Source organism: Phaeobacter sp. PT47_59, assembly GCF_028890025.1.
In the GTDB taxonomy this organism is placed as follows: Bacteria; Pseudomonadota; Alphaproteobacteria; order Rhodobacterales; family Rhodobacteraceae; genus Phycobacter.
Genome location: NZ_JARCJL010000003.1, coordinates 1 through 113,090, shown reverse-complemented (window position 1 = coordinate 113,090; position 113,090 = coordinate 1). Strand labels below are relative to the sequence as shown.

At 63.5% G+C, this 113,090-nt stretch carries 102 protein-coding genes (1 of these 102 running past the window's edge); 55 read left to right on the top strand and 47 right to left on the bottom strand.

The features are described 5' to 3' along the window. The 5 genes from thrC to PXK01_RS03790 all read left to right on the top strand — a co-directional run. On the top strand, window positions 1-941 hold the 3' portion of the coding sequence (gene thrC / locus PXK01_RS03810; RefSeq protein WP_274858927.1) for a threonine synthase. It extends 448 nt beyond the left edge of the window; 941 of the gene's 1,389 nt are visible here — the last part of the coding sequence; the start codon falls outside the window, past its left edge; its stop codon occupies window positions 939-941. Continuing rightward, complete coding sequence (locus PXK01_RS03805) at window positions 938-2,200, top strand: M16 family metallopeptidase (protein WP_274858926.1); 1,263 nt, start codon at window positions 938-940, stop codon at window positions 2,198-2,200. The genes thrC and PXK01_RS03805 overlap by 4 nt, the downstream gene beginning before the upstream one ends. A gap of 2 nt (window positions 2,201-2,202) precedes the next feature. Then, window positions 2,203-2,793: a GNAT family N-acetyltransferase gene (locus PXK01_RS03800; protein WP_274859054.1), complete on the top strand. Its 591-nt coding sequence runs from the start codon at window positions 2,203-2,205 to the stop codon at window positions 2,791-2,793. Between the two features lie 269 nt (window positions 2,794-3,062). After that, window positions 3,063-3,914: an MBL fold metallo-hydrolase gene (locus tag PXK01_RS03795; RefSeq protein WP_446728418.1), complete on the top strand. Its 852-nt coding sequence runs from the start codon at window positions 3,063-3,065 to the stop codon at window positions 3,912-3,914. A gap of 41 nt (window positions 3,915-3,955) precedes the next feature. Further along, a complete protein-coding gene (locus PXK01_RS03790) occupies window positions 3,956-5,383 on the top strand; it encodes an FAD-binding oxidoreductase (protein ID WP_274858925.1) in 1,428 nt (475 codons plus the stop codon). A gap of 104 nt (window positions 5,384-5,487) precedes the next feature. Here PXK01_RS03790 and PXK01_RS03785 read toward each other — a convergent pair whose 3' ends face one another. The 5 genes from PXK01_RS03785 to PXK01_RS03765 form a co-directional block, all read right to left on the bottom strand. After that, complete coding sequence (locus PXK01_RS03785; RefSeq protein WP_274848866.1) at window positions 5,488-6,714, bottom strand: MFS transporter; 1,227 nt, start codon at window positions 6,712-6,714, stop codon at window positions 5,488-5,490. 87 nt (window positions 6,715-6,801) lie between these two features. After that, the gene (locus tag PXK01_RS03780; protein ID WP_274858924.1) at window positions 6,802-7,281 is read right to left on the bottom strand and encodes a fasciclin domain-containing protein; all 480 of its coding nucleotides are present in this window, start codon (window positions 7,279-7,281) and stop codon (window positions 6,802-6,804) included. 211 nt (window positions 7,282-7,492) lie between these two features. Further along, window positions 7,493-8,032, bottom strand: a complete 540-nt coding sequence (locus PXK01_RS03775) for an adenine phosphoribosyltransferase (RefSeq protein WP_274848868.1) — start codon at window positions 8,030-8,032, stop codon at window positions 7,493-7,495. 122 nt (window positions 8,033-8,154) lie between these two features. Beyond that, entirely contained in the window at window positions 8,155-8,784 is a 630-nt protein-coding gene (locus tag PXK01_RS03770) for a LysE family translocator (protein ID WP_274858923.1), read from the bottom strand. A 39-nt stretch (window positions 8,785-8,823) separates the two neighbouring features. Beyond that, complete coding sequence (locus PXK01_RS03765) at window positions 8,824-9,690, bottom strand: S-methyl-5'-thioadenosine phosphorylase (protein WP_274859052.1); 867 nt, start codon at window positions 9,688-9,690, stop codon at window positions 8,824-8,826. A 293-nt stretch (window positions 9,691-9,983) separates the two neighbouring features. Here PXK01_RS03765 and PXK01_RS03760 point away from each other — a divergent pair, with 293 nt between their 5' ends. Next, window positions 9,984-11,627, top strand: coding sequence for a SulP family inorganic anion transporter (locus tag PXK01_RS03760; protein ID WP_274858922.1), 1,644 nt, complete (start codon window positions 9,984-9,986; stop codon window positions 11,625-11,627). Between the two features lie 280 nt (window positions 11,628-11,907). On the opposite strand, the gene PXK01_RS03755 is transcribed toward PXK01_RS03760, so the two are convergent. Further along, complete coding sequence (locus PXK01_RS03755) at window positions 11,908-12,549, bottom strand: CatB-related O-acetyltransferase (protein ID WP_274848871.1); 642 nt, start codon at window positions 12,547-12,549, stop codon at window positions 11,908-11,910. A gap of 12 nt (window positions 12,550-12,561) precedes the next feature. Next, complete coding sequence (locus PXK01_RS03750) at window positions 12,562-13,167, bottom strand: flavin reductase family protein (RefSeq protein ID WP_274848872.1); 606 nt, start codon at window positions 13,165-13,167, stop codon at window positions 12,562-12,564. Window positions 13,168-13,256: 89 nt separating this feature from the next. Between PXK01_RS03750 and PXK01_RS03745 the strand changes: the two genes are divergently transcribed. The 4 genes from PXK01_RS03745 to PXK01_RS03730 all read left to right on the top strand — a co-directional run bounded on the left by PXK01_RS03745 (window position 13,257) and on the right by PXK01_RS03730 (window position 15,528). After that, the gene (locus tag PXK01_RS03745) at window positions 13,257-13,754 is read left to right on the top strand and encodes a GNAT family N-acetyltransferase (RefSeq protein WP_274858921.1); all 498 of its coding nucleotides are present in this window, start codon (window positions 13,257-13,259) and stop codon (window positions 13,752-13,754) included. Window positions 13,755-13,816: 62 nt separating this feature from the next. Further along, window positions 13,817-14,323 (top strand): NUDIX hydrolase, encoded by a 507-nt coding sequence (locus tag PXK01_RS03740; RefSeq protein WP_274848874.1) that lies wholly within the window; start codon window positions 13,817-13,819, stop codon window positions 14,321-14,323. 50 nt (window positions 14,324-14,373) lie between these two features. Beyond that, complete coding sequence (locus PXK01_RS03735; RefSeq protein ID WP_274858920.1) at window positions 14,374-14,874, top strand: DUF1178 family protein; 501 nt, start codon at window positions 14,374-14,376, stop codon at window positions 14,872-14,874. A 12-nt stretch (window positions 14,875-14,886) separates the two neighbouring features. Beyond that, on the top strand, window positions 14,887-15,528 hold the full coding sequence (locus PXK01_RS03730; RefSeq protein WP_274848877.1) for an SDR family oxidoreductase: 642 nt from the start codon (window positions 14,887-14,889) through the stop codon (window positions 15,526-15,528). A gap of 114 nt (window positions 15,529-15,642) precedes the next feature. On the opposite strand, the gene PXK01_RS03725 is transcribed toward PXK01_RS03730, so the two are convergent. Continuing rightward, window positions 15,643-17,400: a trypsin-like peptidase domain-containing protein gene (locus PXK01_RS03725; protein ID WP_274858919.1), complete on the bottom strand. Its 1,758-nt coding sequence runs from the start codon at window positions 17,398-17,400 to the stop codon at window positions 15,643-15,645. A gap of 251 nt (window positions 17,401-17,651) precedes the next feature. On the opposite strand from PXK01_RS03725, the gene PXK01_RS03720 reads away from it, so the two are divergent. From PXK01_RS03720 to folP, 7 genes are all read left to right on the top strand, one after another. Beyond that, the gene (locus tag PXK01_RS03720) at window positions 17,652-18,611 is read left to right on the top strand and encodes a glycine--tRNA ligase subunit alpha (protein ID WP_274848879.1); all 960 of its coding nucleotides are present in this window, start codon (window positions 17,652-17,654) and stop codon (window positions 18,609-18,611) included. 14 nt (window positions 18,612-18,625) lie between these two features. Then, window positions 18,626-19,147, top strand: a complete 522-nt coding sequence (locus PXK01_RS03715; RefSeq protein ID WP_274858918.1) for a DUF6446 family protein — start codon at window positions 18,626-18,628, stop codon at window positions 19,145-19,147. A 100-nt stretch (window positions 19,148-19,247) separates the two neighbouring features. Further along, window positions 19,248-21,473, top strand: a complete 2,226-nt coding sequence (gene glyS / locus PXK01_RS03710) for a glycine--tRNA ligase subunit beta (protein ID WP_274858917.1) — start codon at window positions 19,248-19,250, stop codon at window positions 21,471-21,473. A 165-nt stretch (window positions 21,474-21,638) separates the two neighbouring features. Then, entirely contained in the window at window positions 21,639-24,203 is a 2,565-nt protein-coding gene (locus tag PXK01_RS03705; protein WP_274858915.1) for a putative PEP-binding protein, read from the top strand. Window positions 24,204-24,372: 169 nt separating this feature from the next. Next, window positions 24,373-25,020 carry a cell wall hydrolase gene (locus PXK01_RS03700; protein WP_274858913.1) on the top strand — a complete coding sequence of 216 codons (648 nt, stop codon included), beginning with the start codon at window positions 24,373-24,375 and terminating at the stop codon, window positions 25,018-25,020. Between the two features lie 138 nt (window positions 25,021-25,158). Further along, window positions 25,159-26,079 carry a dihydroneopterin aldolase gene (locus PXK01_RS03695; RefSeq protein ID WP_274848884.1) on the top strand — a complete coding sequence of 307 codons (921 nt, stop codon included), beginning with the start codon at window positions 25,159-25,161 and terminating at the stop codon, window positions 26,077-26,079. Beyond that, window positions 26,076-27,074 carry a dihydropteroate synthase gene (gene folP / locus PXK01_RS03690; protein ID WP_274858912.1) on the top strand — a complete coding sequence of 333 codons (999 nt, stop codon included), beginning with the start codon at window positions 26,076-26,078 and terminating at the stop codon, window positions 27,072-27,074. The genes PXK01_RS03695 and folP overlap by 4 nt, the downstream gene beginning before the upstream one ends. Here folP and PXK01_RS03685 read toward each other — a convergent pair. The 3 genes from PXK01_RS03685 to ilvC form a co-directional block, all read right to left on the bottom strand. Next, window positions 27,071-27,973 carry a DMT family transporter gene (locus PXK01_RS03685; protein ID WP_274848886.1) on the bottom strand — a complete coding sequence of 301 codons (903 nt, stop codon included), beginning with the start codon at window positions 27,971-27,973 and terminating at the stop codon, window positions 27,071-27,073. The two genes, folP and PXK01_RS03685, sit on opposite strands and share 4 nt — an antisense overlap. 87 nt (window positions 27,974-28,060) lie before the next feature. Then, window positions 28,061-28,972: a DMT family transporter gene (locus PXK01_RS03680; RefSeq protein WP_274858911.1), complete on the bottom strand. Its 912-nt coding sequence runs from the start codon at window positions 28,970-28,972 to the stop codon at window positions 28,061-28,063. A 99-nt stretch (window positions 28,973-29,071) separates the two neighbouring features. Beyond that, the gene (ilvC, locus tag PXK01_RS03675; protein WP_274848888.1) at window positions 29,072-30,094 is read right to left on the bottom strand and encodes a ketol-acid reductoisomerase; all 1,023 of its coding nucleotides are present in this window, start codon (window positions 30,092-30,094) and stop codon (window positions 29,072-29,074) included. 130 nt (window positions 30,095-30,224) lie between these two features. Between ilvC and PXK01_RS03670 the strand changes: the two genes are divergently transcribed. Both PXK01_RS03670 and PXK01_RS03665 read left to right on the top strand, forming a co-directional pair. Then, window positions 30,225-30,680, top strand: a complete 456-nt coding sequence (locus PXK01_RS03670) for an Lrp/AsnC family transcriptional regulator (RefSeq protein WP_274858910.1) — start codon at window positions 30,225-30,227, stop codon at window positions 30,678-30,680. Next, the gene (locus PXK01_RS03665) at window positions 30,677-31,138 is read left to right on the top strand and encodes an Lrp/AsnC family transcriptional regulator (RefSeq protein WP_274848890.1); all 462 of its coding nucleotides are present in this window, start codon (window positions 30,677-30,679) and stop codon (window positions 31,136-31,138) included. Before PXK01_RS03670 ends, PXK01_RS03665 begins: the two co-directional genes overlap by 4 nt. Window positions 31,139-31,148: 10 nt before the next feature. Here the strand turns inward: PXK01_RS03665 and PXK01_RS03660 are convergent, their stop codons facing one another. Next, window positions 31,149-32,258 (bottom strand): Hint domain-containing protein, encoded by a 1,110-nt coding sequence (locus PXK01_RS03660; protein WP_274858909.1) that lies wholly within the window; start codon window positions 32,256-32,258, stop codon window positions 31,149-31,151. Between the two features lie 315 nt (window positions 32,259-32,573). On the opposite strand from PXK01_RS03660, the gene PXK01_RS03655 reads away from it, so the two are divergent. Continuing rightward, the gene (locus PXK01_RS03655; RefSeq protein ID WP_274848892.1) at window positions 32,574-33,698 is read left to right on the top strand and encodes an aminotransferase class V-fold PLP-dependent enzyme; all 1,125 of its coding nucleotides are present in this window, start codon (window positions 32,574-32,576) and stop codon (window positions 33,696-33,698) included. Between the two features lie 28 nt (window positions 33,699-33,726). On the opposite strand, the gene PXK01_RS03650 is transcribed toward PXK01_RS03655, so the two are convergent. From PXK01_RS03650 to paaZ, 3 genes are all read right to left on the bottom strand, one after another. After that, window positions 33,727-34,689, bottom strand: coding sequence for an alpha/beta fold hydrolase (locus tag PXK01_RS03650; protein WP_274858908.1), 963 nt, complete (start codon window positions 34,687-34,689; stop codon window positions 33,727-33,729). Between the two features lie 40 nt (window positions 34,690-34,729). Further along, window positions 34,730-35,527 carry a PaaX family transcriptional regulator C-terminal domain-containing protein gene (locus PXK01_RS03645; RefSeq protein ID WP_274848894.1) on the bottom strand — a complete coding sequence of 266 codons (798 nt, stop codon included), beginning with the start codon at window positions 35,525-35,527 and terminating at the stop codon, window positions 34,730-34,732. 71 nt (window positions 35,528-35,598) lie between these two features. Continuing rightward, window positions 35,599-37,629, bottom strand: a complete 2,031-nt coding sequence (paaZ, locus tag PXK01_RS03640; protein WP_274848895.1) for a phenylacetic acid degradation bifunctional protein PaaZ — start codon at window positions 37,627-37,629, stop codon at window positions 35,599-35,601. Between the two features lie 189 nt (window positions 37,630-37,818). Between paaZ and paaG the strand changes: the two genes are divergently transcribed. Genes paaG through PXK01_RS03620 form a run of 4 tightly spaced genes read left to right on the top strand, consistent with a single transcriptional unit; the run spans window position 37,819 to window position 40,961 of the window. After that, the gene (gene paaG, locus PXK01_RS03635) at window positions 37,819-38,604 is read left to right on the top strand and encodes a 2-(1,2-epoxy-1,2-dihydrophenyl)acetyl-CoA isomerase PaaG (RefSeq protein WP_274848896.1); all 786 of its coding nucleotides are present in this window, start codon (window positions 37,819-37,821) and stop codon (window positions 38,602-38,604) included. 2 nt (window positions 38,605-38,606) lie between these two features. Then, on the top strand, window positions 38,607-39,032 hold the full coding sequence (gene paaI / locus PXK01_RS03630; protein ID WP_274848897.1) for a hydroxyphenylacetyl-CoA thioesterase PaaI: 426 nt from the start codon (window positions 38,607-38,609) through the stop codon (window positions 39,030-39,032). 14 nt (window positions 39,033-39,046) lie between these two features. Next, entirely contained in the window at window positions 39,047-40,357 is a 1,311-nt protein-coding gene (gene paaK, locus PXK01_RS03625; RefSeq protein ID WP_274848899.1) for a phenylacetate--CoA ligase PaaK, read from the top strand. Between the two features lie 7 nt (window positions 40,358-40,364). Beyond that, window positions 40,365-40,961, top strand: a complete 597-nt coding sequence (locus tag PXK01_RS03620) for a TetR/AcrR family transcriptional regulator (protein WP_274848900.1) — start codon at window positions 40,365-40,367, stop codon at window positions 40,959-40,961. A 170-nt stretch (window positions 40,962-41,131) separates the two neighbouring features. Here the strand turns inward: PXK01_RS03620 and PXK01_RS03615 are convergent, their stop codons facing one another. Beyond that, window positions 41,132-41,338, bottom strand: coding sequence for a cold-shock protein (locus tag PXK01_RS03615; RefSeq protein WP_274848901.1), 207 nt, complete (start codon window positions 41,336-41,338; stop codon window positions 41,132-41,134). Between the two features lie 55 nt (window positions 41,339-41,393). After that, window positions 41,394-42,422, bottom strand: a complete 1,029-nt coding sequence (gene trpS / locus PXK01_RS03610) for a tryptophan--tRNA ligase (protein ID WP_274848902.1) — start codon at window positions 42,420-42,422, stop codon at window positions 41,394-41,396. 133 nt (window positions 42,423-42,555) lie between these two features. Between trpS and PXK01_RS03605 the strand changes: the two genes are divergently transcribed. Next, on the top strand, window positions 42,556-43,242 hold the full coding sequence (locus tag PXK01_RS03605) for a rhomboid family intramembrane serine protease (protein WP_274858907.1): 687 nt from the start codon (window positions 42,556-42,558) through the stop codon (window positions 43,240-43,242). A gap of 92 nt (window positions 43,243-43,334) precedes the next feature. Here the strand turns inward: PXK01_RS03605 and murJ are convergent, their stop codons facing one another. The 3 genes from murJ to PXK01_RS03590 are packed head-to-tail and all read right to left on the bottom strand — an operon-like array spanning window position 43,335 to window position 48,848. Next, entirely contained in the window at window positions 43,335-44,891 is a 1,557-nt protein-coding gene (gene murJ, locus PXK01_RS03600; RefSeq protein ID WP_274858906.1) for a murein biosynthesis integral membrane protein MurJ, read from the bottom strand. After that, entirely contained in the window at window positions 44,888-47,716 is a 2,829-nt protein-coding gene (locus PXK01_RS03595) for a [protein-PII] uridylyltransferase (RefSeq protein WP_274858905.1), read from the bottom strand. Before PXK01_RS03595 ends, murJ begins: the two co-directional genes overlap by 4 nt. Beyond that, the gene (locus PXK01_RS03590) at window positions 47,676-48,848 is read right to left on the bottom strand and encodes a penicillin-binding protein activator (RefSeq protein WP_274848906.1); all 1,173 of its coding nucleotides are present in this window, start codon (window positions 48,846-48,848) and stop codon (window positions 47,676-47,678) included. The genes PXK01_RS03595 and PXK01_RS03590 overlap by 41 nt, the downstream gene beginning before the upstream one ends. 100 nt (window positions 48,849-48,948) lie before the next feature. Between PXK01_RS03590 and rsmI the strand changes: the two genes are divergently transcribed. The 3 genes from rsmI (at window position 48,949) to gshB (ending at window position 51,189) form a co-directional block, all read left to right on the top strand. Then, a complete protein-coding gene (rsmI, locus tag PXK01_RS03585) occupies window positions 48,949-49,809 on the top strand; it encodes a 16S rRNA (cytidine(1402)-2'-O)-methyltransferase (protein WP_274848907.1) in 861 nt (286 codons plus the stop codon). 4 nt (window positions 49,810-49,813) lie between these two features. Then, window positions 49,814-50,185 (top strand): YraN family protein, encoded by a 372-nt coding sequence (locus tag PXK01_RS03580; protein WP_274858904.1) that lies wholly within the window; start codon window positions 49,814-49,816, stop codon window positions 50,183-50,185. Window positions 50,186-50,256: 71 nt separating this feature from the next. Further along, a complete protein-coding gene (gshB, locus tag PXK01_RS03575; RefSeq protein WP_274858903.1) occupies window positions 50,257-51,189 on the top strand; it encodes a glutathione synthase in 933 nt (310 codons plus the stop codon). 37 nt (window positions 51,190-51,226) lie between these two features. Here the strand turns inward: gshB and PXK01_RS03570 are convergent, their stop codons facing one another. The 4 genes from PXK01_RS03570 to cobU all read right to left on the bottom strand — a co-directional run bounded on the left by PXK01_RS03570 (window position 51,227) and on the right by cobU (window position 54,688). Continuing rightward, window positions 51,227-52,729, bottom strand: a complete 1,503-nt coding sequence (locus tag PXK01_RS03570; protein WP_274858902.1) for a YifB family Mg chelatase-like AAA ATPase — start codon at window positions 52,727-52,729, stop codon at window positions 51,227-51,229. 120 nt (window positions 52,730-52,849) lie between these two features. After that, entirely contained in the window at window positions 52,850-53,533 is a 684-nt protein-coding gene (locus PXK01_RS03565; protein WP_274848911.1) for a glutathione S-transferase, read from the bottom strand. Window positions 53,534-53,591: 58 nt separating this feature from the next. After that, window positions 53,592-54,170 carry a histidine phosphatase family protein gene (locus tag PXK01_RS03560; RefSeq protein WP_274858900.1) on the bottom strand — a complete coding sequence of 193 codons (579 nt, stop codon included), beginning with the start codon at window positions 54,168-54,170 and terminating at the stop codon, window positions 53,592-53,594. After that, window positions 54,167-54,688, bottom strand: coding sequence for a bifunctional adenosylcobinamide kinase/adenosylcobinamide-phosphate guanylyltransferase (cobU, locus tag PXK01_RS03555; protein WP_274858899.1), 522 nt, complete (start codon window positions 54,686-54,688; stop codon window positions 54,167-54,169). The genes PXK01_RS03560 and cobU overlap by 4 nt, the downstream gene beginning before the upstream one ends. Window positions 54,689-54,929: 241 nt before the next feature. Between cobU and PXK01_RS03550 the strand changes: the two genes are divergently transcribed. From PXK01_RS03550 to PXK01_RS03525, 6 genes are all read left to right on the top strand, one after another. Further along, window positions 54,930-55,808: an RNA polymerase factor sigma-32 gene (locus PXK01_RS03550; protein WP_274858898.1), complete on the top strand. Its 879-nt coding sequence runs from the start codon at window positions 54,930-54,932 to the stop codon at window positions 55,806-55,808. Next, window positions 55,805-56,668 carry a ChaN family lipoprotein gene (locus tag PXK01_RS03545; RefSeq protein WP_274858897.1) on the top strand — a complete coding sequence of 288 codons (864 nt, stop codon included), beginning with the start codon at window positions 55,805-55,807 and terminating at the stop codon, window positions 56,666-56,668. Before PXK01_RS03550 ends, PXK01_RS03545 begins: the two co-directional genes overlap by 4 nt. 85 nt (window positions 56,669-56,753) lie before the next feature. Then, the gene (gene coaBC / locus PXK01_RS03540; protein WP_274858895.1) at window positions 56,754-57,950 is read left to right on the top strand and encodes a bifunctional phosphopantothenoylcysteine decarboxylase/phosphopantothenate--cysteine ligase CoaBC; all 1,197 of its coding nucleotides are present in this window, start codon (window positions 56,754-56,756) and stop codon (window positions 57,948-57,950) included. A gap of 45 nt (window positions 57,951-57,995) precedes the next feature. After that, window positions 57,996-58,451, top strand: coding sequence for a dUTP diphosphatase (dut, locus tag PXK01_RS03535; protein ID WP_274848917.1), 456 nt, complete (start codon window positions 57,996-57,998; stop codon window positions 58,449-58,451). After that, entirely contained in the window at window positions 58,451-59,512 is a 1,062-nt protein-coding gene (locus PXK01_RS03530; protein ID WP_274858894.1) for a HesA/MoeB/ThiF family protein, read from the top strand. Before dut ends, PXK01_RS03530 begins: the two co-directional genes overlap by 1 nt. Before the next feature lie 120 nt (window positions 59,513-59,632). Further along, window positions 59,633-61,648 carry a M3 family metallopeptidase gene (locus tag PXK01_RS03525; RefSeq protein ID WP_274858893.1) on the top strand — a complete coding sequence of 672 codons (2,016 nt, stop codon included), beginning with the start codon at window positions 59,633-59,635 and terminating at the stop codon, window positions 61,646-61,648. A gap of 37 nt (window positions 61,649-61,685) precedes the next feature. On the opposite strand, the gene PXK01_RS03520 is transcribed toward PXK01_RS03525, so the two are convergent. Genes PXK01_RS03520 through PXK01_RS03490 form a run of 7 tightly spaced genes read right to left on the bottom strand, consistent with a single transcriptional unit; the run spans window position 61,686 to window position 68,690 of the window. Further along, window positions 61,686-62,612 carry a 2-hydroxyacid dehydrogenase gene (locus PXK01_RS03520; protein WP_274858892.1) on the bottom strand — a complete coding sequence of 309 codons (927 nt, stop codon included), beginning with the start codon at window positions 62,610-62,612 and terminating at the stop codon, window positions 61,686-61,688. After that, the gene (locus PXK01_RS03515) at window positions 62,609-63,019 is read right to left on the bottom strand and encodes a VOC family protein (RefSeq protein ID WP_274858891.1); all 411 of its coding nucleotides are present in this window, start codon (window positions 63,017-63,019) and stop codon (window positions 62,609-62,611) included. The genes PXK01_RS03520 and PXK01_RS03515 overlap by 4 nt, the downstream gene beginning before the upstream one ends. Before the next feature lie 25 nt (window positions 63,020-63,044). Then, complete coding sequence (gene rodA / locus PXK01_RS03510) at window positions 63,045-64,184, bottom strand: rod shape-determining protein RodA (RefSeq protein ID WP_274858890.1); 1,140 nt, start codon at window positions 64,182-64,184, stop codon at window positions 63,045-63,047. Next, entirely contained in the window at window positions 64,181-66,127 is a 1,947-nt protein-coding gene (mrdA, locus tag PXK01_RS03505; protein ID WP_274848923.1) for a penicillin-binding protein 2, read from the bottom strand. Before mrdA ends, rodA begins: the two co-directional genes overlap by 4 nt. Further along, window positions 66,127-66,663: a rod shape-determining protein MreD gene (locus tag PXK01_RS03500; protein WP_274858889.1), complete on the bottom strand. Its 537-nt coding sequence runs from the start codon at window positions 66,661-66,663 to the stop codon at window positions 66,127-66,129. Before PXK01_RS03500 ends, mrdA begins: the two co-directional genes overlap by 1 nt. Beyond that, window positions 66,656-67,597: a rod shape-determining protein MreC gene (gene mreC, locus PXK01_RS03495; protein ID WP_274858888.1), complete on the bottom strand. Its 942-nt coding sequence runs from the start codon at window positions 67,595-67,597 to the stop codon at window positions 66,656-66,658. Before mreC ends, PXK01_RS03500 begins: the two co-directional genes overlap by 8 nt. Before the next feature lie 46 nt (window positions 67,598-67,643). Then, a complete protein-coding gene (locus PXK01_RS03490) occupies window positions 67,644-68,690 on the bottom strand; it encodes a rod shape-determining protein (protein ID WP_192965834.1) in 1,047 nt (348 codons plus the stop codon). 231 nt (window positions 68,691-68,921) lie between these two features. Between PXK01_RS03490 and PXK01_RS03485 the strand changes: the two genes are divergently transcribed. Next, window positions 68,922-69,716 (top strand): 23S rRNA (adenine(2030)-N(6))-methyltransferase RlmJ, encoded by a 795-nt coding sequence (locus PXK01_RS03485; RefSeq protein ID WP_274858887.1) that lies wholly within the window; start codon window positions 68,922-68,924, stop codon window positions 69,714-69,716. Window positions 69,717-69,831: 115 nt separating this feature from the next. Here the strand turns inward: PXK01_RS03485 and PXK01_RS03480 are convergent, their stop codons facing one another. Further along, complete coding sequence (locus PXK01_RS03480) at window positions 69,832-71,406, bottom strand: 2-isopropylmalate synthase (protein ID WP_274848927.1); 1,575 nt, start codon at window positions 71,404-71,406, stop codon at window positions 69,832-69,834. Between the two features lie 330 nt (window positions 71,407-71,736). Here PXK01_RS03480 and PXK01_RS03475 point away from each other — a divergent pair, with 330 nt between their 5' ends. Beyond that, on the top strand, window positions 71,737-73,263 hold the full coding sequence (locus PXK01_RS03475; RefSeq protein WP_274858886.1) for a cryptochrome/photolyase family protein: 1,527 nt from the start codon (window positions 71,737-71,739) through the stop codon (window positions 73,261-73,263). Window positions 73,264-73,308: 45 nt separating this feature from the next. Here PXK01_RS03475 and PXK01_RS03470 read toward each other — a convergent pair whose 3' ends face one another. Continuing rightward, on the bottom strand, window positions 73,309-74,751 hold the full coding sequence (locus PXK01_RS03470; protein WP_274858884.1) for an MORN repeat-containing protein: 1,443 nt from the start codon (window positions 74,749-74,751) through the stop codon (window positions 73,309-73,311). A gap of 211 nt (window positions 74,752-74,962) precedes the next feature. Between PXK01_RS03470 and PXK01_RS03465 the strand changes: the two genes are divergently transcribed. Together PXK01_RS03465 and PXK01_RS03460 are read left to right on the top strand one after the other, a co-directional pair. Beyond that, window positions 74,963-76,621: an NAD+ synthase gene (locus tag PXK01_RS03465; RefSeq protein ID WP_274858883.1), complete on the top strand. Its 1,659-nt coding sequence runs from the start codon at window positions 74,963-74,965 to the stop codon at window positions 76,619-76,621. A 100-nt stretch (window positions 76,622-76,721) separates the two neighbouring features. After that, entirely contained in the window at window positions 76,722-78,104 is a 1,383-nt protein-coding gene (locus PXK01_RS03460) for an NAD(P)/FAD-dependent oxidoreductase (RefSeq protein WP_274858881.1), read from the top strand. Here PXK01_RS03460 and PXK01_RS03455 read toward each other — a convergent pair. Further along, window positions 78,082-79,014, bottom strand: coding sequence for an MBL fold metallo-hydrolase (locus PXK01_RS03455; protein WP_274858880.1), 933 nt, complete (start codon window positions 79,012-79,014; stop codon window positions 78,082-78,084). The genes PXK01_RS03460 and PXK01_RS03455 overlap by 23 nt on opposite strands. Before the next feature lie 215 nt (window positions 79,015-79,229). On the opposite strand from PXK01_RS03455, the gene gltX reads away from it, so the two are divergent. The 4 genes from gltX to PXK01_RS03435 all read left to right on the top strand — a co-directional run bounded on the left by gltX (window position 79,230) and on the right by PXK01_RS03435 (window position 83,374). Then, the gene (gltX, locus tag PXK01_RS03450) at window positions 79,230-80,555 is read left to right on the top strand and encodes a glutamate--tRNA ligase (RefSeq protein WP_274848933.1); all 1,326 of its coding nucleotides are present in this window, start codon (window positions 79,230-79,232) and stop codon (window positions 80,553-80,555) included. Between the two features lie 138 nt (window positions 80,556-80,693). Beyond that, complete coding sequence (locus tag PXK01_RS03445) at window positions 80,694-81,491, top strand: UDP-2,3-diacylglucosamine diphosphatase (protein ID WP_274858879.1); 798 nt, start codon at window positions 80,694-80,696, stop codon at window positions 81,489-81,491. 13 nt (window positions 81,492-81,504) lie between these two features. Then, window positions 81,505-82,722 (top strand): DUF3419 family protein, encoded by a 1,218-nt coding sequence (locus tag PXK01_RS03440; RefSeq protein ID WP_274858878.1) that lies wholly within the window; start codon window positions 81,505-81,507, stop codon window positions 82,720-82,722. Window positions 82,723-82,726: 4 nt separating this feature from the next. After that, window positions 82,727-83,374 (top strand): class I SAM-dependent methyltransferase, encoded by a 648-nt coding sequence (locus PXK01_RS03435; RefSeq protein ID WP_274858877.1) that lies wholly within the window; start codon window positions 82,727-82,729, stop codon window positions 83,372-83,374. 7 nt (window positions 83,375-83,381) lie between these two features. Here PXK01_RS03435 and PXK01_RS03430 read toward each other — a convergent pair whose 3' ends face one another. Next, a complete protein-coding gene (locus PXK01_RS03430; RefSeq protein ID WP_274858876.1) occupies window positions 83,382-83,954 on the bottom strand; it encodes a gamma-glutamylcyclotransferase family protein in 573 nt (190 codons plus the stop codon). Window positions 83,955-84,050: 96 nt separating this feature from the next. On the opposite strand from PXK01_RS03430, the gene PXK01_RS03425 reads away from it, so the two are divergent. Next, entirely contained in the window at window positions 84,051-84,497 is a 447-nt protein-coding gene (locus tag PXK01_RS03425; protein WP_274848938.1) for an RrF2 family transcriptional regulator, read from the top strand. Between the two features lie 25 nt (window positions 84,498-84,522). Here the strand turns inward: PXK01_RS03425 and PXK01_RS03420 are convergent, their stop codons facing one another. Both PXK01_RS03420 and PXK01_RS03415 read right to left on the bottom strand, forming a co-directional pair. Then, window positions 84,523-87,051 carry an ABC transporter permease gene (locus PXK01_RS03420; protein WP_274858875.1) on the bottom strand — a complete coding sequence of 843 codons (2,529 nt, stop codon included), beginning with the start codon at window positions 87,049-87,051 and terminating at the stop codon, window positions 84,523-84,525. Then, complete coding sequence (locus PXK01_RS03415; protein ID WP_274848940.1) at window positions 87,048-87,755, bottom strand: ABC transporter ATP-binding protein; 708 nt, start codon at window positions 87,753-87,755, stop codon at window positions 87,048-87,050. The genes PXK01_RS03420 and PXK01_RS03415 overlap by 4 nt, the downstream gene beginning before the upstream one ends. A 50-nt stretch (window positions 87,756-87,805) precedes the next feature. On the opposite strand from PXK01_RS03415, the gene PXK01_RS03410 reads away from it, so the two are divergent. Beyond that, complete coding sequence (locus PXK01_RS03410; RefSeq protein ID WP_274848941.1) at window positions 87,806-88,462, top strand: arylesterase; 657 nt, start codon at window positions 87,806-87,808, stop codon at window positions 88,460-88,462. 104 nt (window positions 88,463-88,566) lie between these two features. On the opposite strand, the gene PXK01_RS03405 is transcribed toward PXK01_RS03410, so the two are convergent. Both PXK01_RS03405 and PXK01_RS03400 read right to left on the bottom strand, forming a co-directional pair. Next, complete coding sequence (locus PXK01_RS03405) at window positions 88,567-88,773, bottom strand: cold-shock protein (protein WP_065272777.1); 207 nt, start codon at window positions 88,771-88,773, stop codon at window positions 88,567-88,569. Between the two features lie 228 nt (window positions 88,774-89,001). Continuing rightward, a complete protein-coding gene (locus PXK01_RS03400) occupies window positions 89,002-89,553 on the bottom strand; it encodes a L,D-transpeptidase (RefSeq protein WP_274858874.1) in 552 nt (183 codons plus the stop codon). Between the two features lie 224 nt (window positions 89,554-89,777). On the opposite strand from PXK01_RS03400, the gene trxC reads away from it, so the two are divergent. Beyond that, window positions 89,778-90,209: a thioredoxin TrxC gene (gene trxC / locus PXK01_RS03395; protein ID WP_274848943.1), complete on the top strand. Its 432-nt coding sequence runs from the start codon at window positions 89,778-89,780 to the stop codon at window positions 90,207-90,209. A gap of 10 nt (window positions 90,210-90,219) precedes the next feature. Here the strand turns inward: trxC and PXK01_RS03390 are convergent, their stop codons facing one another. The 3 genes from PXK01_RS03390 to ettA form a co-directional block, all read right to left on the bottom strand. Continuing rightward, window positions 90,220-90,423 (bottom strand): hypothetical protein, encoded by a 204-nt coding sequence (locus PXK01_RS03390; protein WP_274858873.1) that lies wholly within the window; start codon window positions 90,421-90,423, stop codon window positions 90,220-90,222. Window positions 90,424-90,671: 248 nt separating this feature from the next. Next, window positions 90,672-91,577 (bottom strand): GIY-YIG nuclease family protein, encoded by a 906-nt coding sequence (locus tag PXK01_RS03385; protein WP_274858872.1) that lies wholly within the window; start codon window positions 91,575-91,577, stop codon window positions 90,672-90,674. A gap of 57 nt (window positions 91,578-91,634) precedes the next feature. Beyond that, on the bottom strand, window positions 91,635-93,290 hold the full coding sequence (ettA, locus tag PXK01_RS03380) for an energy-dependent translational throttle protein EttA (protein WP_274858871.1): 1,656 nt from the start codon (window positions 93,288-93,290) through the stop codon (window positions 91,635-91,637). A 234-nt stretch (window positions 93,291-93,524) separates the two neighbouring features. On the opposite strand from ettA, the gene PXK01_RS03375 reads away from it, so the two are divergent. After that, window positions 93,525-94,130 carry a nicotinate-nucleotide adenylyltransferase gene (locus tag PXK01_RS03375; protein ID WP_274849685.1) on the top strand — a complete coding sequence of 202 codons (606 nt, stop codon included), beginning with the start codon at window positions 93,525-93,527 and terminating at the stop codon, window positions 94,128-94,130. Here PXK01_RS03375 and PXK01_RS03370 read toward each other — a convergent pair. Beyond that, window positions 94,119-94,925: a DMT family transporter gene (locus PXK01_RS03370; RefSeq protein WP_274849686.1), complete on the bottom strand. Its 807-nt coding sequence runs from the start codon at window positions 94,923-94,925 to the stop codon at window positions 94,119-94,121. The two genes, PXK01_RS03375 and PXK01_RS03370, sit on opposite strands and share 12 nt — an antisense overlap. Window positions 94,926-95,040: 115 nt before the next feature. On the opposite strand from PXK01_RS03370, the gene dacB reads away from it, so the two are divergent. Continuing rightward, window positions 95,041-96,525, top strand: coding sequence for a D-alanyl-D-alanine carboxypeptidase/D-alanyl-D-alanine endopeptidase (gene dacB / locus PXK01_RS03365; protein ID WP_274858870.1), 1,485 nt, complete (start codon window positions 95,041-95,043; stop codon window positions 96,523-96,525). Between the two features lie 159 nt (window positions 96,526-96,684). On the opposite strand, the gene PXK01_RS03360 is transcribed toward dacB, so the two are convergent. Continuing rightward, complete coding sequence (locus PXK01_RS03360) at window positions 96,685-98,514, bottom strand: methyl-accepting chemotaxis protein (RefSeq protein WP_274858869.1); 1,830 nt, start codon at window positions 98,512-98,514, stop codon at window positions 96,685-96,687. Window positions 98,515-98,557: 43 nt separating this feature from the next. Continuing rightward, complete coding sequence (locus tag PXK01_RS03355) at window positions 98,558-99,127, bottom strand: hypothetical protein (protein WP_274849689.1); 570 nt, start codon at window positions 99,125-99,127, stop codon at window positions 98,558-98,560. Between the two features lie 487 nt (window positions 99,128-99,614). Between PXK01_RS03355 and PXK01_RS03350 the strand changes: the two genes are divergently transcribed. The 3 genes from PXK01_RS03350 to fdhF all read left to right on the top strand — a co-directional run bounded on the left by PXK01_RS03350 (window position 99,615) and on the right by fdhF (window position 105,063). Continuing rightward, window positions 99,615-100,502, top strand: coding sequence for a LysR family transcriptional regulator (locus PXK01_RS03350; protein ID WP_274849690.1), 888 nt, complete (start codon window positions 99,615-99,617; stop codon window positions 100,500-100,502). 94 nt (window positions 100,503-100,596) lie between these two features. Next, complete coding sequence (locus tag PXK01_RS03345) at window positions 100,597-102,285, top strand: NAD(P)H-dependent oxidoreductase subunit E (protein ID WP_274858868.1); 1,689 nt, start codon at window positions 100,597-100,599, stop codon at window positions 102,283-102,285. A 3-nt stretch (window positions 102,286-102,288) separates the two neighbouring features. Beyond that, window positions 102,289-105,063 carry a formate dehydrogenase subunit alpha gene (gene fdhF / locus PXK01_RS03340; RefSeq protein ID WP_274858867.1) on the top strand — a complete coding sequence of 925 codons (2,775 nt, stop codon included), beginning with the start codon at window positions 102,289-102,291 and terminating at the stop codon, window positions 105,061-105,063. Between the two features lie 130 nt (window positions 105,064-105,193). Here the strand turns inward: fdhF and PXK01_RS03335 are convergent, their stop codons facing one another. After that, window positions 105,194-105,475 carry a DUF1330 domain-containing protein gene (locus tag PXK01_RS03335; protein ID WP_274849693.1) on the bottom strand — a complete coding sequence of 94 codons (282 nt, stop codon included), beginning with the start codon at window positions 105,473-105,475 and terminating at the stop codon, window positions 105,194-105,196. Between the two features lie 97 nt (window positions 105,476-105,572). Between PXK01_RS03335 and PXK01_RS03330 the strand changes: the two genes are divergently transcribed. Then, window positions 105,573-106,451, top strand: a complete 879-nt coding sequence (locus PXK01_RS03330; RefSeq protein ID WP_274858866.1) for a LysR family transcriptional regulator — start codon at window positions 105,573-105,575, stop codon at window positions 106,449-106,451. A gap of 39 nt (window positions 106,452-106,490) precedes the next feature. Continuing rightward, a complete protein-coding gene (locus PXK01_RS03325; protein WP_274858865.1) occupies window positions 106,491-107,267 on the top strand; it encodes a cyclase family protein in 777 nt (258 codons plus the stop codon). A gap of 14 nt (window positions 107,268-107,281) precedes the next feature. Here the strand turns inward: PXK01_RS03325 and PXK01_RS03320 are convergent, their stop codons facing one another. Beyond that, entirely contained in the window at window positions 107,282-107,923 is a 642-nt protein-coding gene (locus PXK01_RS03320) for a TetR/AcrR family transcriptional regulator (RefSeq protein ID WP_342456173.1), read from the bottom strand. 112 nt (window positions 107,924-108,035) lie between these two features. Here PXK01_RS03320 and PXK01_RS03315 point away from each other — a divergent pair, with 112 nt between their 5' ends. The 3 genes from PXK01_RS03315 to PXK01_RS03305 all read left to right on the top strand — a co-directional run bounded on the left by PXK01_RS03315 (window position 108,036) and on the right by PXK01_RS03305 (window position 112,458). Then, complete coding sequence (locus PXK01_RS03315; protein WP_274858864.1) at window positions 108,036-109,598, top strand: trimethylamine methyltransferase family protein; 1,563 nt, start codon at window positions 108,036-108,038, stop codon at window positions 109,596-109,598. Window positions 109,599-109,685: 87 nt separating this feature from the next. Next, the gene (locus PXK01_RS03310; protein ID WP_274858863.1) at window positions 109,686-111,731 is read left to right on the top strand and encodes an NADH:flavin oxidoreductase; all 2,046 of its coding nucleotides are present in this window, start codon (window positions 109,686-109,688) and stop codon (window positions 111,729-111,731) included. Window position 111,732: 1 nt separating this feature from the next. Beyond that, a complete protein-coding gene (locus PXK01_RS03305) occupies window positions 111,733-112,458 on the top strand; it encodes an NAD(P)-binding domain-containing protein (RefSeq protein WP_274849699.1) in 726 nt (241 codons plus the stop codon). Window positions 112,459-113,090: the final 632 nt, after the last annotated feature.

Genomic DNA, 113,090 nt, shown 5'->3' with positions numbered 1-113,090 from the left:
AGGCCTTCCGGGGCCTGGATGCGGTCAATGTCTTTATCCTTTATCCCCATGGCCGTGTCAGCGAGGTGCAGCGCCGTCAGATGACCACCCCTGCGGACAGCAATGTGCATGCGCTGGCGGTGGAAGGTGACTTTGACGATTGCCAGGCGCGCGTGAAGGACATGTTCAACGATTTCGGCTTCCGCGACGGGGTGAAACTGGCCGGTGTGAATTCGATCAACTTTGCCCGCGTGCTGGCGCAGGTGGTCTATTACTTCTCCTCCGCCGTCAGCCTCGGCGCGCCGCATCGCAAGATCAGCTACACCGTGCCCACCGGCAACTTTGGCGACATCTTCGCGGGCTATATCGCCAAGCAGATGGGCCTGCCGATCGACCAGCTGGTGGTGGCCACCAACCAGAACGACATCCTGCATCGCTGCCTGTCCGGCGAAGGCTACTACAAGGGCGACACAATCCCCTCGATCAGCCCGTCGATGGACATTCAGGTCTCGTCGAACTTCGAGCGCGCCCTGTTCTATGCCTATGATCAGGATGGCGCAGCCGTGGGCCAGCTGATGGATGAGTTGAAAAACGGCGGCTTTGACGTCTCCCAGGGCGCGATGCAGGCGCTGCGGGAAACCTATGTGTCGGGCCGCGCCTCGGAAGAGGAAACCATGGCCACCATCAAATCCGAAGTCGCGGCCTCGGGCGAATTGCTCTGCCCCCATGGAGCCGTCGGCGTGAAGGTTGCAAACGAGCTGCGCGCCTCCGATATCCCCATGGTGACGCTGGCAACGGCACATCCGGCGAAATTCCCCGCCGCCGTGGAAGAGGCCAGCGGCATCCACCCGCCGCTGCCGCCCCGCATGGCGGATCTCTATGAGCGGGACGAACGCGTCACCCGCATCGACAACGATCTGGCCGCCCTTGAGGCGCATATCCGAAAGACCATCGCGCATTGACAGTTCAGCAGCACACACTTCCCAACGGCTTCCGCATCGTTTCGGAACATATGCCGGGGCTGGAATCCGCCTCTATCGGGATCTGGGTCACCGCCGGAGGCCGCAATGAGCGCCCCGAGCAGAACGGCATCGCCCATTTCCTGGAGCATATGGCCTTCAAGGGCACCGAGCGCCGCACGGCGCTGCAGATCGCCGAGGCGGTCGAGGATGTGGGCGGTTACATCAACGCCTACACCAGCCGCGAGGTCACGGCCTATTACGCCCGGGTGCTGAAGGACGATGTGCCGCTGGCGCTGGATGTGATCGGCGATATCCTCTTGAACCCCGTGTTCGACCCGCATGAGATCGAGGTGGAGCGCAGCGTGATCCTGCAGGAGATCGGTCAGGCGCTGGATACGCCCGACGATGTGATCTTTGACTGGCTGCAGGAGGAAAGCTACCGCGATCAGGCGCTGGGGCGCACGATCCTGGGCCCGGCGGAGCGTATCCGGGCCTTCTCGCGCGATGACCTGCAAAGTTTTGTGGGGCAGCACTATGGTCCCGGCCAGATGATCCTCTCTGCGGCTGGCGCCGTGGATCACGATGCCCTGGTCCGTCTGGCTGAGGCGCAGTTCGGCCATATGGTAGCCCGTCCGCTGCTGCAGCCGGATCTGGCGCGGTTCACAGGCGGTGAAGCGCGGCGCGACAAGGATCTTGAGCAGGCGCATTTCGCACTCGCCTTTGAGAGCCCCGGCTACAAGGATGACGAGATCTACACGGCGCAGATCTATGCCAGCGCCATGGGTGGTGGCATGTCCTCGCGCCTGTTTCAGGAGGTGCGCGAAAAACGCGGGCTGTGCTACACGATCTTTGCCCAGGCCGGCGCCTATGCGGATACCGGGTCCACGACGATCTATGCGGGCACCTCGGGCGACCAGCTGGGCGAGCTGGCGCATATCACCATTGACGAGATGAAGCGTGCCGCCGAGGACATGAGCGAGGCGGAAGTCGCCCGCGCCCGTGCGCAGATGAAGGCGGGCATGCTGATGGGGCTGGAAAGCCCCTCGAACCGGGCCGAGCGTCTGGCGCGGCTGGTACAGATCTGGGGCAAGGTGCCCTCCCTTGAAGATACCGTGGCCCGCATTGATGCGGTCACCGTTGCGGATGTCCGCCAGATGGCGGAACAGCTGGCCGTGCAGGCCCCTGCGGCGCTGGCGCTTTACGGGCCGGTCGCAGAGGCGCCGGGGCTGGGGGATCTGCAGGAGAGGCGTGCCGCCTGATGCTGCTGCTTTCCCGTCGCAAGGTCCGGCTCGAAACCGAACGGCTGACGCTGAGGCCGCCGGTGCATGGCGATTTCCAGACCTGGGCGGCGCTGCGCCTGCAGAGCAAGGATTACCTGACCCCCTGGGAACCGGTCTGGGCGCCGGATCATCTCAGTCGCAAGGCCTTCACCAACCGGGTCTATTGGGCGCAGCGGGCGGTGTCCTCCGGAACGGCGCTGCCGCTGTTTCTGATCCGTCGTGAGGATCAGGAATTGGTCGGGGCGATCACGCTGGACAATATCCGCCGCGGCCCGGCCCAGGCGGGGACGCTTGGCTACTGGACGGGGCAGTCCTTTGCGCGCCAGGGCTACATGGCAGAGGCGATCGGGGCCGTCGTGCATTATGCCTTTGGCAAGCTCGAACTCAGCCGGATCGAGGCCGCCTGCCTGCCGGAAAATGTCGCCTCGCGTGGGCTGCTGGAACGGTCCGGCTTCAAATACGAAGGCGTTGCGCAATCATACCTTCAGATCAACGGGCGCTGGCGGACGCATGTGCTCTATGCCAGCCTGCGCCATGATCGCCGTGGCAAGACCCAGGTCGGCCAGGCCTGACGGCAGCCTTATCTCGCTCCGCTGGCGTGGCGCTCCCGCCCCCGCAGGTGCCCCGGCTGCGCCGGAAACCCCTTGGCGGCCTTGGGCATGGCACCGTGCAGGGCACGGTGCAGCGCCGCGCAGATGCGCGGCGCCGGGCCCAACCGGGGAGAGGCATTCCATGAATGTCGCGACCTGGGCGGGAGGGTTTTGCCTCCTGTTCGGGATCTATTGCGCTGAATTTATGATAGACCGGCTGACAGAAGGGTTTCTTGCGCTACTGTTGTGTCATGCGCCGACTGTCTGTTCACCTCCTTGCGATGTCCTTTGCCCTGCTCTTTACGATGCCTGCGGCGTCTCAAGAGCATCGCGCCAGCCATTGCATCGCCCTGGCGGAGGCGGCGCCGGGCATCCGCTACCTCCACAAGGCCAGTTGGCGGGCGCCGGTGCCGGAGTATTCGGTGCGTATCCGATATCTCGCCCATGCCAGCTTCCTGATCCAGACCGAAGGCGGGTTGAGCGCGGTGACCGATTTCACCGGCTTCACCGGATCGGCCGATTTCATGCCCGATGTGGTCACCATGAACCATGCCCATGAAACCCATTGGACCGCCCATCCCGACCCCGCGATCCCGCATGTCCTGAAGGGCTGGGGAGAGTTCGGAGAGGGGATCGATCATCACCTCGACCTGGGCGAGATGCTGGTGCGCAACGTTCCGACGGATATCCGCTCCCCTTACAGTGACGGGGTAGAGGTGGCCGGGAACTCGATCTTCGTCTTTGAGGTCGCGGGCCTGTGCATCGGTCACCTTGGCCATCTGCACCACATGCCGACGCCCGAGCAATTCGCCGCGCTGGGACGTCTTGACGTGGTGATGGCGGCCGTGGATGGCGGCATGACCCTTGCACTGCCCGAAATGGTGGAGGTCCTGCTCCGCCTGCGATCCTCGGTCATCCTGCCGATGCATTGGTTCACCGACTTTTCGCTGGAGCGTTTCCTGATCCAGATCGGCAACCAGGCTGAGGGAGAGTTCGATGTGGTGCAGGAGGGCGCGGCGGATATCACGGTCTCGCTGCGCAGCCTGCCGGACCGCCCGACAATCCACGTGCTGCGCCCCGCTTACCTGCGCAAGGAGGAATAGCCCCTCTTGCCTTGGGCGCCGGGATTGGACATGCAGGAGGTATGACACTGAATGCCGCCACTCCCGACTTCGCCGCCCGTCTTGCAACCCTTGTGCCGGACGGCGTGCTGTGCGCGGCCGAGCCACGCTACCTGGAAGAGCCGCGCGGGCGGTATCAGGGGCAGGCCGGGGTGCTGGCATTGCCCCGTAATAGCGAAGAGGTCGCCGCCCTGATCCGCGCCGCCAACGCAGAACGGGTGCCCGTGGTGCCCTATGGCGGTGGCACGGGGCTGGTCGGGGGGCAGGTCATGGCCGAGGGCCCGGCGCCGCTACTCTTGTCGCTGGAAAAGATGACGGCGATCCGCGCGGTCTATCCGGAGGAAAACGTCCTGATCGCCGAGGCCGGTGCGATCCTGGCGGATGTCCAGGCGGCGGCGGCAGAGGCCGGGCGCCTGTTCCCGCTGTCGCTGGCGGCTGAAGGCTCGGCCCGGATCGGCGGCAACCTTGCGACCAATGCGGGCGGGGTCAATGTGCTGCGCTATGGCAATACCCGCGATCTGTGCCTTGGCCTTGAGGCGGTTCTTCCCAGTGGCGAGATCTGGCACGGGCTGTCCCGCCTGCGAAAAGACAATACCGGCTATGATCTGCGTAACCTGTTGATCGGCTCCGAAGGGACGCTGGGGGTGATCACCGCGGCCTCCCTGAAGCTGTCGCCAATCCCGGCCGGGCGTGGCACGGCACTCTTCGTGGTGCCGTCCCCGCATGCGGCGATCTCGCTATTGTCCCTGGCGCGTGATGCCGTGGGGGAAGGGATCAGCGCCTTTGAGCTGATGCATCGCCAGGGATTGGAGTTCCTGGCCGAGACCCTGCCACAGGTGCGCCAGCCCTTTGCAACAGCCCCTGAATGGTGCGTGCTGATCGAACTGGGCCTTGCGCGCGGGCTCGATTCCGAGGTGGCACTGGCCGACCTGTTCGAGGCGGCAGTGGAGGCGGACCTGGCCTTGGACGGGGTGATTGCCCAATCCGAGGGGCAGCGCGATGCGCTATGGGCGGTGCGCGAAATGATCCCCGAGGCGAACCGGCTGATCGGCGCGATCTCCAGCCATGATATCTCGGTGCCGATCTCGGCCATTCCAGATTTCATCCGGCGCGGCGGCGGGGCCATTGCGCAGCTGGGGGACGGGGACATGCGGATCAACTGCTTTGGGCATCTGGGCGATGGCAACCTGCATTACAATGTCTTCCCGGCGGCTGGAAAGGCGCGCAAGGATTATGAACCGCTGTACGACAAGGTGAAACGCACGGTGCATGATCTGGTGCATGACTTCGGGGGCTCGGTCAGTGCCGAGCATGGGATCGGCCGGTTGAAGGTCAGCGATCTGGAACGCTATGGCGATCCGGTGAAATTGGAAATGATGCGGACGATCAAACAGGCTTTGGACCCGCATGGGATCATGAACCCCGGTGCGGTGCTGCGGCAGGGGGGGTAGCGCTCCCGCGCCCGCGGGATCTGGCTGGGCCAGAACCCGGACGGCCTTGGGCCCGGCAGCGGGCGGTGCCCGCTGTGTGCGGGTTGCCATGGCGGTGCGAGGCGTCAGGCCGCGGTAGGTGTTGCGGAGGGTCGCTCTGTACGGCTGCGCATCAAAAGCCAACCGATGATCAGGATATTCAGCCCGTTCCAGGCGATACCGTTGACAAAGGCCATCTGGTAGCTGCCGGTGACGTCATAGATCCAGCCGGACATCCATCCCCCCAGCGCCATGCCGAGGATGGTCATCATCATCACGAAACCGACCCGGGCGCCTGCCTCTTTCGGGGGCATGTATTCCCGTACGATCAGGGCATAGCTGGGCACGATGCCGCCCTGGGCGAGCCCAAAAAGCGCGCTCACCAGGTAGAGCGGTACCATCCCGTCAAACGGTAGGTAGAAGAACAGGGCGATACATTGCAGCACCGATCCGATCAGCAGGATGGCAACGCCGCCCAGACGATCGGCCGCAAGCCCCGAGATGATCCGGCTGACCACGCCGCCCAGGAGCATCAGCGACAGCATTTCGGCCCCCACGGCCGGGCCATATCCCAGCCCCACGCAATAGGCGACAATATGCACCTGTGGCATCGACATCGCCACGCAGCAGCCGATCCCGGCAAGCCCCAGAAGCCATTGCAGGCTGCGCGCCGACAGGCCCGCGCTGCGCGCCTTGAGCGCCGAGGCCGCATCAGAGGCGGCATAGGCCTCTGCCGGGACCCGGCGCCGCAGCAGCAGCGCAAGCGGGATCACCACGGTAACGGTAATCGCAGCGAGGGCAAGATAGACCATGCGCCAGCCGCTGGTCTCCAGCAGGCCTGCCAGCAGCGTCGGCCAGAGCGCACCGGAGAGGTAATTGCCGCTGGCCACCAGCGCCACGGCAATGCCGCGCCGCCGCAGGAACCAGTGGGAGATATCAGCGATCAGCGGCCCAAAGCCGACGGCGGTTCCAAGACCCAGCAAAAGATGCGTCAGGGACAGGAGCGCCATGCTGGGCGCAAGGGTCGACAGCACATAGCCGGATGCCGTGGCGCAGACCGCTCCGATCAGGGAGAGGGTGATGCCAAAGCGATCCACCAGCCGTCCGATCGCCAGGTTGCCAAGGGCAAAGCCCACCATGGTCAGCGTGTAGGGCATCGAGGAGGCGGCGCGCCCGGCGCCAAATTCCGCCTCGACCGCGGGCATGATCACGATGATGGCCCACATGCCCACATTGGCCACGGTTGCAATGGCCAGGGTCACCAGCAGGCGAAGCCAGGAGTAGCGGCTGTCGAGGATATCGGAAGTTGTCATGTCGGCACGCTAGGGCGCGGGCCGAGAGCCTGCAATAGAATTCGCCGGCCCCTGTCTGGGGCAGGAGCCGACTAATCTGCGCGGGCGTTACTTGGGCAGGATCACCTTGTCGATCACATGGATCACGCCGTTGCCTGCTTCGATATCGGCGGTGACCACGCTGGCGTCATTGACCATCACGCCCTTGTCCAGGTCGATCATGATAGTGCCGCCCTGGACGGTGGCCGCGCTCATGTCATCGGAAAGGTCGGTGGACATCACCTTGCCCGGTACCACGTGGTAAGTGAGGATCGAGATCAGCTGGTCCTTGTTCTCGGGCTTCAGCAGCTCTTCGACGGTGCCTTCGGGCAGGGCGGCAAAGGCGGCATCGGTGGGGGCGAAGACGGTGAAGGGGCCCTCGCCCTTCAGGGTGTCAACCAGACCCGCGGCCTGAACCGCGGCAACCAGGGTGTTGAAATCGCCGGCGCCGACGGCTGTATCGACGATATCCTTGGCCTGACCGCCGGCAAATGCCGCCCCGGTCATGAACAGGGTTGCGGCGGCTGTCGTCATCATCTTGCGGAACATCTGGGTTTCCTCTCTGTTTCGATTGCAAGACGCCCGTCACAGGCATCACGGTCACTACGGCAAAGACGGAAACCCGGATGTGGCGAAATTCAGCCGCCGGGGCTTTGACAAAAAGGCCGCCGGAACTAAGCCCGGCGACCTTTTGATTTCCAGTAAAGTCAATGTGATCACTGCGTGAGGATCCTGTTATCGAGGCGGCTGATCCGCGGCGTCAGTCGCCCTCGAACTCGCAGAGCACATGGACATCCATACCCATGTCTTCGAGCTTCTTGCGCCCGCCCAGATCGGGCAGATCGACGACAAAACTGCAAGAGACGATTTCACCGCCCAGGCGCTCGATCAGCTTGATGCCGGCCCCTGCGGTGCCGCCGGTGGCCAGAAGATCATCGACCACCAGAACCTTTTCACCGGGCTGGATGGCATCGTCGTGGATCTCGACGATCGCCTCGCCGTATTCCAGCTGGTATTCCTCGCTGATGGTGGTGCCGGGCAGCTTGCCCTTCTTGCGGATCGGCACGAAACCGACGCTCAGCTGGTGTGCGATGGCGCCGCCCAGGATGAAGCCGCGCGCCTCCAGGCCGACCACCTTGTCGATCTGCTCGCCCGCATAGGGGTGCAGCATCTGGTCGATGGCCATGCGAAAGCCGCGCGGATCGGCAAAGAGCGTGGTCACATCGCGGAACATGATCCCCTCGTGCGGGAAATCGACGATGGTGCGGATGTAGTCCTTGACGGCGGTCTTCTTGGGCATGGATGGCTCCTGCTTGCGGGGACGGTTGGCGTTTGCTCATGGCGTTTGGATCGCAAAGGCGACCTGGGCCGCTCCGGGGTTTGGCCGAAGCGCGCCCTCCATGCAAGGGAAACCTTGGGAGATCAGACTGCCGGGCGCCGCAGCAGGGCGGTGAACAGCCCCATGCCAACCAGGGCCGCCCCGCCTGTACGGGTCAGCGCGCGGATCGCGGCAGGTTTCGCGATCCAGTCGCGCATGTGCCCGGCCAATAGCGCATAGGCCAGTGCGTTGAGCGCGGCCAGGGTCACGAAGGTGGCGATCAGGATCGAGAACTGCGGCAGGAGCGGTTCACTTGGGCGCATGAACTGCGGCACGAAGGCGATGAAGAAGGCGATGGACTTCGGGTTGAGCGCGGTCACCAGCGCCGCATGGCCAAAGACGCCGCGGGTTTCTCCGCTGGTGCTGTCCAGAACGGTGAGGCCACCGGTGGGGGCGCTGCGCCAGAGCTTTACCCCCATCCAGATCAGATAGGCGGCGCCCACCCATTTCAGCACCGAAAACAGCGTGGCCGAGGTCAGCACCAGCGCCCCAAGCCCCAGCAGCGAGGCGGTCATGGCGATGAAATCGCCAAGCGCGACGCCAAGTGCGGTCGCCACAGCCACCTGTCGGCCGCGGGAGAGCGCATAGCTCAGCACCAGAAGGATGGTGGGGCCGGGGATCAGCAGCAGCGCCACGGATGCGGCCACAAAGGCAAGCCAGAGGTTCAGATCCATCGTCGTCTCCTGTGTGGTTCGGGGGCCTTGACCTCAGGGTCAGGCGTTCAGAACGCGCCCGGCCACGGCGTCCAGCTTGGACAAGAGCGCCGGGTCGCGTTTTTCGGGGGCGGTCATGATGGCAAACTCCAACGCCCGGTCGCAGCCATGCGGGCAGGGCGCGCGCTCGGCGCCGAGGATGCCGGGCAGGCGGCGCACCAATTCGCGGCCATTGTTCGAATTGCCCTGAAGCGTCGCCAGAATCGCACTGATGTCCACCGCGCCGTGATCCGGGTGCCAGCTGTCATAGTCGGTGACCATGGCGATGGAGGCGTAACAGAGCTCCGCTTCACGGGCGAGCTTGGCCTCGGGCATGTTGGTCATGCCGATCACGTCGCAGCCCCAGCTTTCGCGGTACATCTTGCTTTCCGCGACGGAGGAAAACTGCGGTCCCTCCATGCACAGGTAGGTGCCGCCCCGGTGCACCTTGATGCCCGCATCGCGCGCGGCAGCCTCGGCGGCGTCGCTCAGGCGGTCACAGGTGGGGTGGGCGACGCTCACATGGGCGACGCAGCCGGTGCCGAAGAAGGATTTCTCGCGGGCAAAGGTGCGGTCGATGAACTGGTCCACGATGACGAAATCGCCTGGCGCCATCTCTTCGCGAAACGATCCGCAGGCAGAAACGGAAAACACATCCGTGACCCCAAGCCGTTTCAGCGCGTCGATATTGGCGCGGTAGGGCACTTCGGTCGGGGAATGCACGTGACCGCGCCCGTGGCGGGGCAGGAAAGCCATTGTTACGCCGTCCAGCGTACCTGTCAGGATCTGGTCCGAGGGGGCGCCCCAGGGCGTTTCCACATTGACCCATTCGGCCCCGTCAAGCCCGTCGATGTCATAGATGCCCGAGCCGCCGATCACGGCGATCATGGTCTGTTTCGAAGTCTCTGCGCTCACCTCTGGGTCTCCCGCTGGAATACTGACTGGAATATTGGCGTTGCCTTGTTGTGCCGCCGGGCCGATGCGTTGGCAAGAGGGGCATCCTGTTGACGCGGTCATTGCAGGCCGATGGTTTTCGCGGCGATGCCCCCATAGGCGATGGGCAAACTGCGGGCAGGGAAAAGGGCAACACGGCGGAGAAGGCCCGCAAACCTTGTGTCACGGGGCGATTTGGTCTAGGGGCGGGTCAGCACAGTGACCTCCTCCAATCACAGGTATTCTTGATGAAACGCGCCGCCATGGCCCTTTTGGCCAATCGTATCTCTCCGCCCAACCTTTCGATCATGCAGGACGAGGGCTGGTCCGTGGGCCGGGTGCGGACCGAGCTTCTATCGGGGCTGACCGTGGCGCTCGCCCTGGTGCCCGAGGCGGTGGCCTTTGCCTTTGTCGCGGGCGTGCACCCGCTGGTCGGCCTTTATGCGGCCTTCATGGTCGGTCTGATCACGGCGGTGATCGGCGGGCGGCCCGGCATGATCTCTGGCGCCACGGGGGCGCTGGCGGTGGTGATGGTGGCACTGGTGGCCGAGCATGGAGTCGAATACCTCTTTGCCACGGTAATCCTGATGGGGATCCTGCAGGTCATTGCCGGGGTGATGCATTGGGGCAAGTTCATCCGCCTGGTGCCGCATCCGGTGATGCTGGGTTTCGTGAACGGTCTGGCCATCGTGATCTTCCTGGCGCAGCTGACGCAGTTCAAGGTGCCGGGCACGGGTGGGGCCGAATGGCTGAGCGGCATGTCCCTGTACCTGATGCTGGGTCTTGTGGGGCTGACCATGCTGATCATCTGGGGCACGCCTAAGATCACCAGCGTCATCCCGGCGCCGCTGGCGGGGATCGGTATCGTGGCGATCCTGGTGATTGCACTGGGCCTTGATGTACCGCGCGTCGGCGACATGGCTTCGATCGAGGGCGGACTGCCGAGCTTCCACAACCCGTTCGGCACCGGCGAGGGGCTGTATGGCACCATGCTGGCGCCCTTCACCTTCGAGACCTTCCAGATCATCCTGCCCTATGCGGTGATCCTGGCCGCCATCGGGTTGATCGAAAGCCTGCTGACCTTGAACCTGGTGGGAGAGATCACCGGCAAGCGCGGCGGTGCCAGCCAGGAGTGTATCGCGCAAGGCACGTCCAATATCGTGACCGGATTTTTTGGGGGCATGGGCGGCTGCGCCATGATCGGCCAGTCGATGATCAACGTGAAATCGGGGGGCCGCACCCGCATCGCCGGGATCGCCGCGGCGCTGTTCCTGCTGCTGTTCATCGTCGTGGCCTCGCCGCTGATCGAACAGATCCCGCTGGCCGCCCTGGTGGGCGTGATGTTCATGGTGGTGATCGGCACCTTTGCCTGGAACAGCTTCAAGGTGATGACCAGGGTGCCGTTGACGGATGCCTTTGTCATCGTGCTGGTGACCGTTGTGACGGTGATGACCGACCTTGCCATTGCCGTGGTTGTGGGTGTGATCGTTTCGGCTCTGGCCTATGCCTGGAACAACGCCCGCCGCATCCATGCCCGAACCCGTGAGTCCCAAAGCGACAAGGGCGCCAAGGTCTATGAGATCGAGGGACCGCTGTTCTTTGGCTCCACCGACGGCTTCATCGAGCTGTTCGATGTGGCGGGCGACCCCGACCGCGTGATCGTCGATTTTGCCAACAGCCGCGTGGTGGACCAATCCGCTCTGCAGGCGATCGAGGCGCTGGCGGCCAAATATGAGGAGGCGGGCAAGACCATCGTGTTGCGTCACCTCAGCCGCGATTGTCACCAGCTTCTGTCCAAGGCGGGTCACCTGATGGTCGATAGTGATGATGACCCGGAATACGCATTGGCGGTGGATTATTCGGTCAAGACGGGGGTTTTGGGCGGGCACTGAGTGCAGCCATAGTTCTGTATCGGGGGCCTGTGGATGCGGATCCACAGGCCCTTTTGATTGGAAGATCATCTCGGGCTCACCAAAGCAGCAGCATCAGATCCCCCCTCGCGCTGCCCGTCTGGCACAAGGCCTGCCCGGCGTGACAAGCAAAATGGCCGTATCCACGCCCCCCCAAAAAAGGGGGGGCGCGGAGCCTCGGCAATTTGGCTTGCACTTGACCCGGCCTTGCGCCCTTGGGCCTGCGTCGAGGGTGGCTCCGAAGCAGCAGCTTGGGCGGGGCTTAGTCCGGGGCGAGGCTTTCGAGCATGTCGAGATCGCCAGAGGTCAGCGCAGGTTCGGCGCGCAGGATCAGGTCGACCGGCCAGTCCCACCATTTCAGCGCCAGCAGCCGCGCGATCTGGGGCTTGGAAAAGCGGAACCGTTCGGCGCGACCCGGATTGCCGGTGACGATGCCATAGGCGGGCACCGTGCCACGCACCACGGCGCCCGCGCCGATGATGGCGCCATCGCCGATGCGGGCACCAGGCAGGATCATTGCGCCATAGCCGATCCAGACATCGTTGCCGATCACCGTATCGCGGGTATCGGGCTGAAACCCGGCCATCTGATCAGGATCAAAGACCGGGAAGGGGTAGCAGGAGAGCCCCTCCTGCCCGTGATTGGCCGAAGAGGTGATGAAGCGTGCGCCATGGGCGATCTGGCAGAAGCGCCCGATCACCAGCCTCTCGCGCGCGCCGGGAAAGAGATAGGGCGCCAGATGCGCTGCCCAGTCCTGTGGTGGATCGAAATCCGAGGCATAGCTATAGGCGCCGACTTGAAAGTTCGGATGGTCCACCGCCTGTTTCAGCATCACGGTGCCCGCGTGGGGGCTGCCGTCGGGCAGGATGATCGGGTGGCGCAGGCCGGGATCGGGCAGGGGCATGGTCCAGTCGCCTCAATCGTCGGGGCGCGCCAGCGAGAAGACCTCTGTCACGCGGGAGTAATCGCGGTAGCCAAGGCGCGCGAGCGGCTCGAAGGTGGTGACATCGAACAGCCCGTCCTTCAGGCAATCGTCGCGCAGGTGCACGCCGGTCACCTCGCCAAAGGCGACGCGGTTGGAGACGCCGGGCAGGTCGACGATCTTGGTGAGCTTGCATTCCAGCGCCGCAGGGGCATCTGCAATCCGGGCGCAGTTGATGGTCTCGCATTCAACCGCTGTGAGGCCCGCATGAGCGAACTCATCCACCTCTTTGCCCAGGGTCTGCGAGCTGGCGTTCATCGCATCGCGCATGGCGTAGGCGACGATATTGACGCAGAAGACGCCGGTTTCCTCGATATTGGCCATGCTGTCCTTGGTGTTCGCCTGGTCGTCCTTGCTGCCTGTCGAGGCGAACATCACCTGGGGCGGTGTGTAGGCGACGCCGTTGAAGAAGGAATAGGGCGCCAGGTTGTTCACGCCGTCGCCCGAGCGGGACGAGATCCAGCCGATCGGGCGCGGGGTGATCACAGCGTTGAACGGGTTGTGGGGCAGGCCGTGGCCGTCTTCGGGGCGGTAGAACATGCGCATCTCCAAGTGTTTGCTCAATGCTTAGGCCCGTGTTAGGGCGATTTCCACCCCTCTTGGGACGATTTCGCGGAGGCGTGAGTGGCGTGATCGAATTGAAACCGGAGCAGCCCGACGACCGCTGGGAGGTCGAGGCCCTATACGATCTGTGCTTTGCGCCGGGGCGCGAGGCGCTGTCCTCCTATCGTTTGCGCGATGGGGTGGCGCCGGTTTCGGGATTGAGCCTGGTGGCGCGGGATGAGCAGGGCATCCTGGCCGGTGCGATCCGGTTCTGGCCGGTGCATGTCGGGGCGGCGGATGCGCTATTGCTGGGGCCGGTTGCGGTCCACCCCACGCATCAGGGCGAGGGGCTGGGGGGCTCGCTGATCCGCGACAGCCTGGCGCGGGCGGTTGAGAGCGGCTGGAAGCGGGTCATGCTGGTGGGCGATGCGCCCTATTACAGCCGGTTCGGGTTTGAAAAACTGGCAGGCGCCGTGATGCCGCCGCCGACCAACCCCGAACGGGTGCTGGGCCTGGCCCTGTCAGAAGGGGCCTGGGATGACATCCGTGGGGATGTGACCCGATGGCACCGCAATTGTGCGTGAATCTGCAAAGCCCGCTTCAATAGCGCCCCGGTTATCTGCTATCACAGGGTCAGGAAGGGGCGATGCCCCGCACATCAGGTGTTGACCCATTGAACCAATCGGCGCTCTCTGCTGTCTCAAAGACGCAGACGGATACCGCGACACAGGTCGCAGCCCTGTGTTTTCGCATCACCAGGACCGGAAAGCCGCGGATCCTGATGATCACTTCGCGTGGAACCGGGCGCTGGATCCTGCCCAAGGGCTGGCCCATCCCGGGACGCAGCCTGGCCCAATCCGCCGCGATCGAGGCCTGGGAAGAGGCGGGCGCGCGGGGCGTGCCGCTGGATCAGTGCCTGGGGGAATACGCCTATGAAAAGTGGCGGCGTGAATTGACACCTCTGCCCTGTGTGGTGCGTGTCTATCCGGTGCTGGTCACCGGGCTGCAGGACAATTTCCCGGAGCAGGCGGAACGGCAGCGGGCCTGGAAGTCCCCGCGCAAGGCCGCAGCGCTGGTGCAGGAAAAGGGATTGCAGGGGATTTTGGCCGGGTTCGATCCGCTGACACTTGGCTCGGATCTTTTCAACTCTTGAAGTTTGGGCACCGCAGTACCTATTGGGCAGGAGCAGCAACGGGATAACAGATGATACGTTACAGCCTGAAATGCGCCGAAGGCCACAGCTTTGACAGCTGGTTCCAGTCCGCCGCCGCCTATGACAAATTGGCCGTCGCCGGGCTGGTCTCCTGTGCGGTCTGTGGCTCGGAGAAGGTGGAAAAGGCCATCATGGCGCCGCGCGTGCGCCCCGGCCGCAAGGCGGTCTCCTCGGTCGGCGAGGCCGAGAGCCCTGATGCGGCGCAGCCCTCGAACAGCCACGAACCGGCGGCCCCGGCCCAGACGCAAGGCGCCCTGAGCGCGCCGGCCAGCGAAATGGAAAAGGCGATCCAGGAGCTGCGCAAGAAGGTCGAGGAGAACTCCGACTACGTGGGCAAGGATTTTGTATCGCAGGCACGGGCGATGCATCTGGGCGATGCCCCGGCCCGTGCGATCCATGGCGAGGCGCGCCCGGAAGAGGCCAAATCGCTGATTGAAGACGGGGTGCCGGTGCTGCCTTTGCCGTTCGGCCCCGCGCGAAAGACGAATTGAAGGGATCCATCCATGCATGCAGTTGTCACCGGGGCAAGCCGGGGTATCGGGCGGGAGTTGGTCACGCGGCTGACGCAAGCCGGGCATGAGGTCACCGGCACCTCCCGCGATCATTCCTCCGGCGTGCGGCTGGATGTCTGCGATCCCGGTCAGCAGGCGCGTTTTGCCGCGCAGCTTGGCGACAAGCCGATCGATCTTCTGGTCTGCAATGCCGGTGTCTACCTCGACAAGGGGATGGCCCTGGAGGAATACACCGCCGAGGTTTGGGCCAAGAGCCTGGCGGTCAATGTCACCGGCGTATTCCTGACGGTACAGGCGCTGTTGCCGAATCTGCGGCTGTCCAAGGTGCCGAAGATCGCGATCATCTCCTCGCAGATGGCGAGCCATGCCCGCGCCCCGGGGGGCAGCTATGCCTATCGCGCCTCCAAGGCGGCGGCGCTCAATATCGGGCGTAACCTGGCCAGTGACCTGCGGCCCGAGGGCATCGCGGTCGGGATCTACCACCCCGGCTGGGTGCGCACCGACATGGGCGGCAGCGAAGGCGAGATTTCGGTTGAGGAGTCCGTGACCGGCCTCCTGCATGAATTCGATGTGCTGGATATCGAAACCACCGGGTGTTTCCATACCTGGGATGGGCGTATCCACGCCTTCTGAGGCGCTTTTGTCTCAGACTGCCAAAGAACAAAGGCCGGAGCAGATCTGCTCCGGCCTTTCTTGATGGTCAGGGGGCATGCCTGAGGACGGCATGCAAAGGGAGGGCGGCGGCCCTCAGTCCCAGCAACTGACCAGGACGGTCATGCCGGTGGCATGGCGCACCAGGGCTTCGTTCGAGAGCGCGCTGCCATCCCCCGCCTGTTCGGAAGCCTTGACGCCTGCCGCGAGCAGGGCTTCGCGCAGGGTCGCGGCGGAGAGGCCAAAGCTGACGCCCTCGGGCAGGATGCGCCCCTGGATCTGATGCGGCAGCAACATGCCCAGTACCGCGCCAGAGGCATCCAGGACCGGCCCGCCGACATCGCCAGGCTGGGCGCTCAGATCCAGGCGGATGACGCCGCTGTCGCCATCCAGGCTCTTGAGGTCGGCCAGGGTGCCAAAGGTCAGGCTGGGGGCGCCCAGGACCCCTTCGTAGGAAAAGCCCGAAGCGGCGACGTCGGATTTCAGACGCGGGGATTGGGTGATGAAGCCGGCCACGGCGATGGGGGCCAGCTTGTCGACGGGCTCCAGGATCGCCAGGCCGGTTGCCGGGTCATTGACCGCAACCGTGGCCTGATACCCGTGATCGAGGGTGATCCGGCTGCAGCCCGCGACCACATCCGAGGTGGTCACGACGGCGCCGTTCTGCCCCACGAAGAAGCCCGAGCGCGACAGGCGCGGTTTGCGTACCTCGAGACCGGCCAGCAAATCCACGCTCTGTGCCAGATCGCTGCCCGCGGCATCGTCCAATACCCCGTCGATCCGGGTGAAACTGTCCTGCATCGCGGCCAGAACACGGGCGCGGCGGGCATCGTCCCCGGCGGGCCAGATCAGGGTAAAGCCCTTGATCTCGCCGTTTTTCAGGCTGGCTTCGGTATGGGAGACGATCCGGCCATTGCGTCCTTCGATGGTGAAACTGTCGCTGCCGCGTTCACGCGGGCCCTCCAGCGGGACGACTTCCAGCGTCTGCATGATGTCATAAAGGCCGAACAGGGTGTTCTTGTCGCCGCGCTGGCTGATCAAGAGCACGCGCACTCCAAGGTCGCCACTGCTGTCATATTGGGCAAAGGGCGATTCATAGCGGGCAAAGGCAACTTCGCCAGCGGGAATTTGCATGGTAATGCCCGCACCGGTATCCATGACCTCGGCCATGCCGACGGAAATCAGCGGCGCATTGTAATCGTCGAGCAGCAGCTTGCGCTGGGCGGTGGTCAGAACGCCGGTGGGCTCAAACCCCTTGTAGACCTGCCAGTCGGACATGGATTGGCGGGTGCCCCGGCCAAAGGAGCCATCGATGGCCGCGGTGTAGAAACCGGCGGCCTTGAGGGCGACTTGCAGCTCCATTTTCTCGTCGCGGGACAGGGCCTGTTCGCTGCGGCGCGCCTGTGCGGGCGTCTCATCCGGGAGGGTCACCTGCGGTTGCGGTGCGCTGACGGCGGGGTCTGCGGCCTGCGCCGTGACCGGGGCCACCGCCGTTGCCTGATCGCGCGCACCAACCGGGTAGAACTGGTTGCGCAGATTGGCCTGGAAGGCGATGAAACTGTCGCGCGGGATCTGTCTTTCGGTGCGGTAGACCTGCAGGACCCGTTCCGCATCGGCGCGCGAATAGGGGCCGAGCACGATACCGTACCATCCTGCGCCAAGGGTGAACCCGGCCACATCCGGCAGGCGGGCGGCATAGGACTGTGCTTCCTGTTGGGCCTCGGCAAGCGAGGGGCGCGCGGCGATCTGAATCCAGACGCTTTCCTGACCGGCCTGTTGCGCCTGCACCGGGGCAACCAGATAAAATGCAATTGTATTGAGCGCCAGCAGCAGGGCGGTGAGTATTCTTTTCATTGCAGGACCTCTATCCCGATGGGGTAAAATGTTGGAGCGCAGATAAACATTTTGCCGGGACAAATGAAACTCCCGGGAGGGGGGAATTCATCGCTTGATGCAGCAATCCATCACCTTTGATCCAATCCGAGGCACAAGGCCCGCCTGTGCCGGACATGCGGCACGACTAGCCGTTGACCATGGGCGGGGGCTTGCATAGGAAGAACACCGCATTTGCTGTCCTATCGAGATGTCCCAGAGAGGGATCTGACATGACCCAGACCACCAGCGGCGCTGCCGCCTCTTCCGCTCCTGCGGGCGCCCCGCGCTCTTTCCAGGAGATCATCCTGCGGCTTCAGGCCTATTGGGCATCCAAGGGCTGCGCCATCATGCAGCCCTATGACATGGAAGTGGGCGCGGGCACCTTTCACCCGGCCACGACCCTGCGCTCGCTGGGTTCGGCGCCCTGGGCCGCCGCCTATGTGCAGCCCTCGCGCCGCCCGACCGACGGGCGCTATGGTGAGAACCCGAACCGCTTGCAGCACTATTACCAGTATCAGGTGCTGATCAAACCGAGCCCGCCGAACCTGCAAGAGCTGTATCTTGGCAGCCTCGAAGCCATTGGCATCGACATGGAGCTGCACGACATCCGTTTCGTCGAGGACGACTGGGAAAGCCCGACCCTGGGTGCCTGGGGACTGGGCTGGGAGGTCTGGTGCGACGGTATGGAAGTCAGCCAGTTCACCTATTTCCAGCAGGTGGGCGGCCATGACTGCGCCCCGGTCTCCGGCGAGCTGACCTACGGGCTGGAACGTCTGGCGATGTATGTGCTGGGCATCGATCACGTGATGGACATGCCCTTCAACGATCCGGATGCGCCGATCCCGCTGACCTATGGCGATGTCTTCAAGCAGACCGAAGAGGAATACGCGCGCTGGAACTTCGATGTCGCCAACACCGAGGTGCTGCTGCGCCACTTTGAAGAGGCCGAACAGGAATGCACCCAGATCCTGTCGCAGGAGCATATCGATCCCAAGACTGGCAAGCGCATCATCATGGCGCACCCGGCCTATGACCAGTGCATCAAGGCCAGCCATATCTTCAACCTGCTGGATGCGCGCGGGGTGATTTCCGTCACCGAGCGTCAGGCCTATATCGGTCGTGTGCGGGCGCTGGCCAAGCAATGCGCCGACGCATTCGTGCAAACCGAAGCGGGCGGCCAGGCCGCCTGAGGGGGATAGATGCCATGCTGGGCAAGGTTCTTGCAATCATCCTGGGGATCTCGGCGCTGGTCGCCGGGGCCTCTATGTACTACCTGCAGGTCTATGGGTTCTACGAGGATGTGACGCTGCAGCCGGGGCGCGATGTGGTGCTGACACCGCTGGACGGCTCGGATCCGCGCCCGATCGCCTATGAGGGTTTTCAGGCGATCGATGCCGACAGCTCTCCGATCCGCTATAGGGCTTGTTTCACAACCCGTCTGACGCCGCAGGATCTGGCCCGGGAATACACCCTCTCCCAGCTGACCACGCCGCGCAATGCGCCGGGCTGGTTCGACTGTTTCGATGCCGCTGCCCTGGGCGCCGCCTTGCAGGATGGCTCGGCAACCGCCTTCCTTTCGGTCAAGAACATCTCTTACGGGGTGGACCGGATCGTGGCGATCACCGACCAGGGCCAGGGCTTTGCCTGGCACGAGCTGAACAATTGCGGCAAGCAGACCTATGATGGCAGCGCCATCGTCACCGAAGCCTGCCCCGAACGGGATTGATGAAAAACCTGTCAGCCCGCCACCCGTTACTGTACTGACCGACTGAAGACTGTCTTGCGCCCCCCCAACCACACTGCGCAACTACCCCAGAGGACCTGGAATGCCCGACCTGCTGATTGAACTGTTTTCCGAGGAAATCCCGGCCCGCATGCAGGCGCGTGCGGCGGAGGATCTGAAAAAGCGGATGACCGACGGTCTGGTCGAGGCCGGTCTCACCTATGCGGCGGCCCATGCCCTGTCGACACCGCGCCGCCTGACCCTGGCGCTGGAGGGCCTGCTGGCCGAAAGCCCCACCATCCGGGAAGAGCGCAAAGGCCCCAAGGTCGGCGCGCCGGACAAGGCGGTCGAGGGCTTCCTGCGCGGTGCCGGGATTTCCCGCGATCAGCTGGAAGAGCGCGACACGCCCAAGGGCGCCGTCTACTTTGCCATGATCGAAAAGCCGGGCCGCCCGGCGGCGGAGATCATCGCCGAGGTTCTGGAAACAACGATCCGCAATTTCCCCTGGCCGAAATCCATGCGCTGGGGGGTTGGATCCCTGCGCTGGGTGCGTCCCTTGCAATCGATCCTCTGCATCCTGTCGGATGAAGCGGGCGCCGAAGTCGTGCCCTTTGAAATCGATGGCCTGACGGCAGGCGACACCACGCAAGGCCATCGCTTCATGGCGCCGGGTGCCTTTGTGGTCAGCTCATTCGAGGATTACAGTGTCAAGCTGAAGCGTGCCCATGTGATCCTGGATCCGGCGGAACGCGCCGATGCGATCTGGCATGACGCCACCAACCAGGCCTTTGCCGCAGGGCTTGAAGTGGTCGAGGACAAGGGCCTTCTGGCCGAGGTCGCGGGCCTCGTGGAATGGCCGGTGGTGCTGATGGGCAAGATCGATGACGATTTCCTCGGCCTGCCGCCCGAGGTGCTGCAGACCTCGATGAAGGAGCATCAGAAGTTCTTCTCGGTGCGCAATCCCAAGACGGGCCGGATCGAAGGCTTCATCACCGTTGCCAACCGCGAGACCGCCGATCACGGCGCCACCATTCTGGCGGGCAACCAGAAGGTGCTGTCGGCGCGTCTGGCCGATGCGAAGTTCTTCTGGGAGAACGACCTGCGCATCGCCAAGGCGGGCATGAGCAGCTGGACCGAGGCGCTGGCGAATGTGACCTTCCACAACAAGCTGGGCACCCAGGCCGAGCGGATCGAACGTATCGCCGCGCTGGCGCGCGAGCTGGCGCCGGTGATGGGCGCCGATGCGGATCTGGCCGAGCAGGCCGCGCGTGTGGCCAAGGCGGATCTCTCGTCCGAAATGGTCTATGAGTTCCCCGAGCTGCAGGGCCTGATGGGCCGCTACTACGCCGAGGCAGCTGGCTTGCCGCAGGACGTTGCGAACGCCTGCCAGCAGCATTACTCGCCGCTCGGGCCCTCGGATGATGTGCCGACCGAGGCGCTTTCGGTCGTGGTCGCCCTGGCCGACAAGCTGGACACGCTGACCGGCTTCTGGGCCATCGACGAAAAACCGACCGGCTCGAAGGATCCCTTTGCCCTGCGCCGTGCCGCGCTGGGGGTGATCCGTCTGGTGTTGGAAAACGATATCCGCACGCCCTTGGATCAGCATATCGATGCGCATCTGCTGCGGCACGAGCTGGCGCAGAACGGTGATGATGCGGTGTCGGCAGGGCTGATGAAGGACATGATCGAGGAGATTGCCGACCACGGTGTCTTTGGCTCGGCCGTGCGTACGGTTCTGGATGCCTTCGATGGGGATCTGCCCAAGCATATGGAAGAGCTGAAGGAGAGCCTGCCGGATGTGTCGCGCGATCTCCTGGGCTTCTTCCATGACCGCCTGAAGGTCTTCCTGCGCGATCAGGGCATCCGTCACGATGTGATCGACGCCTGTATCGCCATGGCGGGTAATGACGATCTGACCCTGCTGGTCAAACGCGCCCGCGCGCTGGAGGCCTTCCTAACGACCGAAGACGGGGAAAACCTGCTGCAGGGCTTCAAGCGCGCCAACAACATCCTGTCCCAGGCCGAGGAAAAGGACGGGGTGGAGTATTCCTTTGGGGCCGACAAGAAATTCGCCGAGGACGAGAGCGAAAACGCGCTGTTCGATGCGCTGGAGCTGGGCGAGGGGGCGATCTCCTCGGCCATCAAGGCCGAGGATTTCGCGGCCGCCATGGGCGGCATGGCCGCGCTGCGGCAGCCGATCGACGCCTTCTTCGAGGCGGTGCAGGTCAACTCCGACAACGATATCGTGCGTCGCAACCGGCTGAACCTGCTGGGCCAGATTCGCAAGGTCTGCGGCCAGGTGGCGGATCTAACCCGGCTGGAGGGCTGAGCCCGGCGCATCGCGCCAAGGCAGTAAGTTGAAACGCCGCGTCCCGAGCGCGGCGTTTTTTCTTGGAATGACGGCGCGCCGCCGCTTCCCCCTTGCAGGAGCGCCAAGGGGGCTTATGCTGCAGGGCGCGGCAGGTGCCGCAGTGCAGAAAGTTCAGGATAGACCATGCCCGATGCGCCCCTGGCCACGCTGATCACCCCGGTAGCTCCGATTGCAACCTCCAGTCATGGCGGGCGGGCCAAGTGCCTGCAGCGGCTGGTGCGGCTGGATCTGCCGGTACCGCGCACGGTCGCGCTCTCCTTTGATGCGGTGCATGAAATCGCCAGTGGCGACATGCCGGACATCGACAAGATCCTGGCGAGTTTTCCCGCCGATGCGCTGCTCTGCGTGCGCCCCTCCTCCGAGGATCCCGATTGGGGCGGTCCCGGTGCGATCCTCAATATCGGCATGAACGAGGCGCGCTGCAAGGAACTCTGCGCGCGCCTCGGCGAGGAGGCGGCCGCGGGTCTGTACCTGCGCTTCGTGCAATCCTACGCCGTGCATGTGGCGCGGCTTGACCCGGATGCCTTTGACGATGTGGAGGATGGCGGCCCCGACGCCCTGCGCGAAACGCTGCAGGCCTATGAGGCGGAAACCGACGAACCTTTTCCGCAGGATCCGGCCGAGCAACTGGCCGCGGTGCTGCGCTCCATGGCACGCGCCTGGGAGGGGACCTCGGCGCGGCTGTTGCGACAGGCCAAGGGAGCCCCGGCCGATGCGGGGCTTGGCCTAGTGGTACAGGAGATGATCCCAGGCCTGGGACAGGGCGAATGCGGATCCGGCGTTTTGCAACTGGTGGAGCCAAAGACCGGCAAGCCGCAGTTGACCGGGCGCTACCTGAGCCAGTCTCAGGGGCGCGAGGCGCTGGGCGATGGCGCCGGGGCCTTGTTCCTGGAAAAGGACGCGCGCGGTCCCTCGCTGGAGGAACTGGCGCCGACGGCCTTTGCGGAGCTCAAAACCCATGCCCAGCTGATGCGGCGGCGCCTGCGCGAAGAGATGCAGGTGGAATTCGTGATCCAGGACGATACCGTTCATATTCTGGATGGGGTGCGGGTGGCGCGCTCGGCCCAGGCGGCGGTGCGCATTGCCGTGGCCCTGGCGCAGGATGGGATCATCCCTGCGCATGAGGCGGTGATGCGGGTCGATGCCCATGCCATGAACGAGCTGCTGCACAGGCAGGTGGCCCCGGACGCAAAGCGTGACGTGATCGGTTCGGGGATCGCCGCCAGCCCTGGTGCGGCCACTGGCGCCCTGGTCTTTACCGCCGCCGAGGCCCAGGCCAGCGCGGCGCGGGGCGAGCCCTGCATCCTGGTGCGGCGCGAAACCTCTCCGGAGGATGTGCGCGGCATGCATGCGGCGGTTGGCGTTCTGACCGAACGGGGCGGCATGACCAGCCATGCGGCGGTGATCGGACGCGGGCTGGGCGTGCCCTGTATCGTCGGTGCCTCGAACATGAAATTCCCTCCGAAAATCAAGAAACTGATTGCCCAGGACGGTCGGGTCTTCTCGGCGGGCGATCTGGTGACCATCGATGGCAGCAGCGGCCAGGTTCTGGCCGGAGAGCCGGAAATGCTGGAGGCGGCACAGGACGATGCCTTCCAGACCCTGTTGACCTGGGCGGACGAGGCGCGGGACATGGGCATTCGCGCCAATGCGGACACACCTGCCGACGCCCAGACCGCCCGCAATTTCAAGGCCGAGGGCATCGGGCTGTGCCGCACCGAGCACATGTTCTTCGATCCGGGCCGCCTGACCATGATGCGCGAGATGATCTTCGCCGAAACCTCGGCCGGGCGCGCGGCGGTTCTGGCGCGGCTCTTGCCGATGCAGCGCAAGGATTTCCGGGAGTTGTTCCGCATCATGGAGGGGCTGCCGGTCTGTATCCGCCTGTTTGATCCGCCCTTGCATGAATTCCTTCCCACCACGACCTCGGGTCAGCGTGAACTCTCCGAGGCGCTGGGTATTCCGGTCAGCGATGTCACCCGGCGGGTCGAGGAGATGGAAGAATACAACCCCATGCTGGGCCTGCGCGGCGTGCGGCTGGGGGTGACCGTGCCGGAAATCTACGATATGCAGGCCCGCGCCATCTTCGAGGCCACGCTGGAAGCCTCGAAGGAGGGCGCGCCGGTGGTGCCCGAGATCATGATCCCGCTGGTTTCGGCCAAGCGCGAGGTCGAGCTGGTCAAGGCGCGCATAGATGCGGTGGCCTCGGCGGTCAGCGCCGAGCGTGGGCAAAGGTTCGATTACCGTCTTGGTGTCATGGTCGAAACGCCGCGCGCCGCCCTCAGGGCCGAAGAGATTGCACCGCACACGGCCTTCCTCAGCTTCGGGACCAACGACCTCACCCAGATGACCTACGGTCTGTCGCGTGACGATGCCGGGCGGTTCATGTCCAACTACGTGCAGCAGGGGGTCTTTCCCGAGGATCCATTCCATGTGCTGGACGTGGATGGCGTGGGAGAGCTCCTGAAACTGGGGGTGCAAAGGGGGCGAGCTGGGCGGGCCGATATCACGCTTTCGATCTGCGGCGAACATGGTGGCAACCCCGAATCGATTGCCTTTTGCCGGGAGGCGGGCTTTGACTACGTGTCCTGTTCGCCGTTCCGGGTTCCGGTCGTGCGCCTGGCCGCAGCTCAGCTGGCGATTGGTGAAAAGATCGGAAAAGCCGCTCCAACCTACGCAAAAATTTAACGAATTCCTCGTTTATCGACGCCCAAGAGGCGACACCTCTAGGCCGGTTGCCGCCGTAGGGGCTGGACCAATCTTCCGTATAGGTGGACGATAGGCTCAGTATCCGTTAAGTGCTGCGACCGCGCATTCTGGGGAGGCCGCGCGCAAGCTGACAAACGAGGATCTGTAGATGAAACTCCTGACGCTGGCTGCCACTCTGGCTGCCCTGACGGTCACAACACCCGTCGCCCAGGCCGAGACCGGGCTGAATTCCCTGTTCAAACGCGAGCAATCCGCCCTGAATACCGTTCCCGAACGCCGGTTGAGCGGCTTGTTCGGCTTCAAACGCAGACAGTCCGACGCATCGGCGAAAGACGTTAAGTTCACCCGCGACTGGCTGGATGCCCAGCCCAAGGCAAAGGGCGGTGAGCAATTCGCCTGCCTGGCCGAGGCGCTCTACTTCGAAGCGCGTGGCGAGACCGTCAAGGGGCAGTTCGCCGTGGCCGAAGTGATCCGCAACCGGGTCAATGCGGGCCAGTTTCCCGGCAGCTACTGCGGGGTGATCAACCAGGGCACCGGGCGCCGCTACCAGTGCCAGTTCACCTATACCTGCGATGGTCATGAAGAAGTCATCCACGAGAAACGCGCCTATGAGCGGGTCGCCAAGGTGGCGCGCCTGGTGCTGGACGGGGTGGATACCGGCCTGACCGAGGGGGCGACCTATTATCACACCACCGCTGTGCGCCCGCGCTGGAGCAGCCACTTTACCAAGACCGCGCGGATCGGGGTGCATCTGTTCTACCGCGACGACCGCTATCGCACCGCGTCGAACGATTAACCGCATCTGACACCAGCACGTGACCCGAAAGGCGTTTTCGCGTGCTGGTGCGGCGCAAGCGGGCCTGATATGGACGGAGCAGCAAAGGTAAGGGTGTGACACCGACCCTGTTACACCGCCAGACAAAGGCCCGCAGCCATGCCCTCAGAGATCCGTCTCGCTTTTGAACACCCCTCGGAACGCTCCATCGCGACAGCACCCGGTGGCCCGCTGGACAGGATCTCCCTGCGCGACCATCTGGTCGAGGTGGAGATCGGCGCCTTTCAGGCCGAGCGCGGTACGACGCAACGGATCTGTTTCAACGTGGTGGTGGAGGTGGCACCGCTGCCTGCGGATCTGGATGACGACGTGGATCGGATCCTGTCTTACGACAAGGTGACCGAGGCGATCGCCTACGAACTGGCGGCGGAACGGCTGAACCTGCTGGAAACGCTTGCGGAACGGGTGGCTGAGCGGATCCTGTTGGAGCCGCAGGCGATCCGGGCCTTCGTGCGGATCGAAAAGCTGGACCGTGGCCCCGGCGCGCTGGGGGTGGAGATCGTGCGCTCCAAGGACCAGGTCAGCCATGTGGTCGCGGCGGAAGAGGTGCTGCATCCGCGCCTGATGTATCTTTCGAATGCGGCCATCGACAGCGACAACCTGACCGGCTGGATCGATCAGATGGAGTGCCGCCAGCGTCCGCTGATCCTCTGTGTCGGGGCGCATGACCTGGAGGTGCCGCAGACCGGTCACAAGATGACCCAGCGCCGGATCGACCTGCTTGCGATTGAACAGAACGCCTGGCGCCTTGCGGCCAGGGATCATCGCTGCAAGGTGGTCGCGACCCGGACCGAGCTGGACTGGGCGATGAAGAATGGTCAGATCTGCGTCTGGGCGCCCTCCAAGATCGTGCTGGACGCGGTGGATGGGCCCTCTGCCGCGCCGTCGGATGCGGTTGCGCTGGCCGCCTGGTTCGCGGCAACATTCGAGGCGGAAGAGATGATCGTGATCGGTGCAGAGCTGCCTGCGGAACGGCAGGTCACCTTGCGCGCCGTGGATGTGGAGCAAGACAGGCTTTGATGTATTACCGCCCCATTGTGCAGCACGGTGAAACCCGCCCCGAGGGCGCTGTGCCGCTGGCGGGCAGGTCTTCCTTGTGGTTTTCCGACGTCGAGCTTCTGAGCCGCGATGGCCCGCCGCGCCTGATGCCGGCCGGGTTGATCCCGGAAGAGGTGCGCCACCGCCTGAGCTTTCGCCGCGCCGCCATTGCCGGGCTGGACATGACGCAGCCGCAGGTCATGGGCATCCTCAATGTGACGCCCGACAGTTTTTCCGACGGTGGCCGCCATGCCGGTGCAGAGGTGGCTTGTGCTGCTGCTCTGCGGATGGTGGAGGAGGGCGCCAGCATCATCGACGTGGGCGGTGAATCCACACGGCCCGGCGCAGATTTCATCCCCGAAGAAGAAGAGATCGCCCGTACGGTGCCTGCGATCGAGGCGATCAGCGCGGCCTCCTCCGTGGCGATCTCTATCGATACCCGCAAGGCCCAGGTGGCGGTGGAAACGCTGGAGGCCGGCGCGGGGCTGATCAACGATGTCTCTGGCTTCACCTTCGATGCCGCCCTGGCACCGGTGGCGGCGCAGGCGGGGGTGCCGGTTTGTGTGATGCATGCGCAGGGCGATCCCGCTACCATGCAGGCGGATCCCAGCTACGACAACGTCCTGCTGGATGTCTATGATTTCCTCGCCCAGCAGGTGGACCGGCTGGAGGCGATTGGTGTCCTGCGCGATCGGATCGTGGTGGATCCGGGTATCGGTTTCGGCAAGACGATGGAGCATAACCTGACGCTTCTGCGCGGGCTCAGCCTGTTTCACGGGCTGGGCTGTCCGATCCTTCTGGGCGTGTCGCGTAAGGGTTTCATCGGCAAGATCGGCGGCGCGGCGCAGGCGGATCAGCGCGCGCCCGGGTCGATCGCTGTTGGCCTTGCCGGGCTGGCGCAGGGCGTTCAGATCCTGCGGGTGCATGATGTCGCCGAAACCGTGCAGGCCGTGCGGCTGTGGCAGGCGGTGCGCTAGGCGCGGGAAAAGAGCCGTCTCAGGGCACCCCACTGGCTGATGCAGAGGCCGCTGAGGATCAGTGCCATCGCCAAGAGCAGGGAGGCGGGCAGGGCCTCGCCCAGGAACACCGCGCCGATGAGCACGGACCAGACCGGCACCTGGTAATTGGTCAGCGTCATGAAGGTGGGGCCGGCCTCGCGCACGACGATGACCCTCAGGAAATTGGCCGCCGCCGTTGGGATCAGGCCCAGAAACGCGATGATCGCAAGGGTCTGACCGTCGGGCATGACCGGCGGACCTTCAAGGATCCAGGCGGTCGGCACGATGATGACGCTGCCGATCACCAAGAGGATCGCGGCAAGACCCACCGGATCTACCGGTGGCAGGCGGCGGGTGAGGATCGAACTGACCGCATAGCAGGCGGCTGCGGAGAGGCAGGCGAGGCGGCCCAGGAACTCGAGCTCGGAATTGCTGCTTTCAAAGGCCTTGCTGCCGATGAGCAGGGCAACACCGACAAAGCCGATCACAAAGCCGATCAGCCGCCGCAGGATCATGCGCTCTCCGGGGACAAAGACATGCGCCAGGGGCAGAACAAACAGCGGGATGGCCGCCATGCTGAGACCGGTGAACCCGGCCGAGACATATTGTTGCCCCCAGTTGATCAGCATGAAGGGCAGCGCCGAGCTGGCAATCCCGATGAACAGCACGGCGGGCCAGTTGCTGCGCTCCCTAAACAGCCTGTCGCCGCGCCAGGCCCAAATCGCACACAGCAAAACTGCGGCAAAGCCAATGCGGCCCGCCGCCAGCCAGAAGGGGGTAATGCCGTCCAGGGCCACTTTGATCAGGGGGAAGGTGCCGCCCCAGACCAGCCCGAGGGTGGCAATCATCGCCCAGTATTTTCCCATCCGCTCTGGCATTGTGCTATGTCCTTCCTAGCCTGCAAGTGACCCTTCAGCGGAGCAAGGTCAATTGGAAAGGTGTCGCCCGCGGTCGAAAGGGCGCTGTCAGCTGATTTGTCGGCGGGTCGGGACGCGGCTCAGCAGCAGGCCGCCGAGGATCAGCAACAGCGCGGCAAACAGCTGCGGTGGCAGGGTCTCGTTCAGCAGCAGGGCGCCAAACAGCACCGACCAGATCGGCACCTGGTAGTTCACCGTGGACAGGAAGGCCGGTCCGGCGCTGCGGGCGATCTGCACCAGCAGGACCTGGGCCAGCGCAGTGGGCAGCAGGCCGAGGTAGAGAATGGCCAGGACCGACCGGGCCTCTGGCATCTGTGGCAGGCCTTCCCACAGCAGCGCGGCTGGCACGATCATCGCGGCGGCACAGATCAGGGCGGCAGCAGAGAGCGAGAGCATGTTCACGGAAGGGGCAAGTCGGGTTATGATGGAGCCGATCGCGTAACACAGCGCGGCGCCAAGGCAGGCAAGGCGGGCAAGGGATTCGAAATCACTTCCGGCACTGGTCAGCGCTTCCAGCCCGATCAGCACCAGAACGCCCGCAAATCCGGTCAGAAACCCGATGCTGCGGCGCAGGGTCATGGTTTCACCGGGCACCAGAACATGCGCCAAGGGCAGCACGAAGAGCGGCACCACCGCCATGCAGACCCCGGCAAAACCGCTGGCCACATAGGTCTGCCCCCAACTGAGGAGGGCAAAGGGCACCGCGTTGCTGAACATCCCCATGCCAAGGGCCGAGAGCCAGATCAGCCGTCCGTTGCGGGTGTGCAGCGGCGGCAGGCGCAGGCCCATAATACGCAGGATTGCCAACAGGCTGAACGCACCGATTGCGATCCGCACGGCCGCAAGCGTCAAGGGGCCGACCCCGTGCAAGGCGACCGAGACCGCCATGAAGGAACCGCCCCAGATCATGCCGAGGAACAGGAGCTTGATCCAATTTACGGCGCTGGGCGTCTCTGGCATCGGCGGTCTCCAACAGAAGAAAGGGCGCCCCGATCTTCTGGGACGCCCGTGCAGAGGAATAAGGCGGCGGGCCAGGCCCGCCAAGCCGCAAATGGCGCCTTAGTTCTTTTCTTTGTCGACCAGCTTGCCGGCCGAGATCCAGGGCATCATGTCGCGCAGTTTCTTGCCGACCTGCTCGATCTGGTGCTCGTCGTTGTGACGACGCGCTGCCTTGATGGTGGGCTGGCCCACGGCGTTCTCCAGCATGAAGTCGCGCACGAATTTGCCGGTCTGGATGTCGGACAGGGTTTCCTTCATCGCCTTCTTGGTCTGCTCGTAGGGCAGGATGCGCGGGCCGGTGACATACTGGCCATACTCGGCGGTGTTGGAGATCGAGTAGTCCATGTTAGCGATGCCGCCTTCATAGATCAGGTCCACGATCAGCTTGGTTTCGTGCAGACACTCGAAATAGGCCATTTCGGGCGCGTAGCCTGCTTCGACCAGGGTTTCGAAACCGCAGCGGATCAGCTCGACGATGCCGCCACACAGAACTGCCTGCTCACCGAAGAGGTCGGTTTCGCATTCTTCGCGGAAGTTGGTCTCGATGATGCCCGAGCGGCCGCCACCGATGGCGGAGCAATAGGACAGGCCGATTTCCAGCGCCTTGCCGGTTGCATCGGTGTCAACGGCCACCAGGCAGGGCACGCCGCCGCCTTTGGTGTATTCGCCGCGCACGGTGTGGCCGGGGCCCTTGGGCGCCATCATGATGACGTCGACGCCTTCTTTCGGCTCGATCAGGCCGAAGTGCACGTTCAGGCCGTGGGCGAATGCAATCGCGGCACCGGGCTTGATGTTGTCGTGGACGTATTTCTTGTAGGTCTCTGCCTGCAGTTCGTCGGGCATGGTGAACATGATGACGTCGCACCAGGCTGCCGCTTCGGCAATGCCCATCACCTGCAGACCTTCGGCTTCGGCTTTCTTGGCCGAGGCAGAGCCTTCACGCAGGGCAACGACAAGGTTTTTGGCGCCGCTGTCGCGCAGGTTCAGGGCGTGGGCGTGGCCTTGCGAGCCGTAGCCCAGGATCGCCACTTTCTTGTCCTTGATCAGGTTCACATCGCAGTCGCGGTCATAGTAAACGCGCATGTCAAAATCCTCCGGTTGACGTTTGAAGGTGAGCATAAGGCGGCGACCGGGAATTGCGATGGAGATTGGCGCAATAGTTGCTGAATAATTGCAATAGTCATTCGCTTATTGATGAGATAATGAAGAATTCATGCTTGATGATCTCGACCGGCGCATTCTGCGCCATATGCAAAGCGAACCGGAACAATCGATTCCGGACCTGGCCGATCGGCTGGGGCTGACCTCCTCTCGCCTGTCGCGGCGGCTGGAGAAGCTGCGCGAGGCGGGCGTGATCCTGGGGCAGCAGGCGGTGATCGACTGGCGCGCGCTGGGCTATGCGGTTGAGGTCTCGCTCAGGGTGACACTGGACAAGACCAATCCGCGCGCCTTTGACGAGTTCATCGAGGCCGCGCGCCAGATCCCCGAGGTGCTGGAGATCCAGACCTTCCTTGGCCAGGTCGATGTGCGCCTTTCGGTGATTGCCCGCGATATGCCGCATTATCAGCAGATCTACCGCGCCCAGATCCTGACCCTGCCGCATATGACGGATATCGAGGCGCTGATGCATGTGGCGCGGATCAAGTCGAATGAAAGCCTGCCGCTATGAACCGTGCTGATCTGGACGACATGGATTTCGCCATCCTGCGCGCCCTGGCTCAGGATGCCACCCGATCCGCCGGGGCGCTGGGGCGCGAGCTTGGCCTCAGTCAGCCCGCCACCTGGCGCCGCATCCGCCGTTTGCAGGAGGCGGGCATTCTGGCAGGCCGCCGGCTGGATCTGGACAGCAAGGCGCTGGGTTTTGGCGTGACGGTGTTTCTGGGCATCAAGCTGGCCACAAAGGGGCGGGTCAGCCTGGAGGATTTCGAACGCGCCGTCTCGGCCATCCCCGAGGTGCAGACCGTGGAGCATGTCTTGGGCATGTACGACTACCGCCTGCGGGTCACAGCGCGTGACATCGCCGATTTCGAACGGGTCTTGCGCCGCCGGATCATGACCCTGCCGGGCGTGGGCAACGTGGACGCCAATGTGCTCCTGTCCGAGGAACGGCGGCCCGGGCCGATCTGAACGACCGGGCCTAATGCGTAAGAAGCGTTGCCTCGTGTTGGCGCAGGCAAGGACGCGCGGCTATGGGCGATGACGGGAGTGCCAGGGCGTCGCGTCCGGCAAGCGGGTGCAGCTTGGCAGGATCAGGCAGCAGGCTTTCGCAGGGGACGCCATTGGCGAACAGGATCTCGTGCCGGGCCAGCATCAGGTGATGATAGTGCACCAGGCCGGTATCCCACTGGTTGACCCCGCTCTGATGGGTCAGGAACTTGGCCGCAACCATGCATTCCGAGGTGCCAAACAGCAATTCCGCCGCATGGGAGCGCCGAAGCAGCTTGTGATTGGGTGATAGCGTCAGCGACGCATGATTGCACAGAGCCCCCTTTTCAAAGGTGACGGGGGCATTGCTCCCTGTCCCGATGACACTGCGGCATCCCGCCCAAAGCACCGGTTGTGCGCCATTGTCCAGGGTGAGGACCTTATCCCCGGGCCTGATGGTTTCAATCGGACGCTCCCCGACCGGGGTGGCGATCAGGGTGCCCCGGGCAAAGCAGACCGGCGGAGCTGCGAAAGCCGGGCCAAGATAGTCACCGACATAGAACAACCCGTCTCCGGTTTCGTGGCTATCCGCCGTGTCGCTGTCGTAGTTGAGGTCGATGTCCTGCACATGATCGAGGGTAACGGGAGCGCCGCCGTTTGTGCCGATATCCGTTTCGGGAGCTACCGTAAGGGTGCTGCCGATCCAGGGGCCGCCATCTACGGGCTGAAGAACATTGGCGTTGAACTTCAGGTAGCCATCGCCCAATCCGCTGAGATCCGACTGCACCGTTGCAGTCTGGCCCGGATTCTGCGGTGCGTAGTTGTATTTCACCAGCGTGTTGTCGCCAGTATCCAGCCAAGTCTGGTAGTCCTGAACACTGTCAAACACCGTCAGGTCAGACACTGCGCTGCCGTTGCCGATCTGCCCATCCGCCGTCATGTTCTGGACGGAAATCACGACAACGTCATCGGCTTCGAAGATCTGCGTTCCGCCGGAAATGGTCGCTTCACCCAGACCGTTGGAACCACCGGAACTGTTGGTGCTGATGCCGACGCCTTCGGCGACATCTGAGCCAAGAACCGTAAAAATTCCAGTCGACACGGCAGGCGAACCTTTTAACGCAAAATCAGGCGGACCCGCTGACTATGCCTGATAGTTTCGAACAATTGATTAAAAGGTCGCTGCCTGATTGGCTATGCTGCGACGATCAGCTGACAATATGGGCGGCGGATTGGGGCCGATTGGAAACAGGTGCGCATGGTTTCCAGCCGATGTTCCACTCATGCGCTCTGTGATCCGGTTGCATATGGCGCGATATAGTCTGCAAAGGCTTTCGCCCCTGTATGCCAAAGTAGACTTTGCCAAAGGCAAAGCCGGGCGTTAGCGATAGACCGCGTGACAGAAGGAGGATCACCGATGGCATTGCTCGATACCGTGGACCCGCAGGGGCTCGAAGAATTCTCGGTGGTTTTCACCGACCGTTCGCTCAACCATATGTCCAAGACCTTCCAGCAGGTGATGCGGGATATCAGCGACATGCTGAAAGAGGTCTATAGTGCCGAAGCCGTCGCCCTAGTGCCCGGTGGCGGCACCTTCGCGATGGAGGCGGTCGCCCGCCAGTTCGCCCGCGGCGCAAACGCGCTGGTGGTGCGCAATGGCTGGTTCTCCTATCGCTGGAGCCAGATTTTTGAGACCGGCGGCTTTACCGCCTCGACCACGGTGATGAAGGCGCGCCAGACCGGCAACAGCGCGCCCGCACCCTTTGCCCCGGCCCCGATCGAGGATGTGGTCGCCGCCATTCGCGAGCAGAAACCCGATATCGTCTTTGCGCCCCATGTGGAAACCGCGGCCGGGGTGATCCTGCCCGATGATTACGTCACTGCCATGGCTGCCGCCGCCCATGAGGTTGGGGCGCTGATGGTTCTGGATTGCATCGCTTCGGGCTGTGCCTGGGTCGATATGAAGGCCACGGGCGTCGATGTGTTGATCTCGGCCCCGCAAAAGGGCTGGAGCGCCTCTCCCTCTGCAGGCCTGGTGATGTTCTCCGAGGCCGCGCTGAAGCGGCTGGAGGACACCACATCGGATAGCTTCGCCATCAACCTGAAACAGTGGCGCATGATCATGAAGGCCTATGAGGACGGCGGCCATGCCTATCATGCCACCATGCCGACGGACGCCCTGCGCGCCTTCCGCGATACCATGCTGGAAACCCGCGACTATGGCTTTGACCGGTTGCGGGATGCGCAATGGCAGCTGGGTGATGGGGTGCGTGCCTATCTCAAGGGCAAGGGCATCACCTCTGTGGCTGCCGATGGGTTCGGCGCGCCGGGGGTTGTGGTGAGCTATACCAGTGACCCCGAAATCCAGAACGGCAAGAAATTCGCAGCTCTTGGCATGCAGATTGCCGCCGGTGTGCCGCTGCAATGCGATGAGCCCGAAGGCTTCAGCACCTTCCGTCTGGGGCTGTTCGGTCTGGATAAGCTCTATGACGTGGAGGCCACGCTGAAGCGTCTGACCGGGGTTCTGGATCAGGTGCTCTGAACGAACACCAAGGTCAGCCTGCCGGGCATCACTTCGGCAGGCTGGCCACCGTTGACCGGATGAACTCTTCACATAAGGCCGGTTGGGTGATCGGCAGCATATGCCCAAGGCCGGGCTCGATCCGGCACCTGAGGCCATAGGCCTCCATGCTGCGGCCCTGTTCTTTGGCATTCAGCACGGTGTCGTCGGCGCCGAACAATACGCCACCCGGCGTGCGCAGATCGCGGGCATAGCGGCGGGCCTGTTCCGTGATTGCCTGATCGATCATGGTTGCATCGGCGGAGGCTGTTATGAAGCTTTGCGGTCGCAGCCCCAACACGCCGCCAGCGCGGTCAAGAAAATCGTCGGGGCAGGCCTCGGGCGCGAAGATCTGCGTCAGCATCGTCTCGGCGGTGCGTTTTGCGGCCGGGATCGCCACCGTGTTCGCCATCAGGCGCCGCATCATCGGCGAATTCACGATCAGCCCCTTGAAGACATCGGGACCTCCCGCAACGGAATGCGTCACGGGCGCAAGCAGGGCCAGGCCGCGCACGTTCTCCGGCGCGGCCAGCGCCATGGCAAGGGAGACGGCCCCGCCCAGCGAGTGACCGACAAGAACCGGGTTCTTGATCCCCTTGGCATCCAGCAGGTTCTGGATCATCTCCGCCTGTGCGGGCAGGCGCGCGAGCGTGTCGCTGTTGCGTGTGGAGTATCCGCAGCCGGGGCGATCCAGCGCGATCACGCGGAAATCCGTCGCCAGCCGATGGGCCAGGGCATAGGTGAAATGTTGCAGCTGCCCGGCCAGCCCGTGGATCAGCACCAGCGGCTGGGCATCTGGTTGTCCCATCTCTACGTAATGCAGCCTGCCGTGAGGGGTCTGGTGAAACTGGCCGACAGGGGGCACCAGGGCTTCGGCCTCTCGCGCCATGCGGCGGGTGCTGAGATGGGTCGCTCCCAACAGGGCGGCAGGCAGGGCAAGGGCTGCAAGGGAGATCGCGTTAAGGACCGGCATTGAAATATCCTTTGGTAACAAACTAAGCGTGAGCGAGAAATCAGGGGGCTGCGTTCAAATCGGAAAGACCGGGCGCGGGCAGCGCGTCCAGCAGGTCGAAGACCTGGCGTCGGCAGCTGGGGCCACGCCAGGTTTTGGGATGGAACAGGGTCGGCAGCCCCGGATGGCGCAGCACGATGCGCCGCCAGCGGTGCACGATCAGCGTACGCAGGGTGGCGATCTGGGCGGGGTCCAGATCGGCGGGCGGAGGGCTGATGCCCTTCAGTGCCGTATCAAGCGTTTCGCAGGCCTGTTGCAGATCGGACGGGAACAGGCGGTCCTTCAGCCAGCCCGGCACCGAGATGTCGGAGACTTCGATGGCCAGAAGATCATCGAGGTTGCAGGGGATCCTGCCATGACCAAGGGCGGTATGCCGGTTGACGGCCACATAGTTGGGCAGCAACAGCACATCGTCCAGCGTTTCCTGTCCGGCGCCCTCTTCCGAGATCAGGAGGTGCCAGTCGGTCGGCGCGGGCGGGTTGCGTTCATAGATGCGCGGGGTCACGGCGGCGGATTGGCTGCGCCCGAACCCGGTCAGGTAGTGCACCGATGCCCGCCCCGAGCGGGTGCTTTCGATCCAGCCGTCCTTGCGCAAGCGGTGCAGGGCCACGCGGATCGCCTCGGGTTTGATCCCCATCGGCGTGATGATCCGTGTCAGCGCGCCGCCGCTGATCTGATCGCCTTCCTTCTGCGCCAGATCGCCGAACAGCGAGACGATGATGGACCAGACCCGCAGGTTCTGCGGATCGTTCAATTGCGCGACGCTGGCGTCAAACCACGGGTTTTGCTCTGTGCTCATGCACAAAGAATAGAATGCCCGGGCCAGATAGGCCAGCCCGGGCAGATTTGTCGTTTGTTTGTCGCCGATTATCAGAAGGCGTTCATGGTCAGAAGCTCGTATTCCGCCACCAGGTCATTGTCCTGGTTGGTCAGAGTGACGTGCCAGCGGACCTCGCCGTATTCCTCGTTGCGGGGGGTCTTCTTCTTCACGGTGAGGCGCACCTTGATGCTGTCTCCGGCCGAGACCGGCTTCATGAAGCGCAACCCGTCAAGGCCGGTATTGGCCAGGACCGGACCTTCGTCCGGCTGCACGAAGAGGCCGGCGGCAAAGGACAACAGCAGGTAGCCATGCGCCACCCGGCCCGGAAAGAACGGGTTCCGCTTGGCGGCGGCATCATCCATATGGGCATAGAAGGTATCGCCGGTGAAATGGGCGAAATGTTCGATATCCTCAAGCGTGACGGTGCGCGGATCGGTGTGAAGGGTCTCTCCGATCGACAATTCACCATATTTGCGGGTGAAGGGATGCGCGGGGCCGGTGATTTCGGCCGCACCCGGCACCCATTTCTCGCCAATTGCCGACAGGATGTCGGGGCTGCCCTGGATCGCGGTGCGCTGCATGTAGTGTTTGACACCACGCACGCCGCCCATTTCCTCGCCGCCGCCCGCGCGACCGGGGCCGCCATGCACCATATGCGGCAGCGGGGAGCCGTGACCGGTGGATTCCTTCATCGAGTCGCGGTTGTTGAAGTAAAGACGCCCGTGGAAGGCACCGGCGCCAAGCGCCACCTGACGCGCCACTGCCGGATCATGGGTGATGACCGAAGCCACCAGCGAGCCCTGACCGCGGTTGGCGATCTCGATGGCGTGCTCCAGATCGCGGTAGCCCATGACGGTGGAGACAGGGCCGAAGGCCTCGGTGTCATGCACGCGCTGGGCGGTATCGGGGTTTTCACAGTGAAACAGTATTGGCGGCACAAAGGCGCCCTGGTCCGCATCGGCGCCTTCCACGGTGAAATTCTCGGGGTCGCCAAAGACACGCTTGGCTTCGGTGCCGATCAGGGCGGCCTTTTCAAGAACGTCGCGTTTCTGGCTGTTCGAGACCAGCGCGCCCATGCGGGTGGTCTCCAGGCGCGGATCGCCGATCACCACTTTCGACAGACGTGCCGAAAGCGCTTCGATCACCGCCTGCACCTGTGCCTCGGGGGCGATGATGCGGCGCACGGCGGTACATTTCTGCCCGGCCTTGGCGGTCATCTCGCGGGAGACTTCCTTGATGAAGAGGTCGAATTCCGGCGTGCCCGGCACCGCATCCGGCCCCAGGATCGAGGCGTTGAGGCTGTCCTGCTCGGCCACGAAACGCACCGAGTTTTCCAGGATGGCGGGGGTGTTGCGCAATTTCAGCGCGGTGTCGGCCGAACCGGTGAAGCTGACCACATCCTGGCAGCCGAGACGGTCCAGCATGTCACCGATGCCGCCGGACACAAGCTGCAGCGCGCCTTCGGGCAGGATGCCGCTGTCGAGCATGATCTTCACCGCCAGCTCGGTCACATAGCAGGTCGCGGTCGCCGGTTTCACAATCGAGGGCACACCGGCCAGCAGGGTGGGGGCCAGTTTTTCCAGCATCCCCCAGACCGGGAAGTTGAAGGCATTGATATGGACCGCAACCCCTTGCAGCGGCGTGCAGATATGCTGGCCGAGGAAGCTGCCGGTGCGGCTCAGATGCTCAATCTCGCCATCCAGATAGACATGGCCATCGGGCATTTCGCGGCGGCCCTTGGAGGCGAAGACGAACATGGTGCCGATGCCGCCGTCGATGTCGATCATGTGATCCGACTGCATGGCGCCGGTGTTGAAGGACAGATCGTAAAGCGCGTCCTTGTGCTTGCCCAGTTCCGTGGCCAGCGCCTTCAGCATGCGGGCACGGTCGTGGAAGGTCAGCTTGCGCAGGGCCGGGCCGCCCACGTTGCGCGCATGATCCAGCATCGCCTGCACATCAAGGTCATCATTGCCTGCCGTGGCGATGACGGCACCGGTGACGGCGCTGGCGATATTGCGCGCGCCGGGCCCGGGTTTCACCCATTCCCCTGCCGCGTAGCTGGAAATCTCAAGAAGGCTCATTGCTCTCTCCCTAGGTTGCCCTGCCGCGCCATAACAATCCGAGGGCGGCGCGCGGGGCCTGATTGAATTGCGATATATATTGACCGTCCGGTCGGTTTATGCAAGAAAATTGTCCAAGAGGTCGCTCACCTGGTGTTTTTGGCAAGAAAGCAGCGGTGTAGCGGAGGGAATGCAATGGGGGAGCGGGACATGACCGACTCGATTCTGGTGGCAGATCACGGGACCTGGGTGGAAATCACCCTCAATCGCCCGGACCGCCTGAACAGCTTCAACGATGAAATGCACTATGCCTTGCGCGCCGCATTGGAGGCCGCCCGCGATGGTGGCGCCCGTGCGGTTCTGCTGACCGGCGCTGGCCGCGGCTTTTGCGCCGGGCAGGATCTGGGCGACCGCGATCCGCGCAAGATGGATGGCCCGCCGGACCTCGGCAACACGGTGCGCACCTTCTATGCGCCGCTGGTGCGGCTGATCCGCTCGCTGGAGTTCCCGGTGATCTGTGCGGTGAATGGTGTCGCTGCCGGGGCAGGGGCCAATATCGCGTTGGCCTGCGACGTGGTTCTGGCTGCCGAAAGCGCCAAGTTCATCCAGTCCTTCTCGAAAGTGGGTCTGATCCCCGATACCGGCGGCAGTTGGCATCTGCCGCGTCTGCTGGGCGAAGCCCGCGCCAAGGGGCTCGCCTTCACCGCCGAGCCGCTGCCCGCGAAAAAGGCCGAGGATTGGGGGCTGATCTGGAAGGCGCTGCCCGATGAGGAACTGATGACAGAGGCCCGCGCCATGGCCGAGAAGTTCGGCAATGGTCCGACCTTGGGCATGGGCCTGACCAAGAAATGCATCCAGGCCGCAGCCGTGGACACGCTGACCGACCATCTGGAGATGGAAGCGGACGCGATGAAAACCTGCGGCGAAAGCGCCGATTATGCCGAGGGCGTTGCCTCTTTCCTGGAAAAACGCCAGCCGGTCTTCAAGGGCAAATGAGCATGACACCCAAAGAACGCGCCGAGAAATCCAGCGCTGCCATGTGGGCCAGCGACAACGCGTCGAAATGGGCCGGGATGGAGATTGTCGAGGTCGACGAAGGCCGCGCCGTGCTGCAATTGACGGTGGAGGCGCATCATTGCAACGGCCATGGCATCTGCCATGGGGGCGTCACCTTCATACTGGCCGACAGCGCCTTTGCCTTTGCCTGCAACAGCCGCAACCAGTCGACCGTCGCGCAGAGCAACGCCATTACCTATACCGCGCCGGGCCGCCTGGGCGACCGGCTGACCGCCGATGCGCGCGAGGTCTCCCTGACCGGGCGCAGCGGTATTTATGATGTGACCGTAAGAAATCAGGATGACCTGGTGATCGCAGAGTTTCGGGGCCAGTCCCGCGCGATCAAGGGCCATCTGTTCGAAGAGTAGGTGAGGAATACGCCATGAAAGACCTGACCCCCAACAAGAGCGATCTCGACGCCATCGAAATCGCCTCCATCGACGAAATCCGCAGCCTGCAGCTGGAGCGCCTGAAGTGGTCGCTGCGCCATGCCTATGACAACGTGCCGATGTACAAGCAGCGGTTCGACGAGGCGGGCGTGCATCCCGACGACCTGCAGCAGCTGTCGGATCTTGCGAAGTTTCCCTTCACCTACAAGAACGACCTGCGCGACAACTACCCGTTCGGCCTGTTTGCCGTGCCGCGCGAAGAGATCATCCGCCTGCATGCTTCCTCGGGCACCACCGGGAAGCCGACCGTCGTGGGCTACACCAAGAATGACATCGACAATTGGGCCGATCTGGTCGCGCGGAGCTTGCGCGCTGCCGGTCTGCGCAAGGGCGACATGGTGCATAACGCCTATGGCTATGGGCTGTTCACCGGCGGTCTGGGTGCGCACTACGGGATCGAACGCCTTGGCGCCACCGTCGTGCCGATGTCTGGCGGGCAGACCGAGAAACAGGTGGGCCTGATCACCGATTTCCAGCCCGATGGCATCATGGTGACGCCATCCTATATGCTGAATATCCTCGAGCAGTACCACAAGGTCGGCCTCGACCCGCGTGAAAGCTCGCTGCAGGTGGGTGTCTTTGGTGCCGAACCCTGGACCGATGCCATGCGCCGTGAGGTCGAAGAGGCCTTTGACATGCACGCGGTCGATATCTACGGGCTCAGCGAAATCATGGGGCCGGGTGTGGCCAGCGAATGCGTGGAAACCAAGGACGGCCCGGTGATCTGGGAAGACCACTTCCTGCCCGAGATCATCGACCCCGTTACCGGTGAAGTGCTGCCCGATGGCGAAATGGGCGAGCTGGTCTTTACCACGCTCACCAAGGAAGGCCTGCCGATGGTGCGCTACCGCACCCGCGATCTGACCCGCCTGCTGCCCGGCACCTCCCGCACCATGCGGCGGATGGAGAAGATCACCGGCCGCAGCGACGACATGATCATCCTGCGCGGCGTCAATGTCTTCCCCAGCCAGATCGAAGAGCAGCTGATGGCCACCGGCGGTCTTGCACCGCATTATCAGATCGAGCTCTATAAATCCGGCCGCATGGATGCGATGCGCGTCTATGTGGAAGCCAACCCGGATGCCACCGACGAGCTGTCCAAGACCGCCGCGGCCCGGATGCTGACCAAGCGGATCAAGGATATGGTCGGCGTCTCCACCGAGATCATCGTCGGTGAACCCGGCGAGGTCGAGCGGAGCCAGGGAAAGGCCAAGCGCGTCGTCGACAACCGCGACAAGGGGTAAGATATCCGTGGCCCGCACGATTGCAAAAGACCATGACCAGAAACGCACGCAGATCCTGAAATCTGCAGCGAAGGTGTTTGCCGAAGCCGGGTATGACCGCGCCTCGATGACCCAGCTGGCGCGCGATTGCGGGATCTCAAAGGCCAATATCTACCACTATTACGACAGCAAGGATGCCGTGCTTTTCGGCCTCCTTGAAACCTATCTGAGCGATCTGCGGGACAGGGTCTGCGAGTTGGATCTTACGGGCCTTGAACCAGAGGCGCGCCTGCGCCGCATCGTGGCCGAGGTCCTGCTGGCCTATCAGGGCGCCGATCACGAACACCAGGTGCAGATTAGCGCCATGTCGGCCCTGCCGGAAGAACAGCAAAAACTGCTGCGGGGCTACCAGCGGGAACTTGTCACCTTCATGAGCGATGCGATCAGCGCCGTCGCGCCGCAGGTGTTTGAGGGCGACCCGGCAAAATTGCGCGCGGCCACCATGTCCGTCTTTGGCATGCTGAACTGGTACTACATGTGGAATTCCGGTGCCGGATCCGAGGCCCGCGAAGGCTATGCCGATATGGTCGCAACGCTCACGCTGAATGGCGTGAGGGGCCTGTAGCCAAGGTATCGTCTCTTGATCTGACAGAGGCGCGTTCAGAACCCCAGCTGAGCCTCAGCCAACGAAAAAGGCCGCCCGGAAAAGGGCGGCCTTACGTGATTCGGGAAGCAACAGCGCCGTCATCATTCTTTTATTTCGGTTTGTGCAAGGCAGGCGCCTGGCGAACAACCTCAGAGCAGTTGCAGGGATCCTGCGGACTGCTTGCCGTCGCGGCCGGTTTCCAGCTCATAGGAAACTTTCTGGTTGTCGTTCAAACCGTTGAGGCCCGAGCGTTCAACCGCAGAGATGTGCACGAACACATCTTTTCCACCGGCTTCGGGCTCGATGAAGCCGTAGCCTTTTGTTGCGTTGAACCATTTTACGGTGCCGTTGGCCATCCGATATCTCCAAGTAGACAGCCCCCGCAACGTGCGAGGGCTTGGCAGATACCTATCACAGGGAGCTCGGTCCGACCATGCCAATAATATCATAGGTTTTGCGCAGGATCGGCGCGGTGATCTCGCGGGCACGTTCGGCGCCGCGGGCAAGGATCTTGTCGATCTCGTCCTGATGCTGCATCAGGCGCGCCATCTCGGTGGTGATCGGGGCCATCTTGGCCACGGCGAGATCCGCCAGCATCGGCTTGAACTCGGAGAATTGCTTGCCGCCCACATCTGCCAGTACCTGATCCACCGACTGTTCCGCCATGGCGGCGTAGATATTGACCAGATTGCGGGCCTCGGGACGCTCTTCCAGACCCTTCGCCTCGGAGGGCAGGGCATCCGGGTCGGTCTTGGCCTTGCGGATCTTCTTGGCAATCGCATCGGCGTCATCGGTCAGGTTGATGCGGCTGGCATCCGAAGGATCCGATTTCGACATCTTCTTGGTGCCGTCACGCAGCGACATCACGCGGGTTCCGGCGCCTTCGATGACCGGCTCGGTCTCGGGGAAGAAGTTCACGCCATAGTCGTGGTTGAACTTGATCGCGATATCGCGGGTCAGTTCGAGGTGCTGTTTCTGATCCTCACCCACCGGCACATGGGTGGCGTGATAGACCAGGATGTCCGCCGCCATCAGCGCCGGATAGGCAAAGAGCCCAAGCGATGCGTTCTGGGCGTTCTTGCCCGCCTTGTCCTTCCACTGGGTCATGCGCTGCATCCAGCCCATGCGGGCGACGCAGTTGAACACCCAGGCCAGTTGCGCATGTTCGGGCACCTGGCTCTGGTTGATCAGGATGGATTGTTCGGGATCCAGCCCCGCCGCGATAAAGCCCGCGCAGAGTTCGCGGGTGGATTTCTTCAGATCCGCAGGGTCCTGCCAGACGGTGATCGCGTGCAGGTCCACCATGCAGTAGATGGTCTCCACATCCTTGGCCTGCCAGTCGACAAAACGCTTGAGCGCGCCCAGATAGTTGCCAAGGTGCAGGTTGCCCGAAGGCTGGATGCCGGAAAAGACACGCGGCGTGAAGGTGGTCTCGCTCATCGAGAAACTCCCGTCTGGAAATAGGGCCTGCGGTGGCTTAACCATGGGCGCAACGGTCGTCAACAGCCCGTCCCCCTGCGCGGGGCAACACGGGCGCGTGAAACGGCTGGCGCAGGCAAAGAGGCATCAAGACATGAGCAGCAGCGAAAACCACTCTCCCGTCAATCCGCTTCCCCCCGTGGTGGTGGCGCTGGTGCTGCTGATCATGGGGATCGAGGCGGCCTTTTCCCTGGGCACACGAGGGATCGTTGGCGGACCCACGGCGGTGGGCTGGCGGCTGGAGGCGTTTCAGTCCTATGCTTTCTCGGCCGAGATATTCTGGTGGATGTGGGAGACCGGGCAATGGCCGGTGGAGCACCTGATGCGCTTTGTCTCCTTTGCCTTTGTGCATGGCAGTTTCACCCATGCGCTGTTCGTCTGCGTCTTCGTGCTGGCCATGGGCAAGATGGTCGGAGAGGTCTTTGGCGATCTGGCGATGATCGTGATCTTCGTCCTCTCGGCCATTGGCGGCGCCCTGGGCTATGCGGTCTTTGCAGGCGGGCAGGTGCCGCTGATTGGCGGCTTCCCGGCGGTCTACGGGCTGATCGGGGCCTTTACCTACATCCTGTGGCGGCAGTTGTCGCTGGTGGGGGCACAGCAGAGCCGGGCCTTTTCGCTGATTGCTTTCCTGATGGGGGTGCAGCTGTTGTTCGCGCTGCTGTTTGGCGGCCAGCCGGATTGGATCGCGGATCTTGCGGGCTTTGCCACCGGGTTCTTCCTGTCCTTCTTCCTGGCACCGGGCGGCTGGGCGCGGTTTCGAAACAACATCCGCCACGACTGAGGCGCAAACGGCGCGCTCCCGCCCGGATCGCGGCATGACACATGCCTTATCCCGTTGGGCGGGGCGCCGTGCTGCCGCACGGCGCGGGCGCGTCACTCAGACCTGCGGTTCCGGCGCAGGGCCTGTTTGAATTCCGACAGGTGGAAGGCGCCCAGGGCCTGACCGGCGCCGAAGTAGATCACGGCTCCCAGGATGATCAGCCCCAGAAGTGACAGGTAGCGCCAGCTGGGCAGGTAGAACAGCCAGGCGAACTGCTGGCTGCCAAGGTGCAGGATCGCGCCCATCAGCACCGAGACGGCGAGGATCCGCCAGACCCGCCGGAAGAACCGTGCATCAAACCGCGCGCTATCGCCCATGCGGCGCCCGGCCCCGAGCCACAGCAGCGCCACCATGGCCCAGCCCGCCACCGAAGCCGCGATGGCGGGCGAGATCCAGCCCACCAGGGGTTTCAGCCCGACGGCCAGCGCTGCGTTGATCACCATGGCAGCAAGCGCGAAATGAAACGGGGTGCGGGTGTCCTGGCGGGCAAAGTACAGCGGTTGCAGCACCTTTTGCAGCACGAAGGCGGGCAGGCCCGCGCCATAGATCGCTACCGCAAGGGCGATGGCGGCGACATCCTCGGGGCCTGTGGCGCCGCGCTCATAAAGCACGGAGACCAGCGGCACCGGCACCGCGATAAAGGCGGCGGCAGAGGGCAGGGTCAAGAGCAGAGAGAACTCTCCCGCCCGCGACAGGCCTTCGCGGGCGCCCGTATCATCGCCCGCGCGCAGGCGCCGGGTCAGATCGGGCAGCAGCACGATGCCGACGGCAATGCCGACCACCCCAAGCGGCAGCTGATAGAGCCGGTCCGCGATAAAGAGCCAGCTGACGGCGTTTTCGATGTCCGAGGCGACCAGCTGCCCCACCACCAGGTTGACCTGGGTGACGCCCATGGCAAGGGCGGCGGGCAGGGCGACGCGCATCAGGGTCCTCATGGCGGGGGTGACGCGGGGCAGGCCGGGGCGGATGCGGATGCCCGCGCGCTCGGTCGCGATCCAGACCAGCGCCAGCTGCCCGATCCCGGCCACGGGGATGGTCCAGACCAGCCAGGTGATCACCGCCTGGCCCAGGACGGCCCCGGCAATCATCGCCGAACAGGCGAAGATATTGAGCAATACGGGGGCAGCAGCCGCGGCGGCAAAGCGACCGGTGGCATTCAGAACGCCCGAAAACAGCGCCGCCAGCGACATGAACAGGATATAGGGAAAGACGATATGCCCATAGCCCACGGCCAGATCGAAGCGCGCATCGCCGGTGAACCCTTCCGCCGTCAGCCAGACCAGAGCGGGCATGAAGACCATGCCAAGCCCGGTCAGCGCCAGCACCGCGGCAGCCAAGAGGTTGAAGGCCTGCTGGGCGAAACCGGCGGCGTCCTCTTCCCCTTCCAGCCGATCTGCAAACTGCGGGACGAAGGCGGCGTTGAAGGCGCCCTCGGCAAAGAAGCGGCGGAACATATTGGGCAGGCGAAAGGCCGCCACAAAGGCATCCAGCACCGGACCGGGGCCGATATAGGCGGCGATCAGGATCTCACGCAGAAAGCCCAAGATCCGGCTGGCCAGCGTCCAGAACCCGACCGTCAGGAAGCCGGACAGAAGCTTGATCGGCTTCATGAACCGGCCCGTTCGGCCCCGGCCGAAATGGCGTCACGCAGCTTGCGCTCCAGCGTCTTCTGCTTTGATTCAGCATGGTATTTCAGGCCGAACATGTCCTTGACGTAGAAGGTATCGACCACCTGCTCGCCATAGGTGGCGATCACCGCATTGGCGATATAGACGTTGGCATCCGCCAGGGTGCGGGCCAGATCGTAAAGCAGGCCAGCCCGGTCGCGGGTGTCCACCTCGATGATGGTGTAGATTTCCGATCCTTCGTTATCAAAGGTGATATGGGTCGGGACGTTGAAGGCCTTTTCGCGCTTCTTGATCTTGTCGCGCGACACCAGGGCCTCGCGGGCGATCACCTCTCCTTTCAGGGTTTTCAGGATCATCTGGGTGAGGCGCGGCAGGCGCGAGGCCTCATAGGGGTGGCCCTCGGCATCCTGGATCCAGAAGGCATCGGTCACATAGCCGTCCTTGGTGGTGTAGGAGCGCGCATCGACCACATTGGCGCCGACCAGCGCCAGGGCGCCGACCATACGCGCAAAGATACCGGGATGATCGGCCATGGCAAAACAGGCGCGGGTGGCATCGCGGTATTCATCCGGGTGTAGTCGGATGACGACCTCGCCAGGATTGCCCGAGGCCTCCAGTTCCTGCAGCATTTCGGCGAAATCCACATGGGCGGTGACATGCAGCCCCTGCCAGTAAGGCGGGTAGTGCCGTCCGGTTTCGCGTTTGAGATCGGCCTTGCTCCACTTCGGCAGCGCCTCGCGCAGGGCCTTCTTGGCGGCGGCGCCGCGATGTTCGCGGTTGAGCGCCTCCATGCCATCCTCAAGCGCGCGGCGGGTCTGGTTGTAGAGCGAACGCAGCAGTGCGGCCTTCCAGTTGTTCCAGGTGTCCGGGCCGACGCCGCGAATATCACACACGGTCAGCAGCAGCAGCAGATCCAGCCGTTTCACCGATTGCACCGCCTTGGCAAAGCCGCGCACGGTGCGCGGATCGGCGATATCGCGTTTCTGCGCCATGTCCGACATCAGCAGGTGATAGCGGACCAGCCATTCCACCGTTTCGCTGTCGGACTTGTTCAGCCCCAGGCGCGGCGCGACCTTGCGGGCGATCTGCGCGCCCAGGATCGAATGGTCCTGCTCCTGCCCCTTGCCGATATCATGCAGCAACATGGCAATTATCAGTACCTTGCGGTTGATGCCTTGGCGCAGCACCTCGGAGGAGACCGGCAATTCGTCTTCCAGCTCGCCCCGCTCGATCGAGGCATAGTTGGAGATCACCTGGATGGTGTGTTCGTCCACCGTGTAAGAGTGGTACATGTTGAACTGCATCATCGCCACGATGGGCTCGAACTCGGGCAGAAATGCCGAGAGCACACCCAATTCGTTCATCCGGCGCAGGGCGCGTTCGGGATTGCCGTGTTTCAGCAGCAGATCCAGGAAGATGCGGTTGGCTTCCTTGTCTGCCCGCATCTCATCGTCGATCAGATCGAGATTGGCGGTGACCAGGCGCATGGCGTCGGGGTGGATCAACATGCCGGTGCGCAGGCCTTCCTCGAAGATCCGAAGCAGGTTCAGCTTGTCCTCGAGGAAGACGTCGGGATCCTCGATGTCCAACCGGTTGTGCACCATCTTGTAGCCGGGCTTGATCCGCGGGCGGCGGCGAAAGATCCGCTCCAGCAGAGGTTCGCTCTTTTGTTGGCTGGCTTCCAGTTTGGTCAGGAAGATGCGGGTGATGTCCCCCACATGGGTGGCGGTGCGGAAATAATCCTGCATGAAGATCTCGACCGCGCGGCGTCCGGCCTTGTCCTTGTAACCCATGCGGTCTGCCACCTCGACCTGCAGATCGAAGGTCAGCTGTTCGGTGGCACGATTTGTCACCAGGTGCAGATGCGAGCGTACCGCCCAGAGGAAATTCTCGGCCTCGGAAAAGAACTCGAACTCATCCTCGTTGAACAGGCCAAGCGGGACCAGTTCGGCCACGTCCTGCACCTGGTAGAGGTACTTGGAGATCCAGAACAGCGATTGCAAATCGCGCAATCCGCCCTTGCCCTCCTTGACGTTGGGTTCGACCATGTAGCGCTCACCCTGTTTCAGGTGGCGCTCATCCCGTTCCGCCAGTTTCGCCTCGACGAACTCGCGGGCATCCTTTGAGAACAGATCGCTGCGCAAGCGGCGATCCAATTCATCCGCAAGATCGGCATCCCCTGACAGGAACCGGTGTTCCAGCATGGCCGTGCGGATGGTGTAGTCTTCGGCGCCGAGGCGGATGCAATCCTTGATGGTACGGCTGGAGTGACCCACCTTCAGGCGCAGATCCCACAGCATGTAGAGCATGGATTCGATGACGCTCTCGGCCCAGGCGGTGATCTTGTAAGGCGTCAGAAACAGCAGATCCACATCCGAGAAGGGCGCCATCTCGGCCCGCCCGTAGCCGCCTACGGCCATCACCGCGATCCGTTCGCCACTGGTCGGGGTGGCAAGCGGATGCAGGTGTTGGGTGGCCACGTGGAATGCGGTTGTGACCAACCCATCCGTCAGGTGGCTGTAGGACTGGGTCAGCGCGCGCGCCGAGAAGGGCGCCGCGGCAAAGGCGTCGGCAATGGCGGTACGCCCGGCCTTGTTGGCGTCGCGCAACAGGCGCACCACCTCTGCACGCAGGGGGGCGGCCTCCATCGTTTGGGCGGCCTCTGCGATCTGCTGGCGGATCAAACGCGCGTCGAAAATCCGATCCGATGCGCAGATCAGCGGGGTCTTGACCGGAGGCAGGAGGCTGTCTTGGGGCTGGGCCGGATCAGAATCCTGCGCCGGAGAAGTTGCTGGGAGCTGGGTCAATGACGACCACCTTCTTGTCTTGGATTGTTGCCACGGCAAGGCCGCGTTCATTGGTGCCATCGGGGCGCAGCCGGAAAATGCCGCCGGTGCCCTGGAAACCCGCAGATTGGGTCAGGGCCGCACCGGTGAGCGCATCGCTCTTGCCTGCGCTGACCAGGGCGCCGATGGCCGCGATCCCGTCATAGGCGAGCCCGCCGATCGGATGCGGCGCACCGCCATAGGCGGCGCTGTAGCGCGACACGAACTGCTGCGATTTTGCGGGATCGGGCAGGGCGAACCAGCCGCCCTGGACACCGGGCATCTCCAGCGTCTGGCTCGGGATATCCCAGCGGGTCAGGCCGATATACTGGAAGCTTTCCTTGTCGAGCCCCGACTCGGGCAGCAATTGCGACAACAAGGGCAGCGCGCCTGCGGTGGTCGCGGTCATGAAGATGGCATTGGCGCCGTTATTGCGGGCGGTGTCGCGGATCGGACCGATGGCGTCGATCACGCCCTTCTGGGACAATTCATAGCCGATGGTGCCTGCAATAGTTGCCCCCGATCGCCCGGCCGCGGCCTGGATGGCGCTGCTTCCGGCCCGGCCTGCGGCATCATTGCCGCCGACGATCACGATGTTCCCGCGCCCCTGGCGCACGGCATAGGTGGTCAGGCGCTGGGCGGTATTGGCAAAGGTTGAGCCCAGGATAAAGACATTGCCGCCGGCGATGGCGGTGTTGTTGGAAAAGGCTAGAACGTTCACGTTGCGCTTGGCGGCAGCCACACCGGCGGCATTGGCGGCCTCGGCGTAAACCGGCCCCAGCAGGATGCGTGCCCCTTCGTTGATGGCCTGTGTGGCGGCATTTGCCGCCGTCGCCGGATCGCCTGCGGTATCATAGACACGCAGGTCCACCTGCACGCCCTTCAGGTCTCCCATCGCCAACCGGGCCGCATTCTCAAGGCTTTGCGCCAGAACCGCATCGCCGGACTGCGCCGATCCCTTTGGCACCAGAAGGGCGACGGGAACCGGTTTGGAGGTGTTGATCGACGGGCCGCCGCCGGTGGTGACCGGATTACAGGCGGCAAGGGCAAATGCGGAAACTGCGGTGACGGCGGCCAATGCCGCCTTGCGGGCCTGTTTGAAAACGGCGAACATAATAAACCTCTAAACTCCCCTGTTCCGGCGGCGGGCGCCGTGTTGGTGGCCTGACGTGCGGCTTGGGGGGATCATAAACGACCAAAAAGGCGGGTCCAGCGTGAATCACCAGATCGTCAAATTGTTGCCGGGGCTGCACTTTGTGGCCACGCCCATCGGCACCGCCCGTGACATTACATTGCGGGCGCTTGATGTGCTGGCCTCGGCCGATGTGATCGCTGCAGAAGATACGCGCTCCTTGCGCAAACTGATGGAGATTCACGGGGTGCCGCTGAACGGGCGCCAGATCATCGCCTATCACGACCACAGCGGCGCAGGCGCCCGCGCGCGGCTGATGCAGGCCATGGCCGATGGGCAATCGGTCGCCTATGCCTCGGAAGCAGGCATGCCGCTGATTGCCGATCCGGGCTATGACCTCAGCCGCGCGGCCGCCGAAGCCGGGCACAAGGTCACCGTAGCGCCGGGGCCGTCCGCTGCCCTTGCCGCGCTGACTTTGGCGGGGCTGCCCACGGATGCCTTCTTCTTTGCAGGCTTTCTGCCCAATGCCAGCGGCGCGCGGCGCAAGCGCCTGGAAGATCTGCGAAACGTCCCCGGTACGCTGATCTTCTACGAATCGCCCAAGCGGATCGCGGCCTCGGTTGCCGATATGGCGGCGGTTCTGGGGGATCGCCCGGCGGCGCTGTGTCGCGAGCTAACCAAGAAGTTCGAAGAGGTGCGGCGGGGCAGCCTCAGCGTCCTTGTCCAAGGGCTGGAAGACAGCCCGGTGAAGGGCGAGATCGTCATGCTGGTGGATCGCGCGCGCGCAGAAGAGGTGAGCGAAGCCAGCCTGGAGGAAGACCTGCGCGCCGCCCTGAAGGACAATTCGGTCAAGGATGCAGCCTCTATCGTGGCCGAAACCCACGGGCTGCCGCGGCGCAAGGTTTATCAACTGGCTCTCGCGATGGCCAAGGACGCGGGCTAAGGCCTTGGCGGGGCGGCAGCATCAGGGCCAGCGTGCACACCTGGCCGGACAGGCCGCCGAGGAGGCCGCCGCCCGCGCCTATGAGGCGCGCGGCTACCAGGTGGCAAAGCGCCGCTGGCGTGGCCCCGGTGGCGAGATTGACCTGATCCTGCGCAAAGGCGCGCTGGTGGTCTTTGCCGAGGTCAAGCACAGCGCCACATTTGAAGGTGCCGCCGCGCGGATTACCCCTGCGCAGATGCAGCGCATCATGGCCAGTGCCGCGCAGTTCCTGGATGGGGAACCGCAGGGTCAGCTGACCGAGACGCGCCTGGATGCCGTACTTGTGAACGGGGAAGGCGCCGTGGAAATCCTCGAAAACGCCTTTGGGCAGGGCTAGGCGGGCCGTGCTCTATTGATCCTTGGGGCGTGCTGGGCCATCTATTCGTCGAAACAAGAGGGATGCACTTCATGAAAATCGCCTTCCAGATGGACCCGATCATGGGCGTCAACATCAATGCCGACAGCAGCTTCCGCCTTGCCGAGGAGGCGCAGGCGCGCGGGCATACCCTGTTCTACTACAGCCCCGATCACCTCGCCTATCAGGAAGGGCGCATCACCGCGCGCGGATATGACATGACGGTGCAGCGCGTGGCAGGTGCCCCGGCGGTGCTGGGCGAAGAGCGTGAAGTGGATCTGGCGGAGTTCGACGTGGTTTGGCTGCGCCAGGATCCGCCGTTTGACATGCATTACATCACCTCGACCCATCTGCTCGACAGGCTGAAGGGGCAGGCGCTGGTGGTCAATGATCCCTTCTGGGTGCGCAACTACCCGGAAAAACTGCTGGTTCTGGATTTCCCCGAGCTGACGCCGCCCACGGCGATCGCCCGCGACCTTGATACCATCAAGGCCTTCAAGGCCAAGCACGGTGACGTCATCCTGAAGCCGCTTTACGGCAACGGCGGCGCCGGGGTGTTCCGGCTTGATGCCAATGATCGCAACCTCACCTCCTTGCATGAACTCTTTACCGGCTTCAGCCGCGAGCCGCTGATCGTGCAGAAGTTCCTGCCCGACGTCAGCAATGGCGACAAGCGTGTGATCCTCGTGGATGGCGAGGCCGTGGGCGCCATCAATCGCGTGCCCGCCGCTGGCGAGACGCGCTCGAACATGCATGTGGGCGGGCGCCCGGAAAAGATCGGCCTGACCGAGCGCGACCTTGAGATCTGCGCCGCCATCGGCCCGCTTCTGAAGGAAAAGGGTCAGATCTTTGTCGGCATCGATGTGATCGGGGACTACCTCACCGAGATCAACGTGACCTCGCCCACCGGTATCCAGGAGCTGGAGCGTTTTGATGGCGTGAATATTGCCGAGAAGGTCTGGCAGGCGATCGAAGCCAAGCTGTAAGACATTTCGGCTGGCGTCCTATTGCGCCAGCCGCAACTCATTGTGCCAGCCGGAACCCCAGCGCCTCTGCCACATGGGGGCGGAGGATGTTCGGTTCTCCTTCCAGATCGGCAATGGTGCGCGCCACCCGCAGCACCCGGTGATAGCCGCGCGCGGTCAGGGAAAAGCGGTCGGCGGCCTTGTGCAGCAGCGCGCGGCTTTCGGCGTCAAGCGTGGCGATCTCTTCCAAAAGCGCGCCTTCGGCATCGGCATTCAGATGCACCTCGGGCTGATCCTTGAACCTGTCCTGTTGCACATCACGGGCAGCGGCAACGCGCTGGGCCACCTCTGCGGAGCCTTCGGCAGCGGTGGGCAGATCTAGGTCGCTATAGGGCACCGGTGGCACTTCGATGCGCAGATCGAACCGGTCCATCAGCGGGCCGGATATGCGGCCCATGTAATCCTCGCCGCAGATCGGTGCGCGGGAGCAGGCGCGGGACGGATCGGCCAGATGACCGCATTTGCAGGGGTTGGCGGCGGCCACCAGCATGAAGCGGCTGGGGTATTTCACATGGGCATTGGCGCGGGCCACCATGACTTCGCCAGTCTCCAGGGGCTGGCGTAGGGTTTCCAGAACGGGTCTGGAGAATTCCGGCAGTTCGTCCAGAAACAACACGCCATTGTGGGCCAGGCTGATCTCGCCCGGCTGGGCCCGCCGTCCGCCGCCGACGATGGCGGCCATCGACGCGGTATGGTGTGGTTCGCGAAAGGGACGGCTGCGGTTGATGCCGCCATCCTCGATCAAGCCGCAAAGGGATTGGATCATCGAGGTTTCCAATGCCTCAGCCGGGGTCAGCGGCGGCAGGATTGTCGGCAGGCGCGCCGCCAGCATGGATTTCCCCGATCCCGGCGGGCCGATCATCAACAGGTGATGCCGCCCGGCGGCGGCGATCTCCAGCGCGCGTTTGGCGCGTTCCTGTCCTTTGACGTCGCGCAGATCGCGGGCACCAAGGGCATCTGTGACCTCACCCGCGACGGCCTCGGCCAGGGGCATCTTGCCGGTGAAATGGCGCACTACATCCAGAAGGCTGCTGGCGCCGATGACCCGCGCGGCATCGACCCAGGCGGCCTCGGCCCCCGAGGCCTTGGGGCAGAGCAGCAGCCGGTCTTCGCTGGCGGCAGTCATGGCGGCGGGCAGGGCGCCCACGACGGGGATCAGCGTACCGTCAAGGGAGAGTTCGCCAAGCGCGATGGTCTCGCTCGCGGCCTCTGCAGGGATCACTTCGATGGCCGCCAGAAGCGCCAGCGCGATGGGCAGATCGAAATGACTGCCCTCCTTTGGCAGATCGGCAGGCGAGAGGTTCACCGTGATCCGTTTCGACGGCAGTGCGATCGACATCGCCGCAAAGGCCGAGCGCACCCTTTCGCGCGCTTCGCTCACCGCCTTGTCCGGCAGTCCGACGATGGAAAAGGCGGGCAGGCCCGGTACCACGGCGCATTGCACCTCCACCGGGCGGGCCTCCACCCCCTGAAAGGCAACCGTATAGGCCCGCGAAATCATGCCGCTCTATCCCCCTGAAACTGCCGATGAAAACCATAGCGAGCGGGGGATCGGAGTCGTTAGATAAACACGTTATGAGTGTGTTTTTGACGGTGTTTTCGCGGTGCTTGGGGCTGTGCGCTAGCTCAGGGTCCAATCGCGCCGGGGCAGGTCCAAGGCGTAGGGTTCGGGATCATATGTGACCTCTCGCGCCTGTTCCTGCCAGCGCAAGACGGCGGGATCCGACAGCAGCGCGCGGCAATAGGCGCGGGTTTCGGCCGCTACCGGCAGGTCATAGCCGACGATCCGCGCCGCCACCGGCGTGTAGAAGACATCGGCAAGGCTGTAATCGCCAAAGAGCCAGCCTTCGCTTGCGCCCGAGATATTACGGGCGTGGGCGAACAGGGCCTCGATCCGGGCCAGGTCCTTGAGCACGGCGTCAGAGGGGGCAAAGCCCTCCCAGATATGGCTCAGCTGCATGGCGCAATCGCCGCGCAGGGCGGAAAAGCCGCAGGCCATTTCAGCCACCAGCCAGCGCGCGGTGGCGCGGGCTGCCGGATCCTTGGGCCAAAGCCCAGCCTCCGGGTGGCGCTCGGCCAGGGTTTCGGCCATGGCAATGCTTTCGCCGATCACGATGCCTTCGGGGGTGCGCAGGGTCGGCACCAGCCGCGCAGGGGCCAGATCCGCGAGATCAGCCGCCATGGTTCCGGAATAGAGCCCCACCATATGCACCACATGGGGGAGCGAGAATTTTTCGAGCATGAGCCAGCCGCGCAAGGACCAGCTGGAATACATGCGGTCACCAATAAAAAGATCATATGTCATGGGGGCAGGCTACCTTGATCGGGCGCGGTCCCAAATCGATTGTTTGTGCGCCAGGCCATCACGGAAGGTGATTGATTCGCTTGGTCTGCCAGCCGTTCGGCGCGCAGTGGATCTCGGTCAGGGAAAGGTTGTCGATCCGGTGAGAGAACGCCTCTTCCGCCGTCAGCCGCTCTGCGCGCTGGATCTGGGTCAGGATCTGGCCGAAATGACCGACGACAATCAGGTCGCGGCCCTGATGTGAGGCGATCAACCCGTCGATGGCGCGATCCACGCGGGCACAGACCTCGTTCCAGCTTTCGCCGCCTGGCGGGCGCACATCGCCGGGGTTTTCCCAATAGGCGCGGATGCGCTCGGGGTCTTCGGCGTCTATGTCCTTCCAGGTGCGCAATTCCCAGGCGCCAAAGTGGATCTCCCGCAGGTCGGGCAGGTGATCGAGGCGCCTGCGCCCCCGTGCGATGGCGCTGGCGGTATCGGCGGCGCGGGAGAGATCGGAGGAGACGACCAGTGCCTCATCGGGGAGGGCAGAGGACAGGCGATCCAGCGCTGCCCTATCCGACAGATCAGCGGGCAGATCGGACCAGCCGACCATGGATTTTGCATGGGTGGGGCCGTGGCGCACAAGGAATAGCCGGGTCATGGCAGGGTGCCTTTCAGAACCAGCGGCAGACCGGCGGTCACCTGCACCACCGTATCGGCACGCGCAGCCAGGGCGATATTGAGCCGTCCTTGCGCCTCGCGAAAGCGCCGCGCCAGCGCATTTTCCGGCACGATGCCGAGGCCGGTTTCATTGGAGACGATCACCAGCTCCGCCGGGCAGGCATCGATGGCTTGCAGCAGGTTCTGTGTTTCCGCCTCAAGGTCATGCTCTGCCAGGAGGTGATTGGTCAGCCACATGGTGGCGCAGTCCATCAGGCAGATCGCGTCCGCAGGCAGATCCGGCAACACCCTGCTGGCCTCCAAGGGTTCCTCATGGGTGGTCCAGCCACTGCCGCGCTGCGCCAGATGTTTCGTGACCTTCGCGCGCATTTCCTGATCAAGTATTTGTGAAGTGGCCCAGTAAACCCTTGGCTTGTCAGCGGATGTGCAGATGTTTTCGGCGAATGCGGACTTCCCCGATGCGGCCCCGCCGAGAATGAGTGTGACAGCTGCTGACAAGTCTCTTAACCTGATCCCTGATGGTTTTGGGGATTTGGGTATCTGCTGATCCTTCCTGAGACAAGTGCGAAGACCATGGATGGCCAGCTGTCGGATCAAGCACTGTCGCTGCGGCCTGGGCCTGCCAGTCGACCTGTCAGCCGGGCCGCCGCGTTGGGGGTGGCAGATTTGCTTTCGCCCAGAATGATCCGGTTCCGCCTTCGCCGCGTAGTACAGAGTATAATGTTTCGAGGGGAGTATCATGGCACTTGACACGACCACTGAAAACCCGCTGCCGCGGAAGGCCATGAAGGCCGAGCTTCTGGATGCTGAAACGGAGCTGAAACTTGCCTATGCCTGGCGCGACAACCGGGATGAGCAAGCGCTGCATCGCCTGATCCACGCCTATATGCGGCTGGCGATCTCGATGGCGGCCAAGTTCAAACGTTACGGCGCCCCGATGAATGATCTCATCCAGGAGGCGGGCGTCGGCCTGATGAAGGCTGCGGACAAGTTCGATCCCGACCGCGGCGTGCGGTTTTCGACCTATGCGGTCTGGTGGATCAAGGCCTCGATCCAGGACTATGTGATGCGCAACTGGTCGATGGTGCGCACAGGCTCCACCTCTTCGCAAAAGTCGCTGTTCTTCAACATGCGCCGGGTGCAGGCGCAGCTGGAACGTGAAGCCAGCGCTGCCGGTGTGGAGTTGGACAGGCATCAGCTCAACCAGCAGATCGCGGCGGAAATCGGTGTGCCCCTGCGCGATGTGGAAATGATGGATGGACGCCTGTCCGGATCGGATTTCTCGCTGAACGCGCTGCAGTCGTCGGATGACGAGGGGCGCGAATGGATCGAGGCGCTGGAAGATGATCGCGCCCAGGCCGCCGAACTGGTAGAGGAGGAACACGACCGCCGCCAGCTGCGGGCCTGGCTGGTCGAAGCCCTGCAGGCGCTCAACGACCGGGAGCGCTTCATCATCACCGAACGGAAACTGCGCGAGGAGCCGCGCACCCTGGAAAGCCTTGGGCTGGAACTGAACCTGTCCAAGGAGCGTGTGCGTCAGCTGGAAGCCGCCGCGTTTCAAAAGATGCGAAAGACTCTTGAAGGGCGCTCGCGGGAGGTGCACAACTTCCTCTCATGAGAAAGTTGATTCTTTTTGTCGGAAAGGCTATCGCCGTGAGCGCGGTGGCACTTCTTGCAGCGATCCCTGCCACTGCTCCGGTGCAGGCTGGGTCAGAAACGCCCGTTGCCGAAACGGCTGAGGCCGCAGCGGGCCAGTTGCGTGGTGCCGATGTGGTCATACTTGGCGAGGTGCATGACAACCCAGGGCATCACCTCAATCAGGCACAGATCCTGTCCAGCCTCGCGCCCTCGGCCGTGGTCTGGGAGATGATCACCCAGGAACAGGCAGAGCGTCTGACGCCAGAGATCCTGGGCAATGCCTCGGACACAGCCTCCACCCTGAATTGGGAGACCTCCGGCTGGCCGGAGTTTGACCTCTATGCTCCGATCTTTGCCGCTGCGGTTTCCAGTCGCCACTACGGTGCCTTGGTGCCCCGGGCCGAGGCGCGCGCGGCGCTGGAGCAGGGTGTTGCCAACTATTTTGGCGCGCGCGCCGGGGATTTTGGCCTGGATCAGCCCTTGCCCGAGGCGGAGCAAGCCGCACGCGAGGCGGATCAGATGGCCAATCATTGCAATGCCATGCCCGAAGAGATGCTGCCGGTGCTGGTCGATTTCCAGCGCCTGCGCGATGCAGCCCTTGCCGAGGCGACCGATCGCGCCCTGAGCGAAACCAGAGGGCCAGTGGTTGTGATCACCGGCAATGGCCATGCGCGGCTGGATCGGGGGCTGGCGGTCTACCTGAAACAGGCACGCCCGGAGGCGCGCATCCTCAGCCTCGGCCAAAGCGAGGGCGGCGCGATCAGCGGCGATTTCGATCTGCTTCTGGACAGCCCCGGCGTTGACCGCCCGGACCCCTGCCTGGCCTTCAAGAAGGACTGAGCCGAAAACCGTTTCACACTTGGCGCGGCGCGCAGTAAGGTCGGCGCCGCAACAGTGCGCCCATGGATGGGCCGGGAACGGGTAAATGCTGGCTGGCAAACATATTCTACTGATCATCGGCGGCGGGATCGCGGCCTATAAGGCGCTGGAGCTGATCCGCCGACTGCAGGAAAAGGGGGCAAGCGTGGCCCCGGTCCTGACCCGCGCGGGCGAGGAATTCGTGACGCCCCTGTCCGTTTCGGCCCTGGCCGGGGCGCCGGTCCATCGGGATCTGTTCGATCTGACTTCCGAGGCAGAGATGGGTCATATCCAGCTGTCGCGCAGCGCCGATCTGGTGGTCGTGGCGCCTGCCACCGCCGATCTGATGGCAAAGATGGCCCAAGGGCTGGCCAACGATCTGGCCTCCACCCTGTTGCTGGCCACCGATACGCCGGTGCTGGTCGCGCCCGCGATGAACGTGCGCATGTGGAAACATCCCGCCACCGGGCGCAATATCGAGGTGTTGAAGGGCGACGGGATCGGCTTTATCGGCCCCAACGAGGGCGGCATGGCTTGCGGTGAATTCGGCCCCGGTCGCATGGCCGAACCCGAGGAGATCGTCGCGGCCATTGCCGCGCAGTTCCGCCAAGGGCCGCTCAGCGGCAAGCGGATCGTGGTGACCTCTGGTCCGACCCATGAGCCGATCGACCCGGTGCGCTATATCGCCAACCGTTCCTCCGGGGCGCAGGGGACGGCGGTGGCCCGTGCTCTGAGCGAGTTGGGAGCGGAGGTGGTGTTCATCACGGGCCCGGCAACGGTCCGGCCCCCCGAGGGGGTGGATGTGGTGCCCGTCGAAAGCGCACTGGAAATGCAGGCCGCCGTCGAGGCTGCCCTGCCGGCCGATGCCGCCGTCTTTGCTGCCGCTGTGGCGGATTGGCGGGTGGCGAGTGCTTCGGACCGCAAGCTCAAGAAATCGAAGGATGGGTTGCCGACGCTGGAATTCGCCGAAAACCCGGACATCCTGAAAACCGTATCGCATATGCCGCAGGGGCGCCCGGGCCTGGTGGTGGGATTTGCCGCCGAAACCAATGACGTGCTGGACAACGCCACCGCGAAGCGCCTGCGCAAGGGCTGCGACTGGATCGTCGCCAATGACGTGTCCCCTGCGACCGGCATCATGGGCGGCAGCGAGAATGCCGTCACCCTGATTTCGGAAGACGGTGCCGAGGACTGGCCGCGCATGGGCAAGGACGAGGTCGCGCGCAAGCTGGCGCGACGGATCGCCTCTGCACTGACAGACTGAGCGCCCTGCTTTGAGAACCCCGACATTATCCGACAAGGAGCCGAAATGGTCACGATCCTCATTCGCCGTGAGCCCGATGCAGATGCCGATCTGCCGCTGCCCTCCTATGAAACCTCAGGTGCGGCGGGCGCCGATCTGCGTGCCGATCTGCCGGAGCGGGGCAGTATCGTGCTGGAGCCGGGCGCGCGCGCGCTGGTGCCCACGGGCCTGCGGGTGGAAATCCCTGACGGCTACGAGATACAGATCCGGCCGCGCTCGGGCCTGGCGTTGAAACACGGGATCACCCTGCCAAATACGCCGGGCACCATCGACAGCGATTATCGCGGGCCTTTGGGAGTGATTGTCCTAAATGCCGGACAAGAGCGGTTCGAGATCGCCCATGGTGACCGGATTGCGCAGATGGTGGTGGCACCGGTGCTGCAGGCGCGCTTCGAATTGGTCGATGCGCTGAGCGAGACGACGCGCGGCAGCGGCGGTTTTGGATCGACTGGGAGAAGCTGATGGTCCTTGTCTTGGGCCTTGCGGGACTGATCTGGTGGGGCGGGCGCCTCATGGGGATGCAGCGGGCGCTGCGTCTGGCGCTGCTTTTGGTGCTGTTTGGCGCCGTGCTGCTGCTGCAGCTGACCCTGCCAGAGGGCAACGGCCTGCGCGCGGCCACTGGCGGGACGGCGCGGTCCTGGCTGCTTCTGGGCGGTGTCGCGCTGATGATCGGCGCCTACAGCTGGGGTGTTGCCTGGCTGCGGCAACGGGCCGATGGGCAAGATGAGGAGACATCGCAAGGGGATGCCAATCCCAAACCGGGGCGGTTTTCCGAGACCGAGCTCAACCGCTATGCCCGCCATATCGTCCTGCGCGAATTGGGCGGGCCGGGGCAGAAGAAGCTGAAGAACGCCAGGGTGCTGGTGATCGGGGCAGGGGGGCTGGGCGCGCCTGCCTTGCAATACCTGGCGGCGGCAGGTGTGGGCACCATCGGGGTCATCGATGACGATGTGGTGGAAAACGCCAACCTCCAGCGTCAGGTCATCCACCGGGACGAAGACATCGGCGTCCCCAAGGTGTTTTCGGCAGAGCGCGCGATGGTGGCGCAGAACCCGTTTGTGACCGTGCACCCCTATCATCGCCGCCTGACCGAGGAGATCGCCTCCGATCTTTTTGCAGACTATGACATCATCCTTGATGGCACCGATAATTTCGAAAGCCGGTATCTCTCGAACCGCACCGCCGTGGCGCTGGGCAAACCGCTGATCTCGGGAGCCTTGTCGCAGTGGGAGGGGCAGCTTTCGGTGTTCCATCCCAAGACAGGCGGCCCCTGTTACCAGTGCATCTTCCCCGAGGCCCCGGCACCGTGGCTTGCGCCCAGCTGTTCAGAGGCCGGCGTGATCGGCCCCCTGCCGGGCGTCGTCGGCGCGATGATGGCGGTGGAGACGATCAAGCAGATCACCGGCGCCGGAGAGGTGCTGCGCGGCTCCATGCTGATCTACGATGCCCTTTATGGCGAAAGCCGCCGCATCGGTCTGAAACAGCGCCAGGATTGCCCGATCTGCGCAGGCAAGGATGGCTGATTGGGCTGCCGCCGCCCGGTTTTCTGCGCTTTTGATTGAATGATCCGGGGGATTGCGCGCGGCCCCTCTGGACGCTGCCGGGGTGCAGGCATAGCTTCTGATCCAAAGGAGGCCTTGCCCATGACCAACCCGCTTTTGTCCCGCTGGGACACACCCTTCGAGATCGCGCCCTTCGACAGCATTTCGGACGAGGATTTTGCCCCTGCGCTGGAAGAGGCCCTTGCCGCGCACAACGCACAGATCGAGGCGATCGCGACCAACCCCGACGCCCCAAGCTTCGCCAATGTGATCGAGGCGCTGGAGGCGCCCTGCCGCCCGATGGAGCAGGTCCTGTCGGTTTTTTACACCGTGGCCGGTGCCGACAGTAATCCCAAACGACAAGAGCTGCAGCGGGCGTTTTCCCCGAGACTGGCGGCACATTACTCGGCCATCACCGCGAATAAGGCGCTTTATGCGCGGGTGAAGGCGGTCTGGGATCAGCGCGAGGATCTGGACCTTTCGGACGAACAACAGCGGGTCTTGATGCTGACCCATCGCGGCTTCGTGCGCGGCGGTGCGGCGCTGGAAGGCGCGAACGACGCCCGCATGCAGGAGATCAAGGGGCGCCTGGCCACCCTTGGCACCGAGTTTACCCAGAACCTTTTGGCGGATGAACGCGAGTGGTTCATGGAACTTTCGGAGGAAGATCTGGAAGGCCTGCCCGACTTCGCCGTTGCCGCGGCTCGCGCTGCGGGCAAGGAAAAGGGCGTGAAAGGACCGGTCGTCACCACGTCGCGGTCGATCATCACGCCGTTTTTGAAATTTTCCCCCCGCCGGGATCTGCGCGAAAAGGCGTTTCAGGCCTGGGCTGCGCGCGGTGCCAATGGCGGCGAGACGGACAACCGGGCCATCGCGGCAGAGATCCTGTCGTTGCGCGAAGAACGCGCCAAGCTCTTGGGCTACGAGAATTTCGCCGCCTACAAGCTGGAAACCGAAATGGCCAAGACGCCGGAGGCGGTGCGTGGCCTTTTGATGGATGTCTGGGGGCCAGCCAAGGCGCGTGCGGATCAGGATGCCGCGGTGCTGACCGAGATGATGCAGGGCGATGGGATCAATGGCGATCTGGAACCCTGGGACTGGCATTACTATTCCGAGAAACGCCGCAAGATCGAGCATGATCTGGATGAGGCGGAGCTGAAACCCTACCTGCAGCTGGACCGGATGATCGAAGCGTCATTCGCCTGCGCGAACCGCCTGTTCGGGCTGGAGTTCGCGCCGCTTGACGTGCCGCTTTATCATCCCGATTGCCGCGCCTGGGAGGTGACCCGGAACGGCGAACATGTGGCGGTCTTCATCGGCGATTACTTCGCGCGCGGATCGAAACGCTCTGGTGCCTGGTGTTCGGCCATGCGCAGCCAGGCGAAGTTCCCGGAAAAACAGGCGCCCGTGGTGATCAACGTCTGCAATTTCGCCAAGGGGGAGCCTGCGCTTCTGTCCTATGACGATGCGCGTACCCTGTTCCACGAATTCGGCCATGCGCTGCACCAGATGCTGTCGGATGTGACCTATGAAAGCATTTCCGGCACGTCCGTGGCGCGTGATTTCGTGGAGCTGCCCTCGCAGCTATACGAACACTGGCTGGAAGTGCCCGAGGTCTTAAGCGAATTCGCCACCCATGCGGAAACCGGCGAGGCGATGCCCAAGGAGATGCTCGACAAGGTTCTGGGTGCTGCCACTTACGATATGGGCTTCCAGACGGTGGAATATGTGGCCTCGGCCTTGGTCGATCTCGCCTTCCACGATGGCGCGGCCCCGGCCGATCCGATGGCCAGGCAGGCCGAGGTTCTGGCAGAGATCGGCATGCCCCATGCGATCATCATGCGCCACGCGACACCGCATTTCGCGCATGTGTTCTCGGGCGATGGCTACAGCTCGGGCTATTACAGCTACATGTGGTCCGAGGTGATGGATGCCGATGCCTTTGCCGCCTTTGAAGAAGCTGGCGGGGCCTTTGATCCCGAGCGGGCCAAGGCGTTGGAGGAACATATCCTGTCCTCGGGCGGCTCCAAGGATCCGGCAGAACTATACACCGCCTTCCGGGGACGCCTGCCCGGGGTGGATGCCCTGCTGAAAGGCCGGGGTCTGGCCGCCAAATAAGGCTTCTGCGCCGGGGGCTTCCCCGGCGCAGACGCGTTCAATAGCCGAGGTCTCGGTTCACGAGATTGAGGAACGCCTCGCCCGCCTCGCCGCGCCGGATGTTTTCTGCAATCGCCTCGGAGGCGGTGCTGGCGCGGGTCTCTGCCGCGATATGCGGTGTCACGGTGACGTTTGGATGCGCCCAATAGGGATCATCTGCGGGCAGCGGTTCCACCCGGAAGACATCCAGCGTGGCATGACCCACCTGACCGGTGTCGAGCGCGGCCAATAGGGCGGCATCGTCGATCAGCGGACCACGGCCCGGATTGATGATCCGCGCGCCCTTGGGCAGCAGGGAGAGGGTCTCTGCATTCAGGATATTTGTGGTCGCGGGCGTATCCGGCAACAGAAGCACCACGATCTCTGCCGTCGACAGCGCCTGTTTCAGCCCCTCGTCGCCGTGCAGGCAGGTGATGCCGTCAATCGATTTGGGCGAGCGCGACCAGCCGGTGACCGGGAAACCGATCCGGGCAAGGCTTTGTGCGCAGGCGCTGCCCAGGGCGCCAAGGCCGAGCAGGGTCACGGGGCGTTCAAAGGCCAGCGGCGGCACGATGGGCTCCCATCGGTCCTGCACAGTGATCGAGCGGTCGATATCCAGGTGATAGCGCAGCACGTGCCCGGTTACCCATTCCACCATCCCCGCCGTCAGGCCGGGATCCACCATCCGGCACAGCGGCATGGTCAGGGTCTGGTTGCCGGTGATCTTTTCCACGCCCGCCCAGAGGTTCAGCACCGCCTTGCAGCGGGTATAGGGGGTGAAGTCCTGCAGGTCGGAATTGGGCGCATAGACCACGTAATCCACCTGATCGGGAGCGTGATCCAGGCGCAAGTCCACCTTGAGCCCGGCCTTGTTGAAGGCGGCCTTCAGCGGCTCGCGGTAAGTCTCCCAACGGGCGGGAAGGGCGGCGAATTGCACGTTGATCATGTGGCGAACACTCCGGCCATATCGGCAAAGCCCTTGATCTCGATCGGGTTGCCCGCGGGATCATGAAAGAACATGGTGCTCTGCTCTCCGGGCTGGCCTTCGAAACGGGTGGTGGGGGCGATGGTGAAATCAATGCCTTTGGCCAGCAGCCGGTCGGCCAGTGCGCGCCACTCTTCCTGTGGCAGGATCACGCCCAGATGCGGCATCGGCACCATGTGATCGCCGACCTTGCCGGTGTTGGCGGTGGCAAAGACCGGGCCAAGGTGCAGCGAGATCTGGTGCCCGAAGAAATTGAAATCGACCCAGCTATCGGTGCTGCGCCCCTCTTGGCAACCCAGGGTGCCGCCATAAAAGGCGCGGGCCTTTTGCAGATCGTCAACGTGATAGGCGAGGTGAAAGATGCTCATGGGGCAATGTCCTTGATGGGCCGGATTAACGGGGGCGGTGGATATTGGCGCTTTGCACCAGGCCAAAGGCGGCCAGCAGCACCAGCATGGCCGATCCCCCATAAGAGACCAGCGGCAGCGGAACGCCAACGACCGGGGCCAGCCCCATCACCATCGACATGTTCACCGCAAAGAACAGGAAAAACGTGATGGCGATGCCCAAGGTCACCAGAGATGAGAACCGATCTCGGGCCGCAAGGGCGGTTGCAACGCAGAAGATGATGATCAGCACATAGAGGCTGAGAAGGGTAAAACCGCCTATGAAGCCGAATTCCTCGGCCAGGGTGGTGAAGATGAAATCGGTATGTTTTTCCGGCAGGAAGTTCAGCCGTGACTGGGTGCCTTGCATGTAGCCGCGCCCCGACCAGCCGCCCGATCCCAGGGCGATCTTGGATTGGGTGATGTGATAGCCCGCGCCAAGGGGATCCTGCGAGGGGTCCAGGAAGGTGTCGATGCGGCGAAACTGGTAGTCCTTGATCAGCTGCCATTCCGTGCCACGGCTCTGGAAGACGGCGGTGACTAGCCCAACGGCGGCGGCAATCACGGCGGCGAAATAGGCCCAGTGCACACCGGCCAGGAACATCACGCCGCCCCCCGCTGCCATCAACAGGATCGAGGTGCCAAGGTCCGGCTGACGCAGCACCAGGAAGGTGGGGATCAGGATCATCAGGACCGGCACCGCCACCCAGAACAGGCGCGAGGTCTTTTCGGCCGGAAGCCAGTCGTAATAGGCGGCGAGCAGCATCACCAGGGTGATCTTCATCAATTCGGATGGCTGCAGGCGCATGAAGCCAAGGTCGATCCAGCGCTGCGCCCCCATGCCGACGGTGCCGAAGAATTCCACCGCCAAGAGCAGCACCAGCGACATCACATAGGCCAGCGCCGAGATATTGCGCCAAAACCAGATCGGCACCATGGCCACCACCACCATGACGGCCATGCCCAGGGCAAAGCGTTTTGCCTGCGGCTCGGCCCAGGGGGAAAAGGATCCTCCGGCCACCGAATAGAGCATCAGGAATCCCACCCCCGCGACCGAGGCCAGGAGCAGGGTCAGCGGCCAGTTCAGGTACAGGATCTTGCGTAGCCCCGTGGGGGTGGATTTGGCGTGATGTTCAAGATAGCTCATGCGCGGTCATTGCCCTCCGCGTCCTGGCGCTGCAGGCGCTCGCGCTCCAGCCGTTCCTGTTGCGCCTTGATCCGGCTGCGGTCTCCCTTCGGGTAGGCCGCAAGCGGGGGCGTGCCGCCATAAAGCGCCTGTAGCAGCACATCGCGGGCAATCGGGGCCGCAGCGGTGGAGCCGCCGCCGCCATGTTCCACGACCACAGAGACCGCGAAGCGCGGGTTGTCAAAGGGGGCATAGGCCACGTAAAGCGCATGATCGCGTCGCTCCCAGGGCAGATCCTCGTTGCGGATGACCCCTGCCGCCCGTTCGGCGGCGGTGATGTTGCGCACCTGGCTGGTGCCGCTTTTTCCCGCCATGCGCATGTCTTCGGCAATGATCCGAGAGCGATAGCCGGTGCCCCGCCGGTCGTTGCTGACCGAGAACATGCCCTTGCGGACGCTGCGCAGGTGGTTCTCATTGAGGCCGAGCGGTTCCGCCTCATTGCCTGACTGGTCGATGCCATCAAGGGATTTCAGCAGCCGCGGCGTGATATTGCGGCCGGAGGCGATCCGCGCCGTCATCACCGCCAGCTGCATGGGCGAGGCCAGCATGTAGCCCTGCCCGATCGAGGCGTTCGCCGTGTCACCGATCAGCCAGTCCTGCCCATGAACCCGCTGTTTCCAGTCGCGGTTCGGCGCCAGCCCGCTTGCCACGGCGGACATCGGCAGATCGTGGCGCACCCCCAGGCCCAGGCGGTTGGCCATGGCGGAAATCTTGTCGATCCCCACCTTCATGGCCACATCGTAGTAATAGACATCGCAGGACTGCTTGAGCGAGGTGTTGAGATCCACATGTCCGTGGCCTGCGCGTTTCCAGCAGTGGAATTTGCGTCCCGAGACCTCCAGGTGACCGGGGCAATAGACGGTATCGTTGGGACCGATCACACCGTCTTCGAGTGCGGCCAGGGCGGTCACCATCTTGAAGGTGGAGCCGGGCGGATAGGTGCCCTGAACCGCCTTGTTGGCCAGCGGGCGATAGGGGTCTTCGGTCAGCATGCGGTAGTCGCCAACCGAAATGCCGCGCACGAATAGGTTTGGATCGAAACTGGGTGAAGAGGCGATGGCATGCACATCGCCATTGCGGCAATCGACGATCACGGCGGCGGCGCTTTCCTTGCCCAGACGCGCCTGAACATAGCTTTGCAGGGTGGCATCCACCGTCAGCTGCATATCCGCGCCGGGTTCTCCTTCGCGCCGGTCGAGTTCGCGCATGACCCGGCCGGTGGCATTGACCTCGACCCGTTTGGCGCCTGCCTTGCCGCGCAGGGCATCTTCGCTCTTGGCTTCAAAGCCGACCTTGCCGATCTGGAAACGCGGGATGCGCAGGATCGGTTCAGGCGACTCGATCTTGCTGAGATCATAGTCCGATACCGGCCCCACATAGCCTACCACATGGGCAAAGGCATCGCCCTGCGGGTAATAGCGGGTCAGGCCCACCTCGGGTGTGATCCCCGGCAGGGCAGGGGCGTTGACCGCCACTTTCGAGACATCCTCCCAGCCGATCTGATCGGCGAGCGTCACCGGCAGGAAGGGCGGAGAGCGGCGCATCTCGGCCAGGGCGCGTTCCAGGTCTTCCGGGTCCAGCGGGATCAGCCGCGACAGATCCGCAATCACCTGCCCCACGTCGCCTGCGTCCTCGGGCACGATGGTGATGCGGTAAGACGGGGAATTCTGCGCCAGCGTGATCCCGTTACGGTCAAAGATCTCGCCTCTGGCCGGGGGCAGCAGGCGGATGTTGATGCGGTTCTCCTCGGCCAGCAGGCGGAACTGATCGGCCTGATCAACCTGAAGATAGCGCATGCGTGCCGCCAAGCCGCCGGCAAAGGCCAGCTGGAGCCCGCCCAGCAGCAGCGTCCGGCGCGTCAGCTTGCGGTGGGTGAATTCCAGCTCTCTCGGGTTGCGTCTCATCAGCGGCTACCCAGGACTTCGGCCTCGGCCGGTGACAGTTTGCGCACCCCAAGCAGCTGTTGGCTGAACAGGACAACCAATGGGTAGACGGCAATGGTCAGCACCGCCTGGATCAGGGTCAGCCCCAATGGCGCCTGCGCGACGGCGAGAATGGCCAGGATGGCGCGGTTCAGGACCACGATGCCAGAGATCACCATGGCCACGGCCAGCCATTCGGCGGCAAAGGCGGTTTCCCGGTGTGGCAGGACCCGGGATTTCAGGAATTCGCAGCCCAGCACAACCAGCAGGGCGAACAGGCCCGGCGGGCGCTGAAACAGCATATCCGCCATCAGCATGGTCGCGCCCAGCAGCAGCACCGGAACAAAATCCGGGCGCCGCAACGACCAGGCCAGGGCCAGCGCCAGCAGCAGATCCGGTGGCGCCCAGCGGCTGGGCAGCGTGTCCAGGGGCAGCAAGTGGAAGAACAAGAGCACAAGTGCCAAGGCCGGAAAGGCCATCCGCATCAACCAGATCCGCCCGGGCGAGGTGCTAGCCATTGCCGCCTCCCTCTTGGCTGGAGAGGGATTGCGGAGCCGGGTCGCCGGAACGCTCTGGCAGAAGCGCCGCATCCGGGGGCGGCACCACCAGGGCGCCGGGTTCCGTGATCGCCTCAGCGCCCTGGTGGCGCAGAACCCGCAGGAACTCGAGCCGTTCATAGTCAGCAGAAAGGCGCACGCGCTTGCGCCCGGCGCGATCCGCCGCGACCTGTCCGATCAGCAGCCCAGGCGGAAAGACCGATCCATCGCCAGAGGTGATGACCCGATCACCGGCGCGCACCAGATCGGGGTTTTCCAGGAAGTCGATCACCGGTGCGGCGGTGTTGTCGCCGGTCACCAGTGCGGTCTGCCCCGAGGGCTGGATCACCGCGGGCACGGCGCTGGCCGCATCGGTCAGCAGGATCACGCGGGCGGTGTCCTGGCCGGTACCGGAAATGCGCCCCACCAAGCCGATACCATCCATGGCCGCCCAGCCATCCTGGATGCCGTCGCGGGCGCCGATATTGAGGATCACCGACTGGCGGAAGGGGGATCCGCTGTCCGCCATCACCACGCCGGTGATATAGGTGAGCTTGGGATCAAGGCGCACGTTGTTGAGGTCCAGAAGCCGGGCGTTTTCCTGCTCCAATTGCAGGGCGGCCTCTTTCCAGGCCCGCATCTGACGCAGTTCCGAGCGCAGCTCGCGGTTTTGCTCGGACAGGCGCTGATAGCTTTGGAAATCCCGGAAAAGGTTGATCGCACCGGTCACCGGCACCATGGCCCAATCCATGCTGGGCACCACGGTGTCGACCAGCTGGGCACGGAACCGTTCCACCCGCGGGCTGTCGATCCGCCAGACCAGGAAAATAGCCGCAAGGCACAGGCAGACCAGCCCGATCAGCAGACGGCGCAGCGGGCCGGAAAAATCTTCGCGCTGTGACCGGTCCTTGGCCAAGGGGTTCCTTTCGGGCTTGGCTCACCCCGCTATAGGGGGTGGCGCCTCAGCTGTCGTAATCGATGGCGTGGCGCAGCTGTTTTTCGAACTCCAGCGCCTTGCCGGTGCCAAGGGCCACGCAGTTCAGGCTTTCGTCGGCGATGGAGACGGCAAGGCCGGTCTGTTCGCGCAGGGCCAGATCCAGATCGCCCAGCAGCGCGCCGCCGCCGGTCAGCATGACGCCCCGGTCGACGATATCGGCGGCCAGATCCGGCGGCGTGGTTTCCAGCGCGGTCATCACGGAATCGCAGATCTGCTGCACCGGTTCGGCCAGCGCCTCGGCCACCTGGGCCTGGCTGATCTCGATTTCCTTCGGCACACCGTTCAGCAGGTCGCGGCCGCGGATCTGCATCGACTGGCCACGGCCATCGTCGGGCATGCGGGCGGTGCCGATGGAGGTCTTGATGCGCTCGGCGGTGGATTCGCCGATCAGAAGGTTCTGCTGGCGACGCAGGTAGGAGATGATGGCCTCGTCCATGCGGTCGCCGCCGACGCGGACCGAGCGCGCATAGACGATGTCACCCAGCGACAGCACCGCCACCTCGGTGGTGCCACCGCCGATGTCCACGACCATGTTGCCGGTCGGATCGGTGATCGGCATGCCGGCGCCAATGGCTGCCGCGATGGGTTCAGCGATGAGACCCGCACGCCGCGCACCGGCCGACAGCACCGACTGGCGAATGGCGCGTTTTTCCACCGGGGTCGCGCCATGGGGCACGCAGACGATGATCTTGGGTTTCGAGAAGGTCGAGCGCTTGTGCACCTTGCGGATGAAGTGCTTGATCATTTCCTCGGCGGTGTCGAAGTCGGCGATCACCCCTTCGCGCATCGGGCGGATCGCCTCGATCGAGCCGGGCGTACGGCCCAGCATCAGCTTGGCATCCTCGCCCACGGCCAGCACCTTTTTGACGCCATCCTTGACGTGATAGGCCACCACCGAGGGTTCGGACAGGATCACGCCGCGGCCCTTGACATAGACCAGCGTGTTCGCAGTGCCGAGATCGATGGCCATGTCCGAGGTGAACAGACCGCCTAGATTTCCAAAGAGCGCCATAAAGAAGGGATCCTGTAAGTTCTGCTGTGTTGCCTGCGACTCTGCTGCTGTCACACACATGAGAACTTATAAGCAGCGCAGCGCCGCCGCGAAAGGGCCGATTGCGGACAACTAGCGCCTTTCCGCCTGTGAAACATAGGGTTTGATCCAGGCAGGTCCCGGGCGGGCCGTGGCGAAGTACAGTGCGGTTTTTTCTTTCGCTGCGATGCGATGGGCGCTAGGAGCAGTGCCATGCTGTCCTATCAACATATCTACCATGCCGGGAACCTGGCGGACGTTCAGAAACACGCGCTGCTGGCCTGGATGCTGGCCTATCTGACACGTAAGGATAAACCGCTCAGCTATATCGAAACCCATGCCGGGCGGGGCCTCTATGAGCTGCTCTCGCCCGAGGCGCTCAAGACCGGTGAAGCGGCGGCGGGGATCACACGGGTTCTGGAGGCAGAGGCGCTGGCCGAGGATCACTCCCTGAGCCAGGCCATCGCCGAGTGCCGTGCGCGGTTTGGCGAGACAAGCTATCCCGGGTCGCCGCTGGTGGCGGCGGCGCTGTTGCGGGAGATGGACAGCCTGCATTTGGCGGAACTGCACCCGCAGGAATGCGCGGCCCTGCGGCAGGCGCTGAGGCCCTGGCGGGCCAAGGTACACCAGCAGGACGGGTTCGAACTGGCCCTGTCGCTGGCGCCGCCGACGCCGCGCCGGGGGCTGTTGCTGATCGATCCACCCTATGAGGTGAAGGCCGACTACGCCCGTATTCCCGGCATCATCGGCAAGATCCATCGCAAGTGGAACGTGGGCGTGATCGCGCTGTGGTACCCGATCCTGACCGATGGCACCCACAAAAAGATGCTGGCCGCGCTGGAGGCGCAAGAGTTGCCCGGCGTCTTGCGCCACGAGGTATTGTTCCCGCCCGCGCGCGAAGGGCACCGGATGGTGGGGTCGGGGATGTTCGTGGTGAATGCCCCCTTCGGCATCGCAGAGGAAGCCGGGCGCATTTCCAAGTTATTTGAAGAATTGAACCGGGGGTGATCCCAGGCTCTGGCGGGGGGAGGCTCCCGCCCCCTGTGCCGACCATCAAAGATGGTCGAACAGGCGTTGGGCCCGGCGCCGCGCCTTGCGGCACGGCGCCGGATCGTTTCGACGCTCAGGTCGCGTCCTTGTAGGAGATCTCGCGCGTATCGGCGCCTTCGCCGACCTTGCCACGGCGCACGATCAGACGGTTCAAGGCATTGATATAGGCCTTGGCCGAGGCCACCACGGTGTCTGTATTGGCGGACTGGCCGGTGGCGATATTGCCGTCTTCCTCCAGCCGCACGGACACCGTGGCCTGGGCATCGGTGCCTTCGGTCACCGCATGGACCTGATAGAGCTGCAGATGCGCGGAATTCGGATAGAGCTTGCGCACCGCCTTGAAGGTCGCATCGACCGGGCCGTCGCCGGATGCGGTGGCGCTGACGTCCTTGCCATCGATCTCCATCTCCAGCGTCGCCTCGGCCGGGCCGCCGGTGCCGCAGATCACCTTCATCGACACAAGCTGCAGATAGTCGTTCTCCGCATCCTCGCCCGAGCGCATCAGCGCCACGATATCGTCGTCAAAGACCTCTTTCTTGCGGTCGGCCAGCTCCTTGAAGCGCACGAAGAGATCCTTCAGCTGGTTGTCGCCGACCTCATAGCCAAGCTGGCCCAGCTTGTCGCGCAGCGCCGCGCGGCCCGAGTGTTTGCCCAGGGGAAGCGAGGTGCCCGAGAGACCCACGTCCTCGGGGCGCATGATTTCGAAGGTCTCCTTGTTCTTGAGCATGCCGTCCTGATGGATGCCGCTTTCATGGGCAAAGGCGTTCTTGCCGACGATGGCCTTGTTGAACTGCACCGGAAAGCCAGAGACGGTCGAGACCCGGCGGGAGATATGCATGATCTTGGTGGTGTCGATCTTGGTGTGCCAGGGCATGATGTCGTTGCGCACCTTCAGGGCCATGACGACCTCTTCCAGCGCGGTATTGCCCGCCCGCTCGCCCAGACCGTTGATGGTGCATTCGATCTGCCGTGCACCGCCTTCGACGGCGGCCAGCGCATTGGCGGTCGCCATGCCGAGGTCGTTGTGGCAATGGGTGGCAAAGATCACCTCATCCGCGCCGGGCACGGTGTCGATCAGGCGGCGGATCAGATCGGCGCTTTCCAGCGGCGCGGTGTAACCCACCGTATCGGGGATGTTGATGGTGGTGGCACCGGCCTTGATGGCGATCTCGATCACCCGGCAGAGGTAGTCCCACTCGGTGCGTGTCGCATCCATCGGCGACCATTGCACGTCATCCACCAGGTTGCGCGCATGGGTCACCGTTTCGTGGATGCGCTCGGCCATCTCGTCCATGGTGAGGTTGGGGATGGCGCGGTGCAACGGCGAGGTGCCGATGAAGGTGTGGATGCGGGGTTTGGCCGCCTTGCGCACGGCTTCGGCGCAGCGGTCGATATCCTTGAAGTTGGCACGCGCCAGACCGCAGATCACGGCGTTCTTCGAGCGTTCGGCAATCTCGCTCACCGCCTTGAAATCGCCTTCGGAGGCGATCGGGAAACCGGCTTCGATGATGTCCACACCCATGTCGTCCAAGAGCCCGGCAATCTCGAGCTTTTCATCATGGGTCATGGTGGCGCCGGGGCTTTGCTCGCCGTCGCGCAGGGTGGTGTCAAAGATCAATACGCGATCTTTTTCGAGTGCGTTCGTCATGTCGGTAGCTTTCTTAAAACTCTGTCCTGGATCCATTCGATTGGCGCGCAAACCTCCTCCTCTGAGCGGGCGCGCCGAATGGCACGCTCAGAGGCGGGTTAGGATCAGTAGGTCGCGCAGAGCCGCACCGCAAATGGCGGTGGCCGGGCCTTGGATGTCTGCGCGTGCTGTCATGGGGGAACCTTATACAGAGCGCAGGGCGAATGGAAAGAGCGAAAATAGTTCAGCCTTCTTGACCCTTTAGCGGCGGGCTTTCCATTGGGGTGCTGCAGAATTGATCGGAGGGGATTTCCCCCTAAGTGAGGCGGGAAGTCACAGAGGAAGATGGTGATGGCGCGGCTCATTCTCATTCTTGGCGATCAGTTGAGTGAGACCCTTTCTGCATTGCAGGCGGGCGACAAGGCGCGCGACACGGTGGTGATGGCCGAGGTGACCGAAGAGGGTGCCTATGTGCGCCATCATCCCAAGAAGATCGCGCTGATCCTGGCCGCGATGCGCAAGTTCGCGAGCCATTTGCAGGATCAGGGCTGGGGGGTTGCCTACACCCGGCTTGATGACGCGAAGAACACAGGAACAATCGCGGGGGAACTGTTGCGTCGGGCGGCGCAGACCGGTGCGGATGAGGTAATCGCCACGACGCCGGGGGAATGGCGGCTGATCCGCGAATTGCAATCGCTGCCGTTGAAGGTCAGCCTGAGGCCGGACACGCGGTTCATCGCCACGCGCGCCGATTTTGCCGACTGGGCCGAGGGGCGCAAGCAGTTGCGCATGGAGTATTTCTACCGCGAGATGCGGCGCAAGACCGGGCTGCTGATGGAGGGGGGCAAACCTGTGGGCGGCAAATGGAACTTTGATCAGGAAAACCGCAAGGCACCGCCAAAGGAGATCACCTGCGCCGACCCGATGCAGTTCACCCCCGACGCCGAGACCGAAGCGGTGCTGGATCTTGTCGCGCGACGCTTTGGCGATCATTTCGGGGATCTGCGCCCGTTTCACTTCGCGGTGACGCGGGCCGACGCGCGGCGGGCGCTGCAGCAGTTCATCCGCGAAGGTCTGCCGCTGTTCGGGGATTATCAGGACGCCATGCTGCGGGGGCAGAAATGGCTCTATCATTCGGTGCTGTCGCCCTATCTGAACATCGGCCTGCTGCTGCCCCTGGAGGTCTGCCGCGCTGCGGAAGACGCCTGGAAGGCGGGCGATGTGCCGATCAACGCCGCAGAAGGCTTCATCCGACAGATCCTGGGCTGGCGGGAGTTCGTGCGGGGGATCTATTTCGTGCAAGGGGAGGACTACCCAAGCCGCAATGCGCTGGACCATCGCCGCGCGCTGCCGCCGCTTTACTGGGGGGCGGAAACAGAGATGCGCTGTCTGTCAGAGGCTGTCGCGCAGACGCGGGAAGAGGCCTATGCCCATCACATCCAGCGCCTGATGGTCACGGGCAATTTCGCGCTTCTGGCCGGGATCAACCCCACCGAGGTGCATGAATGGTATCTCGCCGTCTATGCCGATGCCTTTGAGTGGGTGGAGGCGCCCAATACCGTGGGCATGAGCCAGTTTGCCGATGGCGGCATCGTCGGATCGAAACCCTATGTCTCTAGCGGGGCCTATATCAACCGCATGTCCGACTACTGCAAATCCTGCGCCTACAAGGTGAGCCAGAAGCTGGGGGAGGGCGCCTGCCCCTTCAACCTGCTCTATTGGCATTTCCTGGCGCGCCACCGGGAGCGGTTTGAGGGTAATCCGCGCATGGGCAACATGTACCGCACCTGGGATCGGATGGAGGATGGCAGGCGCGCGCGCATCATCGCGCAAGCCGAGGATTTCCTGACCCGAATGGAGGCGGGGGATCGCGTCTAGCCCGCCATCCCCCGGCGGCAAGCCCCGGCTACAACGGGATCCGGATCAGTTGTCGTCGCTCGCCGCGTCGGAGGCATTTCTGTCATTGACCAGGGCTCCATTGTCCCAGGCACCGCTGGTTTCCTGGCCGGTGGCATAGCGCATGGTGCCGGGTCCCTGGCGTTTGCCATTGACGAAACTGCCCTCATAGACATCGCCATTGGCATAGGTTGCCACGCCCTGACCGGTGATCTTGCCTTCCTGCCAGTCGCCCTCGTAGACGAAGCCGCCGGGCATTTCGATGCGACCGGTGCCATGGCGCTGGCTGTTGGCAAATTCGCCGGTGTAGACAGAGCCATCCGCATAGGTGACCTTGGCCGCCCCGTGGCGCTGGCCGTCCTGCCATTCGCCTTCGTAGCGGTAACCGCTTTCATAGGTCATCACACCCTGACCATGGTTGCGGGCGTTCTTGAAGCTGCCGGTATAGACAACGCCATTGGGGTAGGTGGCCACGCCGCTGCCTTCGATCACCCCCGCGATCCAACCGCCCTCATAGGTGGAGCCATCCGGATAGGTGATCTTGCCGGTGCCATCGGCCAGGTCATCGCGGAACTGACCTTCATAGACCGAGCCATCGGGGTAGGTGACCTTGCCCATGCCCTCGATCTGGCCTGCCAGCCATTCGCCCTCGTAGACATAGCCATCGGTCTTGGTGAAGGTGCCGGTGCCGTGGCGCAGATCGTCGAGGAACTCCCCCACATAGACATCGCCATTGGCATGGGTCTGTTTGCCCGTGCCCTGCCTGCGGCCGTTTTCCAGCGGGCCTTCGTAGATGTCGCCATTGGGCTGGGTCAGCTTGCCCTGCCCATGCATCTGGTTATTGGCCCAGTCGCCTTCGTAGATCAGCCCGTCCGGCATGGTCAGGATGCCGGTGCCATCCAGTTGGCCGTCGACAATGCTGCCCTCATAGGTTGCCCCATCGGGATAGCGGATCCTGCCGGTGCCTTCCTTGCTGCCTTCGATCCAGTCACCGGCGTATTCATAGCCGCCCGGGTTCTGCATCACGCCCTGGCCATGGTGCTGGCCATTGACGAAGGTGCCCTCATAACGCGCGCCATTGGCATAGATGGCAACGCCCTGACCATTGATCAGACCGTCGACCCATTCCCCTTCATAGGTGCCGCCATCGGCGAAGGTGATCTTGCCCAGACCTTCGGGTTTGCCCTTGGCGAATTCGCCTTCGTAGACGGCGCCATTGGGGTAGCGTGCCACCCCCTGGCCACGGATCTCGCCATCGATCCATTCGCCTGAATAGCTGTAGCCGCTGGGCAGCGTGTATGTCCCGGTGCCGTGCTGCAAGCCGCCGCGAAAGGTGCCCTCGTAGACGCCGCCGATTTCATCCTGGGTGGTGAGAACCTGGCCCTCCTGGGCCTGAACGCTGCTGCCAAGCCCGGCAGAGCCCAGGGCCAAAGCGGTCGAAAATGCGAATGCGGTGCCGAAACGGGTCATGAAACCTCTGCCTGCCCTTCAATTCTGCCCTGGCCAGACGGGTCCGGGGCGCGGTGTCAGTCGGCGCAAGGCGCCTGCTCTCATAGCATCTCTGCTTGGAAACTATGCGACACTCCGCCCTGTCGCAATGTCTTTTGAGCGCCCCGCTCTTTCCCTTGGCCCCGGATCTGATAAACGGCAGGTAACAGACTTTGCGAAGGGCGCGATCACCATGGCAGACCGGTTCCGTATCACTTTGGCGCAGCTGAACCCCACGGTGGGCGACATTCCGGGCAATGCTGCCAAGGCCCGCGCGGCCTGGGAGGAAGGCAAGAAAGCCGCCGCCCAGCTGGTGGCCCTGCCCGAGATGTTCCTGACCGGTTACAACTCTCAGGATCTGGTGATGAAGCCCGCCTTTCATCGCGCCGCGATGGCCGCCGCCGAACAGCTGGCGGTGGACTGCGCCGATGGTCCGGCGCTGGCGGTGGGGGCGCCCTGGGCCGAGGGTGGCAAGCTCTACAATGCCTATCTGATCCTGAAAGAGGGGCGGATCGCCTCGCGCATCCTGAAACATCACCTGCCCAATGAAACCGTCTTTGATGAGGTGCGCGTCTTCGACGCCGGGCCGGTTGGTGGACCCTATGCCATCGATGACACCCGCATCGGCAGCCCCGTCTGCGAGGATGGCTGGCACGAGGATGTCGCCGAAACCCTGGCTGAAACCGGGGCCGAGTTCCTGCTGATCCCCAATGGCTCGCCCTATTTCCGGGGCAAGATGGAGGTGCGCTACAACATGATGGTGGCGCGCTGCATCGAGACGGAACTGCCGGTGATCTACCTCAACATGGTGGGCGGGCAGGACGATCAGGTCTTTGACGGTGCCAGTTTCGTGCTGAACCCCGGCGGGGCGCTTGCCTTGCAGATGCCGACCTTTGATGAGGCCCTTACCCAGCTGGATCTGGAGCGCACCCCCGAGGGCTGGCGCGCGGTGGAGGGCGAGAAGGCGCATCTGCCCGACGAATGGGAGCAGGATTACCGCGCCATGGTCGAGAGCTTGCGCGACTACATGCGCAAGACCGGCTTCAAGAAAGCGCTCTTGGGTCTGTCGGGCGGGGTGGATTCCGCCATCGTCGCCACCATTGCGGTGGATGCTCTGGGGGCTGAAAACGTGCGCTGCGTGATGCTGCCCTCGGAATACACCAGCACGGAATCGCTGGAGGATGCCGAGGCCGTCGCCAAGGCGCTGGGCGTGCGCTACGACTACGTGCCGATCAGCGAGGGACGCGCGGCGATCACCAACACGCTCGCCCCTCTGTTCGAAGGGCGTGATGCGGATATCACCGAGGAAAACATCCAGTCCCGCCTGCGCGGGTTGTTGCTGATGGCGATGTCCAACAAGTTTGGCGAGATGCTTTTGACCACCGGCAACAAGTCCGAGGTCGCGGTGGGCTATGCCACCATCTATGGCGACATGAACGGTGGCTATAACCCGATCAAGGATCTCTACAAGACCCGAGTCTTTGAGACCTGCCGCTGGCGCAATGCCAATCACCGGCCCTGGATGATGGGGCCGGCGGGCGAGGTGATCCGCCCCAACGTGATCGACAAGCCGCCATCAGCCGAGTTGCGCGAGGACCAGAAGGACAGCGACAGCCTGCCCGACTACCCCGAGCTGGACGCGCTGCTCACGATCCTGGTGGACGAGGAAGGCTCCATCGCCGATTGCGTCGCTGCGGGGTTTGATCGCGATGTGGCGAAACGGGTGGAGCATCTGATTTATATCAGCGAATACAAGCGCTTCCAGTCTGCTCCGGGAACGCGCCTGACGCCGCGCGCCTTCTGGCTGGATCGGCGTTATCCGATCGCAAACGGCTGGCGCGATCCCAGCTGACGGGACGGCTGACGCCAAAAAACCACAGCTGGGACCTTGTGCGCAGCAGAGCCATTTTGACCTATGGACCGCGCCCGGGCGGCACGGCATTAACCGATCCATGCCTGGACCTAAGCTGCCCCATTTCCAAGCTGATCTTGCCCTGCCCAAACGCGTTGATGCGGTCGTCATCGGCGGGGGAATCATCGGCGCCACCACCGCTCTTGAACTGGCCGAGCGGGGGTATTCCGTGCTTCTGTGCGAAAAGGGTCAGATCGGTGCCGAGCAAAGCTCGCGCAACTGGGGCTGGGTGCGCATGTCCCAGCGCGACCCGCGTGAATTGCCGCTGATGGCCAAGGCGCATGAGATCTGGGAGGTGCTGGAGGAACGTACCGGCCACCCCACGGGCTATACCCGCGCAGGTATCCTGTTCACCGCCGAAACGGAGAAGGCCGCCGCGGATCTGGAAGCCTGGGCGCAGCATATGGTTCCCTTCGATGCGCCGACCCGCATGGTGCGGGGGCGGCAGTTGGCCGAGTTGATGCCGGGGCATCAGACCGGCACGATTGCGGCGCTTCACACGCCGCTGGATGGCCGGGCCGAGCCGCAACTGGCCACTCATGCGATTGCCAGCGCGGCGCGGGCGGCAGGCGCCAAGGTGATGACCGAATGCGCGGTGCGCAGCGTCGAGGTCGAGGCCGGGAAGGTCAGCGGCGTGATGACAGAGCGCGGACGGGTCGAATGTTCCGCCGTGGTGGTCGCGGGCGGGGCCTGGTCGCGGCTGTTCCTCGGCAATGCGGGCGTCTGGCTGCCGCAACTGAAGGTGCTGAACTCGGTCCTGCGCACCTCCTCCGTGCAGGACGGCCCCGAGGTTGCCATGTGGGCCAAGGGATTTGCCCTGCGCAAAAGGGAAGATGGCGGCTATTCGATTGCCGATGGCACGGAAAACGTGGTGGATCTGGTGCCCGACAGTTTCCGGCTGGGTTTGAAGTTTCTGCCAGCCTTCCTTGAAGAATGGCGCTCGCTCCGCTTCCGCCTGTCGGATCGCTGGCGCATCGAGGCGGGTCAGGACCGGCGTTGGCAGCCGGACCAGCGTACACCGTTCGAGCTGTACCGGGTGCTGGATCCCGAACCGTCGCAAAAGGCGATCCGCAATTGCTGGGCTGCGGCGCAAAAGGCCTTTCCGGTGTTGCAGGGCGCCGACGTGGTGCAAAGCTGGGGCGGCATGATCGATGTCACGCCCGATGCGATCCCGGTGATTTCCCAGGTGGATGATCTGCCGGGGCTGTTCGTCTCAACCGGCTATTCCGGTCACGGCTTTGGCATCGGCCCTGCCGCCGGGCGGCTGACGGCGGACCTGGTGACAGGGGATGCGCCGATCGTGGATCCGCGCCCCTTTGCGCTGGACCGTTTCATCAAAAAGGCGCGGGCCGTTGTTCCCGCGCCTCAGGCGACCCGCGCCCAGTCCAAGCCTGCGAAACTCAGCCCATCATCTGATAGCTGACCGGCACGAAGCGGAAGCCGCTGCCACGGGTTTCAACGAAACCGGCCGCCGGGAAGGGCATGTGATAGCCGATCATCGGCACGCGCGTCGCAGCCAGCATGTCCAGCACCTGACGGCGCGAGGCGGTGGCAGCTTCCTTGTCCATGTCGAACTTCACCTCCCATTCGGGATGGGCAAAGGACCAGACATAGTGATTGGCAAGATCCGCTGTCAGCACCAGTTGCTGTCCGCCACTGTCCAGCATGTAGGTCATATGGCCAGGGGTGTGGCCAAAGGCGGCCATGGCGGAAATGCCCGAGGCTACCTCGCCGCCGTCCTCGATAAAGGACATTTTCTCGGCCATCGGGGTGACCTTCTGGGCAACCAGATCGCCGACCCGGTTGCCGGCATCCATCTTGGCCCAGAAATCATATTCGGTGCGCCCGGTCACATAGCGGGCATTGGCAAAGGTCGCGGCGCCATCCGTGGTCATGCCGCCGATATGGTCGGGGTGCATATGGGTCAGCACGACGACATCGATCTGATCCGGGGTGACGCCCGCTTCGGCCAGTGCCTTCTGGATGCCGCCCTGTCCGAGGCCGGTATCGAACAGTACCTTTTCCCTGCCGGTGTCGACCAAAGTGGGCGTGAAGAAGAACTGTGCCATGTCGGCCGGGATGAAGTTCTGCGCCGAAACCTGGGCAAACTCCTCGTCCGTGGCGCCACCGCCAAAAATCGCCTTGGCGCCGTCGCGGGGCAGGCTGCCGTCCAGCAGGGTGGTGACGGTGAACTCGCCCAGTTTGAAGCTGCGGCTATGGCTGGCTGGAGCCTTGGCACCGTGCCCATCGGCAAGGGCCGGGACGGCAGAGGCGGCAAGGGGCAGGGCGGCAGCGCCTGTCAGGGCCGCGCGGCGGGAAAGAGTGATGGTCATTTGAATTTCCTCTCTGTCGGCAGTTGGTCTTGGTTTTGGTGTCTCGTTCTGCAGAGTTAGGGCGCCCGCTGGGGTTGCAAGGTCTTGCCGAAGTCAGATCACGGAAACGTGAGGCAAGCCCGCCGATCGGTGAGCCGCGCCGCCTGTCGCGCCCTTCGGGAAACTGGACAAAACGCCGCTTCTGTGAGATGGGGCTGATCAACAGGAGACCTTTGATGACCACCACCCGTTTTGCTCCCTCGCCGACAGGCTATATCCACGTCGGCAACCTGCGCACCGCGCTGATGAATTACCTGATCGCCCGCAAGGCGGGCGGCACCTTTATTCTGCGCATTGATGATACCGACCCGGAGCGGTCGAAGGAAGAATATGTTGATGCGATCAAGCAGGATCTGGAGTGGCTGGGTCTGGAGTGGGACCGGGTGGAGCGCCAGTCCGAAAGGCTGGACCGTTATCACGCGGCGGCCGACAAGCTGCGCGAGATCGGCCGGTTCTACGAAGCCTTCGAAACCCCGACGGAACTGGATCTCAAGCGCAAGAAGCAGCTGAACATGGGCAAGCCGCCGGTCTATGACCGCGCTGCCCTGGCCCTGTCCGAGGATGAAAAGGCGGCCCTGCGCGCCGAGCGCGGCGATGGCGTGTGGCGCTTCAAGCTGGATCACGCGCGCATCGAATGGGCCGATGGTATCCTGGGCGATATCTCGATCGATGCCGCTTCGGTGTCGGACCCGGTGCTGATCCGTGGCGATGGTCAGTTCCTGTACACGCTGGCCTCGGTGGTGGACGACACGGAATTCGGCGTCACCCATGTGGTGCGCGGATCGGATCACGTGACCAATACCGCCACCCAGATCCAGATCATCGAGGCGCTGGGCGGCTCGGTTCCCGAATTTGCCCACCATTCGCTGCTGACCGGCCCCCAGGGCGAGGCGCTGTCCAAACGGCTTGGCACGCTGGCCTTGCGCGATCTGCGCGAGCAGGGCGTGCAGCCGATGGCTCTACTCAGCCTGATGGCGCGTCTGGGCTCTTCCGATCCGGTGGAACTGCGCTCTGACATGGCTGAGCTGATCGAGGGCTTCGATATCAACCGTTTCGGCGCGGCGCCCACGAAGTTCGACGTGCAGGATCTGTTCCCGCTGACCGCACGTTACCTGCAGAGCCTGCCCCTGGATGCGGTGCAGGCGCAGGTGGATGCGCTTGGCGTTCCGGCGGAAAAACAGGCCGCCTTCTGGGATATGGCGAAGGAAAATATCACCACGCTCAAGGATCTTGAGGGCTGGTGGACCCTGTGCCGCGATGGTGCCGAGCCGCTGATCGCCGACGAGGACAAGGATTTCATCGCAGAGGCGATGGCCCTGCTGCCCGATGGCCCTTATGACGCGAATACCTGGGGAACCTGGACCTCTGCGGTGAAAGAGGCCACGGGCCGCAAGGGCAAATCCCTGTTCATGCCATTGCGCCACGCGGTCACCGGCATGGAGCGCGGCCCCGACATGAGCGCGCTTCTGGCGCTGATGGAAACGGTGCGCGCCAAGGGCTGATCGCGCCTTTTCCCGTGATTTGGGTGATGTTTTGAAGGGGAGCCGCCGGCTCCCCTTTTGCATCTGTGCCAGCGTCACGTTCCTGTCAATGAACTGCGTTACTGCTTCGGCCAAGGCACACTGGCTTGGGCACGCAGCATGAAATACCGCAGCATTTTCCTTTCCGACATTCACCTGGGCACGCCCGGTTGCCAGGCAGAGCTGCTGTTGGATTTCCTGAGCCGCCATGAGGCGGACAGCTACTATCTGGTTGGTGACATCATCGATGCCTGGCGCATCCGCCGCAAAGGCTTCCTGTGGCCGCAGGCGCATAACGACGTGGTGCAGGCGATCCTGGCCAAGGCGCATGACGGCGCCAGCATCTGCCTGATCCCAGGCAATCACGACGAATTCCTGCGCTCCTACCTTGGCACTCATTTCGGTGGCATCGAGGTGGTACAGACGGCTGATTTCACCGCTGCAAACGGCAAGCGTTACCTGGTGACCCATGGTGACCAGTTCGATTCCGTTGTGGTCAACGCCAAGTGGCTCGCCCATCTTGGCGACCGGGCCTATGATTTCATGCTTTGGCTCAACACCCGGATCAACCGGCTGCGCCACCTGTGGGGCGGGCAATACTGGTCGCTTTCGAAATGGGCCAAGCACCAGGTCAAACAGGCGGTCAACTTCATCAGCGAATATGAAAACGTCCTCACCGCCGAGGCGCGGCGGGGTGGTTATGACGGGGTGATCTGCGGTCATATCCACAGTGCCGCCATTCGGGACATCGGCGATATCTCCTACGTTAACACCGGCGATTGGGTCGAAAGCTGCACCGCCGTGGTCGAGATGGAGGATGGTCGCCTGGCCCTGATCGACTGGGAGCGGAGCGCGCGGCGCGCCCGCCATCGCACCCGTCGGGCCCGCCGCAAGGACAGACAGTTGCAAGACGCATGAAAAGGCCAATCTGATGACACAAACCGCACAGGCCCGGCTTGATGCCGCCGTGCTGCAAGACAGCGATGCCACCACGGGCTGGCTGGAACGGCTATTCTCCCGGCTGTTCCTGGGGCTGGTCTATCCGCAGATCTGGGAAGATCCGGTTGTGGACATGGAGGCGCTGCAGATCGCACCGGGCGACAATCTGGTCTGCATCGCCTCGGGCAGCTGTAACTTGATGTCCTATCTGACCGCGGGCCCGGCCTCGGTTGCAGCGGTTGATCTTTCCCCGGCACATATCGCCTTGGGGCGGCTCAAGCTGGCGGCGGCGCGCAGCCTGCCGGATCATGCGGCCTTCTACCAGTTCTTCGCGCGCGCCGACATGGCCAGCAATGGGACGCTCTATGAGCGCTATATCCGCGCTGGGCTGGATCCCGAAACCCGCGCCTATTGGGAGGCGCGCCAGCCCATCCGCCGTCGGATCTCCCTGTTCCAGAGAGGCTTTTACCGTCACGGGCTGTTGGGCCGCTTCCTGGGCGCCGTGCATCTGGTTGCCGGCCTGGGCGGGGTGAATTTCGCCCCGCTGCTGGCCGCCCGGACGCTGGAAGAACAGCAGGCCTATTTTGACCAGCACATTGCGCCCCTGTTCGACATGTGGCTGGTGCGCTGGCTGGCGGGCTACCGCGCGGCGTTGTTTGGTCTCGGCATTCCGCCCGCGCAATATGACAAGCTGGCCAGGGATGGCGGCGGCGATGTGTTGCCGGTTCTGCGCGAGCGGGTGCGCAAGCTGATGTGCGATTTTCCGATCCGGGAGAATTACTTTGCCTGGCAAGCCTTTGCGCGCTGCTATGACCCAGCCCCTGATGGCGCGCTGCCGCCCTATCTGCAGGCCCGCAACTTCACCGCCCTGTCCGAATATGCCGAACGGGGGCAGATCACCAACCGCTCGCTCACCGACTACCTGCAAGGGGAGCGGGCGCGCTCCAAACAGGGGTTCGTGCTGCTGGATGCTCAGGACTGGATGAACGACGTGCAGCTCAATGTCCTATGGGCCGAGATTACCCGTACCGCCGCCCCGGGCGCGCGGGTCATTTTCCGCACCGGTGGCACCACCGATATCCTGCCGGGGCGGGTCAGGCCGGATCTCATGAACCACTGGGCCTATGACAAAGACGCTTCGGCGCGCGGAACCGAACGGGATCGCTCGGCCATCTATGGCGCCTTCCACGTCTACCGCTACAAGGGATAAGCCGATGCTGGAGCGCAGGTCCGACACCCATGCCAAGCTGATGGACGACACCTACCGCCATCAACGCGTGATCTATGATCTCACGCGCAAATACTACCTGTTCGGGCGGGACAGGCTGATCGCGGAGCTGGCCCCCGCAGATGGATCGCATGTGCTTGAAATCGCCTGTGGCACCGGGCGCAATCTGCAGGTGGCCGCGCGCAGATATCCGGACTGCAGCTTCTACGGGCTGGATATCTCCTCGCAGATGCTGCTCTCGGCGCGGGCCAAGCTGGGGCAGGAGGTGCGCTTGGCCGAGGCCGACGCCTGCACATTTGATGGCGCTGCGCTGTTCCAGCGCCAGGGCTTTGACCGGATCTTCATCTCCTACGGGGTGTCAATGATCCCGGATTGGGAGGCGGCCTTGCGCAGGGCCGTCGCCCATCTGGCTCCGGGCGGAGAGCTGCATGTGGTTGACTTTTCTGATCAAAACGGCTGGCCCAGCTGGTTTGGGGTGATGCTGGGGCATTGGCTGGCCCGGTTCCACGTGCATCCGCGCATGTATTTGCAGCGCGCCCTGCAAAAATTGGCCGCAGAGATATCCGGTTCGACCGAGTTCCACCAGCTCTATCGGGGTTACGCGCAATACGGGGTACTGCGTCGCCCCGATTGAAGCGCAGCTATGGCCCGGCTGCAATCCGGGACATGCCGGTGCTGTCGATCATGTCGTCAAACAGGCGACACTCCCTGGCGCTGAGCGGCTGGTGGCGTGGATAGATCGGGGCTGCGCGGTCATCCAGCAGCGGCGCCTCCCAGCCGTCGGTGGTGGCAATGAAGTCCCGCACGCCCGCCTCTCCAAAGACGTTCAGATAGCCTTGCAGCACCACATCGAGATAGCTCAACAGGATCGGGTGGCGGGCGCTGCCGGGATTTTGTCGCGCGGCAGGCACCGCATAGACCGAGATTTCGGGCGCCCCTGCGAGATCATGATCCACGGCATCCGAGGCCAGGATGCGGTCATAGGCATATTCCCGTTGATCCAGAGCCTGCCAGTCGGCATCGGGAACGGCGGCGATCAATCCGTCGATTGCGCTGTCCGGCGCGGGCGTGGCGGTCAGAAAGGCCACCTCGCGCAGATCCGTATGCGCCCAGGTCCGGCGCCAGCCCGACAGCCGCGCGGGCCGCGGATCGCCGTAGTCATGGGTGGCCGTGTTCACGAGGCTGCCGTAGCCAAAGAAGTAGGGGGCGGTCATGGGCGCCGGAAGCCTCCTGTTGCCAATTGATCCAAATCAAACCGGAAGGCGATGGATTGTATAGTATTATCTGCATGTTTTGGGGGATGCAAAACCATGCGAATTACCAAGAGGACGAATATTGCCGTCCGGTTGCTGATGTACTGCGCGGCAAATGCCGACAGGCTGGTGACAAAATCTGAAATTGCAGATTGCTGCAACATTTCCGAAAACCATCTTGCCCAGGTGATCAACCAGCTCAGCCAGCTTGGCTATCTGCATACGCAACGAGGCCGCAATGGCGGCATGAGCCTGGGGCGCAGCGCTGACGAGATCCGCATAGGAGACATCTTCCGCGAGGTGGAAGGCAATCTGCCGATGGTCGAATGTTTTGCCGATGCCGACAACACCTGCCCGCTGATCAATGCCTGCCGCCTGAAAGAGGCGCTGTCGCAAGCGGCGCGGGCCTTTTACGCCTCCCTCGATGATATCTCCCTGGCCTCCCTGGTCTGCGATAACCCCGCCTTGTTGCGCATCCTGCAACCGGTGACCTGCACGCGCTGATCTCTGCCGTCTTGCGCCATGCCCATCAATCCCGCGCTCTGAGGATGCGGGCCGGGCGTGCCGCCAGCGGGCGCAGGGCAAAGGCCAGCCCCGCCAACAGCGTGGTCAGGATGCCGCCGCCCACCACCGCCAGCGCGTTGGGCCAGATGATGCTGTAGCTGGTTTCAAACACGTAGGAATTCACCGCCCAGGCGCCTGCGATCCCCGCCAGCAGAGCCACCATTCCGGCGCCAGCGCCCAGAATGATGGATCTGAGCGCAAAGCTGCTCAGGATCTGGCTGCGCGGGGCGCCTAGCGTCTTGAGCAAGGCGGCCTCATAGCGGCGCGCGGGTTCACCGGCGGCGGCCGTGCCCAGCAGCACCAGGAACCCGGTCAGCAGCGTCGCCGCCGCTCCGTAGGAGGTGGCCGCCGCCAGTTGCCGCAGGATGTCCGAAACCCGGTCCACCGCATCGCGCACCCGGATGGCGGTGATATTGGGCATCTCCCGTGCCAGATCCCGCAGGATCTGCGCTTCGGCCTGGGCCTCGGCATAGACGGTGGCGATAAAGCTGTGCGGCGCTGCGGCGAGGGCGCTTTCGTTCATGGCGATGACAAAGCCCATGCCTGCGGTGGAGAAATCGACCGAGCGAAAGCTGGTCACGGTCGCGGTGATATCGCGGCCCAGCACGTTCACGGTCATGGTGTCGCCGATGGCGATCCCCAACTCTCCGGCCTCTTCTTCGGCGAGGCTGATCTGCGGCGGGCCGCTGTAATCCTCGCCCCACCATTTGCCTGCAGTGACCTGGGTGTTCGCGGGCTTGGCGCCTGCGTAGGTGAGGCCACGGTCACCGCGTACAACCCAGTGATCTCCGGCCACCTCGCGGGCGGGGCGTCCATTGATTTGTGTGACGATACCACGCAGCATCGGCGCGCTTTCGATACGGCTGACGGCGGGATCACCTTCGACCCGGTCCAGGAACGCGGGCATCTGATCGCGCTGAATATCAACGAAAAAATAGGAGGGCGCCGCATCGGGCAGGGTGCCGGTGATGGCCCGGCGCATATTGCCGTCGATCTGGCCGATGGCGGCCAGAACAGTCAGCCCCAGTCCGAGGGCCAGCACTGCCGGAACCGCGCCATCCCGTGAGGTGCCGATCGCCGCCAGCGCCCACCGCAGGGCAGGACGTCCGCGCGCAACGCGGGCGCCGCGCCGCGCCAGAAGGCCAAGGACCAGCGCCGCCAGCATCAGCACCACAAGCGCCGCACCCAGCCCGCCGGCAGTCCAGAGCGTCAGCTCAACCGAGCCGCTGAACAGGGCCGCCGCACCAATCAGCAGGGCCAGCGCAACTGCAGTGGCCAGCAGGTAACGCGGGGCGGGCAGGCGGTTTCCTCCGGCAAAGGCATCGCGGAACAGGGCGGCGGCGCGGATCCGTTCGGCCCGGGCAAGCGGCCAAAGCGCAAAGATGAAGGCGGTCAGAAGGCCATAAAGCGCCGCCTCGGCCAGGGCGCTGGGATAGACGGAGAAGATTGCGGGAAAGGGCAGCTGCGCTGCAATCAGCGGACCGACCAGCACGGGGCCAAAGCCGCCAATCGCCATGCCCATGGCAATGCCCAGAAGCGCCAGAACGCCGATCTGCAGGAAATAGGTGAGGAAGATCACCTGCCGCTCGGCGCCAAGGGTGCGCAGGGTGGCGATGGTTTCGGTCTTGCCCGCCAGAAAGGCGCGCACGGCGGCAGAGACGCCGACGCCACCCACGGCCAGGCCAGAGAGACCCACCAGCACCAGGAAGCCGCCCAGACGCTCTACAAAAGAGGTAATGCCGGGGGCGCCATTGCGGGCGTCCTTCCAGCGCATGCCGGATTCGGAGAATTCGGCCTCGGCAGCGGTTTGCAGGGCGGCCAGGTTGGCACCCTCGGGCAGATCCAGCCGGTATTTCGAGGAATAGAGCGTGCCGGGTTCCAACAGACCCGAGTTCGACAGCGCCTGTGTCGCCACGATGGTGCGCGGGCCAAGGGTAAAGCCCGAGGCCGCCGCGTCCGGCTCGGTTTCGATCAGGGCCATCAGGCGCAGATCCTGGGTCCCAAGGCGGAAGCTGTCGCCGGGTGTCAGCCCCAGCCGATCCGCCAGAACCCGCTCCATCAGGCCGCCGGGCAGCCCATCCGAGCCTGCAAGGGCGCTGTCCAGCGGGATGTCGGGCGTGAGGCGCAGCACCCCGGTCAGCGGATAGAGATCATCGACCGCCTTCACCTGCGTCAGCGCGCGTTCATCGCCAACCACGGCCATGGACCGGAAATCCGCCACCTCTGACACGCGGTCGGCGATGGTCTCCATCCAGGCGCGCTCTGCGTCATTGGCAAAGCGGTAGGTGAAGGACATCTCCGCATCGCCCCCCAGCATGGTCGCGCCTTCGCGCGCCAGCCCCGCCTCGATCGAGGCACGGATCGAACCGATGGCGGCAATCACCCCAACGCCAAGCGCAAGGCAGGCCAGGAAGATGCGAAACCCCTTGAGGCCGCCGCGCAGCTCGCGCAGGGCAAAGCGCCAGGCAAGCGCCAGGTCATTGGCAAGGCTCATTCGGCGGCCTCATGGGCGGTCTGGTCTTCCATCAGGCGGCCATCGCGCAGGCGCACGACGCGATCGCAACGCGCCGCCAGTTCCGGGGCATGGGTCACCATCACCAGCGTCGCGCCATAGCGGTCGCGCAGGCCAAACAGCAGGTCCATCACTGCAGCACCGTTGGATTCGTCGAGATTGCCCGTCGGCTCATCCGCCAGCAGGATCGCGGGACGCGGCGCCAGGGCGCGGGCCAGGGCAACGCGCTGCTGCTCGCCCCCCGACAGCTGCGCCGGGTAGTGGCCGGACCTGTGGCCCAGCCCCACCGCATCGAGTTCCGCCTGGGCTCGGTCAAAGGCGTCTGCCTCTCCGGCCAGCTCCAGCGGGGTTGCCACATTCTCCAGCGCAGTCATGGCCGGGATCAGGTGAAAGTTCTGGAACACCACCCCCATATGGGCGCGGCGGAACCGGGCGAGCGCGTCCTCGTTCATCGCGGTCAGATCCTGACCAAGCGCATGTATGGTGCCGCCGGTTGCCTGTTCCAGCCCGCCCATCAGCATCAGCAACGAAGACTTCCCCGACCCGGAAGCGCCGATCAGACCCAGGGTCTCTCCCTTTTGCACATCCAGCGTGATGTCCTGAAGAATACGGACCGGGCCGGTATTGCCATTCAGGGTCAAAGACGCATCTGATAGATGCAGGACGGGACGGGTGTGATCTGTCATGAAGCCGGGCCTGTTGGAAATGTTACTTGGGATATGGAGCGATTGCAGCGATGCGCAAGGTATGGGCGGGAATTGGAGTTCTGATCGGCGTTTCTATGCTCTGGAGCTCAGCTTTGAGCGCAGATCCTGTGCGGATCACGGCGCTGGGCGACAGTCTGGTGCAGGGCTACGGGCTGCACCAGGAGGATGGCTTCGTACCACAGCTGGAGGCCTGGCTGCGCGACAACGGCGCTGAGGTGGAGATCGCAAATGCGGGCGTCTCGGGGGATACCTCGGCAGGTGGGGCAGCCCGGATCGACTGGACCCTGGCGGATAATCCCGACGGGTTGATCGTGCTTCTGGGGGGCAACGACCTGCTGCGGGGGCTGTCGGCAGAAGAGATGAAATCCAACCTCGCCAAGATCCTGTCGGCGGCGCGGGCGCAGGGGGTCGAGGTTCTCTTGGTCGGGATGCGGGCGCCGAACAACTACGGACCCGATTACCGGACGGCGTTTGACGCGGTATATCCGGCCTTGGCGGCGGAATACGGCGCGCTTTTGCACCCCGATGCCTTTGCCGGGATATTCGAGCAGGTGGGCGGCGATCCGGCTGAGGCGCAGCAATTCATGCAGGACGATGATATCCACCCCAACGAAGAGGGCGTCCGGCTCAATGTCGCAGCCCTGGGGCCGCGCGCGCTGGACCTGGTGAACCGTCTGGCGGACTGACCTATTGGGGTGCTGCCGTGACCCGCGGTCGTGCACAAGGAAAGAGGCAGCTCCTCAGCAGGAGCCGCCGGAAACACACGCCGGGGGTAGGGAAGTCCCCGATCTCAGAGCAGCTGGAGATCCACCGCGGATTCGCGGCCATCGCGGCCCGGCTGCAGCTCGTAGGAAACTTTTTGGTTGTCGGCGAGGCCGGTCAGCCCGGACCGCTCGACAGCGGAAATGTGAACAAATACGTCTTTTCCACCCGCATCAGGGGCAATAAAGCCATAGCCTTTGGTTGTGTTGAACCATTTGACGGTGCCTGTGGCCATCGTCTGTACTCCTAAAGTCTAGTCTCAGTCTAACCGTCGATGCGGTCAGGCGGCCGCAGTAGCAGATGGTCACGACCGTGCCTGTGAGGGGTACAGTAATGTCATTCGCGTAACGTCGCGGTAACAGAATTGGCCATGCGACCCGCATCGCGCAAGGAAAACGCGCCCGGCGCCATAGAAGCATGCGGCCTTGTGTGGCGAAAATACGCCTGTCCGGCCTGTCAGACCCTAAAGAACCGTCACGATCGTGCCCACGGGCACCCGTTCATAGAGATCGACCACATGTTCGTTGCGCAGGCGGATGCAGCCATTGGAGACCGAGCTGCCGATGGTATCCGGCTTGTTGGTGCCGTGGATCCGAAAATAGGTATCGACGCCGTTCTGGAACAGATACAGCGCCCGCGCGCCCAGCGGGTTTTCCGGCCCGCCCGGCTGGATATACTTGTTGCCGGCAAAGCGGCCATAGGTGCGCGGGCTGCGTTCGATCATCTCGTCCGTGGGGCGCCAGCTGGGCCATTCCCGCTTGGCGCCGATCACGGCACTGCCGGTGAACTCCAGCCCGGCCCGGCCAACACCAACGCCATAGCGCACCGCCTTGCGTGGTTCGGTCACGTAGTAAAGGTAGTAAGAGCGCGGCAGCACCAGGATCTGCCCAGGTTCGAATTCCTTGCGGATCCGGACCATCTGCGGGGTGGGATCGAAGTCTTCCTGTGCAGCGCCAACTCCGGGAAGGGCAGCGGCAGCGGCGGAAGTCGCCAGAAACAGGCGGCGTGAAATCATATCGGCCTCGTTCGCAAAATGCGTCTTTCAACATCAGTGTGATCGGGTGCAGAACCCCCGTCAATGGGGCGATGGGGCGAGGCCGCCTGGACGTGTTCACAATGCCATGATCAGGCATGGCGCGCCTGCGCACGGCCCTCTTGTGTCGCGCCCTGACGGTCTTATATGAAATCCAGAATGTGTTTCGCAGGCCCGTCGCCTGCCCCAAATTGGAGTGCCTTGCCATGGGAGCGAAAACCCTGACCTGCCTGTCCTGCGGCCAGCTCAACCGGGTGCCTGAGGAAAAACTGACGGCGGGGGCCAAATGCGGCACCTGCGGTGAGGCGCTGTTGCCCAAGGCGCCGATGGATATCGACCCGGCGATCCTGCAAAAGGCCGCCAAGAACGACGATCTGCCGCTGGTGGTGGATTTCTGGGCACCCTGGTGCGGCCCCTGCCGGATGATGGCGCCGGAATTCTCCAAGGCCTCGGAAAAGCTGAAGGGGCAGGCGCGCCTGGTCAAGCTGAACACGCAGGATCACCAATCCACCGGTGCGCGCTACCAGATCCGCGGTATCCCCACTATGGTGGCATTCGAGCGCGGTCGTGAAAGCAAGCGCCAGTCGGGCGCCTTGCGGGAAGGTCAGATCGTGGGATGGGTCAAAAGCCCGGCGTAATCGGCTTGGATCAGGCCTCGACCGGGGTGTCCTCATAAGCCGCCTGCGCCGCGTCCGAGGGGCGCAGGATCATCGCCAGGATGACAAGCAGGGCGGTCGCCACGCCGACACCGGAATAGACCAGCAGGCTCATCAGGACCGAAAGGTCCAGCACCACAAGGCTGTAGATCGCCGAAAAGAACCCGGTGAGTGTTCCCAGCATGATACCAGCCATGTCGTTGCCTCCTGTCTGACGTGTCGGACGTTAGGGGAGGATACCCCAGGCCCGTTCATCCACTACAGGCATTTATCCTTAAGATTTTGTTTAAATCTGGATGGTCCTGCGGCGAAGGCGTGGAAAGATTGGGGTTTGGTGGGACGTTTCGCGCAACGCAACGGTCCGCGCCTGACCTTCCCGTCACGCCAATTGCCTGCTTTCAGCACTGGAAGACGCATTCACAGTTTTGAAAAGCCAGGATTTTTCTAATCCACAGGCCTTTCGGTGAGAAGGGAGTCTTTCCATTCACCGTAGTTTACTGATGCACCTTCAACCAACCAGTCCGTGCGTCCATTTCGTGATGTGCCAAACAAGAAAACTGAAGCCGCGCTCGGGCTGGAGAATGCAATGTCATCCACAAGAACGAAGTTATGACTGCCGTTTCGCTTGATTTTCCCTGCAGTCATTTGCTGGACACGTAGGGATTTCAGTTTTTCATGAAATGAGACCGACTCGTTCAGATCTCCCTGAGATCCGGCAATCAGGACAAATTCTCCATCGATTTCTTTTGCTGTCGCCGAGATACCCTTCTTTTCGTGACGAAGAGTGAATGTTGGGTTGTTTTCCGTGGAATCACTTGAAGGCGATGTCGGCAATGAAGAAGCTCTTCTGAAGAAATCGACACCAACTACGGGCAGCACCAGTTGGAGTTCATCCAAAAAAGACTCCATATCGGAAATATCGGCTTCAGGAAGTCTATCAAAACTGGGGTCCGTCTTGTTTGCGACGTTGGATTTTTTCGCCTCTTTTAATAGTGTGATCAGGCGCCCCTCAAGATATTTTACGTGTGCTTTGGTGAGGTTCAGATCCTTGTTTGTGACAGCAACAAAACGCTCCCAATATGACTTGCTCTCGTCTCGAGAATGACTAGCAAGCCGCAAGGAAATGTCGTCGCCCTCGCCGACGTACACAAGAGGCAGATCGGAATCCAAGGGCGAACCATATAAAATATAGACCCCAGTCTTTTTTAGCTCATCGCGTTTGAGGGCTGTTTCCAACTTCGTTCGCGGTGCGGAAAGAATATGCCCTGTCCAATTTACGATTTCAGCGGTCAGAATTCCAGTCGGAGTTCCCTCGGCCAAAAAGAGGCGAACAGATCTGCCTGTTGGCATCAAATAATCCTCCAAACAACAGCGCCCCATCAAAGTGATGGAGCGCTGTTGGGTTTGTCAACGCACGAACTTCTTGTGCTTCAGGCGCTTGGGCTCCAGCGCGTCGGCGCCAAGGCGGCGTTTCTTGTCTTCCTCGTAGTCCTCGAAGTTGCCCTCGAACCACTCCACATGGGCATCGCCCTCAAAGGCCAGGATGTGGGTACAGATCCGGTCAAGGAAGAAACGGTCGTGCGAGATCACAACGGCGCAGCCCGCGAAATCCACCAGCGCGTCTTCGAGCGCTCGCAGGGTTTCCACGTCCAGGTCGTTGGTCGGTTCGTCAAGCAGCAGCACGTTGCCGCCCTCTTTCAGCAGCCGCGCCATGTGGACACGGTTGCGCTCACCGCCCGACAGCAGGTTCAGCTTCTTCTGCTGATCGCCGCCCTTGAAGTTGAAGGAGGAGCAATAGGCGCGGGAATTGACCTGCGCGTCGCCCAGTTCGATGATCTCGGCGCCGCCGGAGATCGCTTCCCAGACCGTGTCACCATCGTTCAGGTCATCGCGCGACTGGTCCACGTATGAGAGTTTCACCGTATCGCCGTATTCAACGCTGCCCTCGTCGGGTTGTTCCTGGCCGGTCAGCATCTTGAACAGGGTCGATTTACCAGCGCCGTTGGGGCCGATCACGCCGACGATGCCACCGGGCGGCAGCGAGAAATTCAGCCCTTCGATCAACTGTTTATCGCCGTAGTGCTTGGAGAGGCCGTTGACCTCGATCACCTTGGAGCCCAGGCGCGGGCCGTTCGGGATTACGATCTGGGCGCGGCCGACCTTTTCGCGTTCGGACTGGCCCGCCATCTCGTTATAGGCGGCGATACGGGCTTTGGATTTGGCCTGACGCGCCTTCTGACCCTGGCGCATCCACTCGAGTTCGCGCTCCAGCGTTTTCTGCTTGGATTTGTCCTCGCGGGCTTCCTGCTCCAGCCGTTTGGCCTTCTGCTCCAGCCAGCTGGAATAGTTGCCCTCATAAGGAATGCCCGAGCCACGATCCAACTCCAGGATCCAGCTGGTGATATCGTCCAGGAAGTAGCGGTCGTGCGTGACGCAGAGAATTGTGCCTTTGTAATCAATCAGGTGCTGCTGCAGCCAGGCGATGGTTTCGGCGTCCAGGTGGTTGGTCGGTTCATCGAGGAGCAGCATGTCGGGCGCTTCGAGCAAGAGCTTGCAGAGCGCCACGCGGCGCTTTTCACCGCCCGAGAGGGTTTTCACGTCCGCATCATCCGGCGGGCAGCGCAGCGCCTCCATCGAGACATCAATCTGGCTGTCCAGATCCCAGAGGTTCTGGGCGTCGATCTCGTCCTGCAGCTTGGCCATTTCCTCGGCGGTCTCGTCCGAGTAATTCATCGCCAATTCGTTGTAACGGTCTAGAATCGCTTTCTTTTCCGCAACGCCCAGCATGACGTTTTCACGCACGGTGAGGCTTTCGTCCAGCTGCGGCTCCTGCGGCAGGTAACCCACCTTGGCGCCCTCTGCGGCCCAGGCCTCGCCGGTGAAATCCTTGTCGATCCCGGCCATGATCCGCAGAAGGGTCGACTTACCGGCGCCGTTGACGCCGACGACACCGATCTTCACGCCGGGCAGGAAGGACAGGTGAATGTTTTCAAAGCATTTCTTGCCACCGGGGTAGGTCTTGGAGACACCCTGCATGTGGTAGACGTACTGATAGGCGGCCATGTGACTGCTCCGTAATGGGGGAAATCTGCTGCCCGGTGTGATAGCCCAAGGGCCGGGCCGGGGCAATCGCCTAGGCGGAGCCTCGCGCGGGGACTGAAGTGGCGCAGATCAGGGGGTGCTACCCGTGCACCCCCTGTGCACCCTGCGTACACCCCCTGTGCACCAGGCTGGGTACCAGCGGATGCTGCTTCACCCAATTGATCTTCCCGCAAAACTATGTGCATCAAGGCGCTCATGGCTTCTGGATTTCCATATCTTCGCCCCGGCATGAGCGTGGGGCTTCTGGGCGGGTCTTTCGATCCGCCGCACCGGGGGCATGTCGAGATCAGCCTGGCGGCGCTGAAACGGTTCGGGCTGGATCGGATGCTCTGGCTGGTCACCCCCGGCAATCCGCTGAAATCGCGCACCCCGGCGACGCTGGAGCGGCGGATGCAGGCGGCGCGGGAGATGATGCGGCATCCCCGCATCGGGATCAGCGATATCGAGGCGCGTCTGGGGACACGATATACGGCAGAAACCCTGCGGCACTTGCGGGCGCGCTATCCCGGCGTGCGGTTCGTGTGGCTGATGGGGGCCGATAACCTCACCCATTTTCACCGCTGGAAGGACTGGCGCGAAATCCTTGAGACGGTGCCGGTGGGGGTCTTGGCGCGGCCCGGTGATCGCATCTCGGCGCGGCTGTCACCGGCGGCGCGGATCTATGGGCAGTATCGCCTGAAGGGCAGCGAAAGCCATCTGCTGGCCCATGCCACGACACCCGCTTGGTGTTTCCTCAATGTGCCCATGGTAAAGGCCAGCTCGACCGAGATCCGCGCGCGGGGCGACTGGTCAGCGGCGTAGGCTGGCCGAGGCGATGCCTGCGCTGATCACCACCAATAGCCCGGCCCAGGTCAGAAGATCCGGCAGCTGGCCGAAGACGGCCCAGCCCAGGGCGACGGCCGCGATCAGCTGGAAATAGACGGTGGGCGCCAGCCTAGAGGCCTCGGCCCGGCTATAGGCATAGAGCAGCAGCAGGTTGCCCAGCATGGAAAAGGCGGCGCTGCCGACGGTCATCGATGCGGCGAACAGGCTGAACTCGGGCAGGTTGCCAAGGCCCAGCGGCAGCAGGAACAGGGCGCTGAGCAGCAATTGGGTGAAGCTCAGCTCGACCGGGGTGCCCAGATGGGCCAGCCAGCGCGATGTGGTCAGGAAGCAGCCATAGAAACAGCCCGCCAGCACCGCGTACATCAGGTTGGCCGAGCCGCCCAACCCGGGGCGCACCACCAGCAGGACACCGCAGAAGCCCGCGCCCATCAACAGCGCGCGCAGCGGGGTTGTTCTTTCGCGCAGCAGGGTGACCGACAGCACATAGCTGATCACCGGCCCGATGAAGAAGGCGGCAAAGACATCGGCGATGGCCTCGGTCTGCAGCGCGGTCTGGATCGACAGGATGCCGCCGGTGAGGAAGCTCGCGCGCAGCCAGATCCGCCAGTCCTTCAACAGCCGCAGGCAGCCCCGGGGCGCAAAGGGCAGCACCAGCGCCGCACCGATGGCAAAGCGGGACCAGGCAACAAATCCGGGTGTTGCCAGACCGCTGCTTGTCAACAGCTTCCCGCAGAGATCCCCGGCCGGGATCATTGACATGGCGATGAACATGATAATGACTGCTTGCAACATGGGGGCCAGCGGTAGCAGGCAGGGCAACGGGGCGAAACCGGAAAATCTGCGCCTGTCTGTCGTTTGGGTGTAATTTTAGTAGATACTGACAGAGATGATATCGCGACGACATTTCCTTTCTGCCGGATTGGCGGCACTGGCCGGATCCTCGGCCTGGGCCAATGCACCTGCGGTGTCCTTGCGACCTCTGGCGCGTAAGAAAGGGCTGGCGGCAGCGCATGTCAGCGGCCTTGACACACTGCTGGCGCGATCCGGGCTGCAGGGAAAGGTCGCCTGTGCCGTGGCCGATGCCAAGACCGGTGCGCTGCTGGAGGCCGAAGGCGGGGCGGCGGCCTTGCCGCCTGCCAGCGTCGCCAAGACGCTGACCGCGCTATATGCGCTGGACGTGCTGGGAGCAGAGCATCGTTTTACCACCCGGCTGCTTGCGGCAGGAGAGCTGCGCGGCGGCGTGCTGCACGGCGATCTGATCCTCGCCGGGGGCGGCGATCCGATGCTGAACACCGACCATCTGGCCGAGTTGGCGCGGGCGCTGAAACAGGCCGGGGTGCGGGAGGTGCGCGGCGCCTTCAAGGTCTGGGACGGGGCCCTGCCACGTGTGAAGACCATTGACCCCGAACAGCCGGATCACGTGGGGTACAGCCCGGCGGTGTCCGGCATTGCGCTCAATTTCAACCGGGTGCATTTCCAGTGGAAACGCGCCGCCAAGGGCTGGTCCGTGACCATGGATGCCCGCACGCAGAAGTACCGCCCCGAAGTGGACATGGCGCAGATGCGTGTGAAGAACCGTGCCCTGCCGGTCTATGCATATACCGACAAGAACGGCACCGACAGCTGGAGCGTGGCCAGCCAGGCGCTGGGCCAGGGCGGCTCTCGCTGGCTGCCGGTGCGCCATCCGGGCGCCTATGCGGGTGATGTCTTCCGCACCATGGCGCGATCTCAGGGCATCGTTCTGGGCACGGCGAAGGTGATCCAGTCCTTGCCGCAGGCGCTGCCCCTGGCGCAGCACCAAAGCCCGCCTTTGCCTGTGATGCTGAAGGCCATGCTGAAGTTTTCCAACAATCTGATGGCCGAGATGATCGGCCTGTCGGCCACCGCTGCCACGGGGGCGCGCGCGACCTCCCTGAAACAGTCCGCCGCGGTGATGACCAGATGGGCGGAGGCGAAATACGGCATGAAGAACAGCCAATTGGTGGATCATTCAGGGCTGGGCGATGCCTCGCGGATGACCCCCGACGATCTGGTCAAGGTGCTGGTCGCCGCGCATCAGGCCGGTCAGTTGAAACCCCTGCTGAAACCCTTTCCCATGCGCGATCGCAAGGGCAAGGTGCTGAAGTCGCACCCGATCAAGGTCGTGGCCAAGACCGGCACGTTGAATTTTGTCTCGGGGCTGGGCGGTTTCATGACGGCGGCCGACGGATCGGAACTGGCCTTTGCGATCTTTGCCGCCAATACAGCGGCGCGGGCGCAGATCAAGCGCGCCGACCGGGAGCGCCCGCCGGGTGCGCGGGGCTGGAACCGCAAGGCGAAGATTCTGCAGCAAATGCTGATCGAGCGTTGGGGGCAGGTCTACGGCAGTTGACGGCGCGCAGCGTCGGCCCTTCTGCCTGGTCCTGCTTCTCCAGGATCACTCCTGGGCGCGCGCGCCATTCACCGCCTGCCGCGGACGTGTTGCAAAAGGAAACGCGCCACCCAAGGGGCGGCGCGTTCTTGTTTCATCGTGGAACCACGCAGGCAGGCTTTAGAAGTCTTCCCAGCCAACTGCAGCCTTCTGCGGCGGTTCGTCTGCGAAGAAGTCATCATTCTCCGTGCCCGGGGCCGGATGCGCCGCCGGAGTGGGTTTCGGCGCAAAGCTGGCGATATTGCGCTTGTTGCCGCCGGTGTTGAAGACCGACACCTGCTTGGCCAGCTCGTTGGCGTCATTGCGCAGGATCTGGGCGGCGGCGGTTGCCTCTTCGACCATGGCCGCGTTGTGCTGCGTCACCGAGTCCAGCTGGGTCACACCGGTGTTGATCTCACCCAGGGTGGTGGATTGTTCACGCGCACCGCCGGCGATCTCGGAGATATGGCCGGAGATGGTGCCGACGCGGTCGATGATCTTCTTCAGCTCGTCGCCCGCCTTGCCAACAAGGTCCACGCCCTTGTTCACATGCTGCGAGCTTTCGGCGATCAGCCCCTTGATTTCCTGCGCCGCATCCGAAGACCGCTGCGCCAGGGCGCGCACTTCGGAGGCCACGACCGCAAATCCACGACCTGCTTCGCCTGCTCGGGCAGCCTCGACCCCGGCGTTCAGGGCCAAGAGGTTGGTCTGGAAGGAGATGTCGTCGATGACCGAGATGATCTGCGAGATCTTGTCCGAGGACTCTTCGATCTGCGACATGGCGTTCACGGCGTCGGTCACGACCTTGCCGCTTTGCTCGGCGGTGGATTTCGCCTCGGAGACGATGCTTTCCACTTCCTTGGCGCCATCGGCGGCAGAGCGGACGCTGACGGTCAGCTCTTCCATGGCTGCTGCCGTTTCTTCCAGGGTTGCCGCCTGGCTTTCGGTGCGCTGGGACAGATCGCTGGAGGATTGGCTGATTTCCTCGGAGTTGTCCCGGATACGCGACGAGTTCTCAATCACCGCGTCGATAATGCCGACCATCTTGTTCAGGGCGGTATTGTAGTTCTGACGCAGGCTTTCGTATTCGGCGGCGAAGGGCGTGTCGATGGACTGAGACAGATCACCGTCCGACATGCGCTGCAGGGCGACGTTCAGGCTTTCGACAACCTTCTTCTGGTTGGCCTGGGCCGCCTTGTTCTGCTCTTCGATTTCGCGCGCGGCGGACAGCTGTTCCTTGAGGTGATCCAGGGTCCGGGCGATATTGCCGATTTCGTCGCGACGGTCGAGCTGGCTGACGGGGGTGTCATAGTCACCATCGGCGATGACATCGATGGAATGGGTGACACTGTTCAGCGGGCGCGACAGGATCGAACGCAGCGCAAAGACCGAAAGGGTACACATGATGACGAAGGCGGCAATCGCAAAGATCATCGACATCATTTCGTCATAGGCGGACTCGGCAAAGGCAACTTCGGAGGTCCAGAGCATGGCCACGGATCCGACAATGACCGAACCATCGGCGCCGGCGGTTGCCGGTGCGGCCACGAAATATCCATCCGGGGAGACCTCGGTTTCGCCGGACTGCGCCGATGCGGTTGCCAGTTCAGCAAGCAGTGCGAGATCCGCTTCGCTGTATTCCCCGGCTTCCGAGATCACCTTGCCATCCTTGTTCACCGCGATACCGGCCAAGGCACGGCCTTCCGACAGTTCGATGATCTTCAGGATGTCTGCTGCCAGTCGCTCGGAGTCGCCGAACCGGATTGCGCCGCCGCTGCGCGCCGCAACCGTGACCGTGACACCATTGCCAAGGGTGTGGACACCCTTTTCAACAGCGGCCCGGAAGGTGTTGTCGTTCTTGTAGGTCAGCGATCCAGCCACCACCAGGGTGGTGACTGCGATCAACAGGCAGCATTTCATGAACACCGACATGCCTTTGAACAAGGATATCGTGGGAAGACGGACTTTCATTTGTGCACCTTTCGATCTTTATAGTGCGTGGAATGCGCAGCGGTTACATCAACGCTTCAGCGTCGACGGCCACCGTCATTGCCCCAATCGGAGCGCCGGTTGCAGGATCCACAATGGTCAGAGAGATTTGTGCCTGATACGTTTGAGTGGATGCATCAAGCTCGACATCCCCGAAGTGAACAGCGTCTGGACCGACGGGGTAGGTTTGTTGGAACTTGGCCTCATCGCCCTGCCACATATCCGATGTGACATTCGAGGCGGCCACGTTCAGGCCATGAGCGTCCATCACGAAGACTTCGGTGATGCGGCCACCGGACTTGGAGACCTGCTCGCGGAGGAAATCGGCGGCGGCATTCTGCATGACCGGCGTGATCGTCGGAGTGGAAGCGGTTCCCACCTCGGCGCGCCAGGCGGTATCCATGGCGTCAATGTCCGCTTGCGCATAGCCGGAGGTCCGGGCGTTTTGCCCGTTGATCGCATCGATCAGAACCGGGGACTGTGCCCAATCTCTGACGTTGGTTTCCAGATATGCTCTCATGCTTGGCTCAAAGTCGTTGGCCCACACAGGGGACAGAACAAGGGTGAACAGGGCGGTACAAGTTAGTAGTTTCATCATGGTACTCTTTGCAGTTACGAGGTCGGGATGCAGACCAAGTGCCAAGCTATGGCCAAGGGTTTACGGATGGATTAACGGCTGTTTCAGGGGCTTGACGGCGCGTGGCAGCCCTGTCTATGGGCGGAATCCCTGGTCAAGCGAGGGGCGGCCTCGCTCTTGTCTGCAGATATTCAAGATGCTGATTTTATGACGGATTTGTGACAGGGGACGCCCGGTCGCGCGCAGGCCGTTCAGGTTCGCGCAGGTGGCGGCGGGTTGAGGTTTTGCTGCCGCAGCCCGGCAATTGGCTAAAATTGCCGATATTATTGACGCGGGTTTTTCAGGGCGATTTGGCGCAGGCCCCCTGTCCGGAAATCTGCTGAGCGGCGATTCTCGACCGTCCACCCGCATCGGCGCGATGCCCGGTGAACAGGTGCCAGGCCAATAGAGTAGGGCCTACAAGATGCCATTGCGGATCGACGCCGCGCGCCTCTAAGGTCGCCCCATGCTTGAGCTGAAAGATTTACAACTCCTGACTGCGCTGGCCCGTCAGCAGCATTTTGCCAAGGCTGCCCAAGAATGCGGCATGTCGCAGCCTGCCTTCTCGATGCGCATCCGCAATCTTGAGGACAGGCTTGGCCTGTCCATCGTGCGTCGGGGCAATCGGTTTCAGGGGCTGACCGGAGAGGGAGAGCTGCTGGTCGCACGCGGTCGCGCCCTGCTCGAAGATGCCAGGGCGCTGGAGCAGGAGATCGCCGCCGTGCGCGGGCAGATTACGGGAACCCTGGATCTGGGGGTCGTGCCCACAGCCACAAGCTTTGCGGCGCGGCTCGTGACCCGGCTCAGAGAGGCCCATCCCCGCATCCTGACCCGGATCAACGTGATGTCCTCGGCGACGATCCAGCAGCACCTGTTCGAAGGGACCATCGATGCCGGGCTAACCTATGGCGACTCGATCGAACAGAACCTGGTGAACCGGCAGCCGCTCTATGAGGAGCGCTACGTGCTTCTGGCGGCCGTCGCCCTGGTTGCCGATCTGGGGGAGGAGATCACCTGGCACCAGGCCGCCGAACTGCCGCTGGGGCTGCTTGACCAATCGATGCAGAACCGGCGCATTCTGGACTGGATCTTTGCCGAACAGGGGCTGCGGCCAGCGGTGGTGTCGGAGTCCAACGGTTTCATGTCCGCGATTGTCATGGCCCGCGAAGGTCGGCTGGCAACCATCCTGCCGCAGGCGCTGGCCGATGCCTTGGGTCCGCTCGCAGGCACCCGTGTTCTGCGTCTGATCGATCCCGACCAATCCCGCCCCATCTCATTGGTTACGTTGAAGCGGAAGTCGGAACTCCCCACTCTGCGGGCGCTGAAACAGGTGGTTGACGCCTTTGGGCAATAAGCCTTCGTTATTGCGCCTTCGGGAAATGCGATTTGACGATATCCATTGCTGATGACATGCCAAAGGGCAAGGCACCAGCGACGTGGAGATCGGTATGGCACCGTTGGACAATAGCAAGGGCATCTGGAAATCCGGCAAGGGCAAGGGGCGCAAGACGCCCAAGGGTCGTCAGTTGGACGATCAGGCCCATGAGGAGCTGCTGGCCCTCCTGGGGGAGCGGCCGCGGCGCCGGGATCTTCTGATCGAATTCCTGCATCTGATCCAGGATGCTCATGGACATCTCAGCGCCGCGCACATCCGCGCCCTGGGCGAGGAGATGCGCCTGTCGCAGGCCGAGATATACGAGGTCGCCAGTTTCTACGCGCATTTCGACGTGGTGCGCGAAGGAGAGACCCCGCCGCCTGCGCTGACCATCCGGGTCTGTGACAGCCTGTCCTGCGAGCTGGCCGGGGCCCAGCAGTTGAAACAGGCGCTGGAGGACGGGTTGGATCCGGCAGAGGTGCGGGTTCTGCGCGCGCCCTGCATGGGGCGCTGTGACACCGCGCCGGTGCTGGAGATCGGCCACAACCACATCGACCACGCCACGGCGGAAAAGGCGATTGCCGCGATGCACGCGGGCGAGACCCACCCGCAGATCTCCGACTATCAGACCTATGCCGAATATGTTGCCGATGGCGGCTACCGCAGCCTCGCCGCCCTGCGCGAGGGGGTCGACTGGGAGGCGGTTCAGGACAAGGTGCTGGAGGCGGGCCTGCGCGGCCTTGGCGGGGCGGGCTTCCCGTCGGGTAAGAAATGGGGCTTCGTGCGCGCCAATCCCGGCCCGCGCTATCTGGCGGTCAACGGCGACGAGGGCGAGCCGGGCACCTTCAAGGACCGTCACCATCTTGAGCGCGAACCGCATATGTTCCTCGAAGGCATGCTGATCGCCGCCTGGGCGGTGGAGGCGGAGAAGGCCTTCATCTACATGCGCGACGAATATCCCGCTGTTCTGCAGATCCTGCGTCGCGAGATCACGGCGCTGGAAGAGGCTGGGATCGTCGAGCCCGGCTATATCGACCTGCGCCGCGGGGCCGGGGCCTATATCTGCGGCGAAGAAAGCGCCATGATCGAAAGCATCGAAGGCAAGCGCGGAGAGCCGCGCCACCGCCCGCCCTTCGTGGCGCAGGTGGGGATCTTCGGCCAGCCGACCTTGGTGCATAACGTCGAGACGCTCTACTGGGTGGCCCGCATCTGCCGCTTTGGTCCTGAGGTGTTGAACACGGTGGAAAAGAACGGTCGCACGGGGCTGAGGAACTATTCGGTCTCGGGGCGGGTCAAGACCCCCGGCGTGCATCTGCTGCCCGCCGGATCGACCATCGCCGACATTATCGAGGCTGCTGGCGGGATGCTCGAGGGGCACAGCTTCAAGGCCTACCAGCCGGGCGGTCCCTCCTCGGGGCTGCTACCGGCGCATATGGACGATATCCCGCTCGATTTCGACACGCTGCAGCCCCATGGCACCTTCATCGGCTCGGCTGCCGTGGTGGTCCTGTCCGATCAGGACAGCGCCCGTGACGCGGCGCTCAACATGCTGCGGTTTTTCGAGGATGAAAGCTGCGGCCAGTGTACCCCCTGCCGGGTGGGCTGCGAAAAGGCGGTGAAGCTGATGCAGGCGCCGAAATGGGATCAGGGGCTGCTGGAGGAGCTGAGCCAGACCATGGTCGATGCCTCGATCTGCGGCCTGGGCCAGGCCGCGCCCAACCCGATCCGCCTGACCATGAAACACTTCCCGGAGGAGATCTGAGCCATGTCGAAGCAAATCACCTTCACCCTGGATGGCGAAGAGGTCACTGTCGAAGCAGGCATGACCATCTGGGAAGTCGCCAATGGCCGGGGTCTGAAGATCCCGCATCTGTGCCACAAGCCCGCACCGGGCTATCGCCCCGACGGCAACTGCCGCGCCTGCATGGTGGAGATCGAGGGCGAGCGCACGCTTGCCGCCTCCTGCATCCGCGAACCCGTCGAGGGCATGGTGGTCACCACCAACAACGCGCGCGCCACCAACGCCCGCAAGATGGTGATGGAGCTGCTGGTCGCCGATCAGCCCGCACCGGAAGAGGCGCACGATAAGTCCGCGCATCTGTGGGATATGGCGGAGTTGAACGGGGTTTCGGAGTCGCGTTTCCCCAAGCTGGAAGAGGGGCGGATCCCGCTCTTGGATGACAGCCATGTGGCGATGCGCGTGAACCTGGATGCCTGTATTTCCTGCGGCCTTTGCGTGCGGGCCTGCCGCGAGGTGCAGGTCAATGATGTGATCGGCATGGCCGGGCGCGGGCATGATGCCTATCCGACCTTCGATATCTCCGATCCCATGGGGGCGTCCTCCTGCGTGGCCTGCGGCGAATGCGTGCAGGCCTGCCCGACCGGTGCGCTGATGCCTGCCTCCGTGCTGGATGACTCTCAGCAAGGCGACAGCAAGGATTTTGATAGCGAGACCGAAAGCGTCTGCCCTTTCTGCGGGGTGGGCTGCAAGGTCAGCCTCAAGGTGAAGGACGGCCGCGTCAAATATGTGGAAGGGATCAATGGCCCGGCCAATGAAGGGCGGCTTTGCGTCAAGGGGCGGTTCGGGTTCGACTATATCCACCACCCGCACCGGCTGACCAAACCGCTGATCCGCCGCGAGGACGCTCCGCCCAAGGGGTTGAACGTGGATCCCGGTGATCTGTCTACGCACTTCCGCGAGGCTTCCTGGGAGGAGGCGCTGGATCTGGCCGCCAGGGGCCTGCGGGACTTGCGCGATGAAGACCCGCGCAGCGTGGCGGGATTCGGCTCCGCCAAATGCACCAACGAAGAGGCTTACCTGTTCCAGAAGTTCATCCGCCAGGGCTTTGGCCACAACAACGTCGATCACTGTACGCGGCTGTGCCATGCCTCCTCCGTGGCGGCCCTGATTGAAAACGTCGGATCGGGCGCGGTGACGGCGACCTTCAACGAGATCGAAAACGCCGATGTGGCCATCGTGATCGGCGCCAACCCGGTCGAGAACCATCCGGTTGCGGCGACCTATTTCAAGCAGTTCGTCAAGCGCGGCGGCAAGCTTATCGTGATGGATCCGCGCGGGGTTGGCCTGAAACGCTTTGCCTCCGAGATGCTGCAATTCCGCCCCGGCGCCGATGTGTCGATGCTGAACGCGATCATGAATGTGATCGTCGAGGAAGAGCTGTACGACAGCCAGTATATCCACCGCTGGACCGAGAACTGGGAGGCGGAAAAGGACCACCTGCGCCAGTTCACACCCGAGGCGATGAGCCCGATCTGCGGCATTGAACCCGACCAGCTGCGCCGGGTGGCGCGCCTGTTTGCGGGCGCCAGGGCGGGCATGATCTTCTGGGGCATGGGTGTCAGCCAGCATATCCACGGCACCGACAATTCGCGCTGCCTGATTTCGCTGGCGCTGATGACCGGCAATGTGGGCAAACCCGGCGCCGGTCTGCACCCCCTGCGCGGGCAGAACAATGTGCAGGGCGCCTCGGATGCGGGTCTCATCCCGATGTTCCTGCCGGATTATCAGACGGTGACCTCGGATGATGTGCGCAAGAGCTTCACGGACGTCTGGGGCGGTGGTGATTTCTCGAATGAGAAGGGCCTCACTGTGACCGAAATCGTCGATCAGGTCTACGCGGGCAATATCAAGGCCATGTATATCCAGGGCGAAAACCCGGCCATGTCGGACCCGGATGCCGAACACGCGCGGGAGGCCTTTGCCAGGCTGGATCTGATGATCGTGCAGGATATCTTCCTGACCGAGACGGCGAATTTCGCCGATATCATCCTGCCGGCTTCGGCGCTTTATGAAAAGAACGGCACGGTCTCCAACACCAACCGGCAGGTGCAGCGGGTACGGCCCGCCGTGCCGCCGCCGGGCGATGCGCGCGAGGACTGGCGTATCACCGTGGATCTGGCGCAGCGGGTCGGGCTGCCCTGGGCCTATGGGGATGTGTCCGAGGTCTTTGCCGAGATGAAGCTCAACATGGCTTCGCTTGATAACATCACCTGGGAGCGGCTGGAGACAGAGACGGTGACCTACCCGTCGCTGTCGCCCGAGGATCCGGGGCAGGCGGTGGTCTTTGGCGATGGCTTCCCGCGTGCCGAGGGGCGCGCGCGCTTTACCCCGGCTGCGGTGATCCCGCCGGATGAGGCGCCGGATGCAGAGTTTCCGATGATCATGACCACCGGACGGCAGCTGGAACACTGGCACACCGGATCGATGACCCGGCGGTCGCGGGTTTTGGACGCGGTGGAGCCGGAGGCGAACTGCTCGCTGCATCCGAAAACCCTGCGCAAGATGGGCGTGGCGCCGGGCGAGATGGTGCGGCTGACCACAAGGCGCGGTTCGATCGAGATCATGGCCCGGGCGGATCGGGCGGTTTCCGAGGACATGGTCTTTGTGCCCTTCGCCTATGTGGAGGCGGCGGCCAATGTGCTGACCAACCCGGCGCTGGACCCTTACGGCAAGATCCCCGAGTTCAAATTCTCGGCGGTGCGGATCGAGAAGGCGGACAGCAAGATCGCGGCGGAATAAGCAGGTTTTCCAGATGAGCAAGCGGGCGCGGAGCGGGATGCTCCGCGCCCGCACTTCTGGTGGCGCCGCGCGATGCGCGGCGCGGTTGCGTCCGAGGCGGGTGTCGCGGCGCTGCGCGGGCAGGGGGTGATCAGGCCAAGAGCGTGATCGCGCCGGTTCCAGAGGCCTGACGCAGGGCGTGGACCTCTTGCAGCTCCGGGTCATTGATCCAGCCAAGCGCTGCGTCCTTGCTGTCGAACTCCAGGATGACGCCGCGCCCGGTCGCATCGCGGCTGCCTTCGATCACGCTTTGCGCGGGGCTGGAGGTGACGACCCGTGCGCCATGTTTGGCCAGGGCCGCGCCTGCCTGCTCTCGGTAGGCGGCGAATGTGGCGTCATCGGTGACGGTGAGATTGACATAGGCATAGACCATGGTGGGCTCCTTTGCTGGTGTTGCAAGGCCTAGATGGCCGCAATCGAGGCGCCGAAAAACGCGTGAATTTTGACATCGAACATGCGAAAACGCATGTATGAAGATCAGCTGGGATGATATGCAGACGGTGCTTGCCATGGTGCGGGGCGGCAGCCTTGCGGCGGCAGGGGTGGAGTTGGGCCTCAGCTATACCAGTGTCGCCCGCCGCATCCACCGCGCCGAACAGGCGCTGGGCCGCCCCCTGTTCGAGCGACGCCCGGAAGGCTATCAGGCGACGGAGGAGGCCCATGACATCGCCAGGGCCGCCGCCCGGATGGAGGCAGAGGAACAGGCGGTCTTGCGGCGCCTGTCGGGGCGGGCGCAGGATCTGCAGGGGCCGTTGAGCCTGACCGCGCCGCCCTTGCTGATCCAGAGCTTTCTGGCGCCGCTGCTGGCAGAGTTCACCGCCCAGAACCCGCAAGTGGAGCTGACCGTGAGGGCCGCCAATGGCGTGCTGGACCTGGCCCGGCGCGAGGCGGATCTGGCGCTGAGGATCAGCCGCCATCCGCAGGATACCCTGGTGGGGCGCAAGCTGGCTGAACAGCAAAGCGGGTTCTTTGCCGTCCCGGAGATTGCCGACAGGGCGGCGCTGGATCCGCGGGCGCCGCTGGACTGGGTGCTCTACTCCGGCCATGACGCTCCGCCTGCCGCCGCCCGCAAGAGCCACCCGGATATCCGGGTGCGGGCGCGGCTGGACGATATGCCCAGCATGATCGCGGCGGCGCTGGCGGGGATGGGCGCGCTGCGCATGCCGGTTTTCCTGGCGCACAGCCATCCGGGGCTGGTGCCCTTGCCGCATCTGCCCCTGCAACCCTATGCGCCGATCTGGCTGTTGAGCCACCGGGATCTGCAGGGATCGGCCAAGCTGGCGGCGCTCAAAGGCGTGTTGGAACCTTGGTTCCGGGACAACAAACACATGTTCTCAAGCCTGCCCTGACGCGGTAGCATGGTGAAAGATTTGCAAAAAGGATTTCCCATGCCGCGCCGTTTCCTGGATCTTTCTGTCGCTCTTGAAACCGGTATCCAGTCCGATCCCGAGATCATGCTGCCGCAGATCGAATACATGACCCATGATCAGACCGCCGAGCAGGTGATGAGCTTCTTTCCGGGGCTGAAGCGCGAGGATCTGCCGGGCGGCGAAGGCTGGGCGATCGAGCGGCTCCAGATCGCCACCCATAACGGCACCCATCTGGATGCGCCCTATCATCACCATTCGACCATGAACGGCGGCGAGCGGGCGATCACCATCGACGAGGTGCCGTTGGAATGGTGCATGGCGCCGGGGGTGAAACTGGATTTCCGCCATTTTGACGATGGTTATGTGGTGACGGCTGCGGATGTGGAGGCCGAACTCGCGCGCATTGGCCATGACTTGCAGCCCCTGGATATCGTGGTGGTCAATACCTCGGCCGGGGCGCGCTATGGACAGCCGGATTACCTGGTGCGGGGCTGCGGCATGGGGCGGGAGGCGACGCTCTACCTGACCGAAAGGGGCGTGCGCGTCACCGGCACCGACGCCTGGAGCTGGGACGCGCCCTTTCCCCTGACGGCGCAGGAATATGCCAAATTCGGCGATCCCGCGATCATCTGGGAGGGGCACCGCGCCTCGATGGAGGTGGGCTATTGCCATATGGAGAAGCTGACCAACCTCGATCAGCTGCCCCCCACGGGGTTCGAGATTTCCTGTTTCCCGTTCAAGATCAAGGGCGCATCCGCCGGGTTCATCCGCGCGGTGGCGATCTTCAATGAGTGACGGCGGCGCGCGCCTCAGCCGTGGCGCGCCATGAAACGGTCGATGTCCTTTTGCGCAGGCTTCTGGCCGGTGAAGACCTCCAGATAGGCGGGCATCCGGGCCAGGCGTTCGGCCGGATCCTCATGGATCTGCATCGAGATATAGCCGATCTGGGTGTAGACCATGGTGAGCGCGCGGATCTCGGCCTCGTCCGGCGCATAGCCGAAGCGGATCATCATGTCGGTCATCGCGCGCTGGCGGCGGGCATCGGCCCGGTCCAGGCGTTCTTGCAACCCGGTATCGCTGCGCGCCCAGTTGCGGATCGCCAGATCCAGCCGTGAATCGAACAGATCGGTGTCCAGCCAGCAATCAAACAGGTTGAACACCGCCTCGAAGATGTTCTCCGCATAGGCCTCGGTGCGGGCCACCAGGGTGCCGGTGTTCTTTTCCTCCCAATAGCGGATCATCGCTTCCAGGAGCGCCTCGCGGTCCTTGAAGTGCCAGTAGAAACTGGTGCGCGAGACCTGAAGCCGCTTGGCCAGCGGCATGATCTTCACAGCCTCTACCCCCTGCGTGGTGAGCACCTCATAGGCGGCATTGAGCCAGGCCTCTTCGCTGGTGGTCTGGCGGGAGGGGTCCTGGATCCTTTGGCGGTCTGTCATGTGGCGGTCTGTCATGGGCTTTGCCTGTCAGCGACATCTGGATGACGTATTCGTAGTTGACGGTCATGATGGCAAAATCGACACTAGTGTCAAGATTCTCATTCGGCAGCATCATGGAGGGCGCGAGATGGTAGAGCTGGCAGAAAAACCGCGGGGCAGGCGGGGGCGCCGCGGCGCGCAGCGCACTGGCGAGGCCGGGCAGAACGACCATCTGCGCGTCCCCTTCATCAGCCGCAGGATCCCGACCTACGATATCCTCTCAGAAGACAGTCTTGCGCAGATCGAGGCGACAGCCGAGCGCATCATGGCCGAGATCGGGATAGAGTTCCGCGAGGATCCCGAAACCGTTGCCCTGTTCCGCGCTGCGGGCGCCGAGGTTGCCGAACTGACCAGCGATAGCTGGAACCTGAAGTTCGCGCCCGGCTTGATCCGCCAGATCCTGAAGACCGCGCCCGCGCGGTTCACCCAGCACGCCCGCAACCCGGCCAATACGGTCGAGATCGGCGGCGATGCCATGGTGTTTGCCCCCTCTTATGGCTCGCCCTTCGTGATGGATCTGGACAAGGGGCGGCGCTACGGCACCATCGAGGACTTCCAGAACTTCGTGAAGCTGGCGCAGATGAGCCCCAACCTGCACCATTCCGGCGGCACCATCTGCGAGCCCACGGATGTCGCGGTGAACAAGCGGCACCTGGACATGGTCTATGCCCATATCCGCTATAGTGACCGGGCCTTTCTGGGCTCGATCACCGCGCCCGAGCGCGCCGAGGACAGTATCGAGATGTGCCGCATCCTGTTCGGGGCCGATTTCGTGGATGAGAACTGCGTCATCATGGGCAATTTCAACACCACCTCGCCCTTGGTGATCGACGGGATCACCTCGCGCGGGATCCGCGCCTATGCGGCGGCGGGGCAGGGGTCGATCCATCTGCCCTTCCTTCTGGGTGGGGCGGTGGCGCCGCTGACCATGGCGGGATCGCTGGCACAGTGTCTTGCGGAAAGCATGGTGTCCTGCGCCATTACCCAGCTGGTGCGCCCCGGTGCGCCCTGCGTGCTGGCCTCTTTCATCAGCTCGATGTCGCTGCGCTCCGGCTCGCCCACCTTCGGCACGCCGGAACCGGCGCTGGCATCGCTTGCCATGGGGCAGCTGGCGCGGCGGCTGAACCTGCCCCTGCGCTGCGCGGGGAATTTCTCCACCTCGAAACTGCCGGATGCGCAAGGCATGCAGCAGTCGATGATGTCGATGATGTCGGCGGTGCAATGCGGTGCCAATTACATCCTGCATTCGGCGGGTTTCCTCGATGGGCTGCTCTCGATGTCCTATGAAAAGTTCATCCTGGATGCGGATCTCTGTGGTGCGCTGCATGCCTACCTCAAGGGGTTCGAGGTCAATGAGGATACGCTTGGCTTTGATGCCCTGGCCGAAGGTGGCCCCGGAGAGCACCTGTTTTCCACTCAGCACACCCTGCGCCATTACCAGACCGCCTATTGGGACAGTGCGGTGGATGATCATCAGCCCTGGGAAACCTGGGACGAGCAGGGCGGTGTCGATGCGGCCACCCGCGCCAATGCCCGCTGGAAGGCGCAGCTTGCCGCCTATGAGGCGCCGGCGCTGGATGAAGGCATGGACGAGGCCCTGCAGGATTTCATCACCCGCAAGAAGGCCGAGATGCCCGATGCCTGGTATTGAAGCTTTCTTTTGAACCGCAATTCGGTTCACCATCCCCTCGCAGTTAAAACCAACCCGCATGTGACGCTCGGCAGGAAAGAGAAACAGATGTCCAACGATCCGCTTTTGCAGCCCTACAAACTGAAACACCTGACCCTGCGCAACCGGATCATGACCACCAGCCATGAACCGGCCTACCCTGAGGACGGCATGCCGAAGGAACGCTATGCCGCCTATCACGCCGAACGCGCCAAGGCGGGTGTTGCGCTGACCATGACGGCAGGTTCGGCTGCGGTATCCAAGGACAGCCCGCCGGTGTTCAACAACGTGCTCGCCTATAAGGACGAGGTCGTGCCCTGGATCAAGGCGCTGACCGACCGGGTGCATGAACATGGCGCGGCGGTGATGATCCAGCTCACCCACCTGGGTCGTCGCACCACCTGGAACAAGGGCGACTGGCTGCCCTCGGTCAGCTCCACCCGCCACCGTGAACCCGCGCATCGCGCCTTTCCCAAATTGGCCGAGGATTGGGATATCGAGCGTATCATCACGGATTTCGCCGATGCCGCCGAGCGGATGAAGGCAGGCGGCATGGACGGGATCGAGCTGCAGGTCTACGGGCACCTGCTGGATCAGTTCTGGTCGCCGCTGACCAATGATCTGGATGGCCCCTATGGTGGGGCGAGCCTCGAAAGCCGGATGAAGCTGCCGCTGGATGTCTTGCAGGCGGTGCGCGACCGGGTTGGCGATGATTTCATCGTCGGCCTGCGCTACACGGCGGATGAGGATCAGGCGGGCGGTATCTCCCCGGAAGAGGGGCTTGAGATCTCCAAGCGGCTGTCGGCAACCGGCATGGTGGATTTCCTGAACGTGATCCGGGGCCGCATCCATACCGATCCTGCGATGACCGATGTGATCCCGGTGCAGGGCATGGCCGCCGCGCCGCATCTTGATTTTGCCGGAGCGGTGAAACAGGCGACCGGCATGCCCACCTTCCACGCCGCGCGCATCCCTGATGTGGCGACAGCGCGCCATGCGGTGGCCTCGGGGCTATTGGATATGGTGGGGATGACCCGCGCCCATATGGCCGATCCCCATGTGGTGAAAAAGATCATGGAAGGGCGCGAGGAGGATATCCGCCCCTGCGTCGGCGCCACCTATTGCCTGGACCGGATCTATCAGGCAGGCGATGCGCTTTGCATCCACAACCCCGCAACGGGGCGCGAGCTGACCATGCCGCATGAGATCCCTGCGGCAGAGGACAAGAAGAAGGTTGTCATCATCGGCGCAGGTCCGGCGGGCCTTGAGGCCGCCCGTGTCGCTGCTGAACGCGGCCATGAGGTGACGGTCTTCGAGGCCGCCGGTGATCCCGGCGGGCAGGTGCGCCTCACCGCACAAAGCCCGCGTCGGCGCGAGATGATCGGCATCATCGACTGGCGCATGGCCCAATGCGCGGCACGCGATGTCACCTTCCATTTCAACACCTGGGCCGAGGCGGCGGATGTGACCGCGCTCAATCCCGACGTGGTGATCGTCGCCACCGGCGGCCTGCCCAATGGCCACCTCTTCGAGGCCAAGGAAGAAGCCGCCAATGTGATCTCGGCCTGGGATCTGATCTCGGGCGACGTGAAACCGGCGCAGAACGTGCTGATCTATGACGAAAGCGGCGACCATCCCGGCCTGATGGCGGCCGAGGTTGCCGCCGCCGCAGGCAGCACTGTCGAGGTGATGACCCCGGACCGGGTGTTTGCTCCGGATATCATGGCGATGAACCTGGTGCCCTATATGCGCAGCCTGCAGGACAAGGACGTGCGCTTCACCGTGACCCGGCGTCTGTTGGAGGTGGCCAAGAACGGCAATCAGCTGACTGCCACCGTCGGTACCGATTACAGCGACCATAGCTATACCGCCGACTATGATCAGGTGGTGGTTAACTATGGTACCCTGCCGCTCGATGATCTCTACTTCGACCTGAAACCGCTCAGCCGCAATCACGGCGCGCTGGATCACGAGGCGCTGATCGCGGGCGCGCCGCAAGAGGTCGTCCGCAACCCGGACGGCACCTTCCAGCTGTTTCGCATCGGCGATGCGGTTTCGGCCCGCAACACCCATGCGGCAATCTATGATGCGCTGCGCCTGATGAAGGAAATCTGAGATGCGGATCGGAGTGATCGGAACCGGTACCATCGCAGGCGCCGTGGTGCGCGGCATCGCGGGCGACGGCCACCAGATCACCGTCTCCGAGCGCAGTGCGGCTGTCTCTGCCGAACTGGCGGGCGCCTTCGACACTGTCTCGGTCGCCCCAAATCAGACGGTTCTGGAGCAGAGCGATGTGATCTTTCTGGGGCTGATGGCCGAGGCCGCTCCGAGCATCCTGGCGCCGCTGGTGTTTCGCGCCGATCAGCAGGTGATCTCCTTCATGGCGGGGATCGATCCGGAGCAGTTGCAGGCGCTTGTCGCCCCCGCACAGGCCGCGGCGGTGATGATGCCCTTTCCGGGCATCGCACGAGGCGGCTCTGCCATCATGGCGCTGGGCGACATCGATCTGGTCAAGGCGATCTTCGGTGCCCGCAACACCGTCTTTGCCCTCAGCGATACAGCGGAACTGGACGCCTATATCTGCGCCCAGGCGGTGCTGTCGCCGGTGGCCCGCATGGTGGGGGATGCAGCCGACTGGCTGGGTACACGCGTGTCTGACCCCGCCCAGGGAGAAGCGTTTTTACGCATGCTGGTCGCATCCAGCCTTGCAGACACTGGCTGCACCGATCTGATCGAAGCGCTCAACACGCCCGGAGGCTATAACCAGCGCCTGCGCCAGCATATGGAGGCAGCGGGTCAGACCGGTGACCTTCGCAGCGGTCTCGATGGGCTGTTGCGCTAGTGTCTTTGCTGTCCCGATACGGTGCCGACTCGCGCGTGCACTCGGATTCGGGGTCCCTTGTGGATATCTCTGCGGATAACCCGGTGGATGGTCGTCGCCACGCGCGTTTGGCGTGATGTCATGCCGTGACGCGCGCTCAAATGGATCCCGATATGCGGGGAAATCTACGGTCAGTATCTCGGTAAATAGCTGATATTATTGGATTCTATTCTTTTCTTTGGATTATTTTGTTTTTTGGGTTGCGGGTGGTTTGTGTTGGGACTAGAACCCCCTTCACCGGCGGCGCTGAGGCGCTACTGAGAGGATCTGGACGGAACGCGAGAGTGGATGTTCGGGTTTGATTGGGAAGCTGGTCTGACACCGGGAAAGACTGGGGCATCTTTGAGGATTGGTTGGGCGATGGCGCTAGGTAATGGCGTTATGGTCTGGTTTTGGTCTCTTGGGTGTTTGCTCTTTGACAATTTGGATGACTGAAGAGATATGTGGGCGGTTTGGTTCATTTCGATGGATCAACGTCTGTATATCGCGCTCATAGAACGCAAGTTCGATGATTGAGTGTCAGCTTCACTGTCTTGTTCGGCTTCGGTTTCTTTTGAAACCAAGCACAACAGACAGAGAAACGTCGATGTTCG

What these genes read in the sequence shown, in the direction of transcription:
- PXK01_RS03795 (WP_446728418.1), top strand. Translation starts at nt 3,063, where the DNA reads ATGCGCCGACTGTCTGTTCACCTCCTTGCGATGTCCTTTGCCCTGCTC.
- PXK01_RS03790 (WP_274858925.1), top strand. Translation starts at nt 3,956, where the DNA reads ATGACACTGAATGCCGCCACTCCCGACTTCGCCGCCCGTCTTGCAACC.
- PXK01_RS03785 (WP_274848866.1), bottom strand. Translation starts at nt 6,714, where the DNA reads ATGACAACTTCCGATATCCTCGACAGCCGCTACTCCTGGCTTCGCCTG.
- PXK01_RS03780 (WP_274858924.1), bottom strand. Translation starts at nt 7,281, where the DNA reads ATGTTCCGCAAGATGATGACGACAGCCGCCGCAACCCTGTTCATGACC.
- PXK01_RS03775 (WP_274848868.1), bottom strand. Translation starts at nt 8,032, where the DNA reads ATGCCCAAGAAGACCGCCGTCAAGGACTACATCCGCACCATCGTCGAT.
- PXK01_RS03770 (WP_274858923.1), bottom strand. Translation starts at nt 8,784, where the DNA reads ATGGATCTGAACCTCTGGCTTGCCTTTGTGGCCGCATCCGTGGCGCTG.
- PXK01_RS03765 (WP_274859052.1), bottom strand. Translation starts at nt 9,690, where the DNA reads ATGATCGCCGTGATCGGCGGCTCGGGCATCTATGACATCGACGGGCTT.
- PXK01_RS03760 (WP_274858922.1), top strand. Translation starts at nt 9,984, where the DNA reads ATGAAACGCGCCGCCATGGCCCTTTTGGCCAATCGTATCTCTCCGCCC.
- PXK01_RS03755 (WP_274848871.1), bottom strand. Translation starts at nt 12,549, where the DNA reads ATGCCCCTGCCCGATCCCGGCCTGCGCCACCCGATCATCCTGCCCGAC.
- PXK01_RS03750 (WP_274848872.1), bottom strand. Translation starts at nt 13,167, where the DNA reads ATGTTCTACCGCCCCGAAGACGGCCACGGCCTGCCCCACAACCCGTTC.
- PXK01_RS03740 (WP_274848874.1), top strand. Translation starts at nt 13,817, where the DNA reads ATGCCCCGCACATCAGGTGTTGACCCATTGAACCAATCGGCGCTCTCT.
- PXK01_RS03735 (WP_274858920.1), top strand. Translation starts at nt 14,374, where the DNA reads ATGATACGTTACAGCCTGAAATGCGCCGAAGGCCACAGCTTTGACAGC.
- PXK01_RS03730 (WP_274848877.1), top strand. Translation starts at nt 14,887, where the DNA reads ATGCATGCAGTTGTCACCGGGGCAAGCCGGGGTATCGGGCGGGAGTTG.
- PXK01_RS03725 (WP_274858919.1), bottom strand. Translation starts at nt 17,400, where the DNA reads ATGAAAAGAATACTCACCGCCCTGCTGCTGGCGCTCAATACAATTGCA.
- PXK01_RS03720 (WP_274848879.1), top strand. Translation starts at nt 17,652, where the DNA reads ATGACCCAGACCACCAGCGGCGCTGCCGCCTCTTCCGCTCCTGCGGGC.
- PXK01_RS03715 (WP_274858918.1), top strand. Translation starts at nt 18,626, where the DNA reads ATGCTGGGCAAGGTTCTTGCAATCATCCTGGGGATCTCGGCGCTGGTC.
- glyS (WP_274858917.1), top strand. Translation starts at nt 19,248, where the DNA reads ATGCCCGACCTGCTGATTGAACTGTTTTCCGAGGAAATCCCGGCCCGC.
- PXK01_RS03705 (WP_274858915.1), top strand. Translation starts at nt 21,639, where the DNA reads ATGCCCGATGCGCCCCTGGCCACGCTGATCACCCCGGTAGCTCCGATT.
- PXK01_RS03700 (WP_274858913.1), top strand. Translation starts at nt 24,373, where the DNA reads ATGAAACTCCTGACGCTGGCTGCCACTCTGGCTGCCCTGACGGTCACA.
- PXK01_RS03695 (WP_274848884.1), top strand. Translation starts at nt 25,159, where the DNA reads ATGCCCTCAGAGATCCGTCTCGCTTTTGAACACCCCTCGGAACGCTCC.
- PXK01_RS03685 (WP_274848886.1), bottom strand. Translation starts at nt 27,973, where the DNA reads ATGCCAGAGCGGATGGGAAAATACTGGGCGATGATTGCCACCCTCGGG.
- PXK01_RS03680 (WP_274858911.1), bottom strand. Translation starts at nt 28,972, where the DNA reads ATGCCAGAGACGCCCAGCGCCGTAAATTGGATCAAGCTCCTGTTCCTC.
- ilvC (WP_274848888.1), bottom strand. Translation starts at nt 30,094, where the DNA reads ATGCGCGTTTACTATGACCGCGACTGCGATGTGAACCTGATCAAGGAC.
- PXK01_RS03670 (WP_274858910.1), top strand. Translation starts at nt 30,225, where the DNA reads ATGCTTGATGATCTCGACCGGCGCATTCTGCGCCATATGCAAAGCGAA.
- PXK01_RS03665 (WP_274848890.1), top strand. Translation starts at nt 30,677, where the DNA reads ATGAACCGTGCTGATCTGGACGACATGGATTTCGCCATCCTGCGCGCC.
- PXK01_RS03655 (WP_274848892.1), top strand. Translation starts at nt 32,574, where the DNA reads ATGGCATTGCTCGATACCGTGGACCCGCAGGGGCTCGAAGAATTCTCG.
- PXK01_RS03650 (WP_274858908.1), bottom strand. Translation starts at nt 34,689, where the DNA reads ATGCCGGTCCTTAACGCGATCTCCCTTGCAGCCCTTGCCCTGCCTGCC.
- PXK01_RS03645 (WP_274848894.1), bottom strand. Translation starts at nt 35,527, where the DNA reads ATGAGCACAGAGCAAAACCCGTGGTTTGACGCCAGCGTCGCGCAATTG.
- paaZ (WP_274848895.1), bottom strand. Translation starts at nt 37,629, where the DNA reads ATGAGCCTTCTTGAGATTTCCAGCTACGCGGCAGGGGAATGGGTGAAA.
- paaG (WP_274848896.1), top strand. Translation starts at nt 37,819, where the DNA reads ATGACCGACTCGATTCTGGTGGCAGATCACGGGACCTGGGTGGAAATC.
- paaI (WP_274848897.1), top strand. Translation starts at nt 38,607, where the DNA reads ATGACACCCAAAGAACGCGCCGAGAAATCCAGCGCTGCCATGTGGGCC.
- paaK (WP_274848899.1), top strand. Translation starts at nt 39,047, where the DNA reads ATGAAAGACCTGACCCCCAACAAGAGCGATCTCGACGCCATCGAAATC.
- PXK01_RS03615 (WP_274848901.1), bottom strand. Translation starts at nt 41,338, where the DNA reads ATGGCCAACGGCACCGTAAAATGGTTCAACGCAACAAAAGGCTACGGC.
- trpS (WP_274848902.1), bottom strand. Translation starts at nt 42,422, where the DNA reads ATGAGCGAGACCACCTTCACGCCGCGTGTCTTTTCCGGCATCCAGCCT.
- PXK01_RS03605 (WP_274858907.1), top strand. Translation starts at nt 42,556, where the DNA reads ATGAGCAGCAGCGAAAACCACTCTCCCGTCAATCCGCTTCCCCCCGTG.
- murJ (WP_274858906.1), bottom strand. Translation starts at nt 44,891, where the DNA reads ATGAAGCCGATCAAGCTTCTGTCCGGCTTCCTGACGGTCGGGTTCTGG.
- PXK01_RS03590 (WP_274848906.1), bottom strand. Translation starts at nt 48,848, where the DNA reads ATGTTCGCCGTTTTCAAACAGGCCCGCAAGGCGGCATTGGCCGCCGTC.
- gshB (WP_274858903.1), top strand. Translation starts at nt 50,257, where the DNA reads ATGAAAATCGCCTTCCAGATGGACCCGATCATGGGCGTCAACATCAAT.
- PXK01_RS03570 (WP_274858902.1), bottom strand. Translation starts at nt 52,729, where the DNA reads ATGATTTCGCGGGCCTATACGGTTGCCTTTCAGGGGGTGGAGGCCCGC.
- PXK01_RS03565 (WP_274848911.1), bottom strand. Translation starts at nt 53,533, where the DNA reads ATGACATATGATCTTTTTATTGGTGACCGCATGTATTCCAGCTGGTCC.
- PXK01_RS03560 (WP_274858900.1), bottom strand. Translation starts at nt 54,170, where the DNA reads ATGACCCGGCTATTCCTTGTGCGCCACGGCCCCACCCATGCAAAATCC.
- PXK01_RS03550 (WP_274858898.1), top strand. Translation starts at nt 54,930, where the DNA reads ATGGCACTTGACACGACCACTGAAAACCCGCTGCCGCGGAAGGCCATG.
- PXK01_RS03545 (WP_274858897.1), top strand. Translation starts at nt 55,805, where the DNA reads ATGAGAAAGTTGATTCTTTTTGTCGGAAAGGCTATCGCCGTGAGCGCG.
- coaBC (WP_274858895.1), top strand. Translation starts at nt 56,754, where the DNA reads ATGCTGGCTGGCAAACATATTCTACTGATCATCGGCGGCGGGATCGCG.
- dut (WP_274848917.1), top strand. Translation starts at nt 57,996, where the DNA reads ATGGTCACGATCCTCATTCGCCGTGAGCCCGATGCAGATGCCGATCTG.
- PXK01_RS03530 (WP_274858894.1), top strand. Translation starts at nt 58,451, where the DNA reads ATGGTCCTTGTCTTGGGCCTTGCGGGACTGATCTGGTGGGGCGGGCGC.
- PXK01_RS03525 (WP_274858893.1), top strand. Translation starts at nt 59,633, where the DNA reads ATGACCAACCCGCTTTTGTCCCGCTGGGACACACCCTTCGAGATCGCG.
- PXK01_RS03520 (WP_274858892.1), bottom strand. Translation starts at nt 62,612, where the DNA reads ATGATCAACGTGCAATTCGCCGCCCTTCCCGCCCGTTGGGAGACTTAC.
- PXK01_RS03515 (WP_274858891.1), bottom strand. Translation starts at nt 63,019, where the DNA reads ATGAGCATCTTTCACCTCGCCTATCACGTTGACGATCTGCAAAAGGCC.
- rodA (WP_274858890.1), bottom strand. Translation starts at nt 64,184, where the DNA reads ATGAGCTATCTTGAACATCACGCCAAATCCACCCCCACGGGGCTACGC.
- mrdA (WP_274848923.1), bottom strand. Translation starts at nt 66,127, where the DNA reads ATGAGACGCAACCCGAGAGAGCTGGAATTCACCCACCGCAAGCTGACG.
- PXK01_RS03500 (WP_274858889.1), bottom strand. Translation starts at nt 66,663, where the DNA reads ATGGCTAGCACCTCGCCCGGGCGGATCTGGTTGATGCGGATGGCCTTT.
- PXK01_RS03490 (WP_192965834.1), bottom strand. Translation starts at nt 68,690, where the DNA reads ATGGCGCTCTTTGGAAATCTAGGCGGTCTGTTCACCTCGGACATGGCC.
- PXK01_RS03485 (WP_274858887.1), top strand. Translation starts at nt 68,922, where the DNA reads ATGCTGTCCTATCAACATATCTACCATGCCGGGAACCTGGCGGACGTT.
- PXK01_RS03480 (WP_274848927.1), bottom strand. Translation starts at nt 71,406, where the DNA reads ATGACGAACGCACTCGAAAAAGATCGCGTATTGATCTTTGACACCACC.
- PXK01_RS03475 (WP_274858886.1), top strand. Translation starts at nt 71,737, where the DNA reads ATGGCGCGGCTCATTCTCATTCTTGGCGATCAGTTGAGTGAGACCCTT.
- PXK01_RS03470 (WP_274858884.1), bottom strand. Translation starts at nt 74,751, where the DNA reads ATGACCCGTTTCGGCACCGCATTCGCATTTTCGACCGCTTTGGCCCTG.
- PXK01_RS03465 (WP_274858883.1), top strand. Translation starts at nt 74,963, where the DNA reads ATGGCAGACCGGTTCCGTATCACTTTGGCGCAGCTGAACCCCACGGTG.
- PXK01_RS03460 (WP_274858881.1), top strand. Translation starts at nt 76,722, where the DNA reads ATGCCTGGACCTAAGCTGCCCCATTTCCAAGCTGATCTTGCCCTGCCC.
- PXK01_RS03455 (WP_274858880.1), bottom strand. Translation starts at nt 79,014, where the DNA reads ATGACCATCACTCTTTCCCGCCGCGCGGCCCTGACAGGCGCTGCCGCC.
- gltX (WP_274848933.1), top strand. Translation starts at nt 79,230, where the DNA reads ATGACCACCACCCGTTTTGCTCCCTCGCCGACAGGCTATATCCACGTC.
- PXK01_RS03445 (WP_274858879.1), top strand. Translation starts at nt 80,694, where the DNA reads ATGAAATACCGCAGCATTTTCCTTTCCGACATTCACCTGGGCACGCCC.
- PXK01_RS03440 (WP_274858878.1), top strand. Translation starts at nt 81,505, where the DNA reads ATGACACAAACCGCACAGGCCCGGCTTGATGCCGCCGTGCTGCAAGAC.
- PXK01_RS03435 (WP_274858877.1), top strand. Translation starts at nt 82,727, where the DNA reads ATGCTGGAGCGCAGGTCCGACACCCATGCCAAGCTGATGGACGACACC.
- PXK01_RS03430 (WP_274858876.1), bottom strand. Translation starts at nt 83,954, where the DNA reads ATGACCGCCCCCTACTTCTTTGGCTACGGCAGCCTCGTGAACACGGCC.
- PXK01_RS03425 (WP_274848938.1), top strand. Translation starts at nt 84,051, where the DNA reads ATGCGAATTACCAAGAGGACGAATATTGCCGTCCGGTTGCTGATGTAC.
- PXK01_RS03420 (WP_274858875.1), bottom strand. Translation starts at nt 87,051, where the DNA reads ATGAGCCTTGCCAATGACCTGGCGCTTGCCTGGCGCTTTGCCCTGCGC.
- PXK01_RS03415 (WP_274848940.1), bottom strand. Translation starts at nt 87,755, where the DNA reads ATGACAGATCACACCCGTCCCGTCCTGCATCTATCAGATGCGTCTTTG.
- PXK01_RS03410 (WP_274848941.1), top strand. Translation starts at nt 87,806, where the DNA reads ATGCGCAAGGTATGGGCGGGAATTGGAGTTCTGATCGGCGTTTCTATG.
- PXK01_RS03405 (WP_065272777.1), bottom strand. Translation starts at nt 88,773, where the DNA reads ATGGCCACAGGCACCGTCAAATGGTTCAACACAACCAAAGGCTATGGC.
- PXK01_RS03400 (WP_274858874.1), bottom strand. Translation starts at nt 89,553, where the DNA reads ATGATTTCACGCCGCCTGTTTCTGGCGACTTCCGCCGCTGCCGCTGCC.
- trxC (WP_274848943.1), top strand. Translation starts at nt 89,778, where the DNA reads ATGGGAGCGAAAACCCTGACCTGCCTGTCCTGCGGCCAGCTCAACCGG.
- PXK01_RS03390 (WP_274858873.1), bottom strand. Translation starts at nt 90,423, where the DNA reads ATGGCTGGTATCATGCTGGGAACACTCACCGGGTTCTTTTCGGCGATC.
- PXK01_RS03385 (WP_274858872.1), bottom strand. Translation starts at nt 91,577, where the DNA reads ATGCCAACAGGCAGATCTGTTCGCCTCTTTTTGGCCGAGGGAACTCCG.
- ettA (WP_274858871.1), bottom strand. Translation starts at nt 93,290, where the DNA reads ATGGCCGCCTATCAGTACGTCTACCACATGCAGGGTGTCTCCAAGACC.
- PXK01_RS03375 (WP_274849685.1), top strand. Translation starts at nt 93,525, where the DNA reads ATGGCTTCTGGATTTCCATATCTTCGCCCCGGCATGAGCGTGGGGCTT.
- PXK01_RS03370 (WP_274849686.1), bottom strand. Translation starts at nt 94,925, where the DNA reads ATGTTCATCGCCATGTCAATGATCCCGGCCGGGGATCTCTGCGGGAAG.
- dacB (WP_274858870.1), top strand. Translation starts at nt 95,041, where the DNA reads ATGATATCGCGACGACATTTCCTTTCTGCCGGATTGGCGGCACTGGCC.
- PXK01_RS03360 (WP_274858869.1), bottom strand. Translation starts at nt 98,514, where the DNA reads ATGAAAGTCCGTCTTCCCACGATATCCTTGTTCAAAGGCATGTCGGTG.
- PXK01_RS03355 (WP_274849689.1), bottom strand. Translation starts at nt 99,127, where the DNA reads ATGAAACTACTAACTTGTACCGCCCTGTTCACCCTTGTTCTGTCCCCT.
- PXK01_RS03350 (WP_274849690.1), top strand. Translation starts at nt 99,615, where the DNA reads ATGCTTGAGCTGAAAGATTTACAACTCCTGACTGCGCTGGCCCGTCAG.
- PXK01_RS03345 (WP_274858868.1), top strand. Translation starts at nt 100,597, where the DNA reads ATGGCACCGTTGGACAATAGCAAGGGCATCTGGAAATCCGGCAAGGGC.
- fdhF (WP_274858867.1), top strand. Translation starts at nt 102,289, where the DNA reads ATGTCGAAGCAAATCACCTTCACCCTGGATGGCGAAGAGGTCACTGTC.
- PXK01_RS03335 (WP_274849693.1), bottom strand. Translation starts at nt 105,475, where the DNA reads ATGGTCTATGCCTATGTCAATCTCACCGTCACCGATGACGCCACATTC.
- PXK01_RS03330 (WP_274858866.1), top strand. Translation starts at nt 105,573, where the DNA reads ATGAAGATCAGCTGGGATGATATGCAGACGGTGCTTGCCATGGTGCGG.
- PXK01_RS03325 (WP_274858865.1), top strand. Translation starts at nt 106,491, where the DNA reads ATGCCGCGCCGTTTCCTGGATCTTTCTGTCGCTCTTGAAACCGGTATC.
- PXK01_RS03320 (WP_342456173.1), bottom strand. Translation starts at nt 107,923, where the DNA reads ATGACAGACCGCCACATGACAGACCGCCAAAGGATCCAGGACCCCTCC.
- PXK01_RS03315 (WP_274858864.1), top strand. Translation starts at nt 108,036, where the DNA reads ATGGTAGAGCTGGCAGAAAAACCGCGGGGCAGGCGGGGGCGCCGCGGC.
- PXK01_RS03310 (WP_274858863.1), top strand. Translation starts at nt 109,686, where the DNA reads ATGTCCAACGATCCGCTTTTGCAGCCCTACAAACTGAAACACCTGACC.
- PXK01_RS03305 (WP_274849699.1), top strand. Translation starts at nt 111,733, where the DNA reads ATGCGGATCGGAGTGATCGGAACCGGTACCATCGCAGGCGCCGTGGTG.